Origin of the sequence: Neobacillus novalis NBRC 102450, assembly GCF_001591805.1 — a bacterium.
GTDB classification, from domain to species: domain Bacteria; phylum Bacillota; class Bacilli; order Bacillales; family Cytobacillaceae; genus Neobacillus; species Neobacillus novalis.
The window spans coordinates 1-115,343 of record NZ_BCVP01000017.1; the positions used below are offsets into that span (position 1 = coordinate 1).

The 115,343-nt window shown below is 40.1% G+C and carries 97 protein-coding genes, 3 pseudogenes and 2 riboswitches (1 of these 102 running past the window's edge); of the genes and pseudogenes, 62 read left to right on the forward strand and 38 right to left on the reverse strand.

The window, feature by feature from the left end; all coding sequences use genetic code 11:
- Positions 1–38: 38 nt before the first annotated feature.
- Both BANVL01_RS14740 and BANVL01_RS14745 read right to left on the reverse strand, forming a co-directional pair.
- Positions 39–911, reverse strand: coding sequence for a GGDEF domain-containing protein (locus BANVL01_RS14740; RefSeq protein ID WP_066092579.1), 873 nt, complete (start codon positions 909–911; stop codon positions 39–41).
- A 619-nt stretch (positions 912–1,530) separates the two neighbouring features.
- Positions 1,531–2,289 (reverse strand): FxLYD domain-containing protein, encoded by a 759-nt coding sequence (locus tag BANVL01_RS14745; protein WP_066092576.1) that lies wholly within the window; start codon positions 2,287–2,289, stop codon positions 1,531–1,533.
- A gap of 761 nt (positions 2,290–3,050) precedes the next feature.
- Here BANVL01_RS14745 and BANVL01_RS14750 point away from each other — a divergent pair.
- From BANVL01_RS14750 to BANVL01_RS14775, 6 genes are all read left to right on the forward strand, one after another.
- Positions 3,051–4,334, forward strand: coding sequence for an ABC transporter substrate-binding protein (locus BANVL01_RS14750; RefSeq protein WP_066092573.1), 1,284 nt, complete (start codon positions 3,051–3,053; stop codon positions 4,332–4,334).
- Positions 4,335–4,405: 71 nt separating this feature from the next.
- Positions 4,406–5,377: a carbohydrate ABC transporter permease gene (locus tag BANVL01_RS14755; RefSeq protein ID WP_066092572.1), complete on the forward strand. Its 972-nt coding sequence runs from the start codon at positions 4,406–4,408 to the stop codon at positions 5,375–5,377.
- On the forward strand, positions 5,377–6,198 hold the full coding sequence (locus BANVL01_RS14760) for a carbohydrate ABC transporter permease (protein WP_066092569.1): 822 nt from the start codon (positions 5,377–5,379) through the stop codon (positions 6,196–6,198). Before BANVL01_RS14755 ends, BANVL01_RS14760 begins: the two co-directional genes overlap by 1 nt.
- A gap of 105 nt (positions 6,199–6,303) precedes the next feature.
- On the forward strand, positions 6,304–10,539 hold the full coding sequence (locus tag BANVL01_RS14765) for a GH92 family glycosyl hydrolase (protein WP_066092565.1): 4,236 nt from the start codon (positions 6,304–6,306) through the stop codon (positions 10,537–10,539).
- A 143-nt stretch (positions 10,540–10,682) separates the two neighbouring features.
- Positions 10,683–11,597: an ROK family protein gene (locus BANVL01_RS14770; RefSeq protein WP_066092562.1), complete on the forward strand. Its 915-nt coding sequence runs from the start codon at positions 10,683–10,685 to the stop codon at positions 11,595–11,597.
- Between the two features lie 53 nt (positions 11,598–11,650).
- Positions 11,651–12,850, forward strand: coding sequence for an ROK family transcriptional regulator (locus tag BANVL01_RS14775; RefSeq protein WP_066092560.1), 1,200 nt, complete (start codon positions 11,651–11,653; stop codon positions 12,848–12,850).
- Positions 12,851–12,940: 90 nt separating this feature from the next.
- On the opposite strand, the gene BANVL01_RS27290 is transcribed toward BANVL01_RS14775, so the two are convergent.
- Complete coding sequence (locus tag BANVL01_RS27290) at positions 12,941–13,087, reverse strand: hypothetical protein (RefSeq protein ID WP_156482303.1); 147 nt, start codon at positions 13,085–13,087, stop codon at positions 12,941–12,943.
- A gap of 209 nt (positions 13,088–13,296) precedes the next feature.
- On the opposite strand from BANVL01_RS27290, the gene BANVL01_RS14780 reads away from it, so the two are divergent.
- The 15 genes from BANVL01_RS14780 (at position 13,297) to BANVL01_RS14845 (ending at position 31,318) form a co-directional block, all read left to right on the forward strand.
- Entirely contained in the window at positions 13,297–13,929 is a 633-nt protein-coding gene (locus BANVL01_RS14780) for an FMN-dependent NADH-azoreductase (RefSeq protein ID WP_066092557.1), read from the forward strand.
- Positions 13,930–14,197: 268 nt separating this feature from the next.
- On the forward strand, positions 14,198–14,926 hold the full coding sequence (locus BANVL01_RS14785; protein ID WP_066092555.1) for an amino acid ABC transporter ATP-binding protein: 729 nt from the start codon (positions 14,198–14,200) through the stop codon (positions 14,924–14,926).
- Positions 14,927–14,943: 17 nt separating this feature from the next.
- Positions 14,944–15,759, forward strand: a complete 816-nt coding sequence (locus tag BANVL01_RS14790) for a transporter substrate-binding domain-containing protein (protein ID WP_066092552.1) — start codon at positions 14,944–14,946, stop codon at positions 15,757–15,759.
- 72 nt (positions 15,760–15,831) lie between these two features.
- On the forward strand, positions 15,832–16,485 hold the full coding sequence (locus tag BANVL01_RS14795; protein ID WP_066092549.1) for an amino acid ABC transporter permease: 654 nt from the start codon (positions 15,832–15,834) through the stop codon (positions 16,483–16,485).
- 12 nt (positions 16,486–16,497) lie between these two features.
- Positions 16,498–17,148: an amino acid ABC transporter permease gene (locus BANVL01_RS14800; protein ID WP_066092546.1), complete on the forward strand. Its 651-nt coding sequence runs from the start codon at positions 16,498–16,500 to the stop codon at positions 17,146–17,148.
- A gap of 372 nt (positions 17,149–17,520) precedes the next feature.
- The gene (locus tag BANVL01_RS14805; protein WP_235845583.1) at positions 17,521–18,675 is read left to right on the forward strand and encodes an ROK family transcriptional regulator; all 1,155 of its coding nucleotides are present in this window, start codon (positions 17,521–17,523) and stop codon (positions 18,673–18,675) included.
- 254 nt (positions 18,676–18,929) lie between these two features.
- On the forward strand, positions 18,930–20,372 hold the full coding sequence (locus BANVL01_RS14810; protein WP_066092538.1) for a PTS sugar transporter subunit IIC: 1,443 nt from the start codon (positions 18,930–18,932) through the stop codon (positions 20,370–20,372).
- Positions 20,373–20,452: 80 nt separating this feature from the next.
- Complete coding sequence (locus BANVL01_RS14815) at positions 20,453–20,677, forward strand: hypothetical protein (RefSeq protein WP_066092535.1); 225 nt, start codon at positions 20,453–20,455, stop codon at positions 20,675–20,677.
- 14 nt (positions 20,678–20,691) lie between these two features.
- On the forward strand, positions 20,692–20,868 hold the full coding sequence (locus BANVL01_RS27295) for a DUF3188 domain-containing protein (RefSeq protein ID WP_156482305.1): 177 nt from the start codon (positions 20,692–20,694) through the stop codon (positions 20,866–20,868).
- Between the two features lie 9 nt (positions 20,869–20,877).
- Positions 20,878–21,312, forward strand: a complete 435-nt coding sequence (locus tag BANVL01_RS14820) for a DUF3284 domain-containing protein (protein ID WP_066092532.1) — start codon at positions 20,878–20,880, stop codon at positions 21,310–21,312.
- 72 nt (positions 21,313–21,384) lie between these two features.
- The gene (locus BANVL01_RS14825; RefSeq protein WP_066092529.1) at positions 21,385–22,476 is read left to right on the forward strand and encodes a DUF871 domain-containing protein; all 1,092 of its coding nucleotides are present in this window, start codon (positions 21,385–21,387) and stop codon (positions 22,474–22,476) included.
- A 21-nt stretch (positions 22,477–22,497) separates the two neighbouring features.
- Positions 22,498–22,815 carry a PTS sugar transporter subunit IIB gene (locus tag BANVL01_RS14830; RefSeq protein WP_283935857.1) on the forward strand — a complete coding sequence of 106 codons (318 nt, stop codon included), beginning with the start codon at positions 22,498–22,500 and terminating at the stop codon, positions 22,813–22,815.
- Positions 22,816–22,904: 89 nt separating this feature from the next.
- Positions 22,905–23,201, forward strand: coding sequence for a PTS sugar transporter subunit IIA (locus BANVL01_RS14835; RefSeq protein ID WP_066096996.1), 297 nt, complete (start codon positions 22,905–22,907; stop codon positions 23,199–23,201).
- A 120-nt stretch (positions 23,202–23,321) separates the two neighbouring features.
- A complete protein-coding gene (locus tag BANVL01_RS14840) occupies positions 23,322–24,638 on the forward strand; it encodes a 6-phospho-beta-glucosidase (protein WP_066092526.1) in 1,317 nt (438 codons plus the stop codon).
- A gap of 353 nt (positions 24,639–24,991) precedes the next feature.
- Positions 24,992–31,318, forward strand: coding sequence for a glycoside hydrolase family 3 N-terminal domain-containing protein (locus tag BANVL01_RS14845; RefSeq protein WP_066147926.1), 6,327 nt, complete (start codon positions 24,992–24,994; stop codon positions 31,316–31,318).
- 49 nt (positions 31,319–31,367) lie between these two features.
- On the opposite strand, the gene BANVL01_RS14850 is transcribed toward BANVL01_RS14845, so the two are convergent.
- The gene (locus BANVL01_RS14850) at positions 31,368–32,990 is read right to left on the reverse strand and encodes a response regulator (protein ID WP_066092520.1); all 1,623 of its coding nucleotides are present in this window, start codon (positions 32,988–32,990) and stop codon (positions 31,368–31,370) included.
- 50 nt (positions 32,991–33,040) lie between these two features.
- The gene (locus tag BANVL01_RS14855) at positions 33,041–34,846 is read right to left on the reverse strand and encodes a cache domain-containing sensor histidine kinase (protein ID WP_066092517.1); all 1,806 of its coding nucleotides are present in this window, start codon (positions 34,844–34,846) and stop codon (positions 33,041–33,043) included.
- A gap of 211 nt (positions 34,847–35,057) precedes the next feature.
- Here BANVL01_RS14855 and BANVL01_RS14860 point away from each other — a divergent pair, with 211 nt between their 5' ends.
- The 6 genes from BANVL01_RS14860 (at position 35,058) to BANVL01_RS14885 (ending at position 41,335) form a co-directional block, all read left to right on the forward strand.
- A complete protein-coding gene (locus BANVL01_RS14860) occupies positions 35,058–36,386 on the forward strand; it encodes an ABC transporter substrate-binding protein (RefSeq protein WP_066147929.1) in 1,329 nt (442 codons plus the stop codon).
- Between the two features lie 99 nt (positions 36,387–36,485).
- Positions 36,486–37,370: a carbohydrate ABC transporter permease gene (locus BANVL01_RS14865; protein ID WP_066092511.1), complete on the forward strand. Its 885-nt coding sequence runs from the start codon at positions 36,486–36,488 to the stop codon at positions 37,368–37,370.
- Between the two features lie 11 nt (positions 37,371–37,381).
- The gene (locus BANVL01_RS14870; protein ID WP_082805005.1) at positions 37,382–38,254 is read left to right on the forward strand and encodes a carbohydrate ABC transporter permease; all 873 of its coding nucleotides are present in this window, start codon (positions 37,382–37,384) and stop codon (positions 38,252–38,254) included.
- 23 nt (positions 38,255–38,277) lie between these two features.
- Entirely contained in the window at positions 38,278–38,904 is a 627-nt protein-coding gene (locus BANVL01_RS14875; protein ID WP_066092506.1) for a YesL family protein, read from the forward strand.
- Positions 38,905–38,959: 55 nt separating this feature from the next.
- On the forward strand, positions 38,960–40,402 hold the full coding sequence (locus BANVL01_RS14880) for a 6-phospho-beta-glucosidase (RefSeq protein ID WP_066092505.1): 1,443 nt from the start codon (positions 38,960–38,962) through the stop codon (positions 40,400–40,402).
- 36 nt (positions 40,403–40,438) lie between these two features.
- Positions 40,439–41,335 carry an ROK family protein gene (locus BANVL01_RS14885; protein ID WP_066147932.1) on the forward strand — a complete coding sequence of 299 codons (897 nt, stop codon included), beginning with the start codon at positions 40,439–40,441 and terminating at the stop codon, positions 41,333–41,335.
- Positions 41,336–41,534: 199 nt separating this feature from the next.
- On the opposite strand, the gene BANVL01_RS14890 is transcribed toward BANVL01_RS14885, so the two are convergent.
- The 4 genes from BANVL01_RS14890 to BANVL01_RS14905 all read right to left on the reverse strand — a co-directional run bounded on the left by BANVL01_RS14890 (position 41,535) and on the right by BANVL01_RS14905 (position 46,736).
- On the reverse strand, positions 41,535–42,695 hold the full coding sequence (locus BANVL01_RS14890; protein ID WP_066092504.1) for a M20 metallopeptidase family protein: 1,161 nt from the start codon (positions 42,693–42,695) through the stop codon (positions 41,535–41,537).
- Positions 42,696–42,943: 248 nt separating this feature from the next.
- A complete protein-coding gene (locus BANVL01_RS14895; protein WP_066092501.1) occupies positions 42,944–43,387 on the reverse strand; it encodes a flavodoxin domain-containing protein in 444 nt (147 codons plus the stop codon).
- Positions 43,384–44,430, reverse strand: a complete 1,047-nt coding sequence (locus BANVL01_RS14900) for a ribonucleotide-diphosphate reductase subunit beta (RefSeq protein WP_066092498.1) — start codon at positions 44,428–44,430, stop codon at positions 43,384–43,386. Before BANVL01_RS14900 ends, BANVL01_RS14895 begins: the two co-directional genes overlap by 4 nt.
- A 17-nt stretch (positions 44,431–44,447) precedes the next feature.
- Positions 44,448–46,736 (reverse strand): ribonucleoside-diphosphate reductase subunit alpha, encoded by a 2,289-nt coding sequence (locus tag BANVL01_RS14905; RefSeq protein WP_066092495.1) that lies wholly within the window; start codon positions 46,734–46,736, stop codon positions 44,448–44,450.
- Positions 46,737–46,866: 130 nt separating this feature from the next.
- Positions 46,867–47,066, reverse strand: a riboswitch (cobalamin riboswitch).
- A gap of 256 nt (positions 47,067–47,322) precedes the next feature.
- On the opposite strand from BANVL01_RS14905, the gene BANVL01_RS14910 reads away from it, so the two are divergent.
- On the forward strand, positions 47,323–47,859 hold the full coding sequence (locus tag BANVL01_RS14910) for a HupE/UreJ family protein (RefSeq protein WP_066092492.1): 537 nt from the start codon (positions 47,323–47,325) through the stop codon (positions 47,857–47,859).
- Positions 47,860–47,940: 81 nt separating this feature from the next.
- On the opposite strand, the gene BANVL01_RS14915 is transcribed toward BANVL01_RS14910, so the two are convergent.
- On the reverse strand, positions 47,941–48,585 hold the full coding sequence (locus BANVL01_RS14915; protein WP_066092489.1) for a YcnI family copper-binding membrane protein: 645 nt from the start codon (positions 48,583–48,585) through the stop codon (positions 47,941–47,943).
- Positions 48,586–49,027: 442 nt separating this feature from the next.
- Between BANVL01_RS14915 and BANVL01_RS14920 the strand changes: the two genes are divergently transcribed.
- The 4 genes from BANVL01_RS14920 (at position 49,028) to BANVL01_RS14935 (ending at position 52,287) form a co-directional block, all read left to right on the forward strand.
- A complete protein-coding gene (locus BANVL01_RS14920) occupies positions 49,028–49,699 on the forward strand; it encodes a response regulator transcription factor (RefSeq protein ID WP_066092487.1) in 672 nt (223 codons plus the stop codon).
- Between the two features lie 3 nt (positions 49,700–49,702).
- Entirely contained in the window at positions 49,703–51,109 is a 1,407-nt protein-coding gene (locus BANVL01_RS14925) for a sensor histidine kinase (protein ID WP_066092485.1), read from the forward strand.
- A 57-nt stretch (positions 51,110–51,166) separates the two neighbouring features.
- Entirely contained in the window at positions 51,167–51,733 is a 567-nt protein-coding gene (locus BANVL01_RS14930; protein ID WP_066092483.1) for an SCO family protein, read from the forward strand.
- A 128-nt stretch (positions 51,734–51,861) separates the two neighbouring features.
- On the forward strand, positions 51,862–52,287 hold the full coding sequence (locus BANVL01_RS14935; protein ID WP_066092479.1) for an OsmC family protein: 426 nt from the start codon (positions 51,862–51,864) through the stop codon (positions 52,285–52,287).
- A 162-nt stretch (positions 52,288–52,449) separates the two neighbouring features.
- On the opposite strand, the gene BANVL01_RS14940 is transcribed toward BANVL01_RS14935, so the two are convergent.
- Positions 52,450–53,424: an ADP-ribosylglycohydrolase family protein gene (locus BANVL01_RS14940; protein ID WP_235845585.1), complete on the reverse strand. Its 975-nt coding sequence runs from the start codon at positions 53,422–53,424 to the stop codon at positions 52,450–52,452.
- Positions 53,363–53,590 (reverse strand): annotated as a pseudogene (locus BANVL01_RS28285) (cupin domain-containing protein); the annotation flags it as partial. The pseudogene BANVL01_RS28285 and the gene BANVL01_RS14940, both read right to left, overlap by 62 nt.
- A gap of 142 nt (positions 53,591–53,732) precedes the next feature.
- Between BANVL01_RS28285 and BANVL01_RS14950 the strand changes: the two are divergent.
- Complete coding sequence (locus tag BANVL01_RS14950) at positions 53,733–54,377, forward strand: alpha/beta hydrolase (RefSeq protein ID WP_066092470.1); 645 nt, start codon at positions 53,733–53,735, stop codon at positions 54,375–54,377.
- A gap of 25 nt (positions 54,378–54,402) precedes the next feature.
- Entirely contained in the window at positions 54,403–55,182 is a 780-nt protein-coding gene (locus tag BANVL01_RS14955) for a DODA-type extradiol aromatic ring-opening family dioxygenase (RefSeq protein WP_066092467.1), read from the forward strand.
- 299 nt (positions 55,183–55,481) lie between these two features.
- Here BANVL01_RS14955 and BANVL01_RS28875 read toward each other — a convergent pair.
- The 4 genes and pseudogenes from BANVL01_RS28875 to BANVL01_RS26815 all read right to left on the reverse strand — a co-directional run.
- Positions 55,482–55,568 (reverse strand): annotated as a pseudogene (locus BANVL01_RS28875) (YjcZ family sporulation protein); the annotation flags it as partial.
- 383 nt (positions 55,569–55,951) lie between these two features.
- A complete protein-coding gene (locus BANVL01_RS27300; protein WP_156482307.1) occupies positions 55,952–56,089 on the reverse strand; it encodes a hypothetical protein in 138 nt (45 codons plus the stop codon).
- A gap of 79 nt (positions 56,090–56,168) precedes the next feature.
- Positions 56,169–56,255, reverse strand: a complete 87-nt coding sequence (locus BANVL01_RS26810; RefSeq protein WP_082805000.1) for a YjcZ family sporulation protein — start codon at positions 56,253–56,255, stop codon at positions 56,169–56,171.
- A gap of 77 nt (positions 56,256–56,332) precedes the next feature.
- Positions 56,333–56,446 (reverse strand): annotated as a pseudogene (locus BANVL01_RS26815) (YjcZ family sporulation protein).
- A gap of 396 nt (positions 56,447–56,842) precedes the next feature.
- Between BANVL01_RS26815 and BANVL01_RS14960 the strand changes: the two are divergent.
- Positions 56,843–57,094, forward strand: a complete 252-nt coding sequence (locus BANVL01_RS14960) for a hypothetical protein (protein ID WP_066092464.1) — start codon at positions 56,843–56,845, stop codon at positions 57,092–57,094.
- A gap of 67 nt (positions 57,095–57,161) precedes the next feature.
- Here the strand turns inward: BANVL01_RS14960 and BANVL01_RS14965 are convergent, their stop codons facing one another.
- Together BANVL01_RS14965 and BANVL01_RS14970 are read right to left on the reverse strand one after the other, a co-directional pair.
- Positions 57,162–57,941, reverse strand: a complete 780-nt coding sequence (locus BANVL01_RS14965) for a DUF2268 domain-containing putative Zn-dependent protease (protein WP_066092461.1) — start codon at positions 57,939–57,941, stop codon at positions 57,162–57,164.
- 191 nt (positions 57,942–58,132) lie between these two features.
- On the reverse strand, positions 58,133–58,990 hold the full coding sequence (locus BANVL01_RS14970; protein WP_066147935.1) for a 5'-methylthioadenosine/S-adenosylhomocysteine nucleosidase: 858 nt from the start codon (positions 58,988–58,990) through the stop codon (positions 58,133–58,135).
- A gap of 498 nt (positions 58,991–59,488) precedes the next feature.
- On the opposite strand from BANVL01_RS14970, the gene BANVL01_RS14975 reads away from it, so the two are divergent.
- The 7 genes from BANVL01_RS14975 to BANVL01_RS15005 all read left to right on the forward strand — a co-directional run bounded on the left by BANVL01_RS14975 (position 59,489) and on the right by BANVL01_RS15005 (position 68,312).
- A complete protein-coding gene (locus BANVL01_RS14975; RefSeq protein WP_066092459.1) occupies positions 59,489–61,834 on the forward strand; it encodes a glycoside hydrolase family 65 protein in 2,346 nt (781 codons plus the stop codon).
- Between the two features lie 28 nt (positions 61,835–61,862).
- Complete coding sequence (locus BANVL01_RS14980; protein ID WP_066092457.1) at positions 61,863–63,110, forward strand: sugar ABC transporter substrate-binding protein; 1,248 nt, start codon at positions 61,863–61,865, stop codon at positions 63,108–63,110.
- A 73-nt stretch (positions 63,111–63,183) separates the two neighbouring features.
- The gene (locus tag BANVL01_RS14985; RefSeq protein ID WP_066092453.1) at positions 63,184–64,065 is read left to right on the forward strand and encodes a carbohydrate ABC transporter permease; all 882 of its coding nucleotides are present in this window, start codon (positions 63,184–63,186) and stop codon (positions 64,063–64,065) included.
- Positions 64,066–64,070: 5 nt separating this feature from the next.
- Positions 64,071–64,898, forward strand: coding sequence for a carbohydrate ABC transporter permease (locus tag BANVL01_RS14990; RefSeq protein WP_066092450.1), 828 nt, complete (start codon positions 64,071–64,073; stop codon positions 64,896–64,898).
- Positions 64,899–64,916: 18 nt separating this feature from the next.
- Positions 64,917–65,582 (forward strand): beta-phosphoglucomutase, encoded by a 666-nt coding sequence (gene pgmB, locus BANVL01_RS14995; RefSeq protein WP_066092447.1) that lies wholly within the window; start codon positions 64,917–64,919, stop codon positions 65,580–65,582.
- Positions 65,583–65,653: 71 nt separating this feature from the next.
- Positions 65,654–66,670, forward strand: a complete 1,017-nt coding sequence (locus tag BANVL01_RS15000) for a LacI family DNA-binding transcriptional regulator (protein ID WP_066096983.1) — start codon at positions 65,654–65,656, stop codon at positions 66,668–66,670.
- 28 nt (positions 66,671–66,698) lie between these two features.
- Positions 66,699–68,312 (forward strand): glycoside hydrolase family 13 protein, encoded by a 1,614-nt coding sequence (locus BANVL01_RS15005; RefSeq protein ID WP_066092444.1) that lies wholly within the window; start codon positions 66,699–66,701, stop codon positions 68,310–68,312.
- A 188-nt stretch (positions 68,313–68,500) separates the two neighbouring features.
- On the opposite strand, the gene BANVL01_RS15010 is transcribed toward BANVL01_RS15005, so the two are convergent.
- Together BANVL01_RS15010 and BANVL01_RS15015 are read right to left on the reverse strand one after the other, a co-directional pair.
- Positions 68,501–68,851: a hypothetical protein gene (locus tag BANVL01_RS15010; protein WP_066092441.1), complete on the reverse strand. Its 351-nt coding sequence runs from the start codon at positions 68,849–68,851 to the stop codon at positions 68,501–68,503.
- Between the two features lie 24 nt (positions 68,852–68,875).
- Positions 68,876–69,787: a reverse transcriptase-like protein gene (locus BANVL01_RS15015; protein ID WP_066092437.1), complete on the reverse strand. Its 912-nt coding sequence runs from the start codon at positions 69,785–69,787 to the stop codon at positions 68,876–68,878.
- 634 nt (positions 69,788–70,421) lie between these two features.
- Between BANVL01_RS15015 and BANVL01_RS15025 the strand changes: the two genes are divergently transcribed.
- Positions 70,422–73,031, forward strand: a complete 2,610-nt coding sequence (locus tag BANVL01_RS15025; RefSeq protein WP_066092431.1) for a right-handed parallel beta-helix repeat-containing protein — start codon at positions 70,422–70,424, stop codon at positions 73,029–73,031.
- Positions 73,032–73,304: 273 nt separating this feature from the next.
- On the opposite strand, the gene BANVL01_RS15030 is transcribed toward BANVL01_RS15025, so the two are convergent.
- Positions 73,305–73,703 (reverse strand): VOC family protein, encoded by a 399-nt coding sequence (locus BANVL01_RS15030; RefSeq protein ID WP_066092428.1) that lies wholly within the window; start codon positions 73,701–73,703, stop codon positions 73,305–73,307.
- A gap of 186 nt (positions 73,704–73,889) precedes the next feature.
- On the opposite strand from BANVL01_RS15030, the gene BANVL01_RS15035 reads away from it, so the two are divergent.
- Positions 73,890–74,879, forward strand: coding sequence for a LacI family DNA-binding transcriptional regulator (locus BANVL01_RS15035; protein ID WP_066092425.1), 990 nt, complete (start codon positions 73,890–73,892; stop codon positions 74,877–74,879).
- A 92-nt stretch (positions 74,880–74,971) separates the two neighbouring features.
- On the opposite strand, the gene BANVL01_RS27815 is transcribed toward BANVL01_RS15035, so the two are convergent.
- Positions 74,972–75,133 carry a hypothetical protein gene (locus tag BANVL01_RS27815; RefSeq protein WP_169803182.1) on the reverse strand — a complete coding sequence of 54 codons (162 nt, stop codon included), beginning with the start codon at positions 75,131–75,133 and terminating at the stop codon, positions 74,972–74,974.
- Between the two features lie 83 nt (positions 75,134–75,216).
- Between BANVL01_RS27815 and BANVL01_RS15040 the strand changes: the two genes are divergently transcribed.
- The 4 genes from BANVL01_RS15040 to BANVL01_RS15055 all read left to right on the forward strand — a co-directional run bounded on the left by BANVL01_RS15040 (position 75,217) and on the right by BANVL01_RS15055 (position 80,125).
- Positions 75,217–76,392 (forward strand): galactokinase, encoded by a 1,176-nt coding sequence (locus tag BANVL01_RS15040; RefSeq protein WP_066092422.1) that lies wholly within the window; start codon positions 75,217–75,219, stop codon positions 76,390–76,392.
- Positions 76,393–76,407: 15 nt separating this feature from the next.
- Positions 76,408–77,925 carry a UDP-glucose--hexose-1-phosphate uridylyltransferase gene (gene galT, locus BANVL01_RS15045; protein WP_066092419.1) on the forward strand — a complete coding sequence of 506 codons (1,518 nt, stop codon included), beginning with the start codon at positions 76,408–76,410 and terminating at the stop codon, positions 77,923–77,925.
- Positions 77,926–78,005: 80 nt separating this feature from the next.
- Positions 78,006–79,052, forward strand: coding sequence for an aldose epimerase family protein (locus BANVL01_RS15050; protein ID WP_066092416.1), 1,047 nt, complete (start codon positions 78,006–78,008; stop codon positions 79,050–79,052).
- Positions 79,053–79,252: 200 nt separating this feature from the next.
- Positions 79,253–80,125, forward strand: a complete 873-nt coding sequence (locus BANVL01_RS15055; RefSeq protein ID WP_066092413.1) for an EamA family transporter — start codon at positions 79,253–79,255, stop codon at positions 80,123–80,125.
- A 27-nt stretch (positions 80,126–80,152) separates the two neighbouring features.
- Here the strand turns inward: BANVL01_RS15055 and BANVL01_RS15060 are convergent, their stop codons facing one another.
- Entirely contained in the window at positions 80,153–80,485 is a 333-nt protein-coding gene (locus BANVL01_RS15060; protein ID WP_066092410.1) for a hypothetical protein, read from the reverse strand.
- A 55-nt stretch (positions 80,486–80,540) separates the two neighbouring features.
- Positions 80,541–80,858 carry a GRAM domain-containing protein gene (locus BANVL01_RS15065; RefSeq protein ID WP_235845586.1) on the reverse strand — a complete coding sequence of 106 codons (318 nt, stop codon included), beginning with the start codon at positions 80,856–80,858 and terminating at the stop codon, positions 80,541–80,543.
- Positions 80,859–81,272: 414 nt separating this feature from the next.
- Here BANVL01_RS15065 and BANVL01_RS15070 point away from each other — a divergent pair, with 414 nt between their 5' ends.
- Positions 81,273–82,076, forward strand: coding sequence for a prohibitin family protein (locus tag BANVL01_RS15070; protein ID WP_066092407.1), 804 nt, complete (start codon positions 81,273–81,275; stop codon positions 82,074–82,076).
- 47 nt (positions 82,077–82,123) lie between these two features.
- Here the strand turns inward: BANVL01_RS15070 and BANVL01_RS27305 are convergent, their stop codons facing one another.
- Positions 82,124–82,264 (reverse strand): hypothetical protein, encoded by a 141-nt coding sequence (locus tag BANVL01_RS27305; protein ID WP_156482309.1) that lies wholly within the window; start codon positions 82,262–82,264, stop codon positions 82,124–82,126.
- Between the two features lie 23 nt (positions 82,265–82,287).
- Positions 82,288–82,373: riboswitch (cyclic di-GMP riboswitch) on the reverse strand.
- A gap of 227 nt (positions 82,374–82,600) precedes the next feature.
- Between BANVL01_RS27305 and BANVL01_RS15075 the strand changes: the two genes are divergently transcribed.
- Complete coding sequence (locus BANVL01_RS15075) at positions 82,601–83,650, forward strand: YHYH domain-containing protein (RefSeq protein WP_156487460.1); 1,050 nt, start codon at positions 82,601–82,603, stop codon at positions 83,648–83,650.
- A gap of 16 nt (positions 83,651–83,666) precedes the next feature.
- A complete protein-coding gene (locus tag BANVL01_RS27310) occupies positions 83,667–83,834 on the forward strand; it encodes a hypothetical protein (RefSeq protein ID WP_156482310.1) in 168 nt (55 codons plus the stop codon).
- 69 nt (positions 83,835–83,903) lie between these two features.
- Here the strand turns inward: BANVL01_RS27310 and BANVL01_RS15080 are convergent, their stop codons facing one another.
- Positions 83,904–84,407, reverse strand: a complete 504-nt coding sequence (locus tag BANVL01_RS15080; protein WP_066092400.1) for a sigma-70 family RNA polymerase sigma factor — start codon at positions 84,405–84,407, stop codon at positions 83,904–83,906.
- A gap of 307 nt (positions 84,408–84,714) precedes the next feature.
- On the opposite strand from BANVL01_RS15080, the gene BANVL01_RS15085 reads away from it, so the two are divergent.
- Positions 84,715–85,248 (forward strand): VanZ family protein, encoded by a 534-nt coding sequence (locus tag BANVL01_RS15085; RefSeq protein WP_066092398.1) that lies wholly within the window; start codon positions 84,715–84,717, stop codon positions 85,246–85,248.
- A gap of 102 nt (positions 85,249–85,350) precedes the next feature.
- Complete coding sequence (locus BANVL01_RS15090; protein ID WP_066092396.1) at positions 85,351–86,160, forward strand: protein phosphatase 2C domain-containing protein; 810 nt, start codon at positions 85,351–85,353, stop codon at positions 86,158–86,160.
- 358 nt (positions 86,161–86,518) lie between these two features.
- Here the strand turns inward: BANVL01_RS15090 and BANVL01_RS15095 are convergent, their stop codons facing one another.
- Positions 86,519–86,995: a hypothetical protein gene (locus BANVL01_RS15095; RefSeq protein WP_066092393.1), complete on the reverse strand. Its 477-nt coding sequence runs from the start codon at positions 86,993–86,995 to the stop codon at positions 86,519–86,521.
- Between the two features lie 91 nt (positions 86,996–87,086).
- Between BANVL01_RS15095 and BANVL01_RS28605 the strand changes: the two genes are divergently transcribed.
- Complete coding sequence (locus tag BANVL01_RS28605) at positions 87,087–87,212, forward strand: hypothetical protein (protein WP_268874941.1); 126 nt, start codon at positions 87,087–87,089, stop codon at positions 87,210–87,212.
- A gap of 133 nt (positions 87,213–87,345) precedes the next feature.
- On the opposite strand, the gene tatC is transcribed toward BANVL01_RS28605, so the two are convergent.
- The 3 genes from tatC to BANVL01_RS15110 form a co-directional block, all read right to left on the reverse strand.
- Positions 87,346–88,086 carry a twin-arginine translocase subunit TatC gene (tatC, locus tag BANVL01_RS15100; RefSeq protein WP_066092388.1) on the reverse strand — a complete coding sequence of 247 codons (741 nt, stop codon included), beginning with the start codon at positions 88,084–88,086 and terminating at the stop codon, positions 87,346–87,348.
- Positions 88,087–88,239: 153 nt separating this feature from the next.
- Positions 88,240–89,247 (reverse strand): NAD-dependent epimerase, encoded by a 1,008-nt coding sequence (locus BANVL01_RS15105; RefSeq protein WP_066096975.1) that lies wholly within the window; start codon positions 89,245–89,247, stop codon positions 88,240–88,242.
- Positions 89,248–89,252: 5 nt separating this feature from the next.
- Positions 89,253–89,777, reverse strand: coding sequence for a hypothetical protein (locus BANVL01_RS15110; protein ID WP_066092385.1), 525 nt, complete (start codon positions 89,775–89,777; stop codon positions 89,253–89,255).
- 441 nt (positions 89,778–90,218) lie between these two features.
- On the opposite strand from BANVL01_RS15110, the gene BANVL01_RS15115 reads away from it, so the two are divergent.
- The 5 genes from BANVL01_RS15115 to BANVL01_RS15135 all read left to right on the forward strand — a co-directional run bounded on the left by BANVL01_RS15115 (position 90,219) and on the right by BANVL01_RS15135 (position 103,695).
- Complete coding sequence (locus tag BANVL01_RS15115) at positions 90,219–94,436, forward strand: S8 family serine peptidase (protein WP_169803184.1); 4,218 nt, start codon at positions 90,219–90,221, stop codon at positions 94,434–94,436.
- Between the two features lie 116 nt (positions 94,437–94,552).
- Positions 94,553–94,912 (forward strand): hypothetical protein, encoded by a 360-nt coding sequence (locus tag BANVL01_RS15120; RefSeq protein ID WP_066092378.1) that lies wholly within the window; start codon positions 94,553–94,555, stop codon positions 94,910–94,912.
- Positions 94,913–95,149: 237 nt separating this feature from the next.
- The gene (locus BANVL01_RS15125) at positions 95,150–98,608 is read left to right on the forward strand and encodes a 5'-nucleotidase C-terminal domain-containing protein (protein WP_066092375.1); all 3,459 of its coding nucleotides are present in this window, start codon (positions 95,150–95,152) and stop codon (positions 98,606–98,608) included.
- 74 nt (positions 98,609–98,682) lie between these two features.
- Complete coding sequence (locus BANVL01_RS15130) at positions 98,683–103,011, forward strand: endonuclease (protein WP_066092372.1); 4,329 nt, start codon at positions 98,683–98,685, stop codon at positions 103,009–103,011.
- 138 nt (positions 103,012–103,149) lie between these two features.
- Complete coding sequence (locus tag BANVL01_RS15135) at positions 103,150–103,695, forward strand: serine O-acetyltransferase (RefSeq protein ID WP_066092369.1); 546 nt, start codon at positions 103,150–103,152, stop codon at positions 103,693–103,695.
- Between the two features lie 66 nt (positions 103,696–103,761).
- Here the strand turns inward: BANVL01_RS15135 and BANVL01_RS15140 are convergent, their stop codons facing one another.
- The 3 genes from BANVL01_RS15140 to BANVL01_RS15150 are packed head-to-tail and all read right to left on the reverse strand — an operon-like array spanning position 103,762 to position 107,324.
- Entirely contained in the window at positions 103,762–104,964 is a 1,203-nt protein-coding gene (locus tag BANVL01_RS15140; RefSeq protein ID WP_156487458.1) for an O-antigen ligase family protein, read from the reverse strand.
- Positions 104,954–106,048: a glycosyltransferase family 1 protein gene (locus BANVL01_RS15145; protein ID WP_066092363.1), complete on the reverse strand. Its 1,095-nt coding sequence runs from the start codon at positions 106,046–106,048 to the stop codon at positions 104,954–104,956. The genes BANVL01_RS15140 and BANVL01_RS15145 overlap by 11 nt, the downstream gene beginning before the upstream one ends.
- A gap of 13 nt (positions 106,049–106,061) precedes the next feature.
- Positions 106,062–107,324 (reverse strand): oligosaccharide flippase family protein, encoded by a 1,263-nt coding sequence (locus BANVL01_RS15150; RefSeq protein WP_268874942.1) that lies wholly within the window; start codon positions 107,322–107,324, stop codon positions 106,062–106,064.
- 162 nt (positions 107,325–107,486) lie between these two features.
- On the opposite strand from BANVL01_RS15150, the gene BANVL01_RS15155 reads away from it, so the two are divergent.
- Positions 107,487–108,125, forward strand: coding sequence for a hypothetical protein (locus BANVL01_RS15155; protein ID WP_066092357.1), 639 nt, complete (start codon positions 107,487–107,489; stop codon positions 108,123–108,125).
- Between the two features lie 33 nt (positions 108,126–108,158).
- On the opposite strand, the gene BANVL01_RS15160 is transcribed toward BANVL01_RS15155, so the two are convergent.
- The 4 genes from BANVL01_RS15160 to BANVL01_RS15175 form a co-directional block, all read right to left on the reverse strand.
- Positions 108,159–109,277, reverse strand: a complete 1,119-nt coding sequence (locus BANVL01_RS15160) for a glycosyltransferase family 4 protein (protein WP_066092354.1) — start codon at positions 109,275–109,277, stop codon at positions 108,159–108,161.
- A complete protein-coding gene (locus BANVL01_RS15165) occupies positions 109,277–110,413 on the reverse strand; it encodes a glycosyltransferase family 4 protein (protein ID WP_066092351.1) in 1,137 nt (378 codons plus the stop codon). Before BANVL01_RS15165 ends, BANVL01_RS15160 begins: the two co-directional genes overlap by 1 nt.
- Before the next feature lie 4 nt (positions 110,414–110,417).
- A complete protein-coding gene (locus BANVL01_RS15170; RefSeq protein ID WP_066092348.1) occupies positions 110,418–111,047 on the reverse strand; it encodes an exopolysaccharide biosynthesis polyprenyl glycosylphosphotransferase in 630 nt (209 codons plus the stop codon).
- A gap of 319 nt (positions 111,048–111,366) precedes the next feature.
- Complete coding sequence (locus BANVL01_RS15175; RefSeq protein WP_066092345.1) at positions 111,367–112,278, reverse strand: DMT family transporter; 912 nt, start codon at positions 112,276–112,278, stop codon at positions 111,367–111,369.
- Between the two features lie 389 nt (positions 112,279–112,667).
- On the opposite strand from BANVL01_RS15175, the gene BANVL01_RS15180 reads away from it, so the two are divergent.
- Positions 112,668–113,756, forward strand: coding sequence for a CotS family spore coat protein (locus BANVL01_RS15180; protein ID WP_066092342.1), 1,089 nt, complete (start codon positions 112,668–112,670; stop codon positions 113,754–113,756).
- A gap of 6 nt (positions 113,757–113,762) precedes the next feature.
- Entirely contained in the window at positions 113,763–115,220 is a 1,458-nt protein-coding gene (locus tag BANVL01_RS15185; protein WP_066092339.1) for a glycosyltransferase family 4 protein, read from the forward strand.
- Between the two features lie 75 nt (positions 115,221–115,295).
- Here BANVL01_RS15185 and BANVL01_RS15190 read toward each other — a convergent pair whose 3' ends face one another.
- Positions 115,296–115,343: the end of a DUF421 domain-containing protein gene (locus BANVL01_RS15190; protein ID WP_066092337.1), read on the reverse strand. The gene runs 555 nt beyond the window's last position; only the last 48 of its 603 coding nucleotides appear in the window; the start codon falls outside the window, past its right edge — the gene reads right to left on this strand; it ends in the stop codon at positions 115,296–115,298.

Here is a 115,343-nt window from a genome sequence, read left to right on the forward strand (position 1 = left end):
GGATTTATACATGGGGCGAGGTCAATCTTCAACTATCGCTAGTCGTGACTGCCACCACCAACAGCATTCTTTCCTGATGATTTCACTTTATACATCGCTGTATCAGCACTTTTTAATAAGGATGAAGGGGTATCGCCGTGTTTCGCGAAGGCGATACCGATGCTGGCAGAAATCAACAAATCATTGACCTCAAGCTGTAATTCCCTTAAAATGTCCGCCGCAATTTCGGTAGCCTCTTCTTTATCGGTCTCCAATAACATGACAATAAACTCATCACCGCCAAGGCGGCTTACAAAGGTAACATCATTTCGGAACCGTTTTAATCGGTTGGCTACTTCTTTTAATACATGATCTCCCTCTTCGTGACCATACGTATCATTCACCTGTTTAAATCCGTCCAAATCAATGAACATAAGGGAAACAGATTGCTCTCCTTGTAAAGAGGCCGATAACTTTTCCATAAAGTAATGTCGGTTGGGAAGGCCCGTTAGCGAATCATACAAGGCTATTTTTTGCAATTTTCGATTCAAACTTTGTAACTGTAATTGTTTTTCTGTTAATTTTTCCGATAATAATCCTACACCAATTGAACATAAAAAAGTGACGATGGCAACACCGAAATGAAGAGATAGTTCTTGGTTAACTAATTCGGCCATTTGTAGGTACTTTTCATAAAGTAACCAAAACAAGTGGTAGATATTAACGGTCATCGCCGCAAAGAGTCCGCCTGCAAATCCTAAATAATAGGAAAAAATAAAGCATGGAAACAGCAATAAAAACCAAACCATATCATCAATATAAAACATATCTAACCTCGCCAAAAAACCTGGGCTGATCGTTAATACAACGCACAAAGCGATGACAATCTTAGGTATTTTCCGCAACGATTCCATATTGATACTTAACATCATTGATTCTCCCCCCCTTTTGAACTACCCAATTTATCTCAATCAATCAAATCGGCACAAACGGCACATTTTCCAGCTAGAATTTAAACTCTTCCTTTGTCTTCTTTGAATTTTAGCATATTTTGTCGAATTTTAGAGCAAAAACAATATTTTGTAAATAATAGGACGCGGGGACAGTCAACTCGTCCCAATTAATTATAAGTGCGAAGCTAAGTACTAGTAGGCTTCCAATATTCTTATTTCGCGATTAACACCGCATGCATTCCTTAATGTTCTAGGGATGTAACAACTTAGCAGATATTATTTAGAGATTTTCCTTAACTACCTGCTACTAACGAACATAATCTTGGGCAGACGTTTTAACATAAGGACATTCATAGAGGAGGTAAAATCATTTTTCGAAGAAATAAGTTTAATAGAGGAAACTTTGCAAATCATCACAATGCAAATGTCCGGTGTAACGACCAACGTGGAACCTTAATAAAATCCCTATTTTGAAGAAAGTTCTAGACATTCATTTTTTGTTTACGTAGGAGAAAATGGTTACTTTTTAAAAAGAGGTCCTGTCCTCCGCCACTTTTCCGCAGCTGGGGACTGAACCTCTTTTTCCTACACCCTTAACCTATTCTGTTCTAAAATCGATGATCTCGGCAGTTGCATTAGTAATCCTTGGATCTTTTTTTACCCTTGCTGAAAATTTGGTCATAGCATTTGCCAATAGTGTAGATGATTGACCATATGTTTCTTTTGAGTCAATTATATTTCCATTATCATCTTTAAATAATACCCTTATCTGCACAAACTTTAATGATATGTCACTAATATTTTTCAATTCTCCTTCAACTACTTCAAATGAAGTATTCTCTGTGAAGGAAGTAATTTTTATCTGAACTGGATTATTGCGGGTTTCCTGTTTTTGTGCCAATTGCTCTGCTTTTTGAGCGTTTTCTTGATCAATCTGCTTCTTAAATTCCCTTAAAGAACTGAGCTCACCTTCAAGCTCCCCTATCTTTTTATCCTTCTCTGAAAGAGTTGATTGAGCAGTTGCTAATTGATTTTCAAGTTCCTCGCTAGTTCTTCCTTTTAGATTAGTAATTTGATCATTTAAATCTCCAATTTTTTGATTCGATTCATTAAGTTGATCTTTAGCCTGTTTCTCGAATTTTAATAGGCTCTTAGAATATTCAAGTTCTTTCTTTGCCACTTCATCATTAGGGTCCTCTTTAACTGCTATAGCAAAAGCCTCCACTGCTTTTTGATACTTTTTGTCTGAAATAGCATTTTCGCCATTTTTAATACTTTTTTTGTATTCTGCTGACTGTCCGCAGGCAGTTAATAAAAGAAAAGGCAGGATAACAGTCATGAAAAAAAATTTACGCATAAATTCTCTCCATCTTTAATATTTTGAATGATTTTATAGTACTAAGAATAAACTTAAATCATTACGCAAATTTTATAAGCAATGGTTTTGCCGTACATAGGGCAAAAATGCTTTGCTCATTCTTAAATACTTGTGTTCCACAACCAGTACAGAACAATACTTCCTCCCTTCAGTATCCCTTGTTAACCCCTTACTACGTTTCCTTAATTTTACTATAGGTGGGACTAATTTACTATAATTGTTTAAACTTTTTAAGTACCATGAATTCTCCCACTTAAAGCGTACACTAAAAAATTAAAAGGAAAATTACCGTTTAGGAAGAATTTTAATTGAGTTTATACTGATTTATTGCATCAAATCATCCACTAGTTGAGGTCGATTAAAGTGGTTTTATTGAAATGAAAGTCAGGGATATTAAAAAGTTAGAACCTATTACTGAACCACCTGCAACCTATTAATCATGGGATGAATTGGATCCAGATGCGACGATACTATATGACGGACGCGGGGGCAGGCACCCAAAGTGGGATAAGGAGCCCCATGTCCCTTATTGTCAAAAAATGAGGAATTATGGGGAAGGAATTTGGTAGACAGATATTTCTGAATATAATACGCTTAAGTTACATCTTATTAAAGTGATTTTAAGAAGTCCTCTAGGTATTACATATTATTATTTAGGAAAATAGGGGGGAGTGGATATTTTCAACAAGAATCATTGTAAGCGCTTCGAAAATTAAAATAAAAAATTGGGGGAAATAGAAATGAAGAAAAGATGGCTATCGCTAGTTTCATTGTTACTAGTATTCTCATTTATCATTTCAGGTTGTTCCAGCTCAACTTCTACTAAAGATAAAGACGACAAAAAAGCGGCGAAATTAGAGATCTTTAGCTGGTGGACAGGGGCCGGTGAAGAGGATGGACTGAAGGCATTAATCAAGCTTTTTAAAGAAAAATATCCGAATGTTCCTGTTGAAAATGCTGCTGTAGCAGGTGGTGCTGGAACGAACGCAAAAGCAGTTCTTGCCAGCAGGATGCAGGGGAATGATCCTCCAGCGACATTCCAAGTTCACGGTGGTGCTGAGTTAAATGCAGGCTGGGTTGCTGCAGGTAAAATGGAGCCGCTCAATGATTTATATGATAAAGAAGGCTGGAAAGATAAATTCCCGCAATCTTTAATCGATATGGTAAGTAAGGATGGAAATATTTACTCTGTACCGGTGAATATTCACCGTGGGAATGTCATTTGGTATAACAAGAAAGTCTTTGCTGACAATGGCTTAACTCCGCCGAAAACATTCGATGAGTTTTTTGCTGTAGCCGATAAGCTGAAAGCGAAAGGAATTACGCCATTATCATTGGGCGATAAAGAGCCATGGACGGCAACGATGCTATTTGAGGATATCCTCGTTGGAACAATTGGCACGGAAAAATACATTAAACTTTGGTCTGGTGACCTCCCGCTAAATGATCCAGGTGTAGTCGAAGCAACGAAAACCTTTAAGAAAATGCTCGATTATGTGAATGCGGACCACAGTTCCCGTAACTGGCAGGATGCCTCGCAAATGGTCGGCAAGGGTGAAGCAGCAATGAATGTCATGGGTGATTGGGCAAAGGGCTATTTTGTTAATGATTTAAAATTAAAGACGAATGAAGATTTTGGATTTATCACCACTCCAGGTACGGAAGGAGACTTTTTAGTTATTACCGATACATTTGGATTGCCAAAAGGGGTTAAAAATCCAGATGATGTAAAGAAATTCTTGTCTGTCCTAGGGTCTGTTGAAGGGCAAGATGCCTTCAACCCATTGAAAGGATCGATTCCTGCCCGGATTGATGCCGATCCGGCTAAATATGATGAATACGGTAAGCAAACGATCGCTGACTTTAAAGATGCCAAGTTAGCTCCAAGTTTGGCTCACGGTTCTGCAGCGCCAGAAGGCTTCCTAACGAAGGTCAACCAAGCAATTAACATCTTTGTCACGCAAAAGGATGTTGATCAATTTATTGACTCTTTAGTAGCGGCATCTTCTGATTTGAAAAAATAAAGAAGTTAAGAAAAAGAAGGAGGACCAGCTTCCTTCTTTTTCATACATAAATCAAGTTAGGGGTTTTAAAGATGGAGCTAAACCGAACAGAGAAAAGGTCTGCGGTCTTGCCTGAAACAAAAGCCAAACGGAATCGGAAGCTAACAACGGACCATTTACTAGCCCTTTGTTTCATCCTGCCCTCGATTGTGCTGATTGCTGTATTTGTTTACGGATTTATTGGCTGGACAGGTTATGTCAGCATGAGTAACTGGAATACGTTAGTGCCCGACTTTTCCTTTGCCGGTTTAAAAAACTATGCTTATTTATTCCAAGACTACCGTTTCCAAGCAGATTTGCGGAACACCTTAGTATTTACGGTCCTGTTTATCGCCGTAGTTGTCTTGGCGGGACAAGCGTTAGCTATTTTTCTAGATCAAAAGATTCGCGGGGAATCGCTTTTTAGAAACATTTTCTTTTTTCCGATGGCCTTATCGTTCGTTGTAACGGGGGTTGTTTGGCAATGGCTGTTAAATCCATCAACCGGTGTTAATTTATTTTTGAAAAAGTTCGGGCTCGATTCGATGTGGTACACGAATACCGATATCCTAGCCGGCTTTAAATGGGGAAAAATTGAGTTCGGTATTCCGGTGGCAATTATTGCCGTCGTCATTGCCGCTGTATGGCAAATGACGGGTTTTTCGTTAGCGATGTATTTGGCGGGGCTGCGCGCGATTCCGGAAGAGTTGAAGGAAGCAGCCAGAATCGACGGCGCTTCGGAGTTTAAAGTCTATCGAAAAGTAATCATTCCATTACTAAGGCCGATTACGGTCAGCGTCATTATTATCATGGCTCACATTTCTCTCAAAATATTTGATTTGATTTATGCGATGACCGGGCCAGGAGCGAATTTTGTGACCGATGTTCCGGGTGTTTATATGTTTGAAACAACATTCCGCGGTAATTACTATGCAAATGGTGCCGCGATTGCGATCATCATGCTGCTGTTTGTCGCCATTTTTATTGTGCCATATCTCATTTCAAGTAGAAAGGGGGAGTCATAATGGCCCTGAAAAGCATAAGCAAACCGTTGTTATATCTTGTATTAATTGGACTGAGCTTATTTTTCCTCATGCCTGTTTATGTCATGGTTGTTACGAGCTTAAAACCATTGGACCAAGTTACCTTGAGTGATATGTGGAAGCTGCCGTCGGTCCTAGATTTTAGCAGTTATGCAACGGCCTTTACGAAATTGACTCCCAATCTATTAAATTCCTTTTACCTTGTCATACCGGCGACATTGCTGTCAGCATTATTGGGCTCACTAAATGGGTATGTGTTGTCGAAGTGGAAGTTTAAAGGTTCCAACACGATTTTCACGCTCATCCTATTTGGGATGTTTATTCCGTATCAAAGTATCTTAATTCCAATGATTCAATTCCTCCGTGAAATTGGTTTGTATAACACCATACCCGGACTTGTTTTTGTCCATGTAGTTTACGGGATTCCAATTACCACCTTAATGTTTCGAAACTTTTATGCCAATATTCCTGATGAAATGCTAGAATCGGCCAAGATTGATGGTGCAGGTTTTTTACGGGTGTTTCGCTATATCATGCTGCCCCTGTCGATTACGGGATTTGTCGTGGTCGCAATTTGGCAATTCACTAATATTTGGAATGAATTCTTGTTTGCGGTAACCATCACGACTTCTGACCAGCAACCGATTATGGTCGCTTTACAAAATCTTTCCGGAAGCCAGATTGTGCAATGGAATGTACAAATGGCCGGTGCCCTTCTTGCTGCCCTGCCAACCTTAATCGTTTATATCTTTTTAGGAAAATACTTTGTCAAAGGTTTATTAGCGGGATCGGTCAAGGGGTAACATGTCATCAATTATTATATCAAATGCATAAAGGAGGTGATTGTGTTCCCGCAATCTGAAAACTTTTTCAACTTAATTTAAAAAGATTTAGAAGGAGGCTATCGAATGAAAAAAAGAGCGATCCAAAAGATCATTTCGAGTATTGTATCCCTCGCAGTTCTGACCAGTGTCCCTGTTATGCAAAAACCATCTGTATTGGCAGCATCGTCTGATTCCACTTCAGCATCGAAAACGGATTTCTTTAGCTCGTTTGAAAAATCCGATCTGCAACTCACTTGGACTAATACAGTGGAGACAGATGCTAACGGAAAGAAAATGTCCTCAGGAATTGATGGGAATGTTAAGCGGGATTTAATCCTTGGCGATATTACCGATAAAGTTGTTCAAGTAACAGCGAGTGCAAACAATCCCCCGAATGAAATCGATTCTAAGTTGATCGATGGGGACCCGACAACAAAATGGTTAGCATTTGAACCGACTGCTAACATCGTCCTTAAGCTGGCTGAACCAGTGGCCGTTGTCAAATATGCCTTAACATCTGCTAATGACGCTAAAGGAAGGGATCCAAAAAACTGGACATTATACGGTTCCTTAGATGGAACGAATTGGACAGCCGTCGATACACGAGAAGGGGAAGATTTTAAAGATCGCTTCCAACGAAATATGTATGATTTAAAAAATACTACAAAGTACTTGTATTACAAATTGGACATTACGAAAAATGCTGGTGACAGTATTACCCAGTTAGCGGAAATTTCTTTATCAGACGGAATTGAAGTTCCAGCACCACCGCCGGGAGATATGAAGTCGCTAATAGGAAAAGGCCCAACTAGTTCTTATACCGCTAAAACAAATGTGGGCTGGACCGGATTAGGTGCCCTTAATTATTCAGGTACACATCTTTCAGACGGAAGGGCTTATTCTTACAACAAGCTTTATGATGTCGACATCCTTGTTACCCCAGCAACAGAGCTTTCGTATTTTATTGCCCCAGAATTTACAGATAAAAATCATAATGACTATTCAAGCACATATGTCTCTGTGGACCTTGCCTTTTCAGATGGAACCTACCTTCATGATCTTAAAGCAGTAGACCAGTATGGTGTAGGACTTAATCCGAAAGACCAAGGTGATTCAAAATACTTATACGTAAACCAATGGAACACAATTAAATCTACTATTGGTTCTGTTGCGGCAGGTAAAACCATAAAAAGGATTCTAGTAGCCTACGATAATCCAAAAGGCCCTGGAGCCTTTAGAGGAAGCATCGATGATATTAAAATTGATGGAAAACCTGTTCAGAAAGCATTTGGTTCTCCAATTGACTATGTAAATATCCTTCGCGGGACACAATCGAACGGATCATTTTCTCGTGGAAATAACTTCCCAGCCGTGGCGATTCCGCATGGATTTAACTTTTGGACACCAACTACTAATGCAGGATCTAGTTGGATTTATCAATATCATGAAAGCAACAGTGTCAATAATCTCCCACAAATCCAAGCTTTTTCTGTCAGCCATGAACCAAGCCCTTGGATGGGGGATCGTCAGACATTCCAAGTGATGCCATCCGCTTCGACGGCAGCTACACCAAATGCAAATCGTGATTCACGTGCATTAGAATTTAACCATGCGAATGAAATTGCCCAGCCACACTATTACAGCGTGAAATTTGAAAATGGGATTCGTACGGAAATGACTCCAACAGACCATGCAGCTATGTTTAAGTTTACTTTTACAGGTGCCACATCTAACCTCATTTTTGATAATGTTAACAATAATGGAGGCCTTACAATCGATGCTAAATCAGGAGAGATCACCGGCTATTCTGATGTGAAAAGCGGCCTCTCTACAGGAGCAACGCGCTTGTTCGTCTACGCAGCATTTGATAAGCCTGTTATTAAAAGTGGCAAATTAACAGGTGAAAGTAGAAACAATGTCACAGGATATGTCCGATTCGATACTTCTAAAGATGAAGACAAAGTTGTCACTATGAAAATTGCAACATCCTTAATTAGTGTCGAGCAAGCAAAGAAAAATCTCGAACAGGAAATCGGATTGAATGATACGTTTGAGGGACTAAAAGAAAAAGCGAAAACAGAGTGGAATAAAAAGTTGGGCATCATCGAAGTAGAAGGAGCATCGGAGGATCAGCTCGTTACGCTTTATTCTAATTTATACCGCTTGTTCTTGTATCCGAATTCTGCCTTTGAAAATGTCGGAACGACAACTGACCCAGTCTATAAATATGCAAGTCCGTATTCAGCGGCAACTGGCCAAGATACAGCGACAACAACTGGTGCAAAAATCGTCGACGGAAAAACGTATGTCAATAACGGCTTCTGGGACACTTACAGAACAGCATGGCCCGCCTATTCTTTATTAACACCAACATTTGCTGGTGAACTGATTGATGGATTTGTCCAGCAATACAGAGATGGCGGCTGGATAGCACGGTGGTCTTCACCAGGATTTGCAAACTTAATGCCGGGTACGAGTTCGGATGTCGCCTTTGCGGATGCTTATCTTAAAGGGGTAACGAATTTTGATGTCCAGAGCTTTTACCAATCGGCGATTCGAAATGCAGAGGCTGTCAGTCCTAATGCCGGCACAGGCCGAAAAGGGCTAACAACTTCGATATTTGATGGATATACCAATACTTCAACGGGTGAAGGATTAGCATGGGCAATGGATGGCTATATTAACGACTTCGGTATCGCTAATTTGGCAAAGGCTCTAAAAGAAAAGGGCGACAAGAGTGATCCCTACTATGCTAACTATGCTGCAGATTATCAGTACTTCCTGAATCGTGCGCAAAACTATGTGCATATGTTCAATCCATCCATTGAATTTTTTAATGGCAGAACAGCAAATGGGGCATGGAGATCAACACCGGATAACTTCAATCCTGCCGTTTGGGGGTCCGATTATACAGAAACAAATGGCTGGAATATGGCGTTCCATGTACCACAAGACGGTCAGGGGCTAGCCAATCTCTACGGTGGAAAAGAGGGGCTGGCGACTAAGCTTGATCAATTCTTTAGCACATCAGAAACAGGATTGTTTCCTGGCTCATATGGCGGGACAATCCATGAAATGAGAGAGGCAAGAGATGTCAGAATGGGGATGTATGGCCATAGCAATCAGCCGTCCCATCATATCGCCTACATGTATGATTACGCTGGACAGCCATGGAAGACACAGGAAAAAGTCCGTGAAGCCCTTAATCGACTTTACATTGGCAGTGCAATCGGCCAAGGATATTCCGGGGATGAGGATAACGGTGAAATGTCCGCCTGGTATATCTTAAGCGCAATGGGATTCTATCCGCTTAAAATGGGTACACCTGAATATGCGATTGGTGCACCGTTATTTAAGAAGGCAACCATCCATTTGGAAAATGGAAAATCAATTGTTATAAACGCTCCTAACAATAGCAAGGAAAACAAATATGTGCAAAGTATGAAAGTAAATGGAAAAGCCTATGCTAAAACCTCCATATTACATGCGGATATCGCCAATGGTGCCGTAATTGATTTTGAAATGGGATCCAAGCCATCCAAATGGGGCAGCGGAGATCAGGATATTTTACAATCGATTACTCCGGGGTCTACAGATGGGACATCATTGTCTCCACTGCCATTACGTGATGTAACAGATCGTTTAATTGCAGCGGAAAAAGGAGCTGTAACTGTAAGTGATGAGGGAAATGGACAATTATTGTTTGATAACACATCAAACACTCAATTATCTATGAAGAGTAAAACCCCATCGATTGTGTATCAATTTAAGGAAGGCAAACAAAACGTAAAAATGTATACGTTGACTTCTTCAAAAGCTTCACAGAATGAGGATCCAAAATCTTGGGTATTAAAAGGTTCAAATGATGGGAAGAGTTGGAGCGTCCTTGATCAAAGAAAAAATGAAACGTTCCAATGGCGTCAATATACGAGGGCCTTTACGATTCAACATCCAGGGAAGTATTCACAGTATAAGCTCGAAATAACAGAAAATGCTGGAGCGGAGGTTACTACTTTAGCAGAGCTTGAGCTCCTAGGCTATGATGATGTAACCAATAGCTATCAGGCTGTGTATGAGCTAATGGAACAATTTAAACAGTCCAAAGACTTAACAGGACCAATGGCTGTACAATTGAACAACAGTTTAACCACATCGCTAGATCATTTCAAAAAGGATCATAAGGATCAGGCAATCAAGCATCTGGAAGATTTCTTAAAGCACCTTAATAATAAAGGTTTACAGGACCGGATTTCTTCTAAGGCAAAAGGGGTCCTCTCTGCCGATGCGAATCAACTGATTGTATTACTAGCAAGAGATTAAGAGATTAGATTTTGAAAAAATAAAATCGCAGTAACTGACCACGAATGTCGTAGGGGGTCAACTGCTCCTATGGCATTCTGGTTGTAAAATCTTTATGGTTTGTGGTCTTAGAAGTATGAAAGATAAAATGAGGTGTATGGAGGATGCGGAAGAGTGAGAAAGAGGAGCGCTTAGCAGTTGGTGTTGATTTGGGCGGGACGAATATTCGGGTAGCGCTGATTAATGAACTGGGTCAAATTTTAAAAGAGTGTAATCGTAAAACAGAAGCCGATAGAGATAGAGATTACATTATTCAAAATATGATCACGATGATTAAGACGGTAAAGGAAGACCGACAGATTCAAGGGATTGGAATCGGTTCACCAGGCCCTATCAATCAAGTAAAAGGTCTAATCCTTGATCCGCCAAATTTAAAAACGCTGCATCAATGTTCGATTGTTGAGATGATTCAAAGCGAAATAAAGGAAATTCCAATCTATTTAGAAAACGATGCCAATGTGGCCGCCCTCGCAGAGGCAAGAGCCGGAGCCGGATTCGGGAAGAAAAGTGTTATTTACATTACTGTAAGTACTGGAATCGGAGCAGGCATTGTCATTGACGGAAAACTTTTTGTCGGAGAACAGGGAAATGCAGGCGAAATAGGAAACATGATTATCCGTGAGAGTGGTCCAACGGTTTCTAACCTAAACACTGGTTCCTTAGAAGCACTCGCATCTGGAACGGCAATTGCAAGAGAAGGGAAAAACCGCTTAGGAATTCACGGCGGTGCCAAGGAAGTATTTCAATTGGCAATGGATGGGGATGAGGTGGCAATTAATATCGTAGACGAGGTAATATCGTATCTTTCCATTGGTATTGCCAACCTTATGCATACATTTAACCCTTCCATCTTTGTGTTGGGTGGAGGAGTGATGCAGTCCGGAAGTTGGTTATTGCCACAGTTAAGAGAGAAAACAGCAGATTTATTATTTCCAAGCATGAAAAATCATCTAATCATTGAGCCTCCCATGCTGGATAAAAAAGCTGGGGTAATTGGTGCAGGATTTTTAGTTATATGATTTTTTAAATAAAATTAATTCATGTACATAATTTGTTATGCGGGGTATTTATTATGAAGGAATATGTGGAGCAAAACCTCACTAAAAAGATGAATTCAATAAAAGTCCTTGATTTTATCCGAAAAAAGGGCCGGATTACAAAGGCTGAACTTGCTGAGGAGACAAAATTAACGTTTGCGGCGATTTCAAATATTATCAATGATTTAATCAAGAATGGCATGATTAAGGAATGCGGCGAAGGTCTCTCAAGTGGCGGAAGAAAGCCGATTCTTTATGAATTGAATTCGGAAGCCTTGTACGTAATGGGGATCGATATAACCGTTGATGAAAAGGTAAGGTTTGGTCTATTTACCTTTAATACCGTACTGGTTAGCGAATTATGCCTGGATTCTCCAATCATAAAAGGACCGGATGAATATATCGAGATTATTAAAAAAGGAATAAGGGAGCTAATTGAGCAGGAAGGTATTGACTATCAAAAAATTGTAGGGATTGGGGTTTCTATCCCAGGGCCGATTAACTCGATAACAGGTGAGGTCATATCGCCACCCAATTTACCCCTTTGGAGACAGGTTCCCTTAAAGGAAATTTTAGAAAAAGAACTTCAAATTCCCATCAAAATTGAAAAAGACGCCAATCTATCAGCATTGGGGGAAAAGTGGTTTGGAGCAGGGAGAGAGGCAGAAAATCTAGTCTACCTGTTTGTCGGTGAAGGGATCGGCAGCGGCGTGATCTTAAATGGAACGCTGATTAATAATAAAGGGTTTGGGATTGGTGAAATCGGCCACTGTACCATCGATAGCTTTGGCCCCCTCTGTAATTGTGGAAATTACGGGTGCTTGGAATTAAAAGCCTCCGGCCTAGCCGTTGTGAAGAAGGTGAAAGAAGGATTACAGCAAGGTTATAAAACGAGTTATCATTATCCCGCTATTGAACAAATTTCGTTTTCAAACATATTAGAAGCAATTGACTCGAAAGATCCGTTTACGATAGAAGTGGTCGAAGAGGCAGCTAACTATCTAGGGATTGGCCTAACAAACGTGATTAATTATTTTAATCCAGACATGATTATTATTGGCGGGAAACTTCCAGAGAAATATGAAAAAATGATTGAACTATCAGCCAGCATCGCTAGGAATCGCGCCATCGAAGTATTTCAAAAAGACCTATCCATCATCCCAGGCAGCCTAAAAGAAAAATCAACCATAATGGGCGCAGCCGCTTTAATATTAGAGGATATTTTTAGAAACTAGGGACGAGATGCTTCGTCCCAATTTTTGTGCCCGTTCGAGCGGTTTTTTCGAAGGAACGGTCACATAACCCACGTTATACTGTGCTATTCTCTAATCCGTAACGTTTTTTACTTCAGATTCATGCACTAATTCAATATTAAATTTGCTGCCGTTTTCTCTAATTTCCCAATAGCCGGACGTATACTTGTGAATAACTGTATAAAGCTTCCCGTTGTACTGTACTTCTTCTAATTCCAAAACTATCACCCTATCTTAAAAAATGAGTGATATTATATATATTCATCATCAATGCTTTTATTCCCAATAATAATGTGGTAATTCCTTAATTTTGCAGGAAATTCCCTCCATTCCTTCCAAAATCATTTCGGTTGACGGAAAGCCATATATCAGATATTATGAATTCGAGATACTTACATCAAAGATAGCAAAAGGAGAGTTTTTATATAATGAACATTTTAGTAGTAAAAGCAAATAATCGTCCAGCTTCAGAAGCTGTATCAAGTAAAATGTATGAAACTTTCATGGAGAACCTAGAAGGCGTGAACGTAACAACTTACGATGTGTTTGCAGAAGATATGCCTTACTTTGGTCAGGATTTATTCAATGCTTTTGGCAAAATGCAATCAGGTGAAGAGCTGACAGATGTTGAACAACGTATTTTAGCAGCTAAACAAAAAGCGATGGATGCCTTACAAGCAGCCGACGTTGTTGTCTTTGCCTTCCCACTATGGAACTTAACAATCCCTGCTAAATTACAAACGTTCATCGATTATGTATACGCAGCCGGTTTCACCTTTAAATATGACGAAAATGGCCAAATGGTCAGCTTAATGACGGATAAAAAAGCCGTTATTCTAAGTGCGCGTGGCGGTATTTACTCCACACCAGAAGCAGCACCAATGGAAATGGCTGCAAGCTACATCAAAAACGTTGTTGGCGGCGTATTCGGGATGGAAATCGTTGATGAAGTCATTATCGAAGGTCATGCTGCAATGCCAGCACAAGCTGAAACCATTGTTGCAGATGGTTTAGCAAAAGTTGCAGAAGTTGCAAAAAGCTTTTCCGCAGTTCTAGCATAATAAACATAAAAAAAGATCAGTCCTCCACTGCTTTTATAAGCAGCGAGGGACTGGTCTTTTTTTTTTTTTTCAAAATCAACAAAAAGGCATTAAATAAACGGAAATATTTGCAAATTTCCGAATTATCATTTACTAAAAGGCAAATTAAATGTAGTATGTTTATATACCTGTTAATTATTTGTCAATTCGAAAAAATCGAAAAATGCTGATGGATGACAATCAGACAGGCCGCATACATAGTAAATAAACAACAGGGAGGAGGTTTGGGATGATTCGGTTTGATACTGTTAACAAATATTTTGGGGACTTCCATGTGCTCAAAAATATTAATCTAGAAATTAATAAAGGGGAAGTAGTCGTTGTGATCGGACCTTCTGGATCGGGGAAAAGTACGATGCTTCGCTGTATAAACCGTCTGGAAACCATCACTGACGGGGAATTAACCGTTAACGATTTGAAAGTGAATGACAAAAAAACGGATATCAATCAGTTAAGGCGAAATATTGGGATGGTATTTCAGCATTTTTACTTATATCCGCATAAAACCGTTCTTGAAAACATTACGACGGCACCCATGAAGGTATTAAAGCAATCGAAAGAGGAAGCAGAGAAAGTAGCAAGGTATTATCTTGAAAAAGTGGGTATACCAGAAAAAGCAGACTCCTACCCATCTCAGTTATCAGGGGGCCAGCAGCAAAGGGTTGCGATTGCAAGAGGCCTTGCCATGAAACCTGAAATTATGCTGTTTGATGAACCTACATCTGCTCTGGATCCGGAAATGATTGGTGAAGTACTCGATGTTATGAAGGCGTTAGCAAAAGAAGGGATGACGATGGTGGTCGTTACCCATGAAATGGGATTTGCCAGAGAAGTTGCAGATCGCATCATCTTTATGGACCACGGACAAATTCTTGAACAGGGAAAACCGGCTGATTTTTACGCGAATCCAAAAGAAGAAAGGGCACGCCTATTTCTCAGCCGTATATTAAATCATTAAACTTTAGGGGGAATACTATGTTTAAGAGTAAAACAAGTAAGATCGCGGGAGTTCTTTTATTATCGGCTTCCATGCTGCTTTCAGCATGCGGCAAAGGGGATAAGGAAACATCAGGAACAGCAGCAAAAAATGCCTTAGAGCAAATTAAATCAAAAGACAAAATTGTTATCGGTGTAAAATATGATACAAGATTATTTGGACTTAAAAACCCATCCACTGGAGACGTAGAAGGTTTTGATATTGATATTTCAAAAGAGCTGGCAAAAGACCTTCTTGGTGACGCTAAAAAGGTAGAGTTTAAAGAAGTTACTTCTAAAACCCGTATCCCAATGTTAAACAATGGCGATATTGATGCAATCGTCGCAACAATGACGATTTCTGAGGAACGCAAAAAAGAAGTTGATTTCTCAGATGTTTACTTTGATGCTGGACAATCACTGCTTGTCAAAAAGGGAAGCGCAATCAAAGGACTTGAAGATTTGAAAAAGGGTACGAAGGTTCTTGCCGTTAAAGGCTCAACATCAGCGATAAATATCCGTCAAAAAGCTCCAGACACGACGGTATTAGAATTCGAAAACTATACGGAAGCCTTTACAGCACTTAAAGCTGGTCAGGGCGATGCCTTAACAACGGATGACTCTATTCTCTACGGAATGGCTGACCAAGATTCAAACTATGAGTTGGTCGGTGGTACTTTTACAGATGAACCTTACGGAATTGCGGTTAAAAAAGGAAATAAAGAATTAGTCGACGCCATTAATAGCGCATTAAAGAAGATGAAAGAGAACGGAAAGTACGATGAAATTCACAAAAAGTGGATCAAATCCCACTAACATCCACTGATATCGGGATGGGCAGAACATGCTCATCCTGACCACTTCTAGGAAAAAGGAGGGGAGATCAATATGCTTGATTTTTCGATACTGATTAATAACTTGGATACATATTTAGAAGGATTTAAGAATACCGTGCTGGCAAGTATCATTGCCCTAATCGGAAGCTTTATTATTGGCGTAATTGTAGCTGTTATGAGAATCGCACCCATTAAACCTTTGAATTGGATTGGCAGCGCGTATGTTGAGTTTATCAGAAATATTCCTCTTCTCATCATAGCTTTCTTCTTTTATATCGGTCTTCCTTCAATCGGTGTAACGTTATCCGGATTTGTGGCAGGGACGATTGCCCTTGCCATTTATACCGCATCATTCATTGCCGAAGCGATTCGAGCTGGAATACAAGCTGTACCAAAAGGACAAATGGAGGCAGCAAGATCATCTGGTCTCACCTATTTGCAGGCAATGCGAATCATTATTTTACCGCAAGCGATTAAAATAGTCATTCCTCCAATTGGCAACCAGTTTATTAATCTTGTAAAAAACTCCGCTATTTTGGGAATGATTGCTGGGTTAGATTTAATGTACTTCGGCGATCTTGTATCCTCCCATACATTCGTTACATTTCCCGTATACATTTTTGTAGCGATGTTTTATCTTGTGTTAACAATACCATTAAGTCTGGGCGTTGGTTATTTGGAAAAACGCTTGGCTAGAAGCCATTAAGGAGGGGGAATTATGGATATTGCAGGCGCTCTCTCAGTCGATCATTTAAAATTCCTCGCCGATGGGTTTAAGTTGACGCTTTACGTTGCCTTTATTTCTATTGTACTAAGCTTTATTATTGGAATCGTGTTTGGGACTTTACGATATGCAAACATTCCGTTCCTATCGAAGGTCGTGGCAGTAATTGTCGAAACGATACGGAATCTGCCGTTGCTGCTTATCATTTTCTTTATCTTTTTTGCCCTGCCGGAAGTGGGACTTAAGCTAAGCCCAACGGTTGCAGCGATAGCGGCATTGACTGTGTTTGAGTCAGCGATGCTGGCTGAGATTGTAAGGAGCGGCTTGAATTCCATTGATAAAGGACAAATTGAAGCTGCCCGTTCATCAGGGTTAACGTATATCCAAACATTAGTGTCTATTGTCATGCCACAAGCACTTCGGCGCATGGTTCCACCGATTGTCAGTCAATTTATTTCGTTATTGAAGGACACTTCACTGTGTGTGATTATTGCCCTGCCGGAATTCATGCACAATGCCCAAATCATTTATGCGCAAAATATTAATTTCATTATTCCAATCTTTGTGGTAGTGGCTTTCATGTACTTTATTGTCAACTATTGTTTGTCATTAATCGCGCGCAGGCTTGAAAGCAGGCAAGCATAGAAGGAGAGACAAGGGACGAGGATCCAAAAATTGAATTAACAACACAAATAGGGTATGGAACCGCAATGGTTCTATACCTTTTATTTATATGGATATATCAGCATTTATCACTTTTTAACAAGACGATTTGCATAGCAAATCACAACATCATTTTTTGGTTTTTACAAACTTTCCAATAAAGAAAATCCTATAATTAAAAGTTTACTATACTTGGTTATATTAATTCGATTTTTTTCAAAAAATCAGAAAAATAGGTATGAAAAAATAAGAAGAAAAGGTATAATTTAGATAAACTTAGTTAATTAAATTTATTAAGATAGTTATCTTTGGAAGAAAGCGAGAATAGTTATGCAACGAGGGACATTTGAATTTATGAAATCAGTCAATAAAACAACCATTTTAAATAAAATTCGATTGTCCGGTTCTATTTCACGAGCAGATATCGCAAGAGAAACAGGCATTACTCCCCCTACCGTAAGTAGTATAGTGAAGGAATTGATTCGTGAAAATTTGGTGATGGAAAGCCACCTTGGTCAATCAATAGGAGGCAGGAAGCCAACACTGCTTCAATTAAAAGAAGATGGTTATTATGTGATTGGGTTGGATGCAGGTTCGAAAACTATAAAAGGGATTATCAGTGATTTGGTGGGCCACATCCATAGTCGTGTAGAGGTGGAAATTCATCCAAACATCACAAAAGGAGAATTTTTGACTAGCTTGTCAGCGGTCGTCGAACAGCTTTTGAGGGGCTTTAATCAGCATATAGACAAGATTCTAGGTATTGGCGTAGCAATGCATGGGGTCATCGATCGTGAAACAGGTACCTCCCTTTCCTCTGTCAATTCCGGTTTAATAAATGTTCCAATTAAACAAACGTTAGAGGAGAAATTTGTCTTACCGGTCTTAGTGGAAAATAATTCACGGGCGATGACGCTAGGAGAGTATTGGTTTGGAAATGATGAAAGCGCTGTCAAATGTTTTGCAGTCATTAATATTGGCCGCGGTGTGGGATCCGGCTTGATTGTAGACAATAAGTTGATCCATGGTGCTCAGGGTGTGAACGGTGAAATTGGCCATGTATCCATTTCGTTAGGTGGTGAACGATGTAGCTGTGGCAACATTGGATGCCTTGAAACTTTTGTTACTGGTGATGCAATTGTCCTTAGTGCCAAAAGGTCCATATCGAATGCACCAGAAAATTTAACCGCAGAAGAAGTCTACCGTTTAGCAAAACAAGAAAAACAAGAATACATTCAGGTGCTGGAGGAAACCGGCAAATTCATTGGGGTAGGTATTGTTAACTTCATCCATACGGTCAATCCTAATAAGATTGTGTTAAGCGGAGGCGTGATGAAGAGCAAAGAGTTTTTATTACCGAGTATTCAGCAAGCAATTAGTGAGCGGGTACTGATAGACAAACTCAGGGAGGAAACGGTTATTGAAGTGAGTAAACTCGGTGATGATATAACAGTACTTGGAGCGGCGGCATTATTGTTGAATGAATTGTTCTATTGTTACACCGTATAAAAAATACAAGTTTTATAGCCTTTCTTTTTGTTGCCTTTATTTCAAGGTGAGCTCCATTTTTAGGATTTATGTAAGCGTATTCATGCGGTGTTCTACTATTACTGGACAGAGCATAATGCTGTTATAGGCCCATACTTGAAGGGAGGGATGCGATGGAAGCAATGTAAGAGAAATGTAAGAAAAAGACGCTTGGCTTTGACCCCGGAATTTGGATTTTTAACACGTTTTTAAATTCCTAATAGGGAGGTATTTTAATGCAAGGTTTAATCGCATTTTTAGAAAGATATTTTCTTCCTCTTGCGGCTAAAATTGGCGGTCAAAAGCATCTGGTTGCTTTAAGGGATGCATTTATTGGAACGATCCCGGCAACAATGGCCGGCTCTGTGGCTGTTATGCTTAATGCTCTTCTACGGGATCTGCCGCCGCAATTCTTCGATGGATACGACGGGAACAGTATTCCGGTCATTAAACAAATTATTGCGATTAATGGATATGTATGGAGTGGAACCCTCGCGGTTGCCGGTTTGATTTTTGTGTTTTCGTGGGGATATAATATTGCCAAAGCCTACGGAGTTGATCCGTTATCTGGAGGAATTGTTTCAACCGCGGCTTCGCTTGCCGGGATTACGTTCTCTTTCTCTGGTGGAATTTCAGGATTGAATTTGGACGCAGCCACTGTAGATGCCATAAATGCAGCCGGGTGGTCTGCTACTAGTGAAGGCATCACAGCGGCAGGATGGGGCTGGCTCCCATTGAACAACTTGGACGCCAATCTCTTCTTTACTGGAATGATTATTGGTTTTGTTGCTACGATGATATTTGTTAAATTGATGTTGAGGAATATCACGATCAAGTTACCGGATTCCGTTCCGCCAGCCATTTCGAAGGCGTTTGCATCGATCATTCCGGCAACTGCGGCTCTATATGTTGTTGCTATTTTCTACTTCGTATTCTCCAAGATCGTACCGGATATGACTTTCTTACAATGGTTGCAAAAAACAGTTGCTCAGCCGCTTCTTGGGCTGTCTCAAGGGTTTGGAGCAGTTGTTCTGGTTGCCCTGTTCGTCCAGTTGTTCTGGTTCTTCGGAATCCATGGACCGAACGTTCTTGCACCAATCTTGGAAGGAGTCTTCGGTGTTGCCCAATTGGAAAACGTTAACCTGTTCCAACAAGGCGGAGCTGATTTGGTCATTTCTAAAGGATACATGTGGGTTCGCGGGTCTTTTGACGCTTATGCCTGGTATGGCGGCTCAGGCGGAACGATTGTTTTGATTGTGGCGCTGCTCCTCTTCTCTAAACGAAAAGATTACCGGACAGTTGCCAATTTGTCGGTAGGACCTGGAATTTTCAATATCAATGAACCAATCATGTTCGGTTTGCCAATTGTCTTGAACCCGATGATGTTCATTCCATTCTTGCTTGCACCAGTCGTGTCTGTTTCGATCGGTTACTGGGCAACTATGTGGGGACTCGTTAATCCGGTTTCTCAACAAGTGACTTGGGTTACACCTCCGTTCTTGTTATCCTTCTTGGCTACAGGAGCAGACTGGCGTGCACCGCTTGTTACATTGGTTGCCATGTTGGCATCATTTGCGATTTGGATTCCATTTGTCATGGCCGCAAACAAGATGGATCCAGATTTAGGACATGAAGACAAGATTGCTACAGATATAGGGCATGATACCAAGTCTATTTAAGAGTAAACACTAAATTGGGGGGGCCGCTTGCATAGTGAAGTGGTTCACCCTTCTTTATCATAAGGAAAGGAATCGAAAAAATGATTGAAATTAGCGCAGCAGTACATCAAGATAAAATCATAGAACTATTGAACAATTGTAACGAAGATGGGATTCAATTTTCTTATAAAGAAAAAAAAGGCATCAATCTTTATTTTGAAACAAACGCAGAAGATTTGGAAAAGGCAGCGAAATTGGTGAAAACGGCCATTAAAAATCAGCCGTGGGGTTCGGTTCTTTATTTCCGTTCTGCCCCAGCCAAATAAAAAGGATGATGAACGTGGGTAAATGGGGTTTATTTCTTCTTAGTATCGGCTGTCTCCTATTGCTCTTTAGCGCAAATGCTAAATTAGGGAAGTACGATATTCTTAATCTGACTACTGCACTCTTTCTTATTATCGTTGGTATCATTATCCTTGTTAAGGAAAAGAAGAGAAATAAAACAGAAAAAGATTAGGTGAATCTGATGGAAATCGTAAGAAAAATGAAAGTGCCAGATAAATTTCTTTATGAGACGATTATAAAATCGGTTTTAGCGGACATCCATTCCCAAACGGGAAAAAAAGTATCGGAAAAACAACTGGCAGGGTTCGAATACACCAAGACGTTCTCAAAAAATTCCAAAGCTACCATTCGGATTGAAGAAATCACTAAAGACATGTCCTATCAGTATCGAACAACCAGTAATAAACATGATTTTTTAGTAGCCTACAAGATTCAGCCACTTCAGGATGGGAATTGTGAATTGCACTATATTGAAAAGATGGAATCCTATGGCTATCTTCAGAATTTGAATGATATGTTTATCGGCATTATTTGGTCTCCGTTGAAAAAAAGGAGATTTAAAGAAATGCTGAACCAAATAGAAGCGGCTTATTTAAAGGAAGTCAATGGAAAGTGATTTTGAGGAAAAATGATCCCCCCTGTAAACACCACTATTAAGTGACTTTCCATTCGAATAGGAGGAAGAAAGATGGGGAATATCGGCATATCTATTTACCCTGAAAAAAGTACTTTTGAACATGATAAAGAATATCTTGATCTTGCTAGGAAAAATGGATTCACCAGAATTTTCACTAGTCTTTTAGAAATTGATGGAGATACAGAAGAAGTTATTAATAAATTCAAAAGAATAATTGAGTATGGTAATTTAATTGGAATGGAAACGATATTGGATATCAACCCGGGATTATTTAACCAACTAAATATTAGTTATGATAACCTTGGCTTCTTTAAAGATTTAGGGGCGGCTGGAATTCGTTTGGATATTGGCTTTACTGGATTTGAAGAATCCCTTATGACAAAGAATCCACTTAATTTGAAAATCGAAGTAAATATGAGCAGCGGCACAAACTATATTGAAAATATAGTAAGTTACCATCCAAAAAAGGAAAACTTCTGTGCCTCACATAACTTTTACCCGCAAAAATACTCAGGTATTTCACAGTCTCATTTTGAAGAGACGACAGCTCAATTTACTAAACATAATATTCATACTGCAGCTTTTGTTACTTCACAGGAAGGGAAAATCGGACCGTGGCCAGTTCAAACAGGTTTGTGTACATTAGAACAGCACCGAAACGTAAATGTGCATACCCAGGTTACTCATTATCGGTTAATGGATACCATTGATGATTTATTAATTGGCAATGCGTATGCAACTGAAGAAGAGCTAAAAGCAATGTCAGAAGCATTTTTAAGCGCACATCCAAACTTTGAAATTGAATTAATCGATGGTCTTTCTGAAGTAGAAAAGAAAATAATTCTTGACGAGATCCATCTATATAGAGGAGATCGTTCGGAATATATGATTCGTTCTACTTCTACACGGATTAAATATAAAGATGCAAGTATTCCGGCACATCATACGGAACCAATCAAAAAAGGTGATATTTTAATTTGTAATGATGATTTTGGTCAATACAAAGGAGAAACACAAGTCGCATTAAAGGATATGGAAAACGAAGGAAATCGCAATGTCGTTGGGCATCTTAAAGAGGAGTCCGTCTTTTTATTAGATTACCTTAAGCCTTGGTCAACCTTTACGCTTTCAAATACTAAATAATATATCTGGAGGGGAATAGCTATGAAAACAATTATGTTAGTATGTTCAGCAGGAATGAGTACGAGTCTGTTAGTATCAAAAATGCAAAAAGCAGCCGCAGCCCAAAATCTTGAAGCGGATATTTTCGCAGTTTCTGCTTCAGAAGTTGATGATATTTTGGGGAAGAAGAACATCGATGTATTATTGCTTGGTCCACAAGTCCGTTATATGAAAGCTCAATTTGAAAAAAAGCTGCAAGGAAAAAACATTCCGGTTGACTCAATCAACATGCAATATTATGGGCTGATGAACGGTGAAAAAGTTTTAGAAGAAGCCTTAAAATTAATGGATAATAAATAATTCATCTTTGAAAATCGAGTATTCTATTCTTAGGCTGCACACCGCAGCTGGGAGGATGTGGAAATAAAGTGGCGAACGAAAGTTTAGACATGATAGCTTTTCAAATTATTAGCAATGTCGGTTCAGCAAAAAGTTTAGTAATGGAAGCCCTTTATGCAGCAAAGGAAGGGGATTTTGCCCTAGCAGAAGAAAAATTAGCGGAATCAAAAAAGTATTTTGTTGAAGGACATAAAGTACACGCTTCCTTAATTCAAAAAGAAGCTGCGGGAGACAAAGTTGGATTTTCTTTACTATTTATGCATGCTGAAGACCAATTAATGAGTACGGAAACCATTTCTGAATTAGTTAAAGAAATGATTGAGATGTATAAAAGATTTGGTGAATAATTACAACCATTAAAGGATTATTAAAATACCAATATAGTAATGGTCCTTTTATTAGGATCATGGCAAAAGATCTTATTGGGGTTAATGATTATTAAAAGCTGTTTTAGGGAGGGTTTTCAAGTGAAAAAGGGCCTTAAGATTGCAACAATTGGCGGCGGTTCCAGTTATACTCCAGAATTAATTGAGGGTTTTATTAAATGTTATGATGAATTACCTGTATCAGAAATTTGGTTGGTCGATATAGAAGAAGGATGGGAAAAGTTAAATATTGTTGGTAATCTTGCAAAACGTATGATTAGAAAAGCAGGTTTACCAATTGATGTTCATTTAACATTAGACCGTAGAGCGGCGTTAAAAGATGCTGATTTTGTTACAACCCAATTACGTGTTGGCTTACTGGATGCACGGGTAAAAGATGAGCGGATTCCATTAAAATATGGTGTATTAGGCCAGGAAACAAATGGTCCTGGCGGATTATTTAAAGGATTACGGACGATACCGGTTATTTTGGATATATGTAAAGATATGGAGGAGCTGTGCCCGAATGCATGGCTCATTAACTTTACAAATCCTGCCGGTATGGTGACAGAGGCAGTATTAAGATATTCAAATATTGATAAAGTAGTTGGACTATGCAATGTTCCCATTGGTATGGAAAGGGCCGTTGCGGATTTACTAGAGGTGGAGCATTCTAGAGTCCGAATTGATTTCGCCGGACTAAATCATATGGTGTATGGATTGGATATCTATTTAGATGGTGTTAGTGTAAAAGATAGAGTAATTGAGATGGTAACAAACATTGAAAATGGCAGTACTGTGAAAAACATCCAGGGAATTAGCTGGGAACCTGAATTCCTGAAAGCCTTAAATGCCATTCCCTGTTATTATCATAACTATTATTACAAATCGAGGGAAGCGTTTGAACAAATAAGAAAAGACGCTGAAACGGAAGGTACACGTGCTGAGGTTGTTCATAAACTTGAAAAAGAGCTTTTTGAATTATACAAGGATCCAAACCTCGATATTAAACCACCCCAATTAGAAAAACGAGGCGGTGCTCATTATTCTGATGCAGCTGTACGGCTGATTTCAAGTATTTATAATGATAAAAGAGATATTCAACCAGTTAATACGAGAAATAATGGTGCTATCGCAAGTATTCCTAGCGATTCTGCTGTCGAAATTAGCTGCATCATTACAAAGGATGGTCCAAAACCAATCGCAATGGGTGATTTGCCATTCCCTGTGCGTGGGCTTGTACAACAAATTAAATCGTTTGAACGAGTTGCCGCAGAAGCAGCAGTAACGGGTGACCGTAATCTCGCAATTTTAGCATTAACCATTAATCCATTAGTAGCATCAGATTCACTAGCAAAACAAATTGTCGATGAAATGATAAATGCCCACAGGAAATACCTCCCACAATTTTTTAATTAAGTGTCTAGTCACCACTCGCAATTATTACAAATTTGGGGTCATTCCCCCGCTACGGTAAAGCAGCGGAGGACTGACCCTTTTTTAAATTTATGTAGGAAAATAGCATATTCTAAAAAATGATACGGGAAACCATAAAAATCTCTACTTAAAATAATGGTAGAACTAAACTAAACTGGGGCTAAGTGCATATTTTGAATATTTAAAATGTATGCGCTTTAAATCTGAGATCCGAAAAAAGTATATGATTCTATTTTTTTGGTCTTTAAGGAGAGGAAATCTACTAAAAGGAGGTAAATTACATAGGTAATTCGTAAAGGTGTAAAAGGAGAACCATAAACACAAGGAGGTAAAAAATGCGAAAATATAAGAGAGGTATCGCCATTTTTACAATCGCGGTTATGATGTCTTATGTTTTACAAGGTTTCTTTTCCCCATTAACGGCGAATGCAGCGAGTGTCAGCGGCGACCCAATTTATTTAGATGAAAACCAGCCAATCAATGTGAGAGTGGCTGATTTGCTAAGTAAAATGACTACCGATGAAAAACTTGGACAAATGATTCAAGCTGAAAAAGCCTCTATTACACCAGCACAAGTGAAACAATATAATATTGGCTCTGTGCTAAGCGGAGGCGGTTCATTTCCAAATGGTAAACAGGCAGACAGTTTACCAGATAATTGGAAAAAATTAGTGGATGGCTATCAAGATGCTGCATTAGGGACACGGCTTGGGATACCAATTATTTATGGTGTCGATGCCGTTCATGGAAACAACAATGTGATTGGTGCCACTATTTTCCCTCATAATATCGGATTGGGTGCTGCCAATAACGTGGCGTTAACAAAAGAAATTGGCGCTGCATCTGCCGCTGAAATAAAGGCAACAGGTATCCATTGGGACTTTGCTCCGACAACAGCTACTGCCCAAGATATTAAATGGGGCAGAACTTATGAGGCTTTCTCGGATAATGCTAATATCTCAGCCCAATTAGGCGCCGCCTATATTAAAGGTTTGCAAGGAGAGAACCCCAGTGCAGATTTAGCAAAGAATAATACGGTTGTAGCAACAGCTAAACATTTTATCGGGGAAGGATATACAGATAACGGGAAAAACAAAGGAAATATCTCTTCTCTTACAGAGGATGAAATTCTGGCTAAAGAATTAAATATTTATAAACAAGCTGTTGATGCCGGTGTTCGGACCGTTATGGCATCATATCATAGTATCCAAGGATTAAAGATGCATGCAAATAAACGGCTGCTTACGGATGTCTTAAAAGGGGAATTAGGTTTTGATGGTTACGTCATAACGGACTATAATGGCGTAGATCAAATTAGTGTTGACCAGGACGGCAACCCTGTAAGCGGTTTGAAAAATCAATTGAAAACTGCCGTTAATGCCGGTGTCGATATGTTCATGCAGCCGCAAAACTGGCAGACAGCTCTTGGTCATTTAAAGACATTGGCTGCCGATGGCGATATCAAAATGGACCGTATTGATGATGCTGTATCAAGAATTCTTAAGGTGAAATTTGAAGCAGGGTTATTTAAAAATCCAAAGACAGATCCAAGTTTAGCCAAGGAGTTTGGCAGTAAAGAACATAAAAAGATTGCACGTCAAGCTGTAGGAGAATCTCTTGTTCTATTAAAGAACGATGTGGTCAATGGTTCACCGATTATGTCTCAATTAAGTAAGATGAATAAGGTTTTTGTTGCTGGTTCGAGTGCCGACGATATTGGTATGCAGTCAGGAGGCTGGACCATCAGCTGGCAGGGCAGTGCTGGTAAGACTACACCCGGTACTACTATATTGGATGGTATCAAGGAAAAGGTTGGAGCAGATAAGGTAACCTATAATAAGCATGGGCGTGGCGCCGCGGGGCATGATGTCGCGATTGTTGTCATCGGAGAAAATCCTTACGCCGAAAGCAATGGGGATACCAGTGAAATAAAACTATCCTTTGAACAAGAGCAAACGATTCAAAATATCCGTAATGCAGATCAAGACATTCCGATTGTGGTTATTCTAGTTTCAGGCAGACCTATGATTATCACAGACGAGCTGAAAGATTGGGCTGGCGTGGTGGCTGCCTGGCTGCCTGGAACAGAAGGCGGCGGTGTTGCAGATATCTTGTTTAATGACAGCAACGATTTCAAAGGGAAATTGCCGATTCGCTGGCCATTCTTTATGGAAGCGTATCCATCCTTTTATGGAGAGCAAAGTGAAAACTTCTTATTTAATACGGGATATGGTTTAGTAAAGGGTGAGCAAACACCTAACCTCCCTGAACCACCTGAAAAACCAACTGTCGAAGGACATGCCATTCCGGGTAAAATTGAGGCAGAGGATTGGTTAACGCAATCCGGAGTGGATACGGAACAGACTCAAGATGAAGGCGGCGGTCTAAACGTTGGCTGGGCTGATCCGGGAGACTGGATTGACTATCAGGTTAATGTTAACGAGCCGGGAAGCTACAATATCGATGTTCGCTATGCAGCAAATGAAAAAACAGGCCTAAAATTCATAAATGAAAAGGGCAAAAATATTGGTGAAATGTCAGTTTCCAGTACTGGGGGCTATCAAAGTTGGAAGACATTCACCATTAAGAATGTTGTATTAGAAAAAGGGAATCAAAAACTTCGTGTCTCATATACGGGTGGGGCCTTAAACCTTAACTGGTATCAATTTACCAGAACGGGAGATATACCCGCCGATTACAACCCTAATCCAGACCCGCCGGCATTACCGGAAGATGACGTTGCAGCAGTGGTAAAAGATAATGCTGTAGAAAACTGGGTGACAGTAGCGAGAGATTCACAAAATATGGGGTGGTATTATAACTCTCGCTGGCAAGAGGGAGATCCTAAACTAGAGAAGCAAGAAAATATTAATATCATGCAGCAAGTGGACGAATCAAGTGTAAATACTTTTCATATTGATCCTACTCAAAAATTTCAATCGATTATGGGAATTGGGTCTTCCGTTGATGAGGCTACGATTTACAACATGTCGAAAATGAGTGAGGAGAAGCGCTACGAACTGTTAAAGCAATTGATTGACCCTGTTGAGGGTGTTGGCATGAGCATGATGAGGCTGACGATGGGAACATCTGACTTTACAGCCCGAGAATTTTATTCTTATGATGATATGCCTGCTGGTAAGACAGACGAAAAACTAGAACATTTTTCGATTGAAAAGGACCGCCAGTTTCATATTATTGACACCGTTAAGCAAATGAAAGAAATTAATCCTGCTATCAAGTTTTTTGCATCGCCATGGAGTCCACCAGGCTGGATGAAAACATCAGACAGTATGATTAAGGGTTCACTTAAAGAGGGATATGAAGAAATACTGGCTGAATATTATTTGAAATATTTCCAGGCCTATCGCGCAGAGGGAATTGAAATTGAAGCGATGACGCTTCAAAACGAACCACTTCTTGAAATTGACTATCCAAGTATGCATTTACCATGGAAACAGGCGGTAAAAGTGTCCAAGCATTTAAGAGAAAAGCTTGATGCTAACGGGTTCAAGCATGTGAAACTATGGATGTTTGATCATAATCCATCTGATGCACAAGCGTATGCAGCGAATTTTCTAAAAGATGCAGATGGCTATGCAGCGGTTGAAGGTACTGCCTTTCATGATTATGGCGGTGATTTGTCCGAAATGACAAAACTGCAAAAGCAATTTCCTGACAAGAATGTTTATTTAACTGAACGTTCCGTATGGGGAACTAATGGAGCCGACCGTATTGCCCAGTACTTCAGGAACTATGCAAGAAGCTATAACTCTTGGGTTGTCATGCTTGATAGTGATATTAGTACCCATCAATGGGTAGGTACACCAGATCCGACAACCATTGTTCAGGATTCCGCTAATCCGGATAACTATTGGCTGACTCCCGAATATTATATCAGCGGGCACTATTCGAAGTTTGTTAAACCGGATTATATCCGTATTGGAAGTGATTATGGTTCAGCTGATACAGTAACCAATGTCTCCTTCATGAGTCCTGATCAAAAGGAAATCGTAACAGTTGTTACTAATCAAACCAAGCAGGCTCAAAAGTTCAAGCTGGTTTCTGAGGGTACCCAGTTCATTGCGACTTTACCCGCCAATTCAGTTGCTACTTATCGTTGGGACCGTTTAGATGCACATAAGGTACCCGGTAAGATGAAAGCAATTGATTATGATCAAGCAGAAGGCAGCTTTACGACAAAAGATGGTTATATCGGAGAAATTAACAAGCAAAGTGAAGTGACCAAGTTAGATTACCTTTTAAATGTTAACGAAGCCGGTGACTATTACGTTGACTTTGGGTTTGCCGGGTATAAAGAAAAACCGCAGCTCGATCTTGCTATAAATGGTGAATTGGCAGGAACCATAAACCTTCAATCAACGGGCTGGTGGGAAAATTGGGCGAAAAAACGAATTCAGTTACACTTAAACAAGGGAATCCAACGTTTAACCATTACCGCTCACGAAACTGATTATAATTTTAACGATATCACGTTTACAAAAATCACGAATGATATTCATACCATTCCAGGCAGGATTCAGGCAGAGGAATTTACGGATGCCAGCGGTATACTTGTCCAAGATCTTGATAAAGGGTTAAGTGTGGGCTACTTAGATCCGGGCGATTGGCTCGATTATCAGATTAATGTCAATGAATCCGGTACCTATAAAGTAACTTATCGTTATGCATCTGGTAATCCCAATCCCAGCTTGGAGTGGATCGTAGATGGTCACTCAATTCATACGGCTGCTTTAAACAGCACGGGAGGCTGGGATACCTACAAACTGGCAAATGATGAAATTACCTTGACTGCGGGTAACCATGTATTGAGACTTCAAGTTCGGGAAGGAATGAACATCGATTGGATTTCAGTAGGGACAACCTTATCACTAGAAAAGTCCACAATCACCGAAGGAGCCGAAGATGGCCATATCGTTGATGTCTTTGTTGAAAACGATACATTTGTAAACGAATTAGATATAAACGAATGGAAACTCAATGGTCCAAAGGGTACAACCATATCAAAAGTGGAGCGAATAAGTGATAATCATGTTAAGGTTACCTTATCTGGTAATCGAACGGTTGATTATGATACTGATATAATTGCTAAATTAACTGTTAGTCAAAATCAGTTTGAGGGCTGGGCTAAATCCGGATCTACAGCAGCTTTCGACATTAGTGAAACGGTCGTATTTAAGGCAATAGATGATATAGAAAGTATTACTGTAGAACCTAAAACACAACAAGCCGGTGATGGCGAGCTAACAGTAACGATTTCAGGCGGTACTTTTACAGAGGAAGCTGTTCAACAAATCAGCTTAACAGGTAAAGCTGTTACAAATGGAAACATTGTTCTTTCAGAAGTCATCTATAACAGTCCGACCAAAGTAACCATTAAGTATTCTCAGGATGACAGGCCTATTTATGAAGATGTAACCCTGACAGTCAATGTTCCTGTGGAAGCTTATGATGATTCAACCAATGGAACCACTCTAAGTGATACATTCATTTTACTGGGAACGACGAATCAGGAAGAAGCGACAGCGATTCCAGGTGAAATCAACCTTGAGAAAGATTTTTATAAACTCAGCGGTGTTAGTTTCGCAAATGGTCCAAGCGATACCAGAAAAATCACGGATGTACAATCAGGTGATTGGATTGAATATGTAATTGACGTCCCTAAAGATGGTCAATATGTTTTAACACTGGGCGTTGTGACAAATTCCGATGTTGGTGAGGGAATTGTTTTTAAGAGTGAAAATGGTGATACATTAGCAGCCTTCACTATTCCGAATATATGGGGGGCATGGTCTGAAGTAAAACAAACTGTATCGTTGCCATCAGGAAAGCAGAAAATTAGAGTCTTCGCTGCTAACGGTGGCTTTGAATTAAATAAGATAAAGTTTGAAAAATTACAAGCCCTTCACTCGGATGAAGATGTTATTAAGGTAGAGGCAGAAGATTACTATAATGCCAGTCAAGCGATCATTCAACCTGGCTCAACACGCACCAATATTGGCTATACGACGGCTAATGGGTGGATAGATTACTTGATCAATGTTCCACCAGGAAATTATAAAGTGACCTACCATTACTCAACAACAGAAGGCGGCGTTGGTGCCCGGGCATCAGTGGGCAACAACCAGGTTACTACGAATTTAACCAGTACTGGAGACTGGGGAGCATACCAAAATGCGTCTTCCGGAAATACTCTTTACATTCCAAAGGGTGATCAAACAGTAAGGATGGAAGTTCTGGTAAATGGATTTAACTTGGATTGGTTTGAATTAGAAATGGTGGATCCAGAAAATCCGGGACCAACCGATCCAGGACCAACCGATCCGGGACCAACCGATCCAGGACCAACCGATCCAGGACCAACCGATCCAGGACCAACCGATCCAGGACCAACCGATCCGGGACCAACTGATCCGGGAACAACCGATCCAGGAACAACCGATCCAGGAACAACCGATCCAGGAACTAGCCCAGGAACTGACCTGGGGAATGGTACCCAATCAGGTAATGGTCAAGACCATGAGGACAAGCTTCCTAATACTGCGACATCAATGTTCAACAATATTCTTGCTGGTTTAGTTTTCTTCCTAATTGGAGGATTCCTCTATACCAGAAATAGAAGAAATACCGCTAATAAATAACTGAAAAAACCCAGGTTACAGAGTTTATTCTTGTAATCTGGGTTTTTTATTATTTTGCTATTTTAGTTTTTTTCTGAAATTGAGATGGAGTAATTCCAGTCCATTTTTTAAACGTGCTGCTAAAATGGCGTTCGTCGTTGTAGCCAATTTTATTAGCAACCTCGTAAACTTTGTAATTCTTGGTTAGTAGAACTTTGGCTTGTGATATGCGGTATTGGTGTAAATAATCTAAGAAGTTTACACCTAGTTCCTGTTTAAATAATGAACTCAAGTATGCACTAGATACAAATACCTCATTTGCAACTGACTCCAGAGATAAATTCCCGTTATATCTCTCTTCAATAATTGTTTGAGCTCTTTGAACTGTACGATGAATAGATTTCTCTGCCGTTAGTATATCAAAGACATTTTGGAATATTTTTTTTAGAATCGATGACATATCATCAAATGTTCTCATTGATGGCATTTGTTCAATCCAGTTAATCAAATCAACTTCCCATTCAATTTTGGTCAGCGTATTTCCTTGAACAAATTTTTGCATCTCGACAATTAATGTAAAAGCCTTTAAGTTGACTTGTTCTTTATGGTAAAAGGTCTTCTCTTCAAGATAACTCAACCAGCTTTCTAACTTATCTAAGGCAGAATCATACTGTTTATTATACATATGGGAGATTATTTCATCCTCTAGTATAGCTAGTTCTTTATCATGGAGGATTTGTTTTTCTACTGGGTCATTTTCTTTCTTATGAAAGAAAAAGTTATTTTCTTGGTGGTAATATTGCTCATCCAGTACGTGCTGTGCCTCCAAATACGATTTATGAATTTCGGTAATCGATTCTTTTGGATCACCAACTCCTATATATATAGGTAGCTTTAAATAAATTTGAAAGTTTTCTACCAATTGGTCAAGGAATTTTTTTAGTTTGTTAGGATGATGAGAGTCATTAATATTTCCAACCCATACAAGTGCATTTTGGTCAAAAATTACTTCTAACTTGTTATTATAATAGGCTGACAATGTTTCTGCAGCAATATTCATACAAGTGAATTTTAATAATTCATAATCGTCAATAATATATTGATCTTTTTGTTGTGGTGTAAGCCAGACCATGCCCACGTGGAGAGGTTGATTATTATTTATTTTCATCTTTAGCTTAGGAATTATTTCTACCCTGTTCCCAAATTGAGAACCTTCCTGAAAATGAAACCATTTTGTAAGTGTTTCTACTTTATCAAGACAAATACTTTTATCTGTATAGTGTTCTAACAAATTAAGTTGTTCATCCATCCACTTTTTTTGCTCTAATTTTTGTTTTGCTTTAAGAACAGCATTTAATATCTCTGTGGGTTGAGCTGGTTTCAGAATGTAATCAAATACATTTAATAGGATTGAGTGTTTGGCATAATTGAAATCTTCGTATCCTGTTAGAATAATGGCCTCAAATGAAAAGCCATTTTCTTTTGCTAGTTCGATAAATGTTAAACCACTCATTTTTGGCATCTGAATATCGGTTAAGATAATATCCGGTTTAATAGATTCCATAAGGTTAAGCGCTTCTTCTCCATTGGAAGCCTCTGCACTAATTTTAATATTATGTACATCCCAATCAATAGTTGAAATAATGCCTTCACGAATTGTTTTTTCATCTTCTACTACCATTAGCTTAAGCATTTCTTCACTCCCTTTACTAATAATAACTATGAAAATGGAAGTTTGATTATTTATATCTTGTTTATCGATGATAATGGGAGAGTCATTTTAATCTTGGTTCCTAGGCCATATTCACTTTCTATCGTCATATTTGCTTGATTTCCAAAAGTGATTTTTAAGCGCTCCATAATATTCAAAAGGGCGTATCCCGGTCGGTTATTAGAACTCAACGTGCTTTCCTTCAATTGATTTGATTGTAGATAGGAATTGATTTTTTTTAGTTTGTCAGTTTCAATCCCGCAGCCATTATCTACTACGTTAATCAATAGTTGATCCTTTTCTTGGAAAATATGAATATATATAAAACCATTGTCTTCAAGTAATTCAATACCGTGAATAAGCGCATTCTCTATCAGTGGTTGAATTAATAGTTTAGGAATAAGGAAATCCTTTACATCATCACTTGCATTTATTTCATAAGAGAATTTGTTAGTAAATCGCTTCTTTTGAAGTGTTAGATAGTTTTCAACTAATAGTAATTCATTTTTTATAGGAACAAAATCCTTGCCATCACTTAAACTCAATCGAAAAAACTGGGATAGCGAGTGAATCATGTTAGCTATTGCCGTTTCATTCTTTTTCTGGGCCATCCAAAAGATGGTATCTAAGGTGTTATATAAAAAATGTGGATGTATTTGAGCTTGTAAAAATTTTAACTCTGCCTCTTTTTGACGTAGTTGTGAATGGTAAACATCGTTAATTAACTTCTTTATTTGCTGAACCATTAAATCATAGACGTTTCCAAGTTCACCAACTTCATCCTTTCCATGAAGGTTCACTTTTTGGTTGAAATCCCCGATTTTTACCATAAGCATCGATTTTGTCAGTTTTTTAAGTGGCTTGGTAATAATGGAGGAGATAAACCATGAAATCCACACGCCGACTACAAAACAAAATGCCGTAACAAGAAGTGTCAAAACTTTGATTTTATCTAATTCTTTAAGTAACTCATTTCTAGGTTGAACAAGGAGAACGTCCCATCCGTATTCCGAGCTAGACTTAGCAAATAATAATTGATCGTTCTTTAGTTCAATCGTTCTATCTGAATATACTTTAAAATAGGGAGTATCATCTATAGTTTTGCCTATCCAATTATCATCGGTGGATGTAACTACTTGACTATTTTTATTTACAATAAACAATTGCGCATCATTGTTTAATCCATTTGTAAATTTGTTTCTTAATGTCTGTTCACTGATTCCGATAATAATCATCCCTATGTCTTTTAATGTATAAGAATTTTTTATGACTTTGGTTATAATAATTTTGTTGCGTCGATCACCTTCAAAAACATTCTCTTTTCCTTTTAATAATGTCCAAGAAGGTTTACCTTGTTGTTCAACTGCTAGCTGATAATGCGTAGTTTCTTTGAATTTATTAAATGGCATCGCACTAGTAATCCCCGTTTGATTAACAGCTAATGGGGGGACTTCTTCATTAAAGCTATATAACACTAACGACTGAATATTTCGCTGATTAACTAACAAACGAGAAACAAGCTCATTTATTTGTTGGTGTCTGGATATGGAATCTTCCTCCGGTATGGGATTTAGAAATTGTTGTACGCTGGACAATAGAAAAAGGTAATTTGTAAAATCAATGGCATCACCTGAAATATAATCCAGCTGGTTACTTATTTGATTGGTAAATTCTAGTTGTGATAGATTAATTTTTTCTAACACCTGTTTTTTAGCTGTATAGTAGGAATAACCTCCAGTTATTACAATGGTTATAAGTAATAGTGGTATAAACCAAATGAGGATTTTAAATCGAATTGGCAAGTCAATATAGAGATTTAATAGTTTTTTCCTCTTCATCTATTTGCCTCAATTCTGTTCAAAGCTACCTGTAGTTTAGCGCTTCCAATCAGGACTATTATACTGTATACCCTTGGAATATGGAACCTGCCACCTTGATATAAGTCTTAAAAATGTAAACGTTTTCTAAAAAATGCCGCATTGTTCTCTTCTTCCATAAACCATAAACTAAATGTAGTAACAAAATAAATAGAAAAAAGGTGGGGAAATGATGAAAAAATGGATATTATTACTTTTAACTGCTATTCTCTCTATTGGTTTAGTCGCATGTAGTGACAATACCGGTAGTAAAGAGGGTAGTTCTAAAGATGGGAAAAAGGATGGAGAAAAGGTAACATTAAAATTCTTTACAGCACTTCCAGACCGTGAAACAGGTTTGGGCGGGGTTGAACAAAAAATTATCGATTCCTATATGGAGAAAAACCCAAATGTAAAGATTGAAGTGGAAGCGCTTCAAGATGAGCCGTTCAAAGATAAAATCAAAATTTATTCTTCTACAAAACAATTACCTGACATCATTCAGGCTTGGGGTCAATCCTCTTTTATCGCACCATTAATTAACAACGGTTTGTTATATGAACTAAATCCTGCAGACTTTGAAGATAAGGATTTCATCGAAGGTTCTTTTGATGGATTCTCTAAAGATGGAAAGCTTTACGGAGTACCGAGGAACACGGACTTTTTACCGCTCTTCTATAACAAGCGTCTATTTGAAGAAAACGGTATCGAGCCTCCAAAAACACAAGAAGATTTAATTGCCGTATCTAAAAAGTTTCGTGCGTTAGGAATTAACCCAGTTGCAACTAACGGTATGGACGGCTGGATATTCCCAATGTGGTTTGATTACGCATTACAACGTGAAACTGGTAGCTTTGATTTAATGGATGATGCACTTCACGGTGATAAATCTTATACTGATCCGGCAGTCATTACAGCAGCAAAAAAGATGAAAGAAATAGTAGATGCAGGCGTATTCGCTGATGGTTACTTAACCGCAGATTATGGTACTGCAAGAAACTTATTTGGTCAAGAAAAAGCAGCAATGTATTTAATGGGTGCATGGGAGATGGGTCTAGCTACAGATGAAAACTTCCCTGAAAGTTTTAGAAATAATGTAGGTGTTATCCCTTATCCCGTATCTGATAAATCAAAAGCAGGAGATCTAGTAATCTACCAAGGTGGTGGATATTCCATCTCTAATAACTCAGAACATAAAGAAGAGGCTGTTAAATTCTTAAAGTACTTCTTTGAATCTGAAAATTGGCCGAAGCTTACATGGCAAAGTGGAGCAGGAATGCCAGCACAAAGTTTTGATAAGTATTTAACTGGTAAGGAGTCTACGCTTCAAAAAGAAATGATTGATATTTTCAACAGTGTAACATCTGCTAGTGGTACACCAATTCTTGACGATTCAACACCAGAATTTAAAGAAACAATTATGAGTCTTCACCAAGAGCTATTTACTGGTAAAGTCACACCAAACCAGTTCGGAGAAAAACTGGATGCAGCAGCTAAAAAAGCTCGTGATGCATCAAAATAAAATATCTGAATAATGAAGATGATGGTGCATGTCGTACCATCATCTTCAATATTAAAGGGGTATTGGTATAAGTATTTACAGATGAAATGAGTGGTAGAAATGAATAAGTTGATGTCTGATAAAAAAACGATCTTCTTACTGGTTGCACCAGGTTTTCTGATTCTTGTTTCGATGATTATTTTTCCAATCGGAATGAGCATCTATTATGGGTTTACAGACTGGGGCGGGATAGGAGATTATAACTTTATTGGTTTTGAAAACTTTAAAAATATTCTTTTTAGTGATGAAATATTTAGAACATCTTTGATAAATGCCCTGCTTTTAACAGTGGCAACAATCCTCATTCAGCACCCAATAGCCATTTTCTTATCGATATTAATTACGCATTGCGGAAGATGGGAAAAGGTATTGCGAACAATCCTATTCATCCCTGCAATTATCTCTGTCGTTGTAACGGCAAAATTATGGGCAAGTATCTATAACCCACAATACGGGTTGCTTAACAACATACTAGATTCAATTGGATTATCTTCGTTAAAACAGGATTGGTTGGGTAATCCCGATCTAGCTATATGGTCTGTTATTATTGTAACCATTTGGCAAGGGTTCGGATACGCATTTTTACTCTATTATGCTGGCTTAAAGGGGGTGCCAGATGAACTTTATGAGGCTGCGAAGATCGATGGCGCAAATCCATTTCAATTATATACGAAAGTTGTCATACCACTATTAGCGCCAATGATGCGTGTTGCTATTATTATTGCTGTTATTTCATGTTTAAAACAAATGGAAGTAGTCTACTTAATGACAAATGGCGGTCCGGGAAATAGTACGCAATTTCTAGGTAATTACTTGTATCAAACAGCATTTTCATATGCTAAATATGGGTATGGTAATGCCATTTCTGTGCTATTTGTCATCGTTGTACTAATTATCACAGTAGTGTTAAACAAAGTTCTTAAAAGAGATGTTGGTGAATACTAGTGGGAAATCAAATGAATACAAACTCAAAACTAAATATCTCACAGAAGAGAAAAAGGAAACCACCAAAAGTGGGGAAAGTAATCCTTTACACTTTTATGGCGATTGTAGGAATTTTACAGCTCTTCCCATTACTTTGGTTGTTTGATTATTCCTTGTTAAAGAGTGGTAATTTCTTTGGAGATGCCGTTTTTCAATTCCCTTCCCCACCACAATGGGATAACTATGTTAAGGCTTTTACTCAAGGGCATGTTCTGCCGTATTTCTTTAATAGCTTGTTAGTTACACTTGTTTCTGTTGCCATTACTGCAGTTGTTTCTATTCTCCTTGCATATGCGTTCACAAGGATGAAGTGGAAATTTAATGTGTTATTTATGAATATCATCTTATTAGGTATGATGATTCCGATTCATGCTACCTTATTACCAAACTTTATTATCTTTAATCAAGTTGGTTTGCTAAATAGTTATTGGGCTTTAATATTACCATATACTGCTTTTAATATTCCGATTAGTATGTTTATCGTTTCAGGGTTTATGGAAACCATTCCTAAGACAATTGAAGAGGCTGCGGTTATTGACGGATGTAGTATCTGGGGCATCCTTTTTAAAATTATCTTACCAATCACTAGGCCGGCTATTGCAACAATCAGCGTTGTCAACTTTATAAACTGCTGGAATGAATTTATTATGGCTTACACATTTATCACACTGGATAAATTTAAAACATTGCCGTTCTCTATTATTCAGTTTGTTGGACAATATTCTTCTAACTATGGAGCACAATTTGCTGTCATGTCTTTAATTGCGATCCCATCTATTATCATCTACCTAATCTTTACTGATGAAATAAATAAAGGTTTAATGTCTGGTTCTGTTAAAGGATAAAACTAAAAAGGAGGGGATGAAAAATGGCTATGGGCAGCTTATCATCGTGGTTATACAGGATGTGTGAGTGGATAACGCGGTTAGTTTATGTCAACTTATTATGGATTGGATTTAGTTTGCTGGGCCTCCTCCTTTTTGGTGTAGGACCAGCAACATCCTCCATGTTTATGATTATTCGTAAATGGGTGATAGGTCAGGAAGATGTGAAAGTTTTTTCAAGCTTTTGGAGAGCCTATAAAAAGGACTTTTGGAAAGCTAATCTGCTAACATTGTTTCTTGTAGCCGCTGGATTCTTACTATACCTAGACTATAAATTTATCGGAAATCTTGAAGGCTGGTATACAACTATTTTGTCAGGATTACTATTATTACTAACTCTATTGTATATAGTAACACTAGTTTATATTTTTCCTGTTTTTGTTTTGTTTCAACTAAGGCCGTTACAATATATAAAATATGCCATTCATTTTGGTGTCTCTTCACCACTATCAATGCTATTAATCATCAGCAGCGCATTGTTTATGTATTATCTTACTGTTAATATCCCGGCAACCTTTCCATTTTTGTCAGGAAGTGTTATTAGTATTGTCATTATGAAGCGGGCCCAAAAAACCTTTAGTAAATTAGAAGATAAGTATGTTACTTCTTAAAAAGTGCCTTGCATAAGTGTAATTCGAAGTCATAAAAAACTAAGGAGGTTACAAAATGAGTAAAACTAGTTTACCAAAAAACTTTTTATGGGGTGGTGCGGTAGCTGCCCACCAATTAGAAGGAGGATGGGATAAAGGTGGAAAAGGACCTAGTATTGTAGATGTTTTAACTGCAGGCGGAAGAGATAACCCTCGAAGAATTACGGACGGTGTGTTAGAAGGGGAAAATTACCCGAATCATGAGGCCATTGATTTTTACGGGAATTATAAAGAAGATATAGCATTATTTGCTGAAATGGGCTTTAAATCTTTCCGTACAAGTATTGCTTGGACAAGAATTTTTCCTAAAGGGGATGAAGTAGAGCCTAACGAAGAAGGGCTGCAATTTTATGATGATGTATTCGATGAACTGTTAAAGCATGGAATTGAGCCGGTTATTACGTTGAGTCACTTTGAAATGCCGTATCATTTAGCAAAAGTATACGGTGGCTTTACTAATAGAAAGGTAGTTGACTTCTTTGTAAGGTATGCTGTTGCTGTAATGGAACGATATAAAGACAAGGTTAAGTATTGGATGACTTTTAATGAAATTAACAATCAGACAAATACCTCTTCCGATATCTTTGGTTGGACTTGCTCTGGCATAAAGTATTCAGAATATGAGAATAAGGAAGAAACGATGTACCAAGTTGCCCATCACGAATTGGTTGCTAGTGCGCTTGTGGTAAAGAAAGGGAAAGAGATCAACCCTGATTTTCAAATTGGATGTATGGTCGCATTTGTTCCGTTCTACCCCTATTCTTGTAACCCTGATGATATTATGATTGCAGCAGAATCGATGCATGAAAGATTCTTTTTCCCTGATGTCCATGTAAGGGGGTATTATCCAAACTATGTGTTAAAAGAGTGGGAGCGTAAAGGCTATAAGATTGCCATGCAGCCTGAAGACAGCCAAATCCTTAAAGAAGGAACAGTAGATTTCATCGGACTAAGCTACTATATGTCTAATGCTGTTAAAGCGGATGCGAAAACGGACACTAGCAAATCGCTGGATGGTGCTTCACAACATTCCGTTCCGAATCCGTATGTAAAAGCAAGCGATTGGGGCTGGCAAATTGACCCTGCAGGATTAAGATATACCTTAGTTACGTTATATGAGAGATATGAACTGCCATTATTTATTGTAGAGAACGGTTTTGGCGCAGTAGATGTGGTGGAGGAAGACGGCAGCATTCAGGATGACTATCGAATTGAATATTTAGGTTCCCATCTCAAAGAAATGAAAAAAGCCGTTGAAATGGACGGAGTTGACTTAATAGGTTATACAGCATGGGGCTGTATTGATGTCGTTTCGTTTACAACAGGTGAAATGAAAAAGCGTTACGGCTTTATCTACGTTGATAAAAATAACGACGGAACCGGAACGTTAAAAAGAAGCAAAAAGAAATCATTTGATTGGTATAAAAATGTCATTGCTACTAACGGAGAAACGTTTTAAATGGTCCAATTTTAAAATAAGAAGGATGGTTCCGTTTTGGAAAAGAAATATATTGCTTTTGATGTTGGCGGTACTAAAGTAAAGCATTCAGTAATGTTTGAGGATGGTACGATTATTGAAAAAGGTCAATATAACACACTAACTTCAGACCTAGATCAATTTCTATCAGAAATGGTTTTCACTGTTGAAGAATACAAATACTCTCATCAAGTAAGCGGAATTGGAATTAGTATGCCAGGGTTTATAGATATTACGACTGGGTATTCTGAAACTGCAGGGAATGTAGCAGCTCTAAAAGGAAAGAATATAAAATCATTACTTGAAGAAAGAGTGGACATACCTGTAGAGGTTGAGAATGACGGAAATTGCGTGGCATTAGCTGAACTGTTGAATGGAAATGCGATCGACAGTAAGAATTTTATTTGTGTAACGATAGGAACTGGAATAGGCGGCGGAATCGTTATTGATGGGAAAATTCTTCACGGTCATTCGTTCAGAGGTGGAGAGTTCGGATTTATGATTACTGAAAGAGGAAATAAAGGAAAAGAAATTTGGCATCATAATGGAGCTACAAGTAGTTTGATAAATGATTATAAAAAATTAAAAGGAATAAATATCGAGGAGAATTTAGAAGGTCATGTTATTTTTGAGGAAGCAGTTCATGATGGACAAGTGAATCATTTGATTGAAAACTGGCTGAATCATGTTAGCTCTGGAATATTTAATTTAGCAGTGACCTTAAATCCAGAAAAGATCCTAATCGGCGGTGGTGTAAGCGCTCAAAATGAACTAATTGAGCGTATTGAGGCAAAATTAGAACAATTGGATTTCTGGAAGGATTTCAGAGTACCAATAACTATATGTAAACATAGGAATGATGCAGGAATGTTAGGTGCAGTAAAACATTTCTTAAACAGACATGAAACTAGTTAACTATATTTGCAAAAAGGGAAGTAGGCAGCAAATTCTTAGGAAGGTTATGAGTTTCGTACCTGTCGATAAGCACAACATCGACGAGACCATTATAAAGGATGGTTTCCATTCAAGGGAAGATGTTTATAAATAGGTGTCAGGCACCATGTGAAAAATTCACATGGTGCCTGACACCCTTTTTACTATATTCATAGTTGATTTATGCGTTCAATGCCAGTTGGATCATCAGTTCGATTCCAGCGGGAATGGCTGCTTCGTCGATGTCGAATTTAGGATGGTGGTGCGGGTATTGGCTTTTTTCGCTTTGCATGCCGACGTTGATGAAGGCTCCGGTCTTTTCCTTTAAATAATAGGAGAAATCCTCTGCACCCATCACTGGTTCCTTTTCCACGAAGACCTCTTCGCCAAAGGATTTTATAATGATGTCTTTAGCAACAACGCATGCCTCTGGATGATTGTACAACGGCGGCGTTCCTTCAATAAAGTGGTAGTGGCCTTTTGCGCCAAAGCTTGCACAAATCGATTCCGTTAATTGAGCAGTTTTTTTATGCATCAACTCTGCTCCATCAAACGTCATCGCCCGAATCGTGCCTTGCAGTGTAACCTTTTCGGGAATAACGTTATAGGAATTGCCCGCCTGCATCCCGCCAAACGATATCACGCCTGCATGCAGCGGGTTCAAACTTCTGCTGACAACCGATTGAAAGGCCTGAATCAGGTGGGTCGCTATGTAGATCGGGTCCACTGTTTGATGCGGATAGCCGCCGTGTCCGCCTATTCCTTCAATCGTAATGTCAAAATCATCGCTTGAGGCCATGGCATAGCCGGTGGCAAAGCCAATTTTTCCAAGAGGTATACCGGAGATATAATGAATGCCATAGATGACATCGACTCCGTCCAGTACCCCCTCTTTTACAAGCTGCTGCGCCCCGCTTGGTGATGCTTCCTCTGAGCTTTGAAAAATCAAGACGATATTATTTTTTACGAGATGTGGATTTTCACTCATCCATTTGGCAGCTGCAAGCAACGTTGCAGTATGACCATCATGGCCGCAGCCGTGCATAACGCCGGGGACGGTTGAAATATAAGGCTTGTGGTCTCCTTCTTCATGAAGCGGAAGAGCATCCATATCGGCTCTAAGCGCAATGGTTTTGTTTCCTTCCGTTCCTTTAAAAAAGGCAACCACATTTGGTGCTGAAAATCTGGAATCTATCGGAATACCAAATTCAGTTAACTTCTCTTTAACATGAGCAGCTGTCTTATATTCTTGTCCTGATAGCTCAGGGTGCATATGAAAATGTCGGCGCTGCTGAATGGTCCAGGCGACGAGCTCTGAATCTATTAATTTTGTCTGTAACATGATTGCTCCTCCAAATGGCTATTTTTCTAAAAATAGCAGTGAATTTTTATGCAATAATTGTAATTTATATTCAGTGGAAATGCAACTAAAAAACAACTAGTAAGAAGTGTCAACCACTAATTGAACAGATCCATCCGTAATGGCCACGAAGAGGGAGATGCCTGACATTTATTGAAGAGCCAACATGCAGATCAGAACGCGAATATTGGTGCTAGATATTACTGTTTTCAAATTTTCACCATATGATGTCAGGTGCCAATTTCAAATTTATTCCAAAAAATATCCGTGAATCTCCGGCAGCGTTCATGGTCTTTTGTTTGGAGGGCGATTTCAATCTTCAGTGTGACAGCCAAGTTGCTTTGAACATAGAGCATATCTCGAAAGGCATCGACCGCGCCGCAAAACTGAGGGTAAAAGCAATCACCGGTGCCCATTACCGCCGTTACCGTTCTATGACACTCCTGGGTTTCAAAAGCTCGATACAACGCCATCATTTCTCCAGGGATTTCCCCATGCCCCCATGTATAGGTTCCAACAATGACCCCATCAAATGTGGGTAAATCTTGCAAAGGGAATTGTTCAACCCGAAACAGACGGACCTCTATTTTTTTCTCAAAAAATAAATCCCTTATGAAAAGAACTAGTTCTTCTGTATTGCCCGTTTTTGAGGTATACACGATTGCGAGCTTCATAGTTCATCGAAGCCATTCGATTGCGTTACCTTCGCATAGGACCGTGATTTTTGTTCAAAGAAATCCGATTTAGTTCCGTTCATCATGTCATCGCTGAACACATGAATCCATGGCATCGGATTGGTTCGCTCCTCATAAAGATTCGCTAAGCCAAGCTGGCGCAACCGTTTATTAGCCAGGTATTCCGTGTAATCATCGTACTCATCCAAATCAATTCCCGTAATATCTTTAAGGATGAAAGTGGCCCACTCTTTTTCCAGCTCGACGGCTTGTCCAATGGTTTTATAGACATAGTCGATATTTTCCTGATGATTCAATTCTGGATTTTCTGTTAACAGAATCCGGATAAACTGGGCGATGAAATATGCGTGCTGCATCTCATCCCGCTGGATGTAGCTGATCATCGTACTCGTTTTCAGCATTTTTTGCTGACGGGCAAGGTGATAGAAAAAGGCAAATCCCGCATAAAAATAAATCCCCTCGAGATTGATCGAATTGACCGCTAGTTGAAATAAATGCTGTGGTGTCGGATTCTCGCGAAAGCTTTCATAAGCCTGCAAAATCAACTGGTTCCGTTTTTGCACGATGGGGTCACTTTTCGCTTGATTGAACCGGGCCTTTTGCTCGCTTAAAGGGACAAGTGAGCTAAGGATGTAAGAATAGGATTCATTATGAACCGCTTCCTGCTGAGCAATGACGGCAAAAATCGCCTTAAAGCTGGAATCGGTCACATAATCCATCACTTGAGTCATCGTTGGTGTTTGCAGACTATCTAACGAGGCCAGCTGGGTATTGATCCTTAGAAAGACATCTTTCTCGGCCGCACTAAGCAGATCCCATTGTTTAATATCATCCTGCATATTAATTTCCTGTGCCTTCCAAAAATTCCCCAATAAGGTTTGATACAAATCGTACATCTTCGGGTAGGCGATGTCATTCCAGTTCAGCAGGCCGGAAGATTCACCGTTAATGATCCCGGTTGATTTATTAGGAAACTCGGGGTTCAACAATTTTATTTTTGCTAATGGTGCATGAATATCCATCTGAAAAACCCTCCTATTTAGCTTTGGCACGCTTCACATTCTGCTATCTCTGCTTGTGAGGTACTTCGAACGTAGTACGTTGTTTTTAGCCCATGCTTCCAAGCTTCCAAATGCAGGTTTAGTAATTCTTTGGCTTTAATATCATGACGAACATAAAGGTTGAAGCTGATCCCTTGGTCGATGTGGCGCTGGCGGGCGGCGTTTTGTTTAATGCTCCATACTTGATCTAATTCATGTCTTGCCCGGCGATAATATAGGTATGTTTTATGATTCAAGTCCGGTGCTGTGACTTTAAATTTAAAATTCTTCTTCTCTTCGGCATATTCAACGGAATAGATTGGGTCGATCCCATCTGTGGAGCCGCCGATTTTGGCGGTTGATGAGTTAGGAGCCACGGCCATTAACCAACCGTTGCGGATTCCATGTTCATTGATCTCCTCCCGTAACTCCATCCATCTTTCCGAACGATAATTTTTACGCTCAAAATAGGCCCCCGTTTGCCACTCAGATCCTTGAAACTCCCGATAGGCGCCTTTTTCGATTGCCAATTCCTTAGAGGAGCGGATTGTATAGTAGGCAATGTCCTCATACAGTTGGTCAGCAAATTCCACCGCGGCCTCTGACTCCCAGTGAATGCCTTCAAGGGCAAGCAGATGATGCCATCCGAACGTTCCGAGACCAATGGCTCTGAACTTTTGATTTGTAATCTGAGCCTGTCCAACCGAGATCGTATTTAATTCAATCACATTATCCAACATTCTCACTTGAATGCCGATCAAACGCTCGAGAACATTGGCCGGTACCGCTTTTGCCAGATTGATAGAAGACAAATTACAAACCACGAAATCACCGGGCTTCCGGACGATGACGATATTGCCGTCTTCATCCTGATATTCGTTTACAATCGTTGTCGCCGACATGTTTTGTGCAATTTCCGTGCATAGGTTGCTGCAATAAATCGAAGTGCGGCCCGCTCCTGCCAGGTGCTTATTAGGATTTTGTCTGTTTACTTCGTCACGGTAGAACATGTAAGGGGTACCCGTTTCCAACTGGGACACCATAATCCGAGCCATAATATCCATCGCCCGGTACGATTTCCTTGGCAGCAGCGGATGATTCACAGCCTCTTCGTATTTTTCAGCAAAAAAGTGACGGTCGGTTTCATCATAAAAATCTTCTAGTCCGAGCGGATTCCCGTTTTCATCCTTCCAGCCCATATAATGCTTCACTTGATGGGGACAAAAGGTATGCCACTCGCCGATACTCCTGCCGTTCTCATCTGTTTCCTGCAGTTTTTTCATAAAATGATCGGGTATGGACACACCGGTAAAAATATCATGGGCTTTACGGCGCTCATCACCATTATTCGTTTTCAAATCAAGAAAGCCGTTCATAACATCTTTATGGAAGACATCCAAGTACACAGCAATCGCGCCTTGGCGCTGGCCAAGCTGGTCGACGCTCACTGCAGTATTATTGACCAGCTTGATCCACGGAACAACCCCTGAAGAGTTGCCTTTGAATTTTTTAATATCAGAGCCAAGGGCACGGACTTTTCCAAAATAGAGACCAATGCCGCCCCCATCCTTACTCAACCTCGCCGTATCCCAATTATTTAAATAAATACCGTCAAGGGAATCGTCAACGGTATCAATGAAACAAGAGGATAGCTGGCCGAATCTTTTGCCGGCGTTCGCAAGTGTTGGCGTCGCAACGGTCATATAGAGATGACTTAGGGCCCAATATGCTTCTTTTACAAGCTTGAGGCGGTGAGCCGAGTGTTCATGCTGCATGATTGTCATCGCGATAATCATAAAGCGCTCTTGCGGCAGTTCATAGACATTTCGGTCATGGTCTTGAGCGAGATAGCGATCAGCTAGTAAAAATAATCCGATGTAAGTAAATAAGGAATCACGCTCCGGGACGATCGCTTTTGCTAGTTCATCGATTTCCTTTTTTGAGTAGGAGCTTAGAAGATTGCTAGAATAAATGCCGATTTCGGTTAATTGTTTGATTAGGAGGTGAAAATCTCCGTACTTTGCCCATCGGTCATATCCGCGGTTCCCGGCCGCCTTTCGATACAATTCATTCAGAAATAAACCGGCGGAGACAAACGTCCAATCGGGTTGATCCATGGCAATCTGATTGACGGCGTAGAGCAGCGCTTGCTGGTTGGCCTCTGCCTCTGGCACTCTCAGCTCGGCTAGTTGTTTTGTCAGCCGTGTCGGGTCGATCTGATATTTCTTGGCAGCATGATGGATTGATTCTAGTACGTAATGAAGTTCATTGATTGAGTTTGTAGTCATCGTCATATCCCCTTTAACAAAAAAATCCGCTCAAGGGATTTGAGCGGATGAAACGGATCACTAAACAAAAGGAAAAAAAGACATCCTGCCTTTTGCTGCCACCGTTCATCTCCTCAATCCCCGAAGAAGTGAAACTACTTAAGAAAGATAGGTCTCCTGACTTATGCGTCATTCTACTTTGAACCCTTCCCATATAAGCGTCTATTTTCATAAACTCTCTCATACAGTGGTTTGCTCATTTCGTCAGCAATTACAGTTGCGGGGGCAGTTCCGGATTCTCACCGGATTCCCTATTAAGCCGCTAGCGGCATCTGTTCCTAAGGAAAATACAATATATAGTTTTAATTTCGAAAAAATAAACAATATGTAGATGTTTAAGTTAAAATCAATGATAGTATATATAGTTTTATCTTTCAAGTATTTTTTACGAGTCACCATCAAATACGGGATAACAAATACATCCATGAAAGCAAGAAATTTTTTTGTGTATCTTTAAAAACTATTTATAAAGAGATTACAAAATTAAAAATATTTTGTGGTATTATAGACATTGTTCGACATAATGTGACGAAAAAGGGGATGTATCATGCTATCATTTTTCCAGTTAGGTATGAACCATATTTTATCCGGATATGATCACCTACTATTTTTATTCTCTCTGTTAATCGCTAGGCAAACGTTTAAACAATATGCTGCGGTCATTACTTCTTTTACGATTGCACACTGTTTGACATTGACATTAACCGTTCTCAACATCATCAACATCTCTCCAAGCATCGTGGAACCAGCTATTGCCTTAAGCATTTGCTATGTTGCGATAGAAAATATTGTCCGTAAAGAAGTGAGAAGCCGCTGGATCATCACCTTTGTATTTGGGTTAATTCATGGTATGGGTTTTGCTGACCTATTAAAAGGAATGGATTTACCAGCAAAAAACTTAGCCATTGATATATTCAGCTTTAATTTAGGAATCGAATTTATTCAGCTTGCCATTGTTTGCGTCATGTTACCACTGCTATACTTTGTTCGACGTTGGAAATATTCTACTCGAGCAGTAAACGTTTGTTCCGCCGTAGCATTCCTACTTGGTGGTATCTGGTTAACGGAACGACTATTTTTCTAGATATATTAAAATAAACAAAGCCTTGATTCTCCATAAGAAGATCAAGGCTTTGTTTATATCTAAGTCGATTGGGATGATTCGTTATTTTTTACGGATTACGAGGATAACCGCTACTAAAGATAATAAAACAGAAATGACCGATAAAATTAATGGTAGTGAATCAGTTGTTTCAGATGTGGTTTTCGTTTCTTCTGTCTTCGTTTTTTCATCTTGCTGGGTAGCGCTGTGTGAATCATGGTGATCTGTCGACGTACCTGCAACGATGTCCGTGATGGAATGAGGTGTATCTGCACCTTCGTCACCAGTCCATTCCACTACGCTGCCGTCTTTATAGTATTGAAAAGCATCCCAAGTTGCTTTCGTAGCATGATCAGGGTTTTTGGCCACAAAGATAAATGATTGGAATTGGCCGGGCAGGATGCCTTCACCAGTTGCCTCAAATGTAAATGTTGTGACTTTTCCAGCCGCGTCCTTTTCCTCGCTATACTTCCAGCCTGGTACAGGTTGATAGGACATAATTTCTACCCCCGCTGGTGCTTTCATGGTGAGTTTTGTTGTTGGAATTTCTTTTTCAACTGGGACTTTTACGGTATACGTTTCCCAAGCGCCTGTCGTTGAAGTTTTAGGTGCTACGGTCACATGTGCACTAGCGATACTACCAAACAAAAACAGCCCTAAGCATGTTGGTAAAAAGACCTTTAACATTTTCTTTAATGGATTTCTCATTTCATATTCTCCTCTTAGTAAAATTAATAGCCTACTAGATGGTTGTCCTCTATTCTCTAGCTATCTTTTATCATAAAGCGCATTTGTGAAATAAAAATGAAGTTTTTTATATTTTTTGCTTTGTAATAGGTGAATGTTGATTTCCGTTCCAGGCGCGAGCGGTTCGCGGGGCGGGCGGTGAGTCTCCTCGGCGAATTGCGCGCCTGCGGGGTCTCACCTGTCCCGCTGCTCCCGCAGGAGTCTCGCTGTATCTACGTCCAATCAACATTATGATCAAAATCAACAATGTGCTTTAACACAGCCTTTATTAAACAGACTTCTCTTGTTATTTCGAAAATCCCTGACATTTCCATAGTTAATTCATTCAATAAAACTTCACAAATTATTGGTAAGCTAGGTATGATACTTATATTACCAACTAAAAAGTGAGGAATTATCTTGGATGGATATTACGATTATGATCGTAGATGATGAAGAACAGATGAGAGTATTAGTGAAAACATTTTTACAAAATGAAGGATATTCCGTTGTACAGGCAGCTAACGGAATAGAAGCTCTTTCAAAAATCCATAAAATAGCGCCGGATCTAATCCTTGTTGATATCATGATGCCATACATGGACGGTTTTACTTTTGCGGAAGAAATGAAAAAAATTAAAGATATTCCCCTTATTTTCTTATCGGCTAAAGGAGAGGAATGGGATAAGGTGTATGGGTTACGAATTGGAGGCGATGACTATATCGTCAAACCGTTTCATCCTGATGAACTTCTGGCGAGAATAGAATCGGTATTAAGGAGAGCAAAGATTGCCTCGCTGCCAGCGACTCGATTCATGTTTGGCCCGCTTATTCTAGATATTGACTCCCATACAGCCATGCTTGATGGCCAATCCCTGTCTTTAACGCTAAAAGAGTATGAGCTGCTTCATTTACTGGCTAAAAATAAAGGAAAATTGTTTTCAAGAGAACAACTGTTACATTCGATTTGGGGCTATGGATACACGGGCAGTGAACGGACGGTAGATACACATATTAAGACATTGCGCTTAAAATTAAAAGGTTATAGCAGTCTTATTCAGACCATTTGGGGTAAAGGCTATAAATTTGAGGTGTAAAGAGTGAAGACATTGAAGTTTACTCTCAGTCAGAAAGTATTTGTCCTAATTATAGCGATTATTGCCTGCACGATTTTATTTTCCTTTCTCTTCCTTCATTTTCTTTACAAAGAGTTATACTTAAAAAGCATCCGTGATTCGGTGATTTATCAAGGAGAAAATACCGCCTCCCATTTTCATTATGGGTCATTAAATGATGAGATCATTGATAAAATCCATTGGTTTAACGTTGTTTCTGAATATGAAGTGATTGTCGTTAGTAATTTTGAAGAGCTTGATGATCATTTTCCTTATAACATTGACGGTGAACACGTGATCAAACAAAGTGACCAGAAAAAATTAGCACAGGGAAACTATATTATAAAAGAAGGTCATGTAAAAGAAATGGACCGAAATATTGTCGGGGCAGTGTTTCCGATTCAGAGTGATAAAGGGCTGATTGGGTTGATATTTATCTATGTCCCGCTAGCGGCCATGCAAGAAGTCTTTCAAGGGAGTATTCCCATCCTCATTCTTGTAGGCAGTGTTTATTTCCTATTGTTGTTTATTGTCGTGAATCGAATTCGCTATTCCCTATTCAAGCCATTAACGGACATTCAACAACTGTCTAAAGAGGTAGCAAACGGAAATTACTCAAATCGGCTCGACCCAGCTAAAATGGATGAAGTCGGTCAACTTGCGGAAGCCTTCAATTTAATGAGTTCATCTTTGGAAAAACAAGAAGAACGGAAAAAAGAGTTCATTTCAAATGTTGTTCATGAACTAAGGACCCCATTAACGTATATTGGTGGTTATACACAAGCACTGAAACAAAATTTATATTCTTCTAAAGAGGAAGCTGACAGTTATTTAACGACAATTGAAAAAGAAACGGAGCGATTAAACAAAATTGTTCATGACTTGATAGATTTGAATTATTTGCAAGAAAATCTGTATGAAGTCGAAGAGGAACCCATTGCGATTGCGCAGCTTCTCTATGACACGATCGACCTGTTTCAGATACGCTTGACACAAAAAAATATTCAAACCCAAATGAACATTCAAGAGGACATTATTATTAGTGGTGATACGAAGCGAATGGAGCAAGTATTTTATAATATTATTGATAACGCGGTAAAATATTCGCCGCCTGAAAGTGAAGTAAAGGTAGAGTTACGAAAAGAAGCTGGAATGATGGTATTTCGTGTTACCAATAACGGGAATATCATTAATAAAGAAGATATCCCGCGAATCGGAGAACGTTTTTTTCGAACAGACAAGGCACGTAGCCGATCTACCGGCGGATCTGGATTAGGGATTTCGATCGTGAAGCAAATTGTTAGCTTGCATCAGGGTGCTTTTTCGATAACAAGCGATCCTTTGGTGGGGACGGTCGTTATGATCCAGATTCCCGCTTTCTATGAAGAATAGCTCGGCAATTCAAGGGTGTGTCGAAACGGACAAACCTCCCAAGGAGAAACAAGCATTATGAGAAAAATATGTCTACTTATCCTCCCGCTATCGTTCATCTTGTTAACAGCATGCGGAATGAACAAAGATATACCTTATCAAATCAAACCATTTACATTTACAGATCAAAACGAGCAGCCATTTGGCTCGCAAAACCTAGAGGGGAAAATCTGGATCGCTGACTTCGTATTTACGAATTGCGAAACTGTCTGTCCCCCGATGACAGCAAATATGGCGGCCCTTCGTGATGCCATCAAAAAAGAAAAACTTCCCGTTGAATTTGTCTCGTTCAGTGTTGATCCAACGGTGGATATGCCCGATAAATTAAAAGGGTATATGGAAAAATTTACGGAAGATGAAGCAAACTGGCATATGCTGACTGGGTATGGGCAAAAGGAAATCGAAACATTTGCACTTGAAGAATTTCATACACTGATCCAAAAACCGAACTCTTCCAATCAGGTGATTCATTCAACTCGTTATTATCTAATCGATCAAAATGGGAAGATTGTGAACCAGTATGGCTTTCAGAAATCTCATTTTCCAGAGATGATCACTGATATAAAGAAAATCGCAAAGCGCTAATTGTGCCCAAGAACCCACATTTTTCTAATTACGGTCATTAAGTGATACCAAGTGTCAGGTACCATCCAGGTAATTGGAAATAAGGAATGCTCAGATTGGTTAGAATAAAACGGGAAAGGGGTATGAATATGGATATTACAATTAACTGGAAAGGGAAAATGGCATTTTCAGGGGTAACTCCCTCCGGGCATGAATTTAACATGGATGCCGATCCTGAAGTCGGGGGAGAGAACACAGGCGCCAGGCCGACAGAATTACTTTTGCAGGCAGTTGCGGGTTGTACAGGAATGGATATTATGTCAATCTTGCATAAAATGCGCCTTTCGCCTTCTGCCTTCCAAATGGATGTGAAAGGCGAACGAGCCGCAGACCATCCTAAAAGATTCACAACCATAAACATTCATTATGCGTTTGATGGAGAATTGCCGGAAGACAAGATCATCCGAGCCATTCAATTATCAAAAGACAAATATTGTTCCGTCTCCCATTCCTTAAATTCGGAAATAACCGTAAGCTACTCCATCAATGGTGTTAAAGGAGAAAAAGACATATAACTTTTTAAAAATAAATGCCTTTTTACGGGAACTTAGTGTCAACCAAGAACCTGATTTTTCTCTATTTACGATCATTAAGTTACCCTCTAAATGACGAACAATCCGCTCGGGGTAACCGAGCGGAAGTCACGACAGCACTTTCTTAAACCAAGCATATAATAATCAACCGTTTAAATGTACCTCATAAAGTTTTTTCGCCGTTTTTTCAATGAAATCCAATTGCGCCAATTGATTCCGCCAATTTTCCGGAATGGCGGAAACGCCGTAGAATGCTCCGGCAAGCTGCCCATAAATAGCACCGGTTGTATCTGAATCATCGCCCAGATTCACCACTTTTAGTAAGCCTTCTTTAAAATTATCCGACATATAATAGGCCCACAGGGCTGCTTCCAATGAGTGGACCACGTAGCCACTCCCATTAATTTGCGGCGGCTGCTTCTGTTTGAACGAACCTTCCGCCACTACTTTTATATTCTGACTTAAAGGCCGGCCGATTTTTCCTTCAATCAAACGAACATATTCAGTTGAAAGAAGATAGTCCTTTGAATCCCCGTTAGCGGCACCTGCAATGAGTGCGCCGAAGTAATAGCAGGCATCGATTGTTTCTTCAGCTTGATGTGTGGTCCTGGAACTTTCACCGGAAAAATAAATCGCTTTTTCCAGGTCATTCGACCAAAATAGAGGAACGGGTGAAAGCCTCATGATGGAGCCATTTCCTGCTCTGAATGGATCAGTTGAACCGCTGAATGGTTCCCCTGTCTTCTGGTAACGCAGAAGAGCTTCTCTTGTGGCGATTCCAATATCGAAACATTCGCCAATACTGCTCAGATAGCCCTCTTGGTACCAGCGAATATAGCGCTGCATTTGATCCTCGGCATTAAAACCGTTACTTTCGATGATGCTTTCGGCCAAGCATAAAGCCATGGAGGTATCATCCGTCCATTCCCCGGGCTTCAGCTGAAAAGGCCCGCCGCCAATCATATCAGTTACAGGGGCAAATGTACCGGGCGGGGAAAATTCAACAGCGGCACCGACACAATCTCCAACCGCTAAACCGATAAGACTTCCGACAAATCTATCTCTTCTTAACAATTTCATCGCTCCCTTCCCTACAGCAATTCGACAGAGACGTTCCATTTCCTGCAACTGGGACAAGGATCCTGCCCCTACGTCCCACTGCAATTGATGCAGGGACACTTGCGCACCAACTGAACGTATCTCCTTCCTCAAATATAAATGAGTCTTCGCCTTGTTCCGCAAGAATTTTCCCCTTAAGGACTAAATGGCATTCTTCACCTTTATGATTGCTTTTGGTATCTTTATATAGAAAACAAATATTCATATGAGAAAACATATACTATTTCTTGTTTCTAAATATGAAATATTTGTTTAAATAAATTTTTTCTGTTTAAAATACATTTGTTGAATACAAGGAGGATACCAGAATGGAAACCCAAATGATTTATGAACTGCGCCGCCCAAAGAATGTGATTCCAGGGAAGAAGTATCCTGCATTGTTTGTCATGCATGGGATTGGCAGTAATGAACACAACATGCTTTCATTGGTTGATGGGTTAGAGGATTTCTTTTATATATTTAGTGTAAGGGGACATCTATCCCAAGGGCCCGGGTACGCTTACTTTACTATCGAGGGTTACGGCAAACCACATCGAGAAGTATTTGATGAAGGGATCGATAAATTAACACACTTCATTGATTATGCATCTAAAACGTATCCACTTGATTCAAACCAATTATACTTATTAGGTTTCAGTCAGGGAGCAATTGTTTCTATGACTTTAGCGTTAACACTTGATAACAAAATAAAAGGTGTTGTCGCATTAAGCGGATATATCCCTCTATTTGTAAAAGAAGAATACACTATTAATCCTGGTAAAAATTTATCTGTTTTTATCTCACATGGGGAATTCGATCAGGTTCTGCCATTTGAATGGGGTAAGGAAAATGTAGAATATTTCACTAAGTTAGGTATTCCTGTAACGTTTAATACGTATTCTGAAGGACACACAGTAAGTGAAAAAAATCTACAAGATTTTCAAACATGGCTATTAAATGATATACAAAAATAAATAATAACAAAGGGGGGAAATGAAGATGATACCATCATTATTTGTAGCTCATGGTTCACCATTGCTTGCAATCGAGAATAATGAGTACACAAAATTTTTAACTCAATTGGGGCAAAATATGCCTCGGCCTAAAGCGGTTATTTTATTTTCAGCTCATTGGGAATCTAACGTCCAAAAGGTTAGCGATGTTGACCAATATAGCACGATCTATGATTTCGGCGGGTTTGATGAAGCTCTCTACAAAATTCAATACCCTGCTCATGGTAATCAACAAATTGCCAAAGAAATAGAGGGATTATTTACTGAGAGTGGAGTACCCTTTGAATTTGATACACAACGTGGTTTGGATCATGGGGCTTGGATTGTTCTCCGCTTACTTTATCCAAATGCAGATATCCCAGTCATCTCCATGTCCGTCAATTCTAGACTTACCCCAGAAGAGCAATATAAAATTGGGAAGACTTTGTCAGCATTACGAGCTCAGGACATTTTAGTCATTGCCAGTGGAGGTACAGTGCATAACCTCAGAGCAGTAAAGTGGAATGATAATGGACAGGTTGATCAATGGGCACTAGAATTTGAAGATTGGTTAGCATATCATTTGGAGAAATGGGATCTAACAACACTTTTTAAATATGATTCTTTGGCTCCAAATGCAGAAATTGCTGTACCTCCCTATGGATCAGAACACTTTATCCCTATTTTTTATGCGATGGGAGCAGCAGACGATAGCCGCAATGCTACATTACTTCACCGCAGTTTTCGATATGGCAATCTTAGTCACAGCGTATGGCAGTTTGGATAATGTTCCGGAAATGATAAAAATCGAGTCATAAAAATGTAAAACGTATTAGCTGGAATACTACCATATAATCAACTGGAACAAGAATTATTAACAAAACGTAATTGGTTCGACCTAAAAAGTTGTAAAAAGATTGTTTAACCAAACCGGCAGGCCTTAGTGGAGGGTACAAAAAAAGCTACGTTTTTTGAAGATATTAATTAGCTAACATCAAAAAAGACGACTCAAAATCATATTCCTGAATTTTAGAGTCGTCTTTTTTATTAATTGTCTTTCTAAACTGCACCTGTATTCTGTACAATTTAGAAGCGCATGAAAGATGTTCCTACGATAATCAGTAGAATGAATAATACAACGATTAATACAAAAGTACTGCCGCCGCCATAGCCGCCACCGTAGCCGTAACCTCCGTCATAACCATATGATCCCCAACACATATTTTTTCACCGCCTATAGGAATATTAGAGGAAAAACACTCTTCTATGTATATATATTTCATTATGTAAGGGTTGATTGGACAATCTTCATAGTTCAGGAGAAATATCATCAAACTGATTAAAAAATTACTAAAAAAAAAAAGAAGCATCTGCAACAAATGCAAACGCTTCTTCGGAGGATACTATTTGTGGTGTTGATATCGGTGGTAGTAATAACATATGCAATGGAACTAAAAAGGATTGGACAAGTGACAGATTAGGATGTTTTCTTTTATCTGTCTACTATAAAGGGATCCTATCACTCATGGAAACCCGTGTTTAAATCATTTGCTTACTTAGAATCCGCGTCGTCTTCTTTCGAATTCAAACCGTCTTCTTCTCTCAAATTCAATTTCAAAGGGGAAAAACCGTCTTCTTCTAAAGCCGTCACGAAAAAATACGTCTCTTCGACCAAATCCTCTAAATCCAAACATTTTATTCATCCTCCCTTCATTGCAGATGTTTATATTCAATAGGACTGATTAACTCAACCTGCCCTTAGTTTTATACAATTCAGTAGCCCATAAAAGCAGTTCCTACAATAATTAGTAGAATGAACAATACAACGATTAACGCAAAACCCATTCCCATTCCATCCATGAATAACACCTCCAGCAATTATTTAATTAAACGTACTACTCAATGGCAAAAATCATACCGTTAGGTTTAATAACGACCTAACAGAAGCTGGAAAGTACGATAATTAACAAAATGAATAATACAACGATTAATACAAAAGTACTGCCACCGCCCTAGCCGTAACCTCCCTCGTAACCATATGCATAACCCATATCTTTCACCACCTATTGAGAAATTAGAGGGAAAACAATTTACCCTATATTTATATTTCATAGGACGAGGGTTGATTGGACATACATCCTAAGTGAAGGGAAATATTCGTGAACTGTTTTGAAACCTTCTAAAAATGAAAAGAAGCATCTGCAATAAATGCATACGCTTCTTCGGAGGAAAAAATATTTGGAACTGGTTCGGAGGTAGTAATATCATATGCAATCGAACGAAAAAGGAATGGACAAGTGCTGATTTTAAAAAGTTTTGCAGATGGGCTTTATAGAAAGACAGATAGATTTAATATTTCCACTAATCCCCTATTATACTTGTCCATAACGATATTTAATTATATACATATAATGTCATATGTTTCATTAGAAATTGGGGGTGAAAAAATGTCGGTTGGACATTATTATGGAATGTGTCATAGACACATAGGCAGAGCGGTTGAAATCAGAACCCATGACGGAAGAATTCATAGGGGAATCATACATCGTGTCTCCAGAGACAGAGTTTTTCTTCAACCACTGGGACGTCCTAGAAACCTAGGCGGTTTTGGTTATGGAGGCTGGGGCTGGGGCTTTGGCGCTGGTATCGCGTTAGGTTTTATTGCTTCATTTGCAGTACTTTCTTTCTTCTTTTGGTAGCGAATTTGATGATCCATTAAAAACAGACGAGAATTTTTTTCGTCTGTTTATTTTCCGTTTTATAGTACTATCTTATTATTTGAGCAATATAATCTGGGTTGATATTTAGGAGATCCTTACTTGTTTTGTTAGTTGCTTCAATATAATTTTTAACCAAATAATATCCAACACTGTACCCTGCCATTTTCGGATAGAAACGTAATCCATACAATATGTTTTGATGTGTAATATCACTTTTTAGAATATTTCTATTTGGGAACACTATGTTATTCCACATTTTCTTTAGTTCTTCATTGGAATAATAGGATGTCCACGCAGCTAAAAATTCTTCACCCATTCTTTCACGTACTGCATTTTCAGCTAATCCTTCCAAAATGATTGTATCCAACAATACATAATCATCTTCGTCTTTTTGATACTTGGATAACCGACAAACATGGTTATACTCATGTGTAAACAATGCCCTTATTTCATTTCCTAAGTTATCTTCTGAAATAAATAAAAGTAGTTTATCTTTGAAGGCCAAACCTGATTTTCCGTTGAAATCCTGTTTTAATTTTCGGTTGTGTATATCTGATGGAAAAATAAAGATAGGGATATTTGGCCCTTCCCACGCTTTTTGAAGTCGCAGGTTTTCCTCTTGTACTATCTCCCATACTTTATTCTTTTGTAACTTTCTCACTACCTCGTTTCCGTTCCTGAGAGGATAATACATTCCATATTGAGTTAAGTAATCGTAGATTTCGGAAGCCGAAGCATCCCCAAAGTGTACTATTAACTTTTCACATATTTCAATTGGTTTATGATATGAATCGTGTAACCACTGATCTGTTCTAATCACTCCCATATCAGCACCCCTAACTACATAGTTCATTAAAAATACATTATGCACTTAGCATATAAACGTTCCGAACCCTTTTTCTTTAATCAAAAAAGACGACTTAAATTCATATTCCTGAATTTTTAGAGTCGTCTTTTATCCTGTGTTCTGTACAATTTAGAAGCGCATGAAGGAACAGGCTCCTCGTCCCATTTTTACTAATTCGCCAAGCGGGACAAGGAGCCTGTCCCCATGGCCTTGACAATCTCAATGGCAAATTCGGCACAATATCGCCCGGCGGTTACTAAAGCTTCTATTTTATCCCCTGAAACTTCAGAGTTTGAGACGGTTCTGACTGATAGGAAGGGAATGTTGAAGCCTTTTGCTACTTGTGCAACGGATGCAGCTTCCATTTCTTCGACACTTGTACCTGCATTCTTGTGGAACCATTGAATTCGGTCTACTTCCCTGTTCCAAAAATCGGAACTGCCAACTTTCCCAGCCACTACTTTCCCATGTCTATACTTAGGGGCGGCACGTAACGCTGCTTTCACAAGGGCGGGGTCGCTTTTAAAGGCTGCGTACTCCTTTATTTCCCCATTTTCTCTCATTTCTGTTTCGACGAATTTCCATGTTTTCGGACGAATTCCCTGACCATCATCTAAATGCTCCGACCTAAGCCTGCCGATATTCATCACCTCTACACCAATCACAGAATCAAATACATGGAGCTTCGGGTCATGTCCTCCTGCCGCTCCTTGATTAATAATCGTCCGAGGATGATAGTGTTCGATCAGTAATGCGGTGGAAGCAGCCGCATTTACCATGCCAATTCCGGTTCTTGAAATGACGACGGGAATCCCCTTTATTTTTCCAATATAATAGGTATAATTACCATGGGTTTCTTGTTTATAGTGGCCCATTTCTTTAAGAAGAACAGAAATCTCAATATCCATCGCCCCTTGAACAGCAATGGGCAGATTGTCTTTTTGGTGGCTGCGTGCTGCTTCCTTTGTGGAAGGAAATCCAGCTAGAAAAAATGCCATCATCATTAGTAACGCCGTAACAAACCTCATCCAATGACCTCCTCCTAAGTCGGAATCCTCCAACTTGATGGTGCAACATACTACCGTTCGATTTAGGTTATATTATCTTTCAGTGAAGACGAATCTATCCAACAGCACGAGAGTATTCTTTTTGGCAATGATTTTACCTTCCGTAAAATTGCTTAATGGGCGTTGATAGTTCCACGGACGAGGTACTGGCTCCCTGTCCCAGTTTTATTATACGAGTTAATTTTACTGTCCCCAAGGACCTCTCACGGGACACGGGACGGTCCGAGACCACTGAAGGGTACAGTTTTCGACAAACTTTGTCATAATTCTTCCACAATTAATTATTTGACAAAGTGAGGATAGCGTTCTATACTAAATTTGTAACAGTTACTAAAACGTTTTCGGAAACAAGTATATTTTTTTCTAAAAAAACTAAAACGTTTTCATTCAATCATTAGAACTAATCTTTAAATTTTTTTACCAGAAAACTAAAACGTTTTCGAAGGGAGTTATTTCAACATGATGAACTATTCTTTAGGAAAAGGGGAGCATCAGAATTGGGTTGTCTCTGATGTGAATTTTTCCGAAGACAGTTTAGGGAAAAGCGAAGCGATTATGTATCTTGGGAACGGATACATGGGTCTGCGCTCAACAACAGAAGAGCCCTATCTAAATGAAGTGAGAAATTGCTTTGTAGCAGGTACTTTCAATAAGTTTGATGCGAACGAAGTGACGGAGCTGCCAAATATCGCAGATGTAACGCGTGTCGATATTCGCATTGATGGTAAGCGCTTTAGTTTAGAATTTGGCGAAACGAAAGAGTATGTGAAACAGTTAAATTTAAAGACGGCTGAATTGATTCGCACGTTTGATTGGGTATCGCCGCAAGGAAAGGAATTGCGCTTTCATTTTCGAAGATTTGTATCGCTCGAAAATCTTCATGTAATCGGAATGAAAATGGAAGTCGAAGCCTTAACTCACCCAGTAGTCATAAGCTTTGATTCAGGGATTAACTCACAAATGACGAATTCGGGTGCGCAGCATTTCCATGAAGGAGAGCGGAGAATTTTCGATAAACGGTTCGTTCAGCTGATTCAAACGACAACGGAATCGAAAATCGATGTGGTTGTTAATACGGTTCATAAGGTTATGGTGAACGGGAAAGAACTTGAAAAAGAACCAATAATGGAAATGGACCGCCGTAAAGTCTGGCTTCACTTCGAAACGGAATTGCAGCAGAACGATACATTAACGGTAGAAAAGTTAACAACGGTGCATACGAGCCGTGACAAAGAAGCCGGTCACGAACCATACGATTTAGATCGTTTACGCGAAATCTCGCTCACTAATCTTCGTCAAGCGTTCGCCAAAGGCTATGAAACATTATTTACGGAAAGCACGGCTGCATGGCAAACGAAAGTATGGGATCGCAATAATTTCCATATTGAAAGTGAAGATTCGTATGATCTCCTCGCCTTACGATTTGCGCTCTACCATTTAACAATTATGACACCGGCGCATGATGAACGAATGGGAATTGGTGCAAAAGCATTCAGCGGGGAAGGATATAAAGGCCATTCCTTCTGGGATACAGAAATTTTTATTCTGCCATTCTTTACGTATTCAAACCCTGAAATCGCAAAGTCTCTATTAAAATATCGTTATCATGGCTTGGCTGGGGCTAGAAAGAAAGCGAAGGAAAATGGCTTTGATGGCGCGATGTATCCGTGGGAAGCTGCTTGGCCGACCGATGGTGAAGTAACGCCTGTCTGGGGAGCCGTCGATATTGTGACTGGAGAGCAGACAAAAATTTGGTCCGGGTTTATTGAACAGCATATTACCTCTGATATTACCTTTGCAGTCTGGCAATATTACCAGATTACTAATGACCAAGAATTTATGGACAAGTACGGCTATGAAATGATTTTTGATACGGCGAGATTTTGGGCAAGCCGCTTAGAGTGGAACGAAGCGAAACAAGAATACCATATCAATTGTGTCGTTGGCCCGGATGAGTATAAAGAGCATGTCGACAATAACGCATTTACCAACCATATGGCCCATTTCAACATCAAACTGGCGATGGAATATTATCGAGAATTAAAGACAGATCGTCCTGAATTGTTCGCTAGCTTAGAAGCAACGCTAGAGCTAGAGAAAGCGTACACATTGTGGACTGAGAAAATCGACAACATCTATTTGCCACAGCCAAGGCATGAGGATCTTGTCATTCCGCAGGATGATACGTATTTAAGCAAGAAAATCATCGATCTAGAGAAATATAAAAATCAAGCAAAAGTAGGCTCGCTCTTCCGTGAATACAATTTAGCGCAAGTCAATGAAATGCAGGTGACCAAGCAAGCGGACATCATGATCCTGTTCCTGCTCTTGGAAAATAAGTTTGGCCCTGAAGTCAAACAAGCAAACTTTGATTACTATGAGCCGAAAACATTGCATGATTCATCGTTAAGTTTATCGACTCATTCGATTTTAGCGAATGATTTGGGTCATGAAGAAATGGCATATTCACTCTTTAAAAGAGCTACTGAAATTGACTTGGGTCCAGCGATGCATACTTCCGACCACGGTGTTCATGCCGCTTCAATCGGCGGGATTTGGCAGTCAGTTGTACTTGGATTTGGCGGTGTCCGGATGTTAGACGGAAAACTGCGTATGAACCCACGCTTGCCAAAGCACTGGCGGGAGCTGCGTTTTTCAATTAACTGGCATGGTAGTCCGTTACATGTTGAGATCACTAGCGATACGCTAACAATTAAATCTGAAACAAAAGATTATGTTGTCGTAGAGGTCTTTGGTCAATCCTATCAATTTGTTGAAGAAGTCATTATTAATATTAATAAGTAAAACAAATCATTTTAGGGGGTCAATTTTTATGAAAAAAATAGCTGCATTTGCACTTGCTACCTCATTATTACTCGGTGTTACCGCTTGTTCTTCGGGAGATAGCACGAAAACAACGGTAAAAGACGATACAATTACTTTAGCGGTATGGGGATCTTCTCCTGCTGAAACTAAAGGTCTTGAAACGACTGTAAAAAGCTTTGAAAAATCGACTGGTAAAAACGTGAAAATCGAAGTGATTCAAGATAATTTTCAAGATGCCCTAACAGCAAGATTTGCGGCGAAAAATGCTCCTGATGTCTTTTATATGGAATCATTTGCAGCACCAAAATTTATTAAAAGCGGTGTGTTAGCCGATATTTCAAACGATGTGAAAAATCAAGATGACTTTTATCAGCCGCTATTAAACTCTTTCAAAGATAAAGAGGGCAAATTATATGCGGTACCGAAAGATTATTCGACACTTGCCTTGTATGTGAACACGGATTTATTAGAAAAGGCAGGATACACGATGGCTGATGTGCCATCCGATTGGGAAGGATTGTTAAACTTCTCCAAAACCCTTCAAGGAAAATTGACAAAAGATCAAGCGGCAATGGTGTTTGATACATCGATGGCCCGTCACATGAGCTCATTAATTGCCAGCGGATTAGATCCAGTTACAGCTGAAGGAAAAGCAGACTTTACATCTAGTCCAAAAGCGCTTGATTATTTACAATCACTTATTGACGGACATAAAGAAGGCTATCTTAAAAATGCAAAGATTGATTTAGGCGTTGACTGGGCGGGTGCTGCCTTTGGAACGAATAAAGCAGTTATGATGATCGAAGGAAACTGGGTATTAAGTGCCTTGAAAACGGATTACCCAACGGTTAAATATGAAGCATTGGAAGCTCCTACTGTAAATGGAAACAAAGAAACGATGACATTCACAGTTGGCTATGCAATCTCAAAGGACTCTAAACATAAGAAAACGGCTACTGAATTTATTAATTACATGACAGGTGATGGCCAAAAGCAATGGAGTGAGCTTTCCGGCACATTCCCTACTCGCCAGTCGGTAGCAGATGCCATGAAACTTGATGAGGACAAAGTGTTAAAAGCACACATTGAAGGTGCAAAATATGGTACGGTGTGGTCTTCTGGTGTGAACCTGCCTGTTATTTCAGGTGCCTTTGATAATCAGTTCTTAGCGGCACTAAATGGCGATAAAACGGTTAACGATGCAATGAAAGCTGCAGAGAAAGAAGCAAATGACGAAATTGCACGTCAAGAATAAGGTTTAAGAATAGAGGGGGCGCATGATTATCTAGTATGCTCCCCTCTATTCTCCTTTACACGAGGTGAATGAGATGGGTAATAAGCGCTATCTGAATTTCCAAGGTTACTCCTTTATGATGCCCGCATTATTGGCGATCCTTTTCTTTACGATTGTTCCAGTTGTTTATGCGTTTTTCATGATGTTTTATAAAGTAGATATTTTATCTGGCGCAAGGACGTTTATTGGCCTTGATAATTTTCGAAAAATATTTGAAGACCCGAAGTTTTGGGCTTCGTTTACCAATACATTTCGTTATGTGTTAGTCGTTGTTCCGATTCAAACGATGATTGCGATGGCATTGGCGGCGTTATTAAATAGCAAAATCAATTTCAGCCGCGGTTTTTTAATGATCATGTTTATTCCAACATTAACCTCTTCATCGGCGATGACACTGATTTTTATGTGGCTGTTTAATAATAACGGATTAATGGCGAATGTGATAGAACAATTATTTGGCACGAAGGTTGAATTTTTAACGAATCCAAGTCTTGTTTTAACGGTTATTATGGCGATGAATATCTTTTCCACTGTTCCACATTTCATGGTCGTCTTTTTGTCAGGTTTGCAAGATATACCGGAAAGTTTATATGAGGCAGCATCTTTAGATGGGGCCAATTCCTTTAAGAAATTCCTTCATGTTACTGTCCCTCAACTGATGCCGATTACGTTTTATGTCATTACGATGGGTTTAGTAGGCTGTTTTCAAATCTTTGACCAGGCCTTTATCCTTTCAGGTGGTACAGGGGGTCCACAGAATTCTACTTTGACGTTCTCGCTGTATATTTATCAGCTGGCCTTCACCAGCAATGACATGGGTAGAGCAACGGCTTTAGCATTTGTACTCGGAACGATTATTTTCGCCGTCACTTATATAGTCAATAAACTATTAAAAGCGGACGAAGTAAATGGGTGATTAGAATGAAAAAGAATAATAAAAAACTTAAAATTATCGTCTATACATTATTAATTATTTATTCGATCTTTACCCTTGCTCCTTTCTTGTGGAGTATCTTGACCTCTTTTAAAACGACTGCTGAAATCGCAGCAGGCGGAACGATTTTTCCAGAAAGTTGGAGCCTTAAAGGGTATGAGACGGTCCTTGCTTCACAACTGCCGACTTGGGTTGTCAACTCCTTATTAGTTGCCTTACTTACAACCGGCATTAACCTTATTTTTAATACAATGGCAGGCTACGCTTTAGCCCGAATTGATTTTAAAGGGCGCCATGTCTTGTTCAGTATGCTACTCGCATTAATTATGATTCCATCGCAAGTGACGATGATTCCCTTGTATATCGTGGTAGCAAAGCTTGGGTTAGTGGATACGCATTGGTCGATTATTCTTACGACGATGATTAATATTGGCTATATTTTTATGATGCGGCAGTTTTTCGTTAACTTCCCAAGAGATGTGGAAGAGGCTGCAACCATGGATGGTTTATCAAAGATGGGCACCTTTTTCAGGATTGTGCTGCCGAATGCCAAGGCAGCCGTTGCGACACAAGCGGTGTTTGTCTTCATGGGTGTATGGAATGAATTTATGAAGCCATTGCTATTCATTTCAAGCCCTGATAAATACATGCTGACACAAGGGTTAAACTCGCTTGCGAAGGCTTATAAAACGGCGACGCAATGGGACGTCATCATGGCGGGCGCGCTTATTTCCATCATCCCAATTTTTATTATTTATATCGTGCTCAACAAGTATTTTATTACGAGCAATGATCAAACAGCTGGAGTGAAATAACAACTAAGGGAGACTATCATGTTAAAAGCAGTTATTTTTGATTTAGATGGAGTGATTACCGATACAGCTGAATGGCATTATGCAGCCTGGAAGGAATTAGCGAATCGTATCGGGATTGATTTTAACCGTGAATTTAATGAAGAATTAAAGGGCATCAGCCGCATGGAAAGTTTGGAAAAAATACTTGTGTTTGGCGGTAAAGCGGGTCTTTATAGTGAGTCGGAAAAGCTTGAGTTAGCCAAAACGAAAAATGACCAATATGTTCAACTTCTAACTAAAATGAAGCCGGATGATATTTTTCCAGGAATAAAAGAGTTGTTGGAAGAGTTAAAGGCAAAGGGTGTTTTGATTGGACTAGCGTCTGCCAGCAAGAATGCACCTGCAATTTTACAATCGCTCGAAATCACGAATTATTTTCAAACGGTTGTCAATCCTGATGAGGTGGAGAGAGGGAAGCCGGCACCAGATATCTTTTTAAAGGCCGCGGAAAAATTAGCGGTCTCACCAGCCGAGTGCATCGGGATTGAAGACGCAACAGCAGGAATTATGGCGATTAAGGATGCCGGGATGTTTGCTGTCGGTGTTGGTACCATTGAAAAAATGAAGCAAGCTGGGGCCGATTTAGTGGTTGAAGATACACGAGAGCTTGTTTTATCTGTATTATTGCGGGAATTTAACCAGTAATTTGTTGACGGGGAAAATAGATTAAAGATAATCTAAGGAAAAACGGTTTAACTAGGAAGTAGGTTTTGACGGTGGCTACGATTAAAGATGTGGCGAAAGAAGCCGGTGTTTCAATTGGCGTTGTATCAAAGGCATTTAACAATTATCCGGATATAAGTGAAAAAACAAAACAGCGGATTTTTGAAGTGGCGAAGAAATTAAATTATTCTCCCAATCTTGTCGCGAAAAATTTATCGTCAAAAAAACAAAATACGATTGGCATGATTACATCGGGCTTTTTTGATAGTGGTGTGAAGGATAATAATAATTCCTTCCAATTATTCAAAGGTGTTTATACCGCTGTGGAACAAAACCAATATGAGTTAGCGATCTATCTGATTGATTCACTGAAACAGAAACAAAAAAGCTATGCCCAATTTTGCAAGGAGCGAAATATTGGCGGGGCCGTGTTAGCAGGAATCCGTATCGATGATCCCTATTTTAAAGAATTAATTGATACCAACATTCCCTGCGTTATTTTGGATGTAAAAACAGGCAATGAAAGTGACTTTATCGGGAGTGTGTCAATCAATAATCGTGCCGCCAGTAAAGAAATGGCCCGCTATTTATTAAACCACCATCATCGGGATATCGTCGTGGTCGCTGGAAAAAAGGAAACATGGGTCAATGTGGAACGGACAGCGGGTGTGAAGGAAGCGATGGATGAGTACGGTCTTGAACTCAAGGATGAGAGCATTTTACCTGCTAGTTTTTCTGAAAGTGAAGCATATTTGCTGACAAAGGAGCTATTGGAGACGAGGAAACCGACCGCTTTCCTCTGCTTTAGTGACTTAATGGCGCTAGGTGTGATGAAGGCGGTTAAAGAAGCAGGTTTAAGGATTCCGGAAGATGTTTCCGTGACGGGTTTTGACGGCATTTTAATCAGTGAATTTAGCCAGCCTGGCCTAACGACGATTGAGCAAAACTTTTTTGAAATGGGCAAACAAGCGGCATTATTGCTCCAACAATTGATGGAAGGCACCTCTTCCGAAAGAAATATTTATGTGGATTATCAATTGATTGAACGAAATAGTGTTGGTTCGGTGTAGAGAGCGATTTAAAAAGGAATGATTATACGTGAATAAAACGTGGTGGAAGGAATCGGTGGTTTATCAAGTCTATTGGCGCAGTTTTTATGATACGGATGGCGATGGATATGGGGATCTAGAAGGGGTCATTCAAAAATTAGATTATATTCAAAACCTCGGTATCGATGTGATTTGGCTAAATCCATGTTATGATTCCCCTGATATTGATAACGGCTATGATATCGCGGATTATCGGTCGATTATGCCGAAAGCGGGAACGATGGAAACCTTTGAACGGCTTCTTCAAGAGGTGCATAACCGCGGGATGAAGCTCATCATGGATTTAGTCGTAAACCATACGTCTGATCAACATCCATGGTTTAAAGAAGCACAGTCGTCCAAGGATCATCCAAAAAGGGATTACTATATTTGGCGGAAAGAGCCAAATAATTGGCGTTCGTATTTCACCCCATCCGCATGGGAGTTTGACTTACGGACAGAGGAATATTATTTCCATTCCTTCGCTGTAGAACAGCCGGATTTGAATTGGGAGAACCCCATTGTTCGCCAGGAGATTTATTCAATCATGAAGTTTTGGCTTGATAAGGGTGTCGATGGTTTCCGCATGGATGTCATTAACCTGCTGGCCAAACAAGAAGGTTTTCCTGATGCAGAAAACCCTGAGGAAATCTCCTATCTTGGCAATAACCCTGGGATTCATGACTATCTGCAAGAGATGCATGAAGAAGTATTGAAGCATTATGATATTTTTACAGTCGGGGAAATTCCGTTCGTTACCCCTGAGGAAGGGCTTTTGTATGTAGGTGAAGATCGCCAGGAACTTCACACATTATTTCATTTTGAAGTCTGCGATTATATGGCTAATTGGGATATGGAGCGATTTAAAGAAATACAGCGCCGCTGGTATCAAGGGTTGTGGGGGAAAGGCTGGAACTCCCAGTTTTTAAATAATCATGATCATACTCGCTTGGTGACACGATTTGGCAATGACACAACCTATCGAGTAGAAGCGGCCAAATGTTTTGCGACCCTGTTACACATGCTCCCGGGAATGCCGTACATTTACCAAGGTGAAGAAATAGGGATGACGGGGGTCCGCTTCAACTCCATCGAGGATTATCATGATATTGCGATGAAAAATAAGTATCAAGAAGAAGTGGAAAAAGGCCGGGACCCTGAGGAAGTGTTCGCCAGTTTACTCCATCTCTCCCGTGATAATTCACGTACCCCTGTCCAGTGGGGCGATATGCCGAATGGCGGATTTACAAGCGGAACGCCGTGGATAAACGTAAATCCGAACTATAAGGAAATCAACGTTGCTGCTGCCCTAAATGATCCAGAATCAGTTTATTATTTTTATAAAAAATTGATCCAACTGCGAAAAGAAAATGATGTAATGGTCTATGGCAGTTACCAGGAATTATTGGAGGGCCATAAGCAAATTTATTCATTTATTCGCGAATTAGATGATGAGAAATGGCTTGTAGTCCTAAATATTTCCGAACAGCAAGTACAAATAAAACTGCCAGAAACCTTATCATTATTTGAAAAGGAACTCCTCTTGACAAATTATAATAATCAAGAAGAGCCAAATTCTGAACTACAAATGAGACCATACGAGGCAAGAATATATCTGCTTTAGGGACGGGGTTTCCTGTCCCCTTGGTCACTAAAATACGACACAAAATAGTAAGTTAGGTAGAATTGAATCATTTTCCGGGGAATATTGTTCTTTTTTCAGAGCAAAGCTTCGACAAATATTTCCTCTCCTGAGACGCCACAAAAAAGCCCCTTTCGTTTCCACAGCGAAAGGGGCATTTATCTTATTTTTTATTCGTCCTTAGTTTTTCGTTTTAAAACTTCTTCGAACATTAATCCACTTAAAAAAACTACTTCTTCAACCGGTTTTCCTTTAATCTGGTAAACCGTTTCCTTAAATCCAAAAAAGCTGCTGTTATTCGTTTTTCCGATCATTTTTCCAACTTCGAATTTTCTTTCTCCAGCTGTAGAATCATAGTATTCTATAAATGTATCGGGTTTGCCATAATAGATTCTATCTTTATATGTAATCGTATTTTGATCAACTTTATAAACATCTAAACTAGCATATCGAATATAAAATACTCCAATAATTACTACTGGTAAAAATAATAACAGAAGCCACTTTTTCTTTTTTAACACTAGTGCACCGTCATTTCTTAAATTCTATAAGAACTCTATTTCTTTAAAAACTTCTTTCTCATATTCCCGACTTAAACTATGAGCTTTCTGATAGAGCAAATTCTTTTTGCCGTTGTTCATTTCTCCTACATATTTAACAACAATTTTTCCCTTTAACTCAGTCCATAACTGATTTAACTCTAGCAGGTACGTCTTAACCGGACCTTCGTAACTGTTTACATCAATGGTGATTCCATTAGACCAAGATTTTTGGTCCGTCACGATTATGGCCTTGTTGAATTTTTCCTTTTTCATTATTTTTAATGCGTCCAGTAAGGCCAGGAGTTCACTTACATGTGGTTTTGTTGTTGTAATCTTTCTTACATTGGATACACCCATGGCTGTCTCTCTATTTTCAATTAAAATTAAACCGGACCCTGCCGTTTGATTGTTAAAATTGTACGACCCATCAACGATGATAATGGGAACGTCTATAGGAACATTGTTACCTAACGGAGTTAAGCACTTTTCCTTTGCTGGTCCAGTGGCTGGCGTTAGAGAACCCTTCCGGAAATAATCCAAGATATCCTGAATGTGGAAAAACTCCTTTTCTCCTACTCTTTCAAAAGGCATTCCCCTTTTACGGAGGCCCTGCAAGGTTTCTTTTGTGATCCTCAGTGTTGCCAAAACAACCTTTTGAGTGACATACTCTTTTAGTGTTCGTCCTTTGTTATCACGAAATTCACTCTCTAACCGCTGCTGCGGTGGCTGATAACTCTCGAGCCATTTCACTACCTCATTTTCCAAAAATCGATATTCATTGCCAATCAAATAATGCGGCATGCCATCCTTTAAATAGGCATTCATTTGAGCTTTGGATACTTTAAGCTTCCCAATTAATTCACCTCTTAAAAGTAAAGCAGCCGGAGATTTCTGTTTTGTTTTAATATCAATCACACTCACCCACGTCCATTCGTCTGTTGTATGGATAAATTATACTATTTGGAAGGGAAAAATTAAATAAAAATGGTAGAACTGGTAACGAATTCAATTGGGTGTCAGGCACCCCTCGTGGACAAAAGGAGATTTTGTCCACCCCACGTGGACAATGCTAATTCCGTGGGCATTCTGGGAGATTCACAGTGCTCATAGGAGAGGGGAAAAGTATCCGTCGGGCACTCTGGAAGGTTCACAGTGCCCATAGAGGAGGAAAAAAGCAACCGGCGGGCATTCTGGAAGGTTCACAGTGCCCATAGGGGAGGAAAAAAGCAACCGTCGGGCACTCTGGGAGGTTCACAGTGCCCATGGGGGAGGAAAAAAGCAACCGTCGGGTACTCTGAAAGGTTCACAGTCCCCGCAGGAACCAAAAAAAGTATCCCCCAGGCATTCTAGAAACAATCAAACCGAGGAATATCCCCTCGGTTCTTTGTTCTATCCTTATACCTATTTTTCTTTTAGGGGTGGGGGTTCTTTAGCCCTATCATCAGCATTTAGCCAAATAATTCAAACAATATTCCAAAGATTTTGAATTAAAAAGCCTCCAGAGATAGCCTATACTTTTTAGGACTATTAATTTTAAGGAGATGATTTATTGAAAGCGCTTACTAGATTTTGGGTGATGGTTCTATCTTTGGTCATGGTGGTGAATACGGTTCCCGGGATGGCATTTGCTGATGAAGGAACCCAACAGAGCAGGGACTCCTCTCAATTAAAATGGGAAACAATTTCATTCGGTCAGTCAACGGATTTGAATTTTTCCGCGAATGTCTTGCCTGGAAAAATTGGCACCAATTATGCAAAACCGGAAGTGCCGGGGTCAATTGACGGTGCAATTACATTAGAAAGCCGTGGTGGAAAATTAGCGCCAGGCCATGATGGATTAACATTCTATTATACAAAGCTTAATGCAAAGACCGATAACTTTGTCCTTGAGGCCGATCTCACGATTGAACAATTCGGACCTGAAACCGGCGCTGCGCCAAACGGCCAGGAAAGTGCCGGCATCATGGTCAGAGACGCCATTGCTGCCCCGCGCCAGGATCCAATGATTCTAGGCTATGAAGAGGTTCCGGCCGCTTCGAATATTTTTGGCGTCGGCATGATGCGCCACGGCATCAGCCCGATTTATCGGACAGGTGTGGTTTACCCTTGGGGTAATTTAGGCAGTCAGTTAAAAGCAACCGGATTTACAACCGATCCGGCGTATACCCTGCCAATCGGCACACCGGTCAGGGTTAAATTAGAAAGAACCGACACGGAATTCATCATGTCAACCACCTTCACGCATTCATCAGAAAAAAAGACGTTTGAACAGCGGGTGAAGGGGGCGGATCTGGTTCAGGTGCTCGATCCTGACCACATGTATGTAGGTTTTTACGCGGCAAGAAATGCAAAAATGACCGTAACGAATGCAAGCCTGACGCTTAGTGATGCTCATACGGTTGCAACGCCGCCGACACCGCCAGCAAAAGAAAATGCCGCGATGAACATTGTTTCCGCACCGGAGACGGGCTCTACCGATTACAATCTAAAAACACTAGCAAACTATGACGGTACCATTTCGGTAGCAAAAGATGGGAAAGAGATCGTCAGCAATGCTTCTGTTGTGAAGAACGAAGTGTATTCCTTCGCAGCCAAATTAGACAACGATACAACTGATTTTACCGTTGTTTATACGCCAGCAGGTGCGCCGTCAACAGCTGCGATTACAAAAAACATTCAGGTCACGAAAAAGATTTTTAACAAAGGGGCCGGGCTGTTCGTTTCACCAAAGGGCACAAGCGCTGCAAAAGGGACCATCGCTGACCCTATGGATTTAGAAACAGCAATCAAATACGTTCTTCCTGGAGGAACGATTTTTATGCGTGAAGGAACTTATTCGCCTTCTGCGATGTTAAACATTAAAAAAGAGTATAGCGGTGAAAAGGATAAACTGAAAACCCTTGCTGCCTATAATGGTGAAAAAGTAACCATCGATGGGCAAGCCAAGCTTACAAATGTGATTCAGCTGAACGGGGATTACTGGCATGTGGCGGGATTCCATGTGACGGGCGCCACGGCTAATGGAATGAGAGTGAGCGGCGATCACAATGTGGTCGAGCAAATGCTCTTCAACTATAACGGCGATACCGGTCTGCAAATTACAGGAAGTGGTACGAACCCTGATTTATGGCCGAAGTACAATTTGATTCTTAATTGTGAATCACATGATAACCGTGACCCTCGTGATGAAGATGCAGACGGATTTGCTGCGAAATTAGGGGTCGGCGAAGGTAATGTGTTTAAGGGGAATATCGCCCATCACAATATTGACGACGGCTGGGATTTATACAACCGGACGAATGAAGGCGCCAATAAGCCGATTACGCTAGATGGAAACATTGCCTATTCGAACGGAAAGCTGAGCGATGGCTATAACAAAGATGGCAATATGGGGAATGGTTTTAAACTCGGCGGCGAGGGTCTCCCGGTTGCTCATATCGTTCGGAACAATCTTTCTTTTGACAATAATATGGACGGATTTACCGATAATTTCAATCCAGGAAAAATGATTGTCGAAAACAACACTTCTTTTGATAACAAACGCTTTAACTATGTGTTCCGCATCAATCCGTACTTCACGGCTGAAGAACAAGGTATTTTTAAAAACAACCTTTCCTTTAGAACCAAGTCAGGTGCGGTGCCCGATTTCATTTCCGGCGCAGTCGATGAAACAAACTTCTTCTATGACGGAACAAAATCGGTGAACAGCAAGGGAACCATGGTGACAGAAAAGGATTTTGCCAGCCTGCAAGTACCAGCAGCGTTTGCCCGCTCTAAAAACGGAACGATTCAATTTGGTGATTTCCTCCGTTTAGCTCCTAAAAGCGGACTTAATAAGGCAGGCACGGGAAAAAGTTATGTTGGAGCACTTGCAGCAAACCCTGTGTCGATTAAAGTCGAGGGGCCAGAATCCATAAGAGAAGGGGAATCGGCGGAGCTTGTCGTCAAGGGAGTTTACGCTGACGGCTCTGTCAAAACACTGACTGCCGATATTATGTATTCAAGCAAGGACGCAGCGATTTTAGCAGTTAACGAAGATGGATCCATTCAAGCCGGTAAAAAAGGAAAAACCATGATCACGGTTTCCTATCACGGCCTGAAAGCAGAACACCCAGTCCATGTAAAAAACATGCCGCCGGGGCAGAAAAAGAAGCAATAGGTTACTACGTTGAAAAACCTGTAAAAGAAAACGACGATCAAGATTCGTAACGGGTTTACTTGTGAGCTGCAAAATAAGAAACAAATCATTTCTTAGATCAAATCACAAATAAATAACAAGCTAATATACATTACAAACCACTCAAAAAATGAGCTTGGGAAATCCCCAAGCTCATTTTCATTTTTAATTGTATTATTCAACTAAGCCCCTAGTTGAATAACTAATGCTTTTATGATGATGGGTATCAGCAGGAAAACATTCATTTTTTCATTGTTATTTAGGAAGATTTAATTGCCACGAAACTCCGAAGCGGTCATTTACCCAACCGAATTTTTTACTGAAACCATAATCGCCTAAAGGCATCAGTGCTTGTCCACCTTCAATTAGTTTTTGATAAAGATTGTCAAGTTCCTCTTCAGTATGACAGGTAAGATAGATGGAGAACGACGGTGTAAAGGAAAACTGATGCTTCACATTACTGTCAATGCACATAAATTCTTGTCCTTTTAAGGTAAAAGTTGCGTGCATCACAGTTCCTTCATCTCCACTTTCATTCGCACCATATCGAACAATACTTGTAATTGCTGAGTCCTCAATGAGGGATGTGTAATAATTCATCGCTTTCTCTGCCTTACCGTCTTGAAACATTAAGAATGGTGTTACCTTTTCCATTATTAATCTACTCCTTGCCATTAAATTGACCTTTAGTTTTTATTATACGTTTTATGGTGTGATTTATCTATGCTGTCTTAAATCCGCAAAAAGATGATTGACAATTTCCGGCAGCGACGGTATAGTGAGTTTAGTAAAAATTTTACTAAAATATAATGAGGAAATCGATGAAAAAGAGGGATTTCTATGGCTACCATTAAGGACATTGCTGAACGGGTTGGTTTTTCGATTGCGACTGTATCGAGAGTGCTTAACTATGATACAACCCTTTCGGTCAGCGATGATACAAGAAGGAAGATTTTTCAGGCGGCAGAAGATTTATCTTATCGAAAAAAAACGGAACGGCATCTGTCGACTTACAAAATTGCTGTTGTCTACTGGTATACCGAAGCAGAAGAATTAAACGATCTTTATTATATGTCCATTCGCTTAGGTGTTGAAACTGAATGCGAAGTTCATAAACTACCTATGACCAAATTGTCGCTTGACCGGTTGTCTACTCTTCAAGGAGAGGAGATTCATGGAATCATTGCGATCGGCAAGTTTAGTCCAAAGCAGGCGGAAGATATTTGCAAAATCACCGAAAATATCGTGTTTGTCGATTGTTCTCCTGACGACGATCATTACGATTCAGTCGTAAGCAACTTTGAAAAAGCAACGATCAATGTCCTTGACCATTTAGTGGAACAAGGGCATCAGAAAATTGGTTTTATTGGCGGACAGGAAAGCTATAAAGATCATACCTCCGATATTCCAGATCCGAGACAAGTGACGTTTAAGCAGTATCTTGAAGACAAGCAGCTTTATAAGGAATCCTATGTGTATTGCGGGGAGTATTCTGTTAATGAAGGCTACAGACTAATGAAGCAGGCCATTAACGAGCATCAGGAAGACCTGCCAACGGCCTTCTTTGCCGGGAATGATTCGATTGCGATTGGCTGCATGAGAGCCTTACTTGAAGCGAACATTTCAATCCCCAATCGAGTAAGTATTATTGGAGTCAACGATATTAGTATTTCGAAATATGTTTTCCCGCCTTTGAGTACAGTTAAGGTTTACACCGAACTGATGGGGAAAACGGCTGTGAACCTATTGTTAGAGAGATTGACTGACCGGCAGGTGGCAAAGAAAGTAATTCTATCTACTCAACTGGAAATACGCGAAAGCAGTAAATAACAATTTTAATGAGTAAAGGATTTTAAAAAATGAGCGCTGTAATGGTGCTCTTTTTACGTTTTGGGAGTGGGTAAAACATCTTAGGTAAAATTTTAGTAAAAATATTGACCCAGTTTTACTATTCCTATAAAATAGACATTGAAGGCATTTTCAGAGGCCTTAGAATTACTCGTACCGTTATCTAGCAAAAATAAGACCAAAAAAATTTGTGAAATGACAGGTTTCAAAATAGGTGTAGCTACTTCGGCTGCCAATCAATATATTCATTTCCAGTTAAAACAAAGTAGCTAGTTTCATCCGTTCTTTTACTAGCTGGACAAAAAGGGTGGTGGGGTTAATGGACATTAATAGATTGAAATTAAAATTTCAAGAGGTTTTCTCTGCTGGGGAAGCTGCTGAACTTCGTACGTTTTTTTCTCCCGGGAGAATTAACTTAATTGGAGAACATACCGACTATAACGGTGGATATGTATTTCCTTGTGCCATTACGTATGGTACCTATGGAGTTGCAAGAAAACGGGAAGATCGCCAGGTGAGAATGTTTTCAATGAATTTTGAAGATAAAGGAATTATTGAATTCTCGCTGGATAAGTTGCAGTACGATGCGGATCATAGCTGGGCTAATTATCCGAAAGGGATGATTCGTTATCTTCAAGAATTCAGCCGCGAAGTACCAGTTGGGCTCGATATCCTTATTTATGGGAACATTCCCAATGGGGCCGGGCTTTCTTCATCCGCCTCACTTGAAATGCTGACAGGTGTAATCGTTAATGAAATCTTTGAATATCAGATCGACCGGATTGATTTGGTAAAGCTCGGAAAGAAAGTAGAGAACGAGTTTATTGGTGTAAACAGTGGAATTATGGACCAATTTGCCGTGGGCATGGGGAAAGAGAACTGTGGCATTTTACTCAACTGTAATACGCTGCAATATGAGTATGCGCCATTAAATTTAACGGGATATAAGATTATTATTATGAATACAAACAAACGGAGAGAACTTTCTGACTCCAAATACAATGAAAGAAGAAGGGAATGTGAGGCAGCTCTTACACTTCTACAGCAAGATCGTGACATTCATTCATTGGGTGAATTAAGTGAGAGTGATTTTGAAACAAGCAGGCATCTCATCGATGATGCGACCCTTGTTAAAAGAGCAAGACATGCGGTTTATGAAAACCAGCGGACGTTACGTGCGTCTGATGCACTGAAAAAAGGCAACCTGGGGAAGTTTGGCCAGTTGATGAATGCCTCCCATGTTTCATTACGCGATGACTATGAAGTAACGGGTGTTGAGCTCGACACACTTGTGGAGACGGCGTGGGAACAGGAAGGTACGATTGGTGCCCGGATGACAGGGGCAGGATTTGGCGGCTGTGCCATCGCCATCGTCAACGATGAAAACGTCGAAGCATTCGTTGCAAACGTCAGCAGCCAATATAGGGACAAAATCGGCTTTCAAGCAACCTTTTACGTGGCTAGTATTGGTGAGGGCGCAAAAGAACTTGCATGACTAGGAGTGAGCGACATGACTGTTTATTTCGTATTAAATCAGCTTGTTAGAAAAGCGATATCGTTAAAAATGATTGAATCTGATGATGAGATCTATGCTCGAAACCAAATCATGTCTCTTATCGGTTTGACGGATTTCCCGGAGCACCCAGAGTCGAGCCCGAGAGACATTAACAATCTAGCTCTTCAAGACACTTCCGATTTGTTGGATAAATTAGTAGAAGCCGCTGTCGAAGCGGGTGCTATCGAGGATTTGTTTGATGAAAAAGAAATCCTCAGCAGTAAAATCATGAATGTTTTTATCGATAAGCCCTCCGTGGTAAACAAGTTTTTTTATCAAAAATGGGCGGTAAATCCGGTGGAAGCAACAGATTATTTTTATAAGCTGAGCGAGCAAAGCAACTATATCCAAACGAAAAGAATCGCCAACAATATCAGCTACAAAGCCGAAACACCATATGGTGAATTAGATATTACGATTAACCTTTCCAAGCCAGAGAAGGATCCAAAGGAAATTGCCAGGGAGAAGGAGCGCAAAGCTGCTTCGGCTGCTAATTATCCAAAGTGTTTGCTTTGTGTAGAGAATGAGGGCTATGCCGGCAGAATCGGACATCCGGCCCGCTCAAACCACCGGATGATTCGCCTCGAACTAACAGAGGAGCCTTGGTTCTTCCAATACTCCCCCTATTCTTATTATAATGAGCATTGCATTGTGTTATCCGGCGAGCATCGCGATATGGCCATCACGAAGGATACCTTTAAGCGGTTAATGGAGTTTGTAGAAAAATTTCCGCACTATTTTATCGGCTCAAATGCAGACCTGCCAATTGTCGGTGGATCGATCCTTACCCATGACCATTATCAAGGTGGAAACTATACGTTTGCGATGGCCAAAGCTCCTGATGATCAGGTGTTTCAAATACCGGATTATCCTGGTGTTCGGGCAGCTACTGTTAAATGGCCGATGTCTGTTATCCGTTTAAGAGCAAAGGAGCAGGGCGAATTGCTGAATGCTTGCGTGTCCATTTTAGAAAAATGGAAGCAGTACAGCGACGAGGCTGCGAATATTATTGCCTATACAGGTGAAACAAGACATAATACGATAACGCCGATTGTGAGAATGAGAAATGGCGAACTGGAAGCAGATCTCGTCCTCCGTAATAACCGTACGAATGATGAGCATCCGCTAGGTATTTTCCATCCTCATAGCGATGTGCACCATATCAAAAAAGAAAATATCGGCCTGATTGAAGTAATGGGCCTGGCGGTATTACCGGCACGTTTGAAGACGGAGCTGCTGGAGGTCGAGAAGTTTCTGCTTGATGAATCGAATCAAATTGCCGACTATCATACTCCATGGGCAAACGAAATGAAAATCCGGTATGCAGGGGAAATCACGACTGAAACCGTTACGTTTATTGTCCAAAAAGAGGTCGGTTACAAATTTTTGCGGGTCCTTGAAGATGCAGGTGTGTTCAAGCGGAGTGAAGAAGGACAAAAGGCATTCCAAAGGTTCATCCACTCTTTATCATAAAATCTATATTTTGATGCGGTGCAGCCCTAATTCGGCTGCTCCATTCGTACATAGAAAAAATTGCTGTAGGAGGCAATCCGATGAAAATTTTACAAGAGTCATTTGGCGAATTAAATGGGCAAGCAATCACGGCTTATACGATGGTGAATGATCAAGGTATGGAAGTTACTGCGATTGATTATGGCTGCATCATAACAAAAATCATGGCGCCTGATCGTAATGGCACATTTGAAAATGTGGTACTTGGTTTCGATACAGTCGACGAATATGCGTTACATTCCCCCTATTTTGGTGCGGTCGTCGGACGGTTTGCCGGGCGTATTGCCGGTGCTGAGTTCGAGCTTGAGGGGAAGAAATACTTGTTAGCTAAAAATAATAATGGAAACCATCTTCATGGCGGTCTGCAAGGCTTTGACAAGATCGTCTGGGCAACGGAAACCGTCCAAAAGGCTGATGCCGTTAGTGTCGTCTTTTCTTATTTGAGTAAGGATGAGGAAGAAGGTTATCCGGGCAACTTCGATATAAAGGTCACGTATACGTTAACAAACGATAATGAGCTCCAGGTTTCCTATACGGGGGAAACCGATCAAACGACCTTGGTCAATGTAACCAACCACTCCTATTTTAATCTGAGCGGCGAGTTAAAAAGAGATATATTAAATCATCAATTAACACTAAAAAGCGACCAATTTCTTGAGCTCGACCCTGATTTGATTCCAACTGGAGAATTCTTGAGTGTGGAAAATACGGCCTTTGATTTCCGAAATGGCCGGAAAATTATCGATGGTGTGCAATCGGAACATCCACAGAATATTCTCGCCGGCAAAGGCTTTGATCATCCGTTTCTATTAACAGAAAATCAAAGTGGAGAAATCATTTTAGAAGATGAAGAATCCGGCCGTGTGTTAACGGTTGAAACGGATCAACTTGCTGTGGTTCTCTATACGGGCAGCCAAATGACCGGCGGCTACTCCGTTCGCGGGGTCCCAGTTCGCAGGTACCTTGGCTTGTGCCTAGAGACACAAGGCCTGCCAGACTCCATCCACCATGCCCATTTTCCATCCTCCATCCTAAAAAAGGGCGAGCAATTCGAATCAATGACAAAGTACCGGTTTGGCGTATTGTGAAGCAGGGACGAGGGGATACCTCGTCCCATTGTTCGTTTAAGTGAGCCTCTGTCATACTTTAAAACCAAGGGTCAGACCTGCTCCTATAAATCAATAAAGTAGAACCTCATGGTATCCGAGCTCCGTATGCTATACTTATATTTTAGAGATTAACAGTATTTACATTAAAAGGATTATTTTAAAGATTAGGAGAGAAAGATATGTGGTTTGTTTTTGCAGTTGCCGCTGCCAGCTGCTTTGGTTTAAGGGGAATTCTTTATCATTGGACGTCACAGCGGCCGATTGATCGTAATCTTCTGCTGTTGGGCGTCTATTTATCCGGTACTCTCATCACAGTGACCGGTAATCTATTCATTCAGCAATCGTGGTCAACAGGGGCATTGTTCGGAATCTTAATGGGTTTATTTTCGTTTATTGCAAACGCTTCAATGTATAAGGGCTATGCTGTCGGCAAAGCCTCCATTGTTGCTTTATTTACAGGACTGCCGCCGCTGGTTGTTATGATTGTTGCCTTCGTTCTGTGGCGTGAAGAATTAACCGCTTGGCAATTCACGGCGTTCTTCATTGTCTTGAGCGGCCTGATTCTGATCAAATACTCACAGGATTTGAAGCTCAACCAGTTAAAAGGGATTCAATGGGGAGTTTTAACCATGCTTTTCTTCGGATTTACCGATGTGTCGGTAAAACAGGCTACTTTGTCCGGAGCTGCTACACTCCCTATTTTAACCGTCATGTTTTTAACTGGCAGTGTCTTGTTCGGCATTTCATGGGCGGTAAACAAGTCAAAAGGAACAGCATCATCAAATGAAGAAGATTCCCCTAACAAATGGACAATGAAACGAACTTTAGGGTGGGGCATGATCGTAGGGATTACAAATGCCGCAGGAATGCTCTTAATCTTTCCTGCATTTCGTGACGGGATTACGGGAATTGTTTCCGCCATCGTTGCGATGAACGTAGCGTTCGTCATTTTATATGCACGCTTTTATTTGAAGGAAGATTGGAACAAACGGGAAATAACGGGACTTTCGATGGCCTTTGTGGGCATACTTATCCTTCGAATTGCCTCTTAAGAGTGGGACGAGGGCACCTCGTCCCATTTATAAACATAAAAAAGTAAACAAGAATACCAGGGCAGATCCCAGGCTTATCGGATGCTTGAAATAGGATAGAAAAAACCGGGGAATGGTTTGAACTTCACCGTTATCTTTCTCTTTAAACACACCTACAGTCACCGCGGAAAAAAGTGCGGAACAAAATAGCAAAATAATTTTGTACGACATATAATCCGTACTAACAGCGACACGAAACGTATAAACAAATCCTCTCTGAATTAAAAACCAATAGATGATGTAAGCAATCAATGCTTCCACTGTAATAGTGAGAAAAACCCTTAGCAAAAAAACAAATCCCCGATTACTAATTATACTCAAGAAATACACCCCCAGATTTGGGACGAGGAGCCTGTAAACTGTTCTCGCGTCCCACCTACGACCCCATGTTATCCAAAATAGTTTTTATTAACATATCTCTCTTCCAAACGACAAACTTGTGCTCCGTTCCGTTTTTTAAGATAACGGACATGCCATTAGGAATAAGTCCCATCGTATTTCTTTTTCTTACTGTTGCAATCTCGCTCATTGGGATATCCGTGGTTCCAGCTTGAATATTTAACGAATGGGATGTGAAAATGAGCCGCTGATTCGTAATAGTCAATTTCCCGCCCACCGCTTCCATTCCTCTAAAAAGATTGGCGTTTACCTTATTAATTAGTACGGTTTCTTTGTTTAACTCCGTAAATGACACCCTGACCATCCCCTTTTTTTCAATCATTCCATACAAGTCTATTTTATAATAGGATTAATCTGGAAGGGAATTTTTTTGTTTTCTCTTGGTTGCTGCTCATTTTGGGCCGATTTCGACTTATTTGTATTCACTGGTTTGATGAAGGACAGATCGAGGTCTTTCTATTAGGGATTAGTCCTTCATAGAATAATGAAGGAATCCATTCCTATTTTCCTCCTTTTGCGACCATCCTCACGATTTTTCCAATCAAACGATCACTATAACCCCCAATTGTGCCCGTCCACGCGATTTTCCCAATCGAACGGTCACGATATCGATATCCTCCATTTGCCCATTATAAAGTGGAACAAGGAGCCTGTCCCCGGCATAAAGGCCGAGCCATTTTCATAAAGTTTAAGAGGAGGGGGATGCAGCATGAAATACATGAAATCGATTATAAGCGGACTCATTGCCATTGTTATATTAGTAGTTATCTTTGCGTCGGTTACAACTGTGGCTTCTGGAAATAGAGGGGTGCTTTTGCAATTAGGGGCCGTAAAGCCGACGATTTTAACGGAAGGATTTCATTTTAAGATTCCGTTTATCCAAACCGTTCAACTGATTGAAGTCCGGGTACAAAAAGAAGAAAGTTCCCAGACGGCTGCTTCAAAAGATCTCCAAATAGTTACAACAAATGTGGCAGTAAATTATTCTGTGAATCCGGATGCTGTGAATAAGCTTTATCAAGAAATTGGATTGGATTATCGTTCCCGAATCGTTGACCCGGCGATTGCAGAGTCACTAAAAGCAATAACAGCACAGTACACAGCAGAGGAATTAATCTCCAAGCGTCCAGAGGTATCAGCGAAAGTGAAAGATATGCTCGGAAAAAAACTAACAAAATATTTTATGATTCTAGAAGATATCAATATTAAAGAATTTGCTTTTAGCGAAGAATTCAATAAAGCGATTGAATCGAAACAAACTGCGGAACAAAATGCTTTACGAGCACAAAGAGACCTAGAAAGAATCAAAATTGAAGCAGAGCAAAAAATCGCTCAAGCAGGTGCAGAAGCAGAGGCATTAAGATTGAAAAAGCAAGAAGTAACAGCGGAGTTAATCCAATTAAAACAAATTGAGGTCCAAGAAAAGGCATTGGAAAAATGGGATGGCCGCTTGCCAAGTGTCACAGGTGGAGCAACTCCATTTATTGATTTGAATGGACTCACGACTAAGTAAAGGGACACGGCCCCCTCCCGGTTAGGGACGAGGGGCCTGTCCCTCTTTTAAGATATTTTATTAACGATAATTGTCACGAAGGTACTAAGGATGATAGTCGCAATCATGATTGATCCGTATAGAATGCCTTTTTTCCTTTTTTTTTGATAAATTACTTCTTCTGGTGTAAGCCACATTTTTTTTGACATCAATGATTCTCCTTTTTCGTATTGATGGTAGCTGGCTGGCTTTGTCAAATGAACAGAAGCCCCTATAGCTTTGCGTCATCACTTTTCAGTGACTTTGCCCTTAATTTAGTTTAGTGCCTCGAAATATTATACCCCAAGATCAAGTATCTGTCACCGGTCAAAGGGACGAGGGGCACCTCGTTCCAATCCCTTCTCGTCATCTATGATTCCCAACCTAAAATGATTATATTTTCACGTTAAGTATTGTATCTATGTTTAAAAGTGTGTAAAAATATAGGATAATAGGAATTGATTGGGGGTTATTAGGTGAGGGAAAAAGTTTTATTTTTATTTATAATGTTCACGCTTGTACTAGGGAGTTCTGTGGATGCCCATTCAGGCAGAACTGATTCAAATGGCGGTCATAATTGTAGTGAGAAGTCCAAAGTGAAGGGGCTTTGTACGGGCTATCATTATCATAATGGAGGATCAAGTTCTGGAGGCAGTTCTACAGGTGGCAGTTCCACAAAAGCTAGTTCATCAGGTGGAAGTACTCAAACCGTTCCAGCAGCTAAGCCCGCTGGCCCTAGCCAAGAACAAATAGCGCAACAGGAAAAGGTAAAAGGTGAAAAAGACGGATATGCTGCAGGTACTACGGCAGGTTATAAAGGAAGTAATGAAAATTCGTCGGCTATTGGTACGGAAGCCTATACGAGCGGTTATATGGCTGGATATCAAAAGGGTCTAGAAGAGGGGAGGCAAAAGTTAGAAACAGAAAAAAGAGCTGCCTTTGATTCAGGATACACAGCAGGCAAGAACGGGGCAACTGAAGAAGTTCCTATTGTATATTCAGCTAATCCACTAGTAAAAGGGGCCTATGAGGACGGTTTTAATAAGGCGGTTGCTGAAATTGATGAAATGAAGAAGAGAGAATATTTTACGATTGGTTATGAAGAAGGAAAGAAAGATATAATCAATGTTCCAAAGGATGTAAAAGACCTCTATATACAAGCATACGAAGAGGGTTATAACAAATCCCAAGAGGAACTGAAGAATACATATTCAAAAAAAGGGTATGATGCGGCATTAATGATGCTGAAATATAAGGAACCTCAATTAGAGAATCAGAAGTTTATAGATTGGTATAAAGAAGGCTTTGATTCAAATAAAGGGGTGAAAAAAATTCAGGATGAAGCCTATGCGTTAGGTGTCAGTGGAAAAGATTATTACTTACCAGAAAAGTATGCTAATGCTGAAGTCTTGTTTAGCCATCATTATAAATTAGGGGCAAAACAGTACACTCAAAATAAGAAGGATAATACAACAAAAGCAGCTGGCGGTGTTGGAGTTGTAGCCTTAGGATGGCTAGCAAGACGGTTCTTTGTTGCCAAAAAAACAATAAGCTAATAAAAGGTGGAGGAATATGGGGTTATATCGAATCGTTTGTCATAAAGTTGAAGATTTATTTATAAAGATGTTGACTCGGAAACAAAATCACCTGGAAATTAAACAAATGGTGGAAGCTTTTAGGAACCAAAAGACCATTGAAAAGGAACGCAAGAAAAAGGAAAGCAAAACAAGATTGGCCTAGATTGTTCGCGTTACACCAAATTTAGAAACTCTTTTCATTTTGGGACGAGGGGGCACCCGTCCCAATCCCTTATAAATCAATATCCCCAAGTGGGACAAGGAGCCTGTCCCCGATTTTCCTTTTGGCGCTGCTTCGCCATTGCTTCACTGCGGAGACGGATACGTGTTCTTTTTCAGCGATTTCTTTTATTGTTAAGGTTTGAAGGCATGAGGCGAGTACCCACTTTGTCTCTTTTTCCGTAAGTTCACTGCAATAGGAGAGGAGCAGCTCGGTCTTAAGGGGCTGTGTGGAATCCAGGTCTTCGATGGTACCCCAATACTCTTCCTTTGGATGAAAGGCTCTCTCTTTCTGCTTAGCAGCAGCGGTTAATTCTGATAACAGTCTGCCTTTTATATACGAATAGGCATAGTTGCTGAATTTCCCCTTTCCCTCATCAAAGCCCATACTAGCTTCCCAAAGTGCTATTAAACCAGTTTGGTAGAACTCCTCCTGGTCATGATAAATTTTTAATGAGTGGATGATCCGGTGAATCATTGGTTTATACTGCTCGGCTAATTGTTCAAAGCTTTCCACTTGCGAATCCTTTTGGGACAGCGCGCTTCCGGTTATTCCTAGGTAGCTCTACCATACTGCGAAAAGTAGGTTTCATCGAATTCGTTAAATTCACTTTTGAACCGAAAAAAGCGGGAAACATTCCTTTTTAAGCTCTTAAAAATTACTTTTTAGAATGATTTTGGCCATTTAGCAAGATTATTGTATTAATTTTGCACGGAATTCAGGGTTTCTTGCGTTATAGCTTGGGGCAAATAACCATTTGGTCATGTGTATCGGTATGATAGAATAAAGTAAGTACAGCGCCATTTCAGGAAGGATACTAGTGATGTCTTACTATAGAAAAATTAAGTTCTGTTTACCATGGATATTTGTATTGGTTTGGATGATTTTAATCTTTAACTTATCGGCACAGCCGGCCTCCCATTCCGGTCAGCTTAGCAGGGGAGTCACAGCAGTAGTGGTGGAAACGGTTAAGCAGATTACCCCTGTAACCGATGTAACCGTTGATCGATGGGATCATATTGTAAGAAAAAATGCGCATTTCTTTATTTACTTAATGCTTGCGATCTGGGTATTTAATGCACTTTTAAAAAGTAGAATAGCAGGATTAAAGGGCTTCTTTCTAGCCATGGCAATCTGTGTCCTGTACGCCATTTCTGATGAATTCCATCAGGTATTTGTCCCGGGCAGAGGTCCGGCCGCTAAAGATGTGCTCATTGATAGCGCTGGAGCTATCGTGGGGATTTGGATTTATAAATTAGCTGCGCTTGCGATAAAAACACGAAAGCGAAATAGACTTAGCGAAGGTCATCGTGACGGAAGAAAAGGCTCTCTTCCTGTCGCAAAGCGAAGGTCATAGTAACCGAGGGTGCCTGACACCCTCACGGTCCCCTATGTTTCGATTCGCATATAAATAAAACAGCTGCATTTCTACATTTTTTAAAAAGGAAGCTTGATATCGATGAGAGTTGAGTCATTTTTAAGGAGAGCCCCTTCAAAAAGTGTTAGCGAAGATGCCATTGTATTAAATGAAAAAATAAATGTTTATGGTGTCTTTGATGGAGCGACACCGTTAACCCCCTTCCAAGATGAGCAAGGGATGAATGGTGCCTATTTAGCAGCCAATATTTTTAAAGATTATTTCACAACACGCTACCCGGAAAACCTTTCCTTAGTTGAGGGGGTCGTGGCTGCTAACCGGTTGTTAAAGGCTCACATGGAGAAATACGGGATTGATCAGAAAAAGTATGAACAGCTTTGGTCAACATGTGCTGCCGTCATCAAGTTTGAAAAGGATGGTATGATATCTTTTGCCCAGCTTGGAGATTGTATGATCATTGCCGAGTTTCAAAACGGACTGATAAAAGTCCTGACAAGGGATACCGTAAAGGATATCAGTTACCGAGCGAGGGTTTGGCGTGAGGAGCTGCGAAAGCAGGGAGTTCGGATTCCTGATGAGGAATATTTTCAGGATATTACTAAGCAGCGTTTCTTTAATCGAACACTCGCAAATAAACCGTTTGGATACAGTGTAGCGAATGGAACAGAAGAAGTTGGCCAGTTTATTCAGCATGGTCAAGTGCGTGGCAGCGAACTGAAGGCGATTTTACTCCTAACTGATGGCCTGTTTCACCGCGATTATTCATTGGAAGAAACTTTTGAAAAAATACGAAATACAAGTGTTTCTGATTATGCGATTGATTTAGAAAGTCATGAGAGAAAAAATGGGATTCGTTCAGATGATAAGGCTGGCGTCATGATTAGACTCTAAGGATGAGGGAACACTAATACCCCGCGTAATGGAAATAGCGGGGGAGTGAGATTGCGTCAAATTACCATTTCGGCAATAAAACCAGCTAAGCCAAGAAGGGGTGGATTAGGTTAAGCACCCGCTGAAAAGTAGACGGAAGAATTCCGCTTAATTAGTAATTTTTATTAAAAAAGGCTTAAATAGACGGAGAGATTCCGCCTATTTACTCGAAAAATTCATAAAGGGGGGGTTTTTCCTTGCATACCCGGAAAACCTCCCCTTATTTACCCCGAAACGAGCTCCAATCTGCATCTAACCGGAAAATCTCCGGTTATTTTACTTTTCCTGGTACTCATATTTATGGGAGAGCGTTAGAATGTTAATTCTTCGATTCATATTGGATGGGGTCTGGAATCCATCCACTTTCATCCAGTTCGGTGTTTGTTGGCATCGATTCCATTTCCTTGCCGAGACGTTTCATCTCATCTTCATCCTGTGCCATCGAACTGTTGTGTGGTTTTTGGGCAGGGGGATGGGCGACTTTTTTTTCAAAAATATTTCGCAAATAATCGGCAATTTCATAAAGCTTACTTTCTGCTGCCTCCTTGACAGGTCGTGGAATTCTCATCTCACCATATAGAGAAGGTACTCCAAGTTTAGCATCATTCGGTCCGCTGGCATTTTGATCAACAGGAATTTCTAACCAATAGATTGATTCAGTGGAGGAATCTCGCAATGGGGCTCTGTACTTTACTGATTCGTCAATGCCGGTCAATCTAAATCCCTGACTGGTCAACATGGAGTGTACCTTTGCAAGTGGTTTCTTTTCAAAAACGAGAGCTTTCGTTTGCAACATGCTTTTCATCTCCTTGAATCGATTTTTTTTAAGCGGCAACATTTCCGCTTATCGCTGTTTACCCCGAAAATAGGGGGGTGAAACATTTTAGTTGGAAGTTATTGCGATGTCGAGAATGATTGGGGAAGGAATAGCTTCTACAGTGTCAGGCAGCATCCGTTTAGTTGTTGCTCCCGACGGAAAACAAAGAACAAGAATATCCAATAAATGTAATTAACACAATTAGTTCATGGTGATTTCTAATTATATCAAGAGGTTTGTTTGGTACAACAATTTTATCGAGAAAATGTCGTAAGTCTCGTAAAAGAAAAAAAAGGCCGGATTCAGGTGATGAATCCGGCCTCTTCTATTTAACTCATTTCCGCTGAATCTAGCAGCTCCTGGCGCTTTTGCTTCTTTTTATAGACAATTTTAGCTAAGAAGATACTAATTTCAAATAAGAGAATCAGCGGTACGGCTACTGATAGATGCGACATGATTTCTGGAGGTGAAATCATTGATGCGATAATGACGAGTATGAAATAGGCATACTTTCGCAGTTTAACCACTTTATAAGGATTTAGAATGCCCAGGGTGGTTAAAAACATTAAAACGAGCGGCATTTCAAAGGCGATGCCGAATGGCAGCGTCATGTTAATTAAGAAACCAACATATTTTTCTGCTGTAAACGAAGGGATCATGAGACCGTCGCCCATTTTCAAAAGAAACGTCATGATGTTGGGAAAGATAAAAAAGTATCCGAACGCAAGCCCCGCAAGAAAAAGAAAAAACATCGCCGGTATATAAGATAATGCCGCCTTTCTTTCAAACGGTTTCAAGGCAGGCTTTACAAATAACCAAATTTGCCACGCTAATACAGGGAGGGTTCCAGCCACGGCAATGATGGTGGCCAAGTGGAAAAAAATCCAGATGATATCACTGGGTCCCAACACCATGAGCTTATAGCCGAGATCACCCATAAAAAAGTTATAGATATTTTTTGCATAGATAAGTCCAAGTATAAGAAAAAGGATAAAAGCAACAGCGGTAATCATCAATCTTTTTCGCAATTCATCCAAATGATCCATTATTTGATGCTCGTTATTTTTCATAGAGGTGCTCCTCAATTCTAGGATAGTATGTATTATATCATCCGAACGGTGCATTCTTCCACGCAAAACTTGTCGAATAACGAAACCATCGAAAATTTACCCTCAAATGAATAGGGACGAGACTCCTCGTCCCACTTAGTGGGACAAGGTGCCCTACGTCCCATAATACTTTTTATACCAGTCGACAAATTGTTTTAGACCTGCATCAATTGTGGTTGTGGGAGCGAAGCCGATGTCTGCGTGCAGGTCGGAAATGTCGGCGTAGGTTTGCTTGACGTCGCCGGGCTGCATGGGTAGAAATTCAATTGTAGCTTGTTTCCCGATTAGTTTTTCCAACGTATGAATGAAATTGATGATACTTACGGGGTTATTGTTGCCGATATTATAAATTTTGTATGGGGCGTTGCTGGAGCTTGGGTCAGGGTTAACGCTATCCCAGTTCCGATTGGCCAGCGGCGGACGATCAATTAATTGAATGATGGCCGCGACGATATCATCAATATAAGTAAAGTCTCGTCCCATGTCTCCATGATTAAATACCTTAATGGGCTTGTCAGCGATAATATTTTTGGTAAAAGAATAATAAGCCATATCCGGTCGCCCCCAAGGGCCGTAGACTGTAAAGAACCGAAGACCTGTGGTCGGAACTTGAAATAAATGGCTATACGTATGGGCCATTAATTCATTTGCTTTTTTCGTGGCGGCATACAGACTTACAGGGTGATCAACATTGTCTTTGGTGGAAAAGGGAATGTTTGTATTTGCCCCGTAAACAGAACTCGATGAGGCATAAATCAGGTGCTCTACCTTGTAGTGCCGGCACGCCTCCAAAACATTGACAAACCCAACTAAATTTGAGTGAACATAGGTATGTGGATGGTCGATACTATAACGCACCCCGGCTTGAGCCGCTAAGTTTATCACGATCTTAATCGATTTTTCTTCAAATAGCTGCGTTAATTTTTCCTTATCAGCTAAATCAATTTGATAAAAGTCAAAGTGAGCGTTTTTTTCTAATATCATAAGACGGTCCTTTTTTAAACGAACATCATAATAGTCATTGAGATTATCTACCCCGATAACATGATGATTTTGCGCTAGCAAATGATTTGCTAGATGGAAACCAATAAAACCAGCTGCCCCTGTCACTAAAATGTTCATGGTTCTCATTTCGATCCTTTATTAGGGAGCGGAATCGGTTTTTTTGTCCATGCTGCATAGGTTTTGCGATCAATCGCCTTCACTTGTTTTAGAAAGGAATCTAAAAAACCTCTTTCCCGAAGGTCTTTAAATAATTCGAGAGGCCTGTCCTGTTCACGCGAGAAAGAGGACACATGGTCGAAAAGTAGTTTCATATTGTCTAAATAGTCAGCGGGCTGATCAGCCAGGGTGGCATCACGGCCGCAAAAACTGGTTACTAACGGAAGCTGTGTTTTTGCCTTTAATGGCAGTAATAATACGCCCAATTGACCGTGATGAGCATGTAAGAGTGAAACATTATGTTTAATACAATAATCTTTAGGTGAAAAAATTTCATTAAGATAATAAACCTTCTCATTTATGAGGCTGATATCTGTCATATACCTAGGCTCTCGAACCAAATGAATATAGTCATAACGAGGAACTTCACGAATCTGTGAAATATATTGAGTCGGGTCCACTCGCAAATTTAAATGAATAGCAGTACGCAAATAACTCCTCTCCTTTCCTATCCTTATCGAATATCGTATGCAGCATGGCAGCGATTAGTGTGGACACAGGGACAGGCACTAGTCCCACAACCCCGAGTGGGGCAAGGCGCCTTCCTAAAATAAATTTTCTTAGGTATTTACTACTATCATGTTATATAGTAATATATAATTATCTGAAAATTATGTGATGGTAGAATAATTAGAATAACGAAAAACTCCATGGTATTTCTGCAGATTTTCTCCATTAAAATAAGAAGACCACTAGACTTTCATAATATTATTTTCTCAGCTCCAAGTGGAATTTGTTTTTTAGATTCAGATAATTCGGTGTTTTCGGAAAGTATTGTTATCACTTTACCTTCCAATTATTTTATTAAAGGAGGTGAATTTTCAAAGAAATTTCCACGAAAAATTTTGGATTATGAAAGAGGGGTTTGGAGATTGAAGGTTAGTAATTATCGTAAATTATTTAGCAGTTTAGTAGCATTAGCGATGTTTTTTACATTGCTATTTCCTTCTTATGGGGCAGCGGCAACAAACAAGCAATTATCGAAAAAAGATAGTCAATTAAGCACAGCAACAGAGACACAAATGAAAAAGCTGATTGCACAGCAAAAAGCATCTTTAAGTCAAGATGCGGTTTTACACCCGGATTTACAAAACTTAACAGGTGATCAAGAGGTATCTGTTATTGTTGAATTATCAGAATATCCAGTTGCCTTGGCAAAGGGGATTAATAAAGTTGCCGGAAAAACTACTTCAAAAGCTGAAGAAAAAACCATTCAGCAAAAAGTAGTCTCCCAGCAGCAAAAGTTTCAAACGAACCTAAGCGCAAAGGGGATTAAAGCAAAGGTTGGTTATACTTACAATTACACTTTCAACGGGATGGCGCTTACATTAAAGGCTAGCCAAGTGAAAGAATTATTAAAAGTTGATGGCGTTAAATTGGTTGAACCAGACGTCGAAAGACATGCATTGGGCACAAAAGCTTCTGGCAGCAGCGCAGTTAAGCCAATGATGAATACAAGCAGCCCATTCTTAGATGTACCATCTGTTTGGGGTCTAGGCTTTAAAGGCCAAGGTGTGAAAGTAGCCGTTCTTGATACTGGGATCGACTACAAGCACCCAGAGTTTCAAAATGTTTACAAGGGCGGATACAACTTTGTTCCGCAAACGGATACTAAGCAATACGCTCGCGACCGTGCAGCTGATGATCCATATGAAACGACTCCATTAGATCGCCCAGCAGGCAAAGCTGAATTTGATGCTAATGGCAGTGCTTTTTACACAGAGCATGGTACCCACGTTGCAGGAACAATTGCTGCACAGGGTAACAACTCATTTGGTATTAAAGGTTTAGCCCCAGAAGTTGCGCTTTATGCTTATCGTGTACTAGGTGCTTACGGAAGCGGCGCAAACTCCGGAATTATTGCTGCGATTGATAAAGCGGCAGTAGAAAAAATGGATATTATCAACCTTTCTTTAGGAGGAAGTAGCAATAGTCAAACTTCTTCTGATGCGATTGCGATTAACAATGCGGCGCTTGCTGGTGTGACTGCTGTTATCGCAACGGGTAACTCAGGTCCAAACCGTGCAACCATTGGAAGCCCTTCTACAGCGGCATTTGCCATTTCGGTTGCAAACTCGACTGTTCCTGAAACAACCATGGCTGGACAAGCTTCTATAACTGTAGAAGGTTCTTCACCTGCAGCTTATAACATGAACTTAATGGGCTGGAAATTTGGTACAAAGCCAGGCGAACTTCTAACTGGAACTTATGATGTAGTAGCTGTTCCAGGACTTGGAGAGGCAAAAGACTATACTGGTTTGGATGTACAAGGAAAAGTAGCACTGATTTCACGTGGTACGATTGCTTTTGTTGACAAAATTGCCAATGCTAAAAAAGCAGGAGCAGTAGCGACAATCATCCATAATAACGGCGGCACTAACGGTAACGGGCCTGCTGGAGTATTCCTAGGCGATTCCTTTGCCTTCATCCCGACATTTGATATGTCAACTACGGATGGAAATGCATTAAGAACTGCTTTAGCAACGAAAAAAGCAACCGTAACATTTGGTAGTTTTTCTGAAAGCAAAACAGCTGGCGATGATATCAATAGCTCAAGCTCACGCGGCCCGGCTAATCCGAACTTCGATCTGAAGCCAGACGTTTCTGCTCCGGGAACGAATATCATGTCTTCTGTTCCTGCTTACGGAAAAGACTTCCCAGATGCTAGCTACCTGGAGTCATATGACCGTTTCACTGGAACAAGTATGGCAACACCGCATGTTGCCGGTATTGCTGCATTATTAAAATCACAGCATCCAGATTGGACGCCATTTGATATTAAAGTAGCAATCTCAAATACTGCGAAACAACTTGATGTTAAGAAATATGATGTTTTCTCGCAAGGTCCTGGACGCGTTCAGCCTCTAGCGGCAGCAACAACTGAAGCATTGGCTTATGCAATGGACAAAACAAGTTTTTCCGGAAAAACATACGATAATATCAAAGGTACAGTTACTTTCGGAAATGTTCCAACCAATGCGAACAATGCATCTACCGTTACAAAAGATATTGTAGTAAAAAATCTCACAGGCAACGCCAGTGATTATACAGTTACTGTACAAACCACAAAGGCTGCGACTGGTGCTTTAGCTACTGCAAACGTGACAGTGGATAAAGCCAATTTCACACTTGCGGCTAATGGTGAGAACACCTTAAAAGTAACGTTAAACGTTCCAAAAGGTGCAGGAACTACTGGAAATGAAATCCTCGGTTATGTAAAAATAACCAATGGTAAAACGAATTTAAATTTACCATTCGCAGGAAACTTTGCACCGCCAACAGGATTAAAGAGCTTCTCAATTGATAGTAAGGCTATTTCTCCAAATGGAGATGGCAAGTTAGACAGCACAACAGTTCGTTATGAGTTTTATGATCGTCAATCTACAACTTATATTGAGCTTTGGGATGCATTCCATCAGGAAGCTGGTGAATATCAGGATGGATATCTCGGATGGCTCGTAAGTGCTTCCTCAACAACAACTGGAGCGAAAACGGTTGCATTTGATGGAAACTATACTTCTTGGACAAAAGGTGTTGGAAAGGTTAAAGCGCCAGACGGCGTATACACAGTCGATATCACGACGTTAAACGCACTGGGAACAGCGATTGTTGCCTCAGGATGGACTGGACCAGTTTATATCAAAACAACGGCTCCAAAAATTGTAACTCAGGACAGCTATACTACTGGCGGATCAAGTTTTGAGCTATCTGGAAAAGTCGATGACTCTTATATCGATTGGGCTCCGGGCGTTGATGAGGTATTTGGAGAACAGTATGACATCAATACAAAATTAATGGCCAAGTACCAATTGACTAACAGCAATGGTGACACCCAAACAGGTACAACGCCATTTACGCTTGATCAAGATGGTAAATTTAAAGTATCCCTAGCTGGATTAACAGATGGGGACAATAAAGTGAAGATTACTGTTAATGATGAAGCACAAAACACTGCTTCAAAAGAAATAACTGTTACGAAAACGGCTGCTCCAAATCCTGATGCAGGTAAAGGTCAGTTATTATTAGGTGACAAACCGTTAGCTAATGTTACTTTCAGTCTTTATACGGCTGGTGAAAATCAAGTATGGTACGATTTCACAACAGATGCAAACGGAAGTTTCACTCATAATCTGCCAGATGGCGATTATAAACTTGATGGTGTATGGGTTGATCCGACATGGTATTCATTAAACGGATCTTACAAGATTAAGAACGGCTTAGTGAATGGAACAAACAAATTAGTCATTAGTGCAACTGATTACCAAGTTCCAACAGATCCTGGAAAAGTGAATGTTTCAGGGGAATTAACAAAGAACTCTGAGGGTTATGCAAATATTCCGTTCAGTATCCATACTCTTGATGGAAAGCAATGGTACGATACAAGAACAGACGCTAAAGGTCAATTTGCTCTTCTAGTGCCAGATGGAAAGTATCAATTAGATGGCATTTGGGATGGAGCAAAAGGCTTATGGCATGTGTTAAATCAACAATTTGAAGTAAAAGATGGCAAGCTAGTAGGCGCTGAGAAGTTACTAGTTGATGTGAAGGCAATTGAATCAAACGTTACTGGTAAACTAACGCAAGGCGATGTTCCTTTAGCTAATACAATCTTTAGTATTCATACCACTACTGGTGAAGAAGTTTGGTATGATGCGCAAACAGATGCAAACGGAAACTTTAGCTTTAGCCTGAAAGATGGAACGTATAAACTTGAAGGTATTTGGGTTGATGCGGACGGCACATGGTATGATCTACAGAAAGAATTTACCGTTTCCGGCTCACTTCAACTTGACCTAAAGGTTCCAGTAAAACCAGCGAAAAATGTTACAGGTGTATTAACGAAAGGGAGCGAGGCCCTAGGTGATGTTGTTTTCAGTTTCCATACTACTTCAGGCACGGAAACGAAATGGTATGATGTGAAAACAGCTGCCGACGGAAGTTTTGGCCTTGTATTGCCAAACGGCGCTTACCAACTTGACGGGGTTTGGGTGGCATCCGAAGCAAAGTGGTATGCCTTAAACCTTAAGTTTAGTGTCGAAGATGGAAAGCTAGTTGGAACTGACAAACTGCTAATCAATCTTACTAAGTAATAATATGTAGGAAGAGTCGGCCTCTTTTATGAAGGGCCGGCTTTTTTTCCACGTTTCCTCTTGAATCAGTTCCATTCAGCCAAATGAATTTCACCACTAATGAAAGGAATAGGTATATGTTTAAAAAAATTGTACTGCTTGCCCTTACTTCGATTCTAGCTGCATCACTTATTTCATGCTCAAAAGAGAAAGAAGCAACAAAGTCAAATACCCAAACGGAAAATGCTGCGAAGCAAAAGACAGCATCCGTTGCCAAAAAAGAGAGCGAAACTAACAAGGCTCCCAAAAGTGATGCCCAATTAGCTAGTGAGCTCGTGCTGAAAGATACGAAGGTAGTGAAAATCTTTAGTATTAATCAGAAGCTGCATGATAATTACAAGGACCTTGGCCCTTTTTATTTCATTAGAGGTGTAGATGAAAAAGGAAGAAAAACAGAAGTATGGGTGAATAATGGGAAGATATTCGAAATCAATTAACTCTTTGAACTTCTCAAAAGGACGTGAATGTTAAATCAATAGCGTTAAAATTAAGAGTTTGTAAAATTATTAGAATAATTCTAGAAATATGTAGAAATACGCTGTGAAACATTATAAACTAGATATGGTTACATATACCTAATGGAAAGAGAGGGAAGGTTTGGGGGAAGTGGGATTCCTCGCCTGAACAGGAAGTCTTTTTTTTTCAACATTAGTAGATTTGGAGGGAATTAATCTGTGAACAAGATATTCAACAAATCCAAAAAGTGGGTCGGCTTAGTCTTAACAGCAGTTATGCTCTTAGCGTTAGTTGTACCTCTTAATGTAAATGCGGCCACAACACCAGTTTCATTGGCGAAGTGGGTATTTGGCACCGATATTTTAAAACCTGCATCAGGAATAGCAGCGAATATGGACAAATCATTGTCTGTTACAGGTGCAGCGATTACCGGGTTTAGCGCAGGTCCTACTACTGGAACCTTGGTTCCAAACGCTACACCTTGGACAGCAAATCCTTCTTTTTGGAAGGTAGCAGTTTCTACAAAAGGCTATGAAAATATTACTCTATCCTCAAAACAAACAAGTTCTAATACAGGACCGAGAGATTTCAAGGTTGAATATAGTTTAGACGGCTCTACTTGGGTACCTGTACCAGGTGCTGTTGTAACAGTGGCCAATAACTGGACTAGTGGAGTCTTAACAAATATTGTATTGCCTAAAGAGGCAAATGATAAAGATTTAGTCCATGTAAGATGGATAAAAACTTCTGAAACAGCGGCAAATGGCAGCCCAATAGCTTCTGCCGGTACTAGCCGCATGGGCGAAATCGAATTTAAAGGCGAAGTAGTAACAGCTCAAGAACCACAGCCAGATCCAGGTGCCGTTCCAGGCCAAGGTAAGGTTGTCTTAGGTGGCGAGCCATTAGCAAATCTTGCATTCAGCCTTAAAAATACGACCAGCAATGTCTGGTATGATTTTACATCCGATAAAGACGGTGTTTTCACTTTCAATCTAGCAGATGGAACATATGCGATTGAAGGTCTATGGGTGGCACCAACATGGTATCCGCTTAACAAAACCATTACGATTAAAAATGGTTTAGTAGATGGATTACATGAATTAGCAATCGATGGGCTAAATCCAGCTGAAGGCACTTGGAATTTAACTGGATATGTAAAGAATGGTTCAAAAGCATTGAACAATCTTACATTCAGTTTCCATAGCACTGATGGAAAATGGTATGATGCAACAACTGATAAAAACGGTAAATTCAACTTTAAGCTAGCAGACGGCAGCTACCAAGTAGATGGAATTTGGGATGGAGTTGCTAAAAAATGGTTTGAGCTCAATCAAGCGTTCACCATGAAGGACGGAAAACTTGTTGGGGCAACTGAATTAACAATTGATCTTGCTGGTGTTTTCAATGTAACGGGAACACTTACAAAAGGAACAACAGCATTAAGCAACACTGTTTTCAGTCTGCATACAAAATCTGGCGAAGCCATTTGGTATGACACGCAAACAGATGCAAATGGAAACTTTGAATTTAAGCTTCCAAATGGTATTTACACGATTGACGGAATTTGGGACAGTGCCGCAGGAAAATGGTACGAACTCAAAAAAGACTTCACGGTTAATGGTTTATTCCAATTAAACATTGACGTCTTAAAAGATGGAACAGGTGTCGTTACACCGAACGTAACAGGTGTAGTTAAGAAAGGTAAAGACGTATTACCTAACGTAACATTCAGCGTGCACACTGCTTCTGGCGAAGAAAAATGGTATGACATGACCACAGATGTAAATGGGATCTACAGCACCACAATCCCGAACGGAAAATATATTCTCGATGGTATTTGGCTCAGCACAGAAAACCATTGGTATGCATTAAATAAAGAATTTACCGTAAACGGTACAACAGAATTCAATATCGATGTTTTAGCTGGACAAGCTAACGAGAAATTTACTTTGAATGTCATGCATTCTAACGACACTCACTCAAACGTTGATAATGCGACAAATAATATTAACGTGGCGAAAAAAATGACTGCGATTAAGTCTGTTCGTGCAGAAAAACCTAGCGCATTATTACTTGATGCAGGTGATGTGTTCTCAGGAACATTGTATTTCAATGAGTTTAAAGGCTTAGCAGATTTAGAATTTATGAATTTAGCTGGCTATGATGCAATGACTTTTGGTAACCACGAGTTTGATGTTGGTACTGAAGTGTTATCTAACTTTGTCAAAGGAGCATCTTTCCCATTTGTCAGCGCAAACGTTGACTTTACGAACGATGCAAATTTAAAATCCCGTTTCCATAACGGCTTAACAACAGATAACCCTAAGAGCGGCGAAATTTACAACGGCATCATCAAGGTTGTAAATGGTGAAAAAATCGGTATCTTTGGTTTGACAACAGAAGAAACTTCGGTAATTTCTAGTCCTGGAGACGGTGTTGTCTTCAAAAATTATATCACTGAGGCAAAAAGATCTGTTGCTGCCTTAGAAGCACAAGGCGTTAACAAAATCATTGCGTTAACACATATTGGTTATGACGATTCACTTGAGTGGGATAATGACCTAGAATTAGCAAAACAAGTGGAAGGAATCGACGTCATCGTTGGCGGTCATACACATACAAAGCTTGATGCACCTGTATTTATCACGGATAAAGCTGAGCCAACGGTTATCGTGCAAGCAAATGAATATAACAAGTTCCTTGGAACATTGGATGTAACATTTGATGCAAACGGTAAAGTAATCGTTCCTGAAACAACTGGAAAACTACTTGACATAAGCACGTATCAAGAAGATCCAGCTACATTAGAAATTCTTAATACAAAATACAAGCCGGCAGTTCAGGAAAAGGAAAGAACTGTTGTTGGTACAACTGCCGTTGATTTAATGGGCGGAAATCCTCCTGCCCGTGTAGGGGAAACCAACCTTGGTAACTTCATTACGGACGGTATGCTTGCAAAAGCGCAAACAATCAATCCTGACACCTTGATTGCCGTTCAAAATGGCGGAGGAATTCGGGTTACTCTTCCTGTAGGTAACATTACAGTAGCAGATGTATTTAAAGTCCTTCCATTCGGAAACACTTTGGGCATCATGAATTTAAAAGGCAGTGAATTAAAAGCAGCTCTTGAGTACAGCGTGAAGGATGCTCCAAATGCCTTTGGCGGCTTCCTACAAGTGTCTGGTCTGAAAGTCACTTATGACAGCACAAAACCAGCTGGCCAAAAGATTCAATCCATTCAAGTAAAGGGTAAGGATGGAAGCTATACGGCTTTAGACATTAATAAGAACTACTTTGTGGCAACAAACGTCTTTACAGCTAAAGGCGGCGACGGCTTCACCATGTTCGAAAAAGCTTACAAAGAAGGCCGTGTCAGTGAGCCAGGATTTGTCGATTGGGAAATGTTCAATGACTACATCAATGCACAGCCAAACAAAATCGTCAATCCTAAAGTAGAGGGACGGATCATAAACGTAGTACCACAAACAATTCCAGCTGCCACGTTCAGCGGTACGGCTTCGAATCCAAAAGTATACTTCGGAAACGTGGTCGTTGATGTGACAGGTGTTAGCAAGCTTGAATATGCAACAGTTAAAGGTAACTTAACCTTAAAAGGTGGTACTAGTGTCAATCTTTCAACCGTAACGGTAGAAGGTGAAACTATTTTCGAAGATTAAAAAAGGCTATGTAAAGCTCCTGGTAATTCACTGGGGGCTTTATCCCACAAAAAAGGTTTGCATTGGAGGATACAATGAAATATAAGACGAAGAAAAGGATACTCAATATCGGATTGATTTTTGCCTTAGTACTTAGCCTTTTCGCTCCTTTCCAAAATGTTTCAAAGGCTGCCGATTATATTACCGTTGCGGAAGCTATTGCGAAGAATGCTGCTGGCGGTAAAGCAACTGTTCAAGGCTATATTGTTGCTTTTGCCACAGGAAGCAATGCAATAACGCAAGATCCAAGTAAATTCTCAAGTGATTTTAACTACTCTATCGCCGATTCACCATCAGAAACAGATAAAGCAAAAATGCTTAATGTTCAGATTCCAACCAACTTTAGAGCAACTCATGGCTTACAGTCCAATCCAACGAATATTGGGAAAAAGGTCCTGATTTCTGGTGATTTATTGGCCTATAATAGTATGCCTGGATTAAAAAATGCTACATCCATGGAGTTTGTTACTGTTACTGATCCAACGAAAGTTAGTGCCGTTACAGCTACTCCAGAAGCTGGTGCAGTACCAGCTGGAACAACAGTCACGTTAGCGACAGCAACAGCTGATGCAAAAATCTATTACACAACGAACGGCACGGAGCCAACGGCGGCAAGCACTGCATACACAGCTCCGATTGTCATCAATGGAGCCGTAACCATCAAAGCCGTTGCCATTAAAGCAGGCTTAACTAACAGTGATGTTGCAACATTCGCTTATTCGATTTTACAAGCAAATACGATTGCTGAAGTTAGAGCGATGGCTCTTCAATCGAATGTTCAAACAAGTGGTGTCGTTACCGCTGTGTTAGGAAGAGCGATTTACTTCCAAGATGCGACAGCTGGAATTGTCGCCTACACACCAACGGATAGCACGACGATTCAACCAGGTAATAAAATCACAGTGTCAGGTAAATTAACGGAATATTCCACGTTGCTTGAAATCGAAGCCAATCATGAAAATATTGTCGTTACTGGCACAGGAGCCGTTCCGGCCGCTGAACTAGTAAAAGCAGCTGACTTGCAAGAAAGCAAAGAAGCAACTCTATTAAAATTGAAAAATGTAACAGTCGGCGCATTCGCTGGCGGTAACTATACAACTACAGATGCTGATGGGACAAGCTTCCAAGTTCGCCCAACCGATGCAGCCATGCTTACTACTGGTACAACCTATGAAGAAATTACCGGAGTTCTTAGTCAATTTGGCGGGGTATACCAATTACTTCCGCGAAATGCAGGCGACATTATTAAAGACTCTAGTATTGTCCAATCGGTTGTTGCTACTCCTGGTGCCGGCTTGGTAAAAGCAGGAACAGAAGTTACCTTAGCAACTGGTACCATTGGTGCAGCAATTCATTACACGGTAGATGGCAGTGTACCAACGGCAGCAAGCCCGGTATACTCACAACCGATCGTGATTAGTAAAGCAACAACAATTAAAGCAGTTGCCGTGAAAGCAGGCATGACTAATAGTCCTGTTGCTAGCTTTGATTATGTGATCCAAGACGGCGCGATTCACATTTATGATATTCAAGGTAAATCACACACTTCACCGTTTAACGGCAAGACGGTTACAGATGTAGAGGGCGTTGTTACGTATATTGATGGAACAAGCCGCTTCTTCATCCAAGACCTAATCGGTGATGGAGATCCTAACACTTCTGATGCGATTCTTGTCTTTAAATCGGCTCACGGTGTATCCATCGGTGATCGCGTGAAGGTATCTGGTAAAGTAACAGAATATTATGGTGAAGGCTACGCTGAGAAAACGACAACAGACTTAACGATTACAGAAATTGAAGCAACAACGATTACGAAAAATGGTACGGCACCACTTCCGGCACCAATCAGACTGGGCGTTGACCGAATCTGCCCGCCGGAAATCATTGATAATGACCAATTTAGTGTATTTGATCCAGAGGAAGATGCAATTGATTTCTGGGAAAGCCTTGAAGGCATGTATGTCCAAGTCGATGATCCAAAAGTCATTGCATTGCAAAAAGACGGACTAGTTTGGGTGGTACCAAAAGACTATCCAACAAATGTCGAACCAGGCGGTTTACGGATTACTGCAACAAATTCGAACCCGAATCGAATTGGTGTTGATATAAGAAATGGCTCAACAGCCAATAAATCTTACCGTGCCAAAATGGGAGACTATTTTACAGGTTCAATTAAGGGTATTGTTAACTACGGTTACAGCAACTTTAAATTGATGACGCAAGAACCTACTCTGCCAAAATTAACAGAAACACCTATTGTTAGGGCTGCGACAAAAATTACACCGGCAGCAGATAAATTAACGGTTGGAACGTATAACGTTGAGAACTTTTCAACCGTTACTCCAGACGATAAAGTAACAAAGATTGGCGATGCGATTGTCAATAAAATGAAAAACCCTGATATTATCGGATTAAACGAAATCCAAGATAACAACGGGGAAACAGACAACGGAACAGTAGATGGAACACAAAGTGCCCAAAAGATTATTGATAAGATCAAAACACTTGGCGGACCAACTTACGCTTACACAGAAATTGTTCCAGTTAACAATCAAGATGGCGGTGCACCTGGCGGAAACATTCGTGTTGCCTTCCTTTACAATAAGGACCGTGTATCGTTAACTGCAGGCGCGCAAAAAGGTACATCAACACAAGCAGTTGGTTTTGAAAATGGCAAGCTTACCTTAAACCCAGGACGAATTGATCCAACAAACTCTGCGTTTAATTCTAGCCGTAAGCCGCTTGCTGCTCAATTTGATTTCCAAGGTCAGAGCATTATCGTGGTTGCCAACCACTTTAACTCTAAAGGCGGCGACCAACCGTTATTCGGGAAAACGCAGCCGCCAGTATTAAGCAGTGAAATTCAACGTCATAAAATTGCAGCGATTGTGAATAACTTCGTGAAAAATGTGAAAGCAAAAGATGCAAACGCAAACGTTGTCTTACTTGGAGACTTCAATGATTTTGAATTCACGAAAACATTAGAAATTGCTAAAGGGAACGAATTAACAAACATGATCGACAAAGTTCCTGCAAATGAGCGCTACAATTACTCTTATCAAGGTAACGCGCAAGTACTAGACCAAGTATTAGTTACCAACAATATGGTTGCAAATACAACTGTCGATATCTTACACATTAACTCTGGCTTCATGGATGTGCATGGTCGTGCAAGTGACCATGATCCGATACTCATTCAAACACAATTAAAAGCGGCAGGCGGCGAAGTTTTACCTCCAGTTACACCGCCGGCAGGAACAAAGGTTTACAACTTAAACGGCTTTACTACGAAGAAGCTAACGGTAAACAATGTAGGTGCTGATATTACCGTAAGTGCTGATTCTGTGATTTCAGAAGGCATTGTGTTAACAGGTTCATATGCGAAATTAAGTGGTGCCGGCTTAAAGAACACGGCCATCACACTTAGCCCAACCGCACCAGGAGCTGTGATTGACCTTGGCGGCAATGATGTGAAAGAAGTCGTCATTGCGAGTGCCAATATCAGTCAAATCAGAGGCGTTGAAAAGGTTCAGAAGTGGACAGTGAAAGACGGCGTCGACACTTCTAACATCAAATTTACAAAGGTTAGCGGTGAAGTGATTCCGGCTCCGGTATCTTCACCAGTATCTCCACCAGTTGATACACCAGTTGATCCACCAGCACCTGGGAATGAGGTGGAGGCCTATTACCAAGCAGCTGCCGGTAAAACAGGGGCTGACCTAAAGCTTGCGTTACACAATATTATTAAAGTACAAAAGAAATTAACGTATGCTGCTGTAACAGAAGCATTAAAGAAAACAGACGAAGATCCGAACAATCCGAACAATGTCATCCTGCTTTACACTGGCCGTTCGCAAGCAAAAACGACGTTTGGTTCAGGGGCAAATGACTGGAATCGTGAACATGTTTGGGCAAAATCTCATGGTAACTTTGGAACAAGTGTCGGCCCGGGAACAGATATTCACCATTTACGGCCAACTGATGCATCCGTCAACAGCACACGTGGTCATTTAGATTTTGATAACGGTGGCAAGCCTCAAGGTGAGTGTGAAGGCTGTTTCTATGATAGCGATTCCTTTGAGCCACCCAATCGTGTGAAAGGTGACATTGCGAGAATGCTCATGTACATGGCTGTTCGCTATGAAGGCGATGGCGGCGAGATCGATCTTGAGCTTGCTGACAAGGTGAATACCTATCCAACTCCATTCCACGGCAAGAAATCTGTTCTGCTGCAATGGAGCAAAATGGATCCACCAGATGCCTTTGAAAAGCACAGAAATGATGTCATTGAATCCATTCAAGGCAATCGCAATCCATTCATCGATCACCCTGAATGGGCAGACTCAATCTGGCCTGCGAGCTAATACAAAATAGCAAGAAAGCATCTGCTTTTATTCGGAGCAGGTGCTTTTTTGCCCTTAAAAATGACCATGAGGTTAGCCTTTCCTTTCAATAGGAAGTATAATAATGACAAATATTATTTTTCCAGGACGGTATTACAGATGAGCAACTTTGCGAAGGATTTTAATCGAAATTATAGTCATTTTAAGGGGATTCAAAAGGTTCTAGTATTCTTTTATTTTCCCGGTGTATATGCCTGTTTCATTTATAGATTACTAAATTATCTTTATAAAAAAGAAAAGCTGCCGTACAGAGTAATGTATCGCTTATTGTTCTTGCTGCTGTATATACCCTTTAAATTTATCACCGGAGTGGAAATTCATCCTGAGGCTGAAATCAAGGGTGGTTTATCGATTCCGCATTGTACAAGTATTGTTATCGCAAGAAACGCCAAGATTGGTGAGAATTTTACCATACACCAGTGTTGTACAGTTGGCATGAGTTACAAAAATCTAATGGCTCCCGTCATTGGTGATAACGTTTTTATGAGCTGTAATGCTTCGATTATTGGTGATATCAAAATCGGACATAATGTGCTTGTTTTACCTAATAGTAGTGTTGCAAAAAGCATTGAAAATGATGTAATCGTAGGCGGGGTGCCGGCAAAAGTTATCAAAGAAAATCCGTATGATTTTTACCATCATTAATAAAGTCCCCAACAAAAAAACTCACGACTCGAACGAGTCGTGAGTTTTATTAACTAATCAATCGAATCAAGGGCTTATGTTTGTTTCCCTGACCATCGTTTTCGGTCCCTCTGTCAAGAGCAATAAACCTACAACATGATAAAAGGCGATTGTGATTCCATTGCCGATAAGTCCAAACATAGCTTCCGTCATACTAAATAAGGTAAACGTAACAATGATGATAAATGGAAAAATTGCTAATTTATCCTGACTTTTTCGAAAGGTATTAATGAAGGCTAACACAATCAGAAACAAGAGAAAAGCGGCTAATAAAAGCGTAGGTATTATACCGTAAACACCTAAAATATTGATTAAGCTATTATGCGCCCCTTCAAAGAAACCTTCAAAGTAATCGTCCCCGTGCCCGAATAAAGATGCTTCTTTGACAACTAATTGCCATGTACCCGTTCGTCCGTTAAAGAGATTTCCTGCTTCATTTAACGAAGCGAATTTTTCAAGCAATCCGGATAAAAACTTCTCCTTTAAAGGAGAAAACCAACCAATTAAACCGATGGTCATGATGATAAGAAGCGGCTTGAAATTGCGCTTGGCCATAATAAAATGAACAGAAATAATCAATGTGATAATTCCGACAACTAAAAAGGAAGTCCTGCTCGATGAAAAAATCACACTAACAAGAGACAGGAGGATGGCCGCAATAATCAAAAGCTTAGGCAGTCTTCCCTTGTTTGAAAGTGTTATTAGGGTGAAAAAGCCGGCGATAACCGTAATAGCCGCTATTTGTCCAAAACCATTTGGATTGGCGGCTATCCCTGAATAAGGTAGAAATTCGACTCTTACTGTCAAATAAGAGATTAGGATATAAAGAAGGTTGGCCGTAAAAAGCGAATGATGAATAAAAGGGCCGCCTAGTTTCGTCATAAAGGGCATGACTGAAAAATAAATAAAAGGAACAATAAGTAAAAAGAACAATCCTTGAAAAGGGAATGTATGATGAATAATTTCTGATAGAATAACAGAGAAACCAAATAAAATCCAAATAATAAACAGATACATCGAAAAGAAGGACGGAAAGCGCATGATGGTTAAGCCGTGTTTTTTAAAATAGATAACGATAATGATGAAAAATCCTAATAAAATAAGTGCATATCTTGAATAAATAAGTGTCGGTGAAAGTGGCCGGTATTGGCTGCCCATAAGCACTATCGAAGCAGCGAAGTAAATCATCGTAAAAAGAATAAAGTTAATTTTTCTCATGTTAATAGCCACTGTAAAGCTTCTCTAGGAATTTTGCGTTTTCGACTACGTCGTAGCCGAAACTTTTCAGCTTGCGTTCTCGTTCATCCCAGCTTGGCCTTTCCTTTAGAACGATTAGCTTCGTTAATTCTTCTGCCCATGCCTCAGCGCCATTTGTTAACCTTTTAAAGGTAACGAGATTCATTGCTAAATCAACTTCCTTTGGAACTGTATCTGATACTAAGCAGGGAACACCTGCTGCTTGTGCTTCGATGACGACATTGCCAAGACCCTCATAGATGGAAGGAAACAGGAAGATATCGAATGTGCTCATTATCGCTGGGATATCGGAACGAATTCCCAACAGGTTCACGGAATCTTGTAATTGATACTTTTCTATCAAGTCTTCCAGCTTATTCTTTTCCGGGCCGTCACCAACGAGTACTGCAGACGCTTGCGGATAGTTTCTTTTGAAATGATAGAATATTTCTAAGAAAAATGAGTGATTTTTGACCGTTTCAAAGCGGCCAACATGGCCGATGACAATCGAATCGACTGGTTTGGACTCCTTTTTCGCCGTTGTTTGTTCATAGGCTTGCAGATTGAAGCTGTTTGGTAACACGTTTGTTTCCACGTTTTTTCCAAACAGGGATTCCCCCGCAGTCACAGAACAGCCAAACCGATGTGTGACGTTTTTTCGCAGATTCCTTTTCATATATGAGCGATAGAGTTGCCGGAAAATAGAAGCATTTTGCCCATCTGAGGTTGTATGACTGTGAGCAACCCGAATCGGGATTGATGCTTTCTTGGCCACTTTCAAAATAAAGCCGCTAAAGAAATGTGCATGACTATGAACGGCAGAAAATTGATTCTGGCTGAAAAGCTCAAATAATTGCTGTTGGTAGGATGATAGGTAGCGCATCCTTGGATAGGGCAGTCTGAAAATCCGGCCCCCTAAGGCAATTATTTCTTGTTCGTAATAGCCAATTTCCTCGGTATGGACTAAAAAGTCAAATTGGATCTTTTCGCGGTCTATCGCCCTGTATAAATTTAGGATCATTGTTTCGGCTCCGCCCACATTCATGGCCGTAAACACATGAAGAACTCGATTTGTCATTGATATCACTCCGTTAGTTAGAGGTATATGTTGTTGTAAGTTTGTGATGTTTCTTCGCTTTTGACAAATACCACAGCACTGTAACCGCAAGTGTGAGAAGCTGTATGGCTGTCGTTATAATCGTTACGACAGCCGCTCCAGTTAATCCGTATCGCGGGATTAATAGGAAACTTAAAACGATGGTTGAAAGGACCCAAATAATAGAAAGAATCGGTTGGATGGAAAACTTTCTCATCGCTGTTAGTGCAAATCCAAAAAAAGAACCAGTATACATTAAGGTTCCAGCCACCATCAGGAGAACAAATACCTTATTGTACTGTGCATAATCTTGTGTGTAAAAAATACTTAGAACTTGTTTTCCGATTAAAAGGGTTGCCAGAATTCCAACTAAACCATATATAAATCCAAAGCAGACAAATTTGGTTACTAGCTTAGAAAAAGGTGAGAACTCTTCATTGTTAAAGTGATTTGCCAGCCTGGGACTGATTGTTTGACCAATGGCGTTTATCACTAGATTACCTGCTGTCACGATATAAAAGAGGGCGGAAAAGTAGCCGACAGCTTCTGTACCTGCCGCATGTTCAATTACATACCGTGGAATATTTGTGTAAAGAGACATCATCATCATCACTAACCCAAGCGGAAAGCTCGTAAGAAATAGCTTTTTCACTGATTGGAGATTAACGGATGAGGCGTGGAAGGTATCCAGTTTCTTCACCTTTGGTATTTCTAGAATAATCAGTAATCCTAACCAGGATAGACTAAAGCCGGCGACAGCGATTAATAGGCTATGTGTAAAAGTGATAAGAATTGCAACGATGAATACTGATGTGCACCCTCGAATAATGAGGGATTTTGCGATCATATCCATTCGTTCTTGTTTTTGAAACAAGCCATAGTGAAGCTCAATAACAGATTCAACCAGTTTCGTCATACCTACTAGAAAAATAACAACAGCAGTTTGTCCTTTATATCCACCTAGAATGATAACGATTCCAAGTACGAGTATCGCAAGCAAACTATTTATCCCTTTAAGGGTAAGATAACTGCGAAACGAAAATTCTTCTTTTGTATCGGTTGCAAGCACTGACCGTAACTGCAGGTCAAATATTAAAATAATCGGTGCGGTTACCGCTAATCCCAGCGTAAATCCCCCGACCATTTTGGGAGAACCTAATTTTGCTAGAACCATAATGATTCCCCATTGGGATAACGCATAAATCAGGTTTCCTAGTAACATATAGGAAACATTCCTCTTAAGAGATAATGGGACCAATGAACTAACCCCCGTATGTTGGACTCTACTATATTATATGGTAAAAAGAGGTGCCTGTCACCGCTCGATTTTGTCGATGGGAGTGATCGTTATTTTCATTGATGGAAGCGGGTGCAACGGGGTATAATCAAGTAAGGCAAATAATTCAGTAGGGGGAAAAGTATGAAGCTGTATGGGAAAATCATCCTTGTTTTGATGTTATCGGTTTCGTTAATAGGATTAAGCGGCTGTTTTGGAAAAGAGAAAGAGTCGAATGCTGCTGATAAAAAGGTTGCAGCGACAAAAACGGCTGATAAAGCTACGAAAGAAAACAAAAGCACAGATCAAGAGAATCCGGCAGCCAAAAGCACTGATCAAGACAACAAGACAACAAAAAGCACGGATCAAGACAACAAAACAGCCAAAAGCACGGATCAAACATCTAAAACATCACAAAATACAGATACAAGCAAACAAGCATCTAAAAACGATAGTATTGCGAACAAGACAACACCATCGAATAATAATACGGATAAAACCGCACAAAACACGGATAGTAGCAAGAAGCCTGCACAAAATACGACTCCAGCAAAAACCAATCCTTCAAAAGGCCAAACGGTTGGAGATAAAGAGATTACGGATTTTGTTCTAGCAAATACTAGAATCGTTCAAATTTCTAATATCAGCAGACGTACCAATGAGAAATATCCTAATTTAGGTCCGTTCTTTGTTGTAAGGGGAATGGATTTAAGAGGAGAAGCAAGCGAAGTTTGGATAAAAGATATGAAGATTTTCGAAATGGTAACTCAAGCAAATAAGTAATTTAAAAGGAAAACGATAGAACCCGTATGGGGCCTATCGTTTTCCTTTTAAATAAACTTTCTCTGTTTGTTGACACATATGCTCCACCGTAAACCTGCTCGCAAGTTCTAAATAGTACCTTCCTACTTCCTCACGATATGAATCATTTACTAGTAAAGAAATAAGCCGCTGGTACATAGCTTCATCATCATTTATTTCTACTAAAAGGTTCTTCATCCCGTGGGGGTCAATTACTTCCTTAACCCCGCCAACATCTGTACTGATAACGGGAAGTCCCCGGCCACAGGCCTCTAGCAAGACATAGGGAAGCCCTTCTTTATGAGAGGTAATCACCATCGCATGCATCTGATCCATCCACTCGAGGACATTGTTCTGATTTCCTTTTAACTGAACGATCGATTCAAGCTTCTGCTCTCTTATTTCGTTTTGATAATGTTCATATAACGGCCCATCGCCAATCAGCCAAAACTCGACATTTTGCCCTCTGAATCGGGAAGCGGCCCTAAGGAGCATATCCAAATTCTTTTCCGAAGCAAAGCGGCCGACAAAGCCAATAACCTTGGTATTACGCTTGCGGAGTCTTTGCTGCATTTTCTCCCAATCTGCAATCGGAATGATTTGCTTCTCAGGAATCCCATTATGGATTACAGACATTTTCTTTCGATTGATTCCATGGGAGATTCCTTGTTTAAAATCAAAGCTTGACACCGTGATAATATCAGTAGAAACCCAGCTGAATACCTTTTCAAGCAGAAGATAAAGTCTACGCTTTTTCGATGATAGGGTTGGATCCGTGAAAACAAAGCCATGGGCCGTATAAATATTTTTATCGATTCTATTGAAAAAACCAGCCAATCTCGCAATGATCCCCGCGATTGAACTGTGAGAGTGAACAAGATGATACTTTCCTTTTTTCATAAAAACAAATAGTTTCCATAACGCCTTCAGATCTTCCCTTACCTTAATGGTTCTTGGAATAGGTATCACGGCAGTCTCAATATTCTGCCTCGCTAACTCTTCCTTTAGAGGTCCCTCTTCGCCGAGAACGACATGGACTTCATGCCCCTTTTGTGAAAACCATTCTGTCAAATATAGTAGATGTTTTTGAGCGCCGCCGATATCCGCACCGGTAATACAATAGAGGATTTTCATTAGACAACGGTGTTAATGACACCTGCAACTCCTTTGATAAATGATTTTCTCGTAAAATGGGCTTCGTACCTTTCTCGCGCTTGCTGCCCCATCTGTTCACAGAGCGCGGGCTGTTCGAGCAGCAGCGTTAGCTTTTCGACGAGTTCGTCGACACTTCCGGGCTTAATGATAAAGCCTGTTTTTCCGTCTTCAATTAATTCAGGGATACCGCCGACATTTGTCGAAATAGCTGGCAGCCCTGAAGCCATGGCCTCAATAATCGATAGCGGCAGTCCTTCGGTATCCGAGGGCAAAATGAAAACAGTTGAGGTTAGTAAAAGCTCCCAAGGATTTTCAACCCAGCCGAGGAAGTTGACAGTGCTTGAGAGCCCCAATTTACGCACTTGTTCGTGCAAGGAATGTCTATAGTCTTCTGGATGCCAGGGAGGTTTCTCTCCGATAATATTCAGCTGAACGTTATAGCCCTTTTTCTTCAGACGGTCGGCAGCTAAAATCGCCAGGTCTTGGCGCTTTCCTTCAATAATCGTTCCTACCATGGTGATCGTAAAGGTTGAATTGTCCTTCTTTCGTTCGGGTAATCGGGTTGCCTGGTCGACACCATTATGAACCACGCTGAATTTAGTCTTTTGTTTTGGAAATTGTTGCTTGTAACGTTCTGCTAATGTGTTTGAGACGACAATAATTTTATCGGCGGCGGCAACGCTTATTTTTCCTAAAAGATTATTCAGCTGTTCCTCCCCATGGAGATGCCAGATGACTTTTCGTCCAAACAGTTTTGCCAGCCAGCCAATCAGGAGCTGGGAGCGGAATTGACTCGTATAAACCAGATCAATCCGATTCTTGCGCAGGAAGGAAATAACCTTAAAGAAATGCGGGAGCATATTGAATCCCTGCGAGAGGTAAAAGAATGCGCCCGTTTTGACTTGTCCTTTTCGAATCTTATCGACGGCATTATGTATCGGAATCAGTGTAACGGCTTTGCCTGCAGCGCTTACACGGCCGTTCATCGGTCCGTCTGTTGAAGTGACAAAATACGTCTTTAGTGAATCGTTGTCAAGCGCAGTGAGAAGCTCAAGTTCGCACTTCTGTGCTCCTCCCCATTCCGGACGGCTTTCGTAAAAGAGAATCCGTTTCACTGTCTTATCTCCATCCTTTGGCGAACAAAATAACAGGAATTGATTTCAAAACAATCTTTAAATCTAATAAAATCGAATAATTGTAAATATAGTATAAATCGAGATCTAATTTTTCCTTTGGAGCAATATCATATCCGCCGTTAATTTGTGCCCAGCCAGTGATTCCTGGTTTTACTTGAAGGCGGTTACGAAAATGAGGAATTTCCTTTTCGAAGTCTTCAATAAAGACTAACCGTTCCGGCCGTGGACCAATAATCGACATTTCGCCGCGTAATATATTTATAAATTGAGGAATTTCATCGATCCGGTATTTCCGTAAATAATAGCCAACCGTGGTAATCCGGGCATCATTGTGGTTAGCCCATTGCGGTCCATGCTTTTCGGCATCGATGTACATCGTTCTGAATTTAATGATCAAAAAGGGTTGTCCGTCCAGCCCAATGCGTTCCTGTGTGTAAAAAACAGGACCACGCGAATCAAGCTTAATCACAATCGCAATGATGATAAGAAACGGAAAGAGAATAAGTAATAAACAAAGGCTAAACAAAGTATCAATCGCTTGTTTTACTAAAAAATGAAGTGGTTTATTTTTTGTGGTTGTTGTTACTAGACTTTGTTCATTAAGTACTTTCATTTTTCTCACCCTTATAAATGATAGTTAGAGGCTGCTCTTTTAAGAGGTTAAATGGTTTAAAGCAAATGATTCTAAAGGGTTTACAGCAGGAAACTATGAATATCTTTTTCCTATTGTACTATAAATTTACTATGCCTGTCTCCTATCCTAGCGAATTTTGTTGAATATTAAAAATTTTCTTCGGGACTTTAGTTGTGGGGGAGAGGGAAAGGTATGTGGTTCCGATTGCCTATTAACGAATGATAGATACCCTGAGTGGGACAAGGAGCATTAATTCACTGGATGTCCTTCATAATTAAAAACTCCTTAGACTTAGTATCTAAGGAGTAAATGTTCCTTCTTCAATTGTGTGTGGAATCGGTTTTCGCTGCTGACTCAAAAAGAAAAAGACGCCGATAAGGACGAGCAGTCCACCGGCAATTTGCCAACTGACGAGTTGCTCATGTAGTAAAAGATAGGCTAATATTGTCGATCCAACGGGTTCGCCTAAAATACTCATCGAGATTGTGGTAGCATTGACGTAGTTTAACAGCCAGTTATTGATAAGGTGGCTGACGGTTGGAACGGTGGCAAGTAAAAGGAAGATGCCCCATTCCTTGGCAGGATAGCCGCTAACGGCAACTCCTGTAAATACGTTATAGATGGTTAGAACGATAGAAGCAAAGAAAAAGACACAAAAGCTATAAAGCCAATGCGATATTTTTTTTACGATGGTTTGCCCAATCAATAAGTAGCCTACCACAGAGATAACACTGAAAAACGAAAGAATATCGCCGATAGTAGCATCTTGACTTAAACCGAAATCCCCCCAGCCAATCATCATTGCTCCGACGATGGCAACACCCATCGTCAACAATGCGGACAGTGTCGTTCGTTCTTTAAATAGAAAAAAGCCCCCGATCAACGAGACAATCGGCTGTAAGGTAAGAATGATTGTTGAACTGGCAACCGTTGTTAACTTCAAAGAACCGAACCAGAGAACAAAGTGTAAGGCTAAAAAGGAGCCGGAAAAAAATAAAAAGTACCAATCCTTTTTGGTGATTTTTTTGAATTCATGCCGATTTTTCCACACGATGGGCACCATTAAAATGCTCGCAAACCACATGCGGTACATACTTAGAATGGAGGCAGGTGCATCAGACCATTTTACGAAAATAGCCGAAAATGAAATGGCTATAATGGAAATGGTAAGTGGCAGTGCGATTGATTTTGAACCTTCATGCTGTATCATCTTTACCTCCTACTTCTTTTCCACATTAAATAAAGACTTTCGCACTCGAAAGTCACGATAAATACTAAATTATTATAAAAGGAATTACTAAGTGTATCAATAGGCATGAGGAAAATCTATAAACTTTAGTTGGCGTTGGATTATGGGGGGATCATGGTGAAAGGCCCTTCTCGTTTAAGAAGAGCCTTTCAGGATGAGGTTTCCTTCAAAGGAAGCGTGCTTATCTAAAGAATCCGCACCTATCCTCTCACCATGCTTGGACAATTACATATGATTAAGTATGGCTATTTGATTATTACGATGCAGAAATAGGACAATTTCTAAAGCATTTCATTCGAGTTAGAAATGTTTTGCACTTTTTGAGTGCTCAAAAAGGTAGGAGGGATATATTGGAGAATATTGTGATCGTTCCATGGGAACCGGATGAGCTTACGCATGAATTTTTTGTTCCGGAGTATATTATTGCGCTGGCAGCTGAGGTTTTGAAACATTATAGTTTTCAAGTTAAGAGCATGCAGGTGGTGACAACGAAGCCCGACAAAGGTGGGGCCATATGGAGACTTGAAACGAATGAAGGACCAAAAAGTTTCAAACTGTTACACCGCAGACCGACGAGAAGTATGTTTAGCCTTGGAGCTCAAAAGTACTTAGTCGAAGTTCAAGGTGCAAGGGTCCCAGCAGTCATCCAAACGAAAGCTGGACAGGAATTTATTGAAGCAGGCGGGAAATTATGGTTTGTTGCCGAGTGGATTGAACCATTGGCACCGGTAACAAAAGATTTGGAAGGAGCAAAACAGCTTTGTTACGCGCTTGGTGAATTCCACCAGTTAAGCAAGGGCTATATTCCACCAAGTCAAGCGGAAGTTGCTTCGAGATTGGCAAAATGGCCGAAGAGCTATGAAAAAGTAATCACGAAAATGGATTGGTTTCGGAACATTGCTAAAGCTTATAAGGAGATGCCAGCAAGTCAATCGATATTGAATGTGGTAGATACATTTCAAGAACAAGCGCGAAAAAGTCTAGCAGACCTTAAGCAATCGAGTTATTTGTCGTTAGTAGAACAAGGGAATAAGAGTTGGGGGCTGGTCCACCAGGATTATGGTTGGTCAAACGGTCAAATGGGACCGAACGGTATGTGGATTATTGACCTGGATGGTGTCGCCTACGACCTGCCAATTCGTGATTTAAGGAAACTAATTTCGGGTACGATGTCCGATTTGTTTAATTGGGATGTGACATGGATACGAGAAATGATAAGGGCTTACCATGAGGCAAGTCCACTAACACCGGAACTTTATGAATTATTAATGATCGATTTCTCCCTTCCTAATGAATTTTATAAAAATATTAAAGAAGTCGTATATGAACCTGAAACTTTTTTAAATGAAACAACCACACAATTAATTCAAACGATCGTCGACACGGATCAATCAAAATGGCCTGCGTTAAATGAAATTCAACATGATTGGAGGAAGTAGGGAAATATGAAGATATTAATGGTTTGTACAGAAAAACTTCCTGTGCCTCCTGTTTTAGGAGGAGCCATACAAACGTATATATCCGGAACTCTCCCAATCTTAAGCAAATTTCATGATATTACAGTGATCGGGATTAGTCATCCGTCTCTCCCGGATAATGAAATAAAGAACGGCATTCAATATGTCCGTGTTCCAGGGATCATATTGGAAATATATCGAGAAGGGGTCGTACAATTTATCCAAAACAATTCATTTGATCTTATCCACATTTTTAATCGCCCTCGACTTGTCATGCCCATCCGCGGTGCAGCGCCAAATGCCAAAATTACCTTAAGCATGCACAATGATATGTTCAATATCGAAAAAATTGACCCAACTGAAGCGGCATCAGTTTTGAAAGAGGTTTCCAATATTGTAACTGTAAGTGATTATGTAGGAAATGTCATCCGTACTCTTTATCCCGAATCTGTACCTACTATCCGCACCATCTATTCAGGTGTAGATACCGAGCGTTTCCTACCTGGAAACCATCCAAAAATGAGTGAAATTCGAAATTCCATTCGAAAACAACACGGTTTAGAGAATAAAACCGTTTTATTATTTGCCGGAAGGCTTTCGGTAAACAAAGGGGTAGATAGGTTAATCCGAGCATTACCTCAGCTTTCAACAAAATTCAAAGATTTAGCACTGGTAGTTATGGGAAGTAAATGGTTTAGTCAAGATGACGTAACGGATTATGTCGCATATATTAGGGCATTGGCAAAAAAACAATCAATACCGGTTGTAGCAACGGGTTTCGTTTCTCCAAGTGAAATTCAAAAATGGTTTGCATCAGCTGATTTATTTGTGTGTACTTCTCTTTGGCAAGAACCGCTGGCACGCGTTCATTATGAAGCAATGGCAGCAGGACTTCCGATTGTTACAACTGCAAGGGGAGGAAACTCCGAAGTAATTATCCAAAATGAGAACGGACTGATTGTAGAAAATCCGGAAGATCCGAGCTGCTTTGCTGAAAAAATTACAACCATTTTGTCGGATAAATCTCTGATGAAAAGGATGGGGATTAGAGGAAGAGAACTGGCAGTTGCGAATTATGAATGGAATCGGGTAGCAAACGAGATTTTAGAAGTTTGGCAACAATCGATAGAAGCGCCGCTTACGAATATACAGCATAATGATTTAGAGTCCATACAAACCCCACTCACGAATAATACGCAAAGTGAGACACTAGAAGTCTATCAAGTGGAGCCCGACAACGAATTTTCAAAGCAAGACAAGGTGGATAAGGAAGACAAAGTGGATAAGAAAGATAAAAAGGACAAGAAAGAAAAGAAAGACAAGAAAGACCAAGTGGATAAGAAAGGTAAAAAGGACAAGAAAGACAATAAGAAAGACAATAAGAAAGACAAGAAAGACAAGAAAGACAAGAAAGATAAGAAAGATAAGAAAGACAAGCAAAAATAAACCGAATATAATAATGAGTACACTAAAATATCCCCCTGACCTTAAGGGGGATATTTCGGTATTTCCCTAGGTTACTCATTCCAATCTGTCGGGCGATGGATTGAGAGGCCTATTGTTTACCAC

Bases quoted from the DNA above. Each gene is read 5' to 3' on its own strand.
- BANVL01_RS14740 (WP_066092579.1), bottom strand. From the start codon at position 911: ATGATGTTAAGTATCAATATGGAATCGTTGCGGAAAATACCTAAGATT.
- BANVL01_RS14745 (WP_066092576.1), bottom strand. From the start codon at position 2,289: ATGCGTAAATTTTTTTTCATGACTGTTATCCTGCCTTTTCTTTTATTA.
- BANVL01_RS14750 (WP_066092573.1), top strand. From the start codon at position 3,051: ATGAAGAAAAGATGGCTATCGCTAGTTTCATTGTTACTAGTATTCTCA.
- BANVL01_RS14755 (WP_066092572.1), top strand. From the start codon at position 4,406: ATGGAGCTAAACCGAACAGAGAAAAGGTCTGCGGTCTTGCCTGAAACA.
- BANVL01_RS14760 (WP_066092569.1), top strand. From the start codon at position 5,377: ATGGCCCTGAAAAGCATAAGCAAACCGTTGTTATATCTTGTATTAATT.
- BANVL01_RS14765 (WP_066092565.1), top strand. From the start codon at position 6,304: ATGAAAAAAAGAGCGATCCAAAAGATCATTTCGAGTATTGTATCCCTC.
- BANVL01_RS14770 (WP_066092562.1), top strand. From the start codon at position 10,683: ATGCGGAAGAGTGAGAAAGAGGAGCGCTTAGCAGTTGGTGTTGATTTG.
- BANVL01_RS14775 (WP_066092560.1), top strand. From the start codon at position 11,651: ATGAAGGAATATGTGGAGCAAAACCTCACTAAAAAGATGAATTCAATA.
- BANVL01_RS14780 (WP_066092557.1), top strand. From the start codon at position 13,297: ATGAACATTTTAGTAGTAAAAGCAAATAATCGTCCAGCTTCAGAAGCT.
- BANVL01_RS14785 (WP_066092555.1), top strand. From the start codon at position 14,198: ATGATTCGGTTTGATACTGTTAACAAATATTTTGGGGACTTCCATGTG.
- BANVL01_RS14790 (WP_066092552.1), top strand. From the start codon at position 14,944: ATGTTTAAGAGTAAAACAAGTAAGATCGCGGGAGTTCTTTTATTATCG.
- BANVL01_RS14795 (WP_066092549.1), top strand. From the start codon at position 15,832: ATGCTTGATTTTTCGATACTGATTAATAACTTGGATACATATTTAGAA.
- BANVL01_RS14800 (WP_066092546.1), top strand. From the start codon at position 16,498: ATGGATATTGCAGGCGCTCTCTCAGTCGATCATTTAAAATTCCTCGCC.
- BANVL01_RS14805 (WP_235845583.1), top strand. From the start codon at position 17,521: ATGAAATCAGTCAATAAAACAACCATTTTAAATAAAATTCGATTGTCC.
- BANVL01_RS14810 (WP_066092538.1), top strand. From the start codon at position 18,930: ATGCAAGGTTTAATCGCATTTTTAGAAAGATATTTTCTTCCTCTTGCG.
- BANVL01_RS14815 (WP_066092535.1), top strand. From the start codon at position 20,453: ATGATTGAAATTAGCGCAGCAGTACATCAAGATAAAATCATAGAACTA.
- BANVL01_RS14820 (WP_066092532.1), top strand. From the start codon at position 20,878: ATGGAAATCGTAAGAAAAATGAAAGTGCCAGATAAATTTCTTTATGAG.
- BANVL01_RS14825 (WP_066092529.1), top strand. From the start codon at position 21,385: ATGGGGAATATCGGCATATCTATTTACCCTGAAAAAAGTACTTTTGAA.
- BANVL01_RS14830 (WP_283935857.1), top strand. From the start codon at position 22,498: ATGAAAACAATTATGTTAGTATGTTCAGCAGGAATGAGTACGAGTCTG.
- BANVL01_RS14835 (WP_066096996.1), top strand. From the start codon at position 22,905: ATGATAGCTTTTCAAATTATTAGCAATGTCGGTTCAGCAAAAAGTTTA.
- BANVL01_RS14845 (WP_066147926.1), top strand. From the start codon at position 24,992: ATGCGAAAATATAAGAGAGGTATCGCCATTTTTACAATCGCGGTTATG.
- BANVL01_RS14850 (WP_066092520.1), bottom strand. From the start codon at position 32,990: ATGCTTAAGCTAATGGTAGTAGAAGATGAAAAAACAATTCGTGAAGGC.
- BANVL01_RS14855 (WP_066092517.1), bottom strand. From the start codon at position 34,846: ATGAAGAGGAAAAAACTATTAAATCTCTATATTGACTTGCCAATTCGA.
- BANVL01_RS14860 (WP_066147929.1), top strand. From the start codon at position 35,058: ATGAAAAAATGGATATTATTACTTTTAACTGCTATTCTCTCTATTGGT.
- BANVL01_RS14865 (WP_066092511.1), top strand. From the start codon at position 36,486: ATGAATAAGTTGATGTCTGATAAAAAAACGATCTTCTTACTGGTTGCA.
- BANVL01_RS14870 (WP_082805005.1), top strand. From the start codon at position 37,382: ATGAATACAAACTCAAAACTAAATATCTCACAGAAGAGAAAAAGGAAA.
- BANVL01_RS14875 (WP_066092506.1), top strand. From the start codon at position 38,278: ATGGCTATGGGCAGCTTATCATCGTGGTTATACAGGATGTGTGAGTGG.
- BANVL01_RS14880 (WP_066092505.1), top strand. From the start codon at position 38,960: ATGAGTAAAACTAGTTTACCAAAAAACTTTTTATGGGGTGGTGCGGTA.
- BANVL01_RS14890 (WP_066092504.1), bottom strand. From the start codon at position 42,695: ATGTTACAGACAAAATTAATAGATTCAGAGCTCGTCGCCTGGACCATT.
- BANVL01_RS14895 (WP_066092501.1), bottom strand. From the start codon at position 43,387: ATGAAGCTCGCAATCGTGTATACCTCAAAAACGGGCAATACAGAAGAA.
- BANVL01_RS14900 (WP_066092498.1), bottom strand. From the start codon at position 44,430: ATGGATATTCATGCACCATTAGCAAAAATAAAATTGTTGAACCCCGAG.
- BANVL01_RS14905 (WP_066092495.1), bottom strand. From the start codon at position 46,736: ATGACTACAAACTCAATCAATGAACTTCATTACGTACTAGAATCAATC.
- BANVL01_RS14910 (WP_066092492.1), top strand. From the start codon at position 47,323: ATGCTATCATTTTTCCAGTTAGGTATGAACCATATTTTATCCGGATAT.
- BANVL01_RS14915 (WP_066092489.1), bottom strand. From the start codon at position 48,585: ATGAGAAATCCATTAAAGAAAATGTTAAAGGTCTTTTTACCAACATGC.
- BANVL01_RS14920 (WP_066092487.1), top strand. From the start codon at position 49,028: ATGGATATTACGATTATGATCGTAGATGATGAAGAACAGATGAGAGTA.
- BANVL01_RS14930 (WP_066092483.1), top strand. From the start codon at position 51,167: ATGAGAAAAATATGTCTACTTATCCTCCCGCTATCGTTCATCTTGTTA.
- BANVL01_RS14935 (WP_066092479.1), top strand. From the start codon at position 51,862: ATGGATATTACAATTAACTGGAAAGGGAAAATGGCATTTTCAGGGGTA.
- BANVL01_RS14940 (WP_235845585.1), bottom strand. From the start codon at position 53,424: ATGGAACGTCTCTGTCGAATTGCTGTAGGGAAGGGAGCGATGAAATTG.
- BANVL01_RS14950 (WP_066092470.1), top strand. From the start codon at position 53,733: ATGGAAACCCAAATGATTTATGAACTGCGCCGCCCAAAGAATGTGATT.
- BANVL01_RS14955 (WP_066092467.1), top strand. From the start codon at position 54,403: ATGATACCATCATTATTTGTAGCTCATGGTTCACCATTGCTTGCAATC.
- BANVL01_RS27300 (WP_156482307.1), bottom strand. From the start codon at position 56,089: ATGTTTGGATTTAGAGGATTTGGTCGAAGAGACGTATTTTTTCGTGAC.
- BANVL01_RS26810 (WP_082805000.1), bottom strand. From the start codon at position 56,255: ATGGATGGAATGGGAATGGGTTTTGCGTTAATCGTTGTATTGTTCATT.
- BANVL01_RS14960 (WP_066092464.1), top strand. From the start codon at position 56,843: ATGTCGGTTGGACATTATTATGGAATGTGTCATAGACACATAGGCAGA.
- BANVL01_RS14965 (WP_066092461.1), bottom strand. From the start codon at position 57,941: ATGGGAGTGATTAGAACAGATCAGTGGTTACACGATTCATATCATAAA.
- BANVL01_RS14970 (WP_066147935.1), bottom strand. From the start codon at position 58,990: ATGAGGTTTGTTACGGCGTTACTAATGATGATGGCATTTTTTCTAGCT.
- BANVL01_RS14975 (WP_066092459.1), top strand. From the start codon at position 59,489: ATGATGAACTATTCTTTAGGAAAAGGGGAGCATCAGAATTGGGTTGTC.
- BANVL01_RS14980 (WP_066092457.1), top strand. From the start codon at position 61,863: ATGAAAAAAATAGCTGCATTTGCACTTGCTACCTCATTATTACTCGGT.
- BANVL01_RS14985 (WP_066092453.1), top strand. From the start codon at position 63,184: ATGGGTAATAAGCGCTATCTGAATTTCCAAGGTTACTCCTTTATGATG.
- BANVL01_RS14990 (WP_066092450.1), top strand. From the start codon at position 64,071: ATGAAAAAGAATAATAAAAAACTTAAAATTATCGTCTATACATTATTA.
- pgmB (WP_066092447.1), top strand. From the start codon at position 64,917: ATGTTAAAAGCAGTTATTTTTGATTTAGATGGAGTGATTACCGATACA.
- BANVL01_RS15030 (WP_066092428.1), bottom strand. From the start codon at position 73,703: ATGGAAAAGGTAACACCATTCTTAATGTTTCAAGACGGTAAGGCAGAG.
- BANVL01_RS15035 (WP_066092425.1), top strand. From the start codon at position 73,890: ATGGCTACCATTAAGGACATTGCTGAACGGGTTGGTTTTTCGATTGCG.
- BANVL01_RS15040 (WP_066092422.1), top strand. From the start codon at position 75,217: ATGGACATTAATAGATTGAAATTAAAATTTCAAGAGGTTTTCTCTGCT.
- galT (WP_066092419.1), top strand. From the start codon at position 76,408: ATGACTGTTTATTTCGTATTAAATCAGCTTGTTAGAAAAGCGATATCG.
- BANVL01_RS15050 (WP_066092416.1), top strand. From the start codon at position 78,006: ATGAAAATTTTACAAGAGTCATTTGGCGAATTAAATGGGCAAGCAATC.
- BANVL01_RS15055 (WP_066092413.1), top strand. From the start codon at position 79,253: ATGTGGTTTGTTTTTGCAGTTGCCGCTGCCAGCTGCTTTGGTTTAAGG.
- BANVL01_RS15070 (WP_066092407.1), top strand. From the start codon at position 81,273: ATGAAATACATGAAATCGATTATAAGCGGACTCATTGCCATTGTTATA.
- BANVL01_RS27305 (WP_156482309.1), bottom strand. From the start codon at position 82,264: ATGTCAAAAAAAATGTGGCTTACACCAGAAGAAGTAATTTATCAAAAA.
- BANVL01_RS15075 (WP_156487460.1), top strand. From the start codon at position 82,601: ATGTTCACGCTTGTACTAGGGAGTTCTGTGGATGCCCATTCAGGCAGA.
- BANVL01_RS27310 (WP_156482310.1), top strand. From the start codon at position 83,667: ATGGGGTTATATCGAATCGTTTGTCATAAAGTTGAAGATTTATTTATA.
- BANVL01_RS15085 (WP_066092398.1), top strand. From the start codon at position 84,715: ATGTCTTACTATAGAAAAATTAAGTTCTGTTTACCATGGATATTTGTA.
- BANVL01_RS15090 (WP_066092396.1), top strand. From the start codon at position 85,351: ATGAGAGTTGAGTCATTTTTAAGGAGAGCCCCTTCAAAAAGTGTTAGC.
- BANVL01_RS15095 (WP_066092393.1), bottom strand. From the start codon at position 86,995: ATGTTGCAAACGAAAGCTCTCGTTTTTGAAAAGAAACCACTTGCAAAG.
- tatC (WP_066092388.1), bottom strand. From the start codon at position 88,086: ATGAAAAATAACGAGCATCAAATAATGGATCATTTGGATGAATTGCGA.
- BANVL01_RS15105 (WP_066096975.1), bottom strand. From the start codon at position 89,247: ATGAACATTTTAGTGACAGGGGCAGCTGGTTTTATTGGTTTCCATCTA.
- BANVL01_RS15120 (WP_066092378.1), top strand. From the start codon at position 94,553: ATGTTTAAAAAAATTGTACTGCTTGCCCTTACTTCGATTCTAGCTGCA.
- BANVL01_RS15130 (WP_066092372.1), top strand. From the start codon at position 98,683: ATGAAATATAAGACGAAGAAAAGGATACTCAATATCGGATTGATTTTT.
- BANVL01_RS15135 (WP_066092369.1), top strand. From the start codon at position 103,150: ATGAGCAACTTTGCGAAGGATTTTAATCGAAATTATAGTCATTTTAAG.
- BANVL01_RS15145 (WP_066092363.1), bottom strand. From the start codon at position 106,048: ATGACAAATCGAGTTCTTCATGTGTTTACGGCCATGAATGTGGGCGGA.
- BANVL01_RS15155 (WP_066092357.1), top strand. From the start codon at position 107,487: ATGAAGCTGTATGGGAAAATCATCCTTGTTTTGATGTTATCGGTTTCG.
- BANVL01_RS15160 (WP_066092354.1), bottom strand. From the start codon at position 109,277: ATGAAAATCCTCTATTGTATTACCGGTGCGGATATCGGCGGCGCTCAA.
- BANVL01_RS15170 (WP_066092348.1), bottom strand. From the start codon at position 111,047: ATGAAAGTACTTAATGAACAAAGTCTAGTAACAACAACCACAAAAAAT.
- BANVL01_RS15175 (WP_066092345.1), bottom strand. From the start codon at position 112,278: ATGATACAGCATGAAGGTTCAAAATCAATCGCACTGCCACTTACCATT.
- BANVL01_RS15185 (WP_066092339.1), top strand. From the start codon at position 113,763: ATGAAGATATTAATGGTTTGTACAGAAAAACTTCCTGTGCCTCCTGTT.